The sequence below is a fragment of the Bradyrhizobium sp. AUGA SZCCT0158 genome, from assembly GCF_018130065.1.
Classification (GTDB): Bacteria; Pseudomonadota; Alphaproteobacteria; order Rhizobiales; family Xanthobacteraceae; genus Bradyrhizobium.
This window is the reverse complement of record NZ_JAFCME010000019.1, coordinates 1-113,082: the sequence shown is the minus strand read 5'-3', so window position 1 is coordinate 113,082 and position 113,082 is coordinate 1. Positions and strand designations below refer to the sequence as shown.

Annotated in this window: 104 protein-coding genes, 1 tRNA gene and 1 pseudogene (1 of these 106 only partly in view); 65 read left to right on the top strand and 41 right to left on the bottom strand. The window is 62.7% G+C overall.

The window, feature by feature from the left end:
* From JQ574_RS25250 to JQ574_RS25235, 4 genes are all read left to right on the top strand, one after another.
* On the top strand, positions 1–498 hold the 3' portion of the coding sequence (locus JQ574_RS25250) for a di-trans,poly-cis-decaprenylcistransferase (protein ID WP_212207073.1). The gene continues 252 nt to the left of window position 1, outside the view; 498 of the gene's 750 nt are visible here — the last part of the coding sequence; the start codon falls outside the window, past its left edge; its stop codon occupies positions 496–498.
* A gap of 99 nt (positions 499–597) precedes the next feature.
* Positions 598–2,124 carry a magnesium-protoporphyrin IX monomethyl ester anaerobic oxidative cyclase gene (gene bchE / locus JQ574_RS25245; protein WP_212207074.1) on the top strand — a complete coding sequence of 509 codons (1,527 nt, stop codon included), beginning with the start codon at positions 598–600 and terminating at the stop codon, positions 2,122–2,124.
* Between the two features lie 178 nt (positions 2,125–2,302).
* The gene (locus JQ574_RS25240; RefSeq protein WP_312014722.1) at positions 2,303–2,737 is read left to right on the top strand and encodes an aminoacyl-tRNA deacylase; all 435 of its coding nucleotides are present in this window, start codon (positions 2,303–2,305) and stop codon (positions 2,735–2,737) included.
* A gap of 170 nt (positions 2,738–2,907) precedes the next feature.
* Complete coding sequence (locus tag JQ574_RS25235; RefSeq protein ID WP_212207175.1) at positions 2,908–3,540, top strand: aspartate/glutamate racemase family protein; 633 nt, start codon at positions 2,908–2,910, stop codon at positions 3,538–3,540.
* A gap of 6 nt (positions 3,541–3,546) precedes the next feature.
* Here JQ574_RS25235 and JQ574_RS25230 read toward each other — a convergent pair whose 3' ends face one another.
* The 3 genes from JQ574_RS25230 to JQ574_RS25220 all read right to left on the bottom strand — a co-directional run bounded on the left by JQ574_RS25230 (position 3,547) and on the right by JQ574_RS25220 (position 5,905).
* Positions 3,547–3,921 carry a hypothetical protein gene (locus tag JQ574_RS25230; RefSeq protein WP_212207075.1) on the bottom strand — a complete coding sequence of 125 codons (375 nt, stop codon included), beginning with the start codon at positions 3,919–3,921 and terminating at the stop codon, positions 3,547–3,549.
* A 62-nt stretch (positions 3,922–3,983) separates the two neighbouring features.
* Positions 3,984–4,060 (bottom strand) — tRNA-Arg (locus JQ574_RS25225).
* 216 nt (positions 4,061–4,276) lie between these two features.
* Positions 4,277–5,905, bottom strand: coding sequence for a tetratricopeptide repeat protein (locus JQ574_RS25220; RefSeq protein ID WP_212207076.1), 1,629 nt, complete (start codon positions 5,903–5,905; stop codon positions 4,277–4,279).
* A 407-nt stretch (positions 5,906–6,312) separates the two neighbouring features.
* On the opposite strand from JQ574_RS25220, the gene JQ574_RS25215 reads away from it, so the two are divergent.
* The 3 genes from JQ574_RS25215 to JQ574_RS25205 all read left to right on the top strand — a co-directional run bounded on the left by JQ574_RS25215 (position 6,313) and on the right by JQ574_RS25205 (position 8,627).
* Positions 6,313–6,783, top strand: a complete 471-nt coding sequence (locus JQ574_RS25215; RefSeq protein WP_249119579.1) for a hypothetical protein — start codon at positions 6,313–6,315, stop codon at positions 6,781–6,783.
* A 266-nt stretch (positions 6,784–7,049) separates the two neighbouring features.
* Positions 7,050–7,817 carry a hypothetical protein gene (locus tag JQ574_RS25210; RefSeq protein WP_212207077.1) on the top strand — a complete coding sequence of 256 codons (768 nt, stop codon included), beginning with the start codon at positions 7,050–7,052 and terminating at the stop codon, positions 7,815–7,817.
* A gap of 336 nt (positions 7,818–8,153) precedes the next feature.
* Positions 8,154–8,627, top strand: coding sequence for a universal stress protein (locus tag JQ574_RS25205; RefSeq protein ID WP_192736345.1), 474 nt, complete (start codon positions 8,154–8,156; stop codon positions 8,625–8,627).
* Between the two features lie 39 nt (positions 8,628–8,666).
* On the opposite strand, the gene JQ574_RS25200 is transcribed toward JQ574_RS25205, so the two are convergent.
* Positions 8,667–9,071: a YccF domain-containing protein gene (locus JQ574_RS25200; protein ID WP_211995477.1), complete on the bottom strand. Its 405-nt coding sequence runs from the start codon at positions 9,069–9,071 to the stop codon at positions 8,667–8,669.
* A gap of 232 nt (positions 9,072–9,303) precedes the next feature.
* Between JQ574_RS25200 and JQ574_RS25195 the strand changes: the two genes are divergently transcribed.
* The 3 genes from JQ574_RS25195 to JQ574_RS25185 all read left to right on the top strand — a co-directional run bounded on the left by JQ574_RS25195 (position 9,304) and on the right by JQ574_RS25185 (position 11,200).
* Positions 9,304–10,383, top strand: a complete 1,080-nt coding sequence (locus JQ574_RS25195) for an LLM class flavin-dependent oxidoreductase (protein WP_212207079.1) — start codon at positions 9,304–9,306, stop codon at positions 10,381–10,383.
* Positions 10,384–10,490: 107 nt separating this feature from the next.
* Complete coding sequence (locus JQ574_RS25190; RefSeq protein WP_212207080.1) at positions 10,491–10,976, top strand: hypothetical protein; 486 nt, start codon at positions 10,491–10,493, stop codon at positions 10,974–10,976.
* Complete coding sequence (locus JQ574_RS25185) at positions 10,973–11,200, top strand: hypothetical protein (RefSeq protein WP_212207081.1); 228 nt, start codon at positions 10,973–10,975, stop codon at positions 11,198–11,200. The genes JQ574_RS25190 and JQ574_RS25185 overlap by 4 nt, the downstream gene beginning before the upstream one ends.
* Positions 11,201–11,224: 24 nt before the next feature.
* On the opposite strand, the gene JQ574_RS25180 is transcribed toward JQ574_RS25185, so the two are convergent.
* The 3 genes from JQ574_RS25180 to JQ574_RS25170 form a co-directional block, all read right to left on the bottom strand.
* A complete protein-coding gene (locus JQ574_RS25180; RefSeq protein WP_212383977.1) occupies positions 11,225–14,332 on the bottom strand; it encodes an EAL domain-containing protein in 3,108 nt (1,035 codons plus the stop codon).
* 198 nt (positions 14,333–14,530) lie between these two features.
* Positions 14,531–16,360 carry a bifunctional diguanylate cyclase/phosphodiesterase gene (locus tag JQ574_RS25175; protein ID WP_212207083.1) on the bottom strand — a complete coding sequence of 610 codons (1,830 nt, stop codon included), beginning with the start codon at positions 16,358–16,360 and terminating at the stop codon, positions 14,531–14,533.
* 181 nt (positions 16,361–16,541) lie between these two features.
* The gene (locus tag JQ574_RS25170; protein ID WP_212207084.1) at positions 16,542–17,519 is read right to left on the bottom strand and encodes a sensor histidine kinase; all 978 of its coding nucleotides are present in this window, start codon (positions 17,517–17,519) and stop codon (positions 16,542–16,544) included.
* Between the two features lie 270 nt (positions 17,520–17,789).
* Here JQ574_RS25170 and JQ574_RS25165 point away from each other — a divergent pair, with 270 nt between their 5' ends.
* The 3 genes from JQ574_RS25165 (at position 17,790) to JQ574_RS25155 (ending at position 20,453) form a co-directional block, all read left to right on the top strand.
* Entirely contained in the window at positions 17,790–18,959 is a 1,170-nt protein-coding gene (locus tag JQ574_RS25165) for a serine hydrolase (protein ID WP_212207085.1), read from the top strand.
* 33 nt (positions 18,960–18,992) lie between these two features.
* The gene (locus JQ574_RS25160) at positions 18,993–19,829 is read left to right on the top strand and encodes an SDR family NAD(P)-dependent oxidoreductase (RefSeq protein WP_212207086.1); all 837 of its coding nucleotides are present in this window, start codon (positions 18,993–18,995) and stop codon (positions 19,827–19,829) included.
* Positions 19,830–19,949: 120 nt separating this feature from the next.
* Entirely contained in the window at positions 19,950–20,453 is a 504-nt protein-coding gene (locus JQ574_RS25155) for a cupin domain-containing protein (RefSeq protein WP_212207087.1), read from the top strand.
* Positions 20,454–20,557: 104 nt separating this feature from the next.
* Here the strand turns inward: JQ574_RS25155 and JQ574_RS25150 are convergent, their stop codons facing one another.
* Complete coding sequence (locus tag JQ574_RS25150) at positions 20,558–21,931, bottom strand: cytochrome P450 (RefSeq protein WP_212207088.1); 1,374 nt, start codon at positions 21,929–21,931, stop codon at positions 20,558–20,560.
* Positions 21,932–22,290: 359 nt separating this feature from the next.
* Positions 22,291–23,532: an LLM class flavin-dependent oxidoreductase gene (locus tag JQ574_RS25145; protein WP_212207089.1), complete on the bottom strand. Its 1,242-nt coding sequence runs from the start codon at positions 23,530–23,532 to the stop codon at positions 22,291–22,293.
* 193 nt (positions 23,533–23,725) lie between these two features.
* On the opposite strand from JQ574_RS25145, the gene JQ574_RS25140 reads away from it, so the two are divergent.
* Complete coding sequence (locus JQ574_RS25140; protein ID WP_212207090.1) at positions 23,726–24,433, top strand: VOC family protein; 708 nt, start codon at positions 23,726–23,728, stop codon at positions 24,431–24,433.
* Positions 24,434–24,637: 204 nt separating this feature from the next.
* Positions 24,638–25,663, top strand: coding sequence for a tryptophan--tRNA ligase (trpS, locus tag JQ574_RS25135; RefSeq protein WP_212207091.1), 1,026 nt, complete (start codon positions 24,638–24,640; stop codon positions 25,661–25,663).
* A gap of 216 nt (positions 25,664–25,879) precedes the next feature.
* Here trpS and JQ574_RS25130 read toward each other — a convergent pair whose 3' ends face one another.
* Both JQ574_RS25130 and sthA read right to left on the bottom strand, forming a co-directional pair.
* On the bottom strand, positions 25,880–26,863 hold the full coding sequence (locus tag JQ574_RS25130) for a formylglycine-generating enzyme family protein (protein WP_212207092.1): 984 nt from the start codon (positions 26,861–26,863) through the stop codon (positions 25,880–25,882).
* A gap of 228 nt (positions 26,864–27,091) precedes the next feature.
* Entirely contained in the window at positions 27,092–28,483 is a 1,392-nt protein-coding gene (sthA, locus tag JQ574_RS25125; RefSeq protein WP_212207093.1) for a Si-specific NAD(P)(+) transhydrogenase, read from the bottom strand.
* A gap of 164 nt (positions 28,484–28,647) precedes the next feature.
* On the opposite strand from sthA, the gene JQ574_RS25120 reads away from it, so the two are divergent.
* Together JQ574_RS25120 and JQ574_RS25115 are read left to right on the top strand one after the other, a co-directional pair.
* Entirely contained in the window at positions 28,648–30,075 is a 1,428-nt protein-coding gene (locus JQ574_RS25120) for an MFS transporter (protein WP_212207094.1), read from the top strand.
* A 118-nt stretch (positions 30,076–30,193) separates the two neighbouring features.
* Complete coding sequence (locus tag JQ574_RS25115; protein WP_212207095.1) at positions 30,194–31,453, top strand: PHB depolymerase family esterase; 1,260 nt, start codon at positions 30,194–30,196, stop codon at positions 31,451–31,453.
* A gap of 13 nt (positions 31,454–31,466) precedes the next feature.
* Here the strand turns inward: JQ574_RS25115 and JQ574_RS25110 are convergent, their stop codons facing one another.
* Both JQ574_RS25110 and JQ574_RS25105 read right to left on the bottom strand, forming a co-directional pair.
* Positions 31,467–32,159 (bottom strand): MBL fold metallo-hydrolase, encoded by a 693-nt coding sequence (locus JQ574_RS25110; RefSeq protein ID WP_212207096.1) that lies wholly within the window; start codon positions 32,157–32,159, stop codon positions 31,467–31,469.
* 166 nt (positions 32,160–32,325) lie between these two features.
* Positions 32,326–33,462 (bottom strand): VWA domain-containing protein, encoded by a 1,137-nt coding sequence (locus JQ574_RS25105; RefSeq protein WP_212207097.1) that lies wholly within the window; start codon positions 33,460–33,462, stop codon positions 32,326–32,328.
* A 157-nt stretch (positions 33,463–33,619) separates the two neighbouring features.
* Between JQ574_RS25105 and JQ574_RS25100 the strand changes: the two genes are divergently transcribed.
* On the top strand, positions 33,620–34,105 hold the full coding sequence (locus JQ574_RS25100) for an MmcB family DNA repair protein (protein ID WP_192736364.1): 486 nt from the start codon (positions 33,620–33,622) through the stop codon (positions 34,103–34,105).
* A gap of 167 nt (positions 34,106–34,272) precedes the next feature.
* Here the strand turns inward: JQ574_RS25100 and JQ574_RS25095 are convergent, their stop codons facing one another.
* Positions 34,273–35,130, bottom strand: coding sequence for a 3-hydroxybutyryl-CoA dehydrogenase (locus JQ574_RS25095; protein ID WP_212207098.1), 858 nt, complete (start codon positions 35,128–35,130; stop codon positions 34,273–34,275).
* Between the two features lie 177 nt (positions 35,131–35,307).
* On the opposite strand from JQ574_RS25095, the pseudogene JQ574_RS35565 reads away from it, so the two are divergent.
* Positions 35,308–35,559 (top strand): annotated as a pseudogene (locus JQ574_RS35565) (DUF1330 domain-containing protein); the annotation flags it as partial.
* Between the two features lie 15 nt (positions 35,560–35,574).
* On the opposite strand, the gene JQ574_RS25085 reads toward JQ574_RS35565, so the two are convergent.
* Positions 35,575–37,020, bottom strand: a complete 1,446-nt coding sequence (locus tag JQ574_RS25085; protein WP_212207099.1) for a DUF5107 domain-containing protein — start codon at positions 37,018–37,020, stop codon at positions 35,575–35,577.
* Between the two features lie 129 nt (positions 37,021–37,149).
* Here JQ574_RS25085 and JQ574_RS25080 point away from each other — a divergent pair, with 129 nt between their 5' ends.
* Genes JQ574_RS25080 through JQ574_RS25060 form a run of 5 tightly spaced genes read left to right on the top strand, consistent with a single transcriptional unit; the run spans position 37,150 to position 42,706 of the window.
* Positions 37,150–37,788 carry a cytochrome c oxidase assembly protein gene (locus tag JQ574_RS25080; RefSeq protein ID WP_283813772.1) on the top strand — a complete coding sequence of 213 codons (639 nt, stop codon included), beginning with the start codon at positions 37,150–37,152 and terminating at the stop codon, positions 37,786–37,788.
* A 1-nt stretch (position 37,789) separates the two neighbouring features.
* A complete protein-coding gene (locus JQ574_RS25075) occupies positions 37,790–38,902 on the top strand; it encodes a c-type cytochrome (protein ID WP_212207101.1) in 1,113 nt (370 codons plus the stop codon).
* On the top strand, positions 38,899–39,825 hold the full coding sequence (coxB, locus tag JQ574_RS25070) for a cytochrome c oxidase subunit II (RefSeq protein WP_212207102.1): 927 nt from the start codon (positions 38,899–38,901) through the stop codon (positions 39,823–39,825). The genes JQ574_RS25075 and coxB overlap by 4 nt, the downstream gene beginning before the upstream one ends.
* Positions 39,822–42,350, top strand: coding sequence for a cytochrome c oxidase subunit I (gene ctaD / locus JQ574_RS25065; protein ID WP_212207103.1), 2,529 nt, complete (start codon positions 39,822–39,824; stop codon positions 42,348–42,350). The genes coxB and ctaD overlap by 4 nt, the downstream gene beginning before the upstream one ends.
* Positions 42,347–42,706 carry a hypothetical protein gene (locus JQ574_RS25060; RefSeq protein WP_212207104.1) on the top strand — a complete coding sequence of 120 codons (360 nt, stop codon included), beginning with the start codon at positions 42,347–42,349 and terminating at the stop codon, positions 42,704–42,706. Before ctaD ends, JQ574_RS25060 begins: the two co-directional genes overlap by 4 nt.
* A 16-nt stretch (positions 42,707–42,722) precedes the next feature.
* On the opposite strand, the gene JQ574_RS25055 is transcribed toward JQ574_RS25060, so the two are convergent.
* From JQ574_RS25055 to JQ574_RS25040, 4 genes are all read right to left on the bottom strand, one after another.
* Positions 42,723–43,016 carry a hypothetical protein gene (locus tag JQ574_RS25055; protein ID WP_212207183.1) on the bottom strand — a complete coding sequence of 98 codons (294 nt, stop codon included), beginning with the start codon at positions 43,014–43,016 and terminating at the stop codon, positions 42,723–42,725.
* Between the two features lie 209 nt (positions 43,017–43,225).
* Positions 43,226–43,807, bottom strand: coding sequence for a CAP domain-containing protein (locus JQ574_RS25050; RefSeq protein WP_212207105.1), 582 nt, complete (start codon positions 43,805–43,807; stop codon positions 43,226–43,228).
* A 125-nt stretch (positions 43,808–43,932) separates the two neighbouring features.
* Positions 43,933–44,292: a hypothetical protein gene (locus tag JQ574_RS25045; protein WP_212207106.1), complete on the bottom strand. Its 360-nt coding sequence runs from the start codon at positions 44,290–44,292 to the stop codon at positions 43,933–43,935.
* 286 nt (positions 44,293–44,578) lie between these two features.
* Positions 44,579–45,496: an ABC transporter substrate-binding protein gene (locus tag JQ574_RS25040; RefSeq protein WP_212383976.1), complete on the bottom strand. Its 918-nt coding sequence runs from the start codon at positions 45,494–45,496 to the stop codon at positions 44,579–44,581.
* A 278-nt stretch (positions 45,497–45,774) separates the two neighbouring features.
* On the opposite strand from JQ574_RS25040, the gene JQ574_RS25035 reads away from it, so the two are divergent.
* Together JQ574_RS25035 and JQ574_RS25030 are read left to right on the top strand one after the other, a co-directional pair.
* Positions 45,775–46,212 (top strand): ester cyclase, encoded by a 438-nt coding sequence (locus JQ574_RS25035; protein WP_212207108.1) that lies wholly within the window; start codon positions 45,775–45,777, stop codon positions 46,210–46,212.
* A gap of 144 nt (positions 46,213–46,356) precedes the next feature.
* Complete coding sequence (locus tag JQ574_RS25030) at positions 46,357–47,664, top strand: adenylate/guanylate cyclase domain-containing protein (protein WP_212207109.1); 1,308 nt, start codon at positions 46,357–46,359, stop codon at positions 47,662–47,664.
* A 34-nt stretch (positions 47,665–47,698) separates the two neighbouring features.
* Here the strand turns inward: JQ574_RS25030 and JQ574_RS25025 are convergent, their stop codons facing one another.
* Genes JQ574_RS25025 through JQ574_RS24990 form a run of 8 tightly spaced genes read right to left on the bottom strand, consistent with a single transcriptional unit; the run spans position 47,699 to position 55,706 of the window.
* Positions 47,699–48,706: an NAD(P)-dependent alcohol dehydrogenase gene (locus tag JQ574_RS25025; protein WP_212207110.1), complete on the bottom strand. Its 1,008-nt coding sequence runs from the start codon at positions 48,704–48,706 to the stop codon at positions 47,699–47,701.
* 26 nt (positions 48,707–48,732) lie between these two features.
* On the bottom strand, positions 48,733–49,503 hold the full coding sequence (locus JQ574_RS25020) for a glucose 1-dehydrogenase (protein ID WP_212207111.1): 771 nt from the start codon (positions 49,501–49,503) through the stop codon (positions 48,733–48,735).
* Positions 49,504–49,517: 14 nt separating this feature from the next.
* On the bottom strand, positions 49,518–50,285 hold the full coding sequence (locus JQ574_RS25015; protein ID WP_212383975.1) for an SDR family NAD(P)-dependent oxidoreductase: 768 nt from the start codon (positions 50,283–50,285) through the stop codon (positions 49,518–49,520).
* The gene (locus tag JQ574_RS25010; protein ID WP_212207113.1) at positions 50,282–51,397 is read right to left on the bottom strand and encodes an ABC transporter ATP-binding protein; all 1,116 of its coding nucleotides are present in this window, start codon (positions 51,395–51,397) and stop codon (positions 50,282–50,284) included. The genes JQ574_RS25015 and JQ574_RS25010 overlap by 4 nt, the downstream gene beginning before the upstream one ends.
* Before the next feature lie 25 nt (positions 51,398–51,422).
* Positions 51,423–52,280: a carbohydrate ABC transporter permease gene (locus JQ574_RS25005; protein WP_212383974.1), complete on the bottom strand. Its 858-nt coding sequence runs from the start codon at positions 52,278–52,280 to the stop codon at positions 51,423–51,425.
* Entirely contained in the window at positions 52,273–53,148 is an 876-nt protein-coding gene (locus JQ574_RS25000; protein ID WP_212207115.1) for a carbohydrate ABC transporter permease, read from the bottom strand. The genes JQ574_RS25005 and JQ574_RS25000 overlap by 8 nt, the downstream gene beginning before the upstream one ends.
* A 44-nt stretch (positions 53,149–53,192) precedes the next feature.
* Positions 53,193–54,476: an ABC transporter substrate-binding protein gene (locus tag JQ574_RS24995; RefSeq protein WP_212207116.1), complete on the bottom strand. Its 1,284-nt coding sequence runs from the start codon at positions 54,474–54,476 to the stop codon at positions 53,193–53,195.
* Between the two features lie 57 nt (positions 54,477–54,533).
* Positions 54,534–55,706, bottom strand: a complete 1,173-nt coding sequence (locus JQ574_RS24990; protein ID WP_212383979.1) for an ROK family transcriptional regulator — start codon at positions 55,704–55,706, stop codon at positions 54,534–54,536.
* A 333-nt stretch (positions 55,707–56,039) separates the two neighbouring features.
* Here JQ574_RS24990 and JQ574_RS24985 point away from each other — a divergent pair, with 333 nt between their 5' ends.
* Positions 56,040–56,798 (top strand): SDR family NAD(P)-dependent oxidoreductase, encoded by a 759-nt coding sequence (locus tag JQ574_RS24985; protein WP_212207117.1) that lies wholly within the window; start codon positions 56,040–56,042, stop codon positions 56,796–56,798.
* Positions 56,799–57,003: 205 nt separating this feature from the next.
* Here JQ574_RS24985 and JQ574_RS24980 read toward each other — a convergent pair whose 3' ends face one another.
* Positions 57,004–57,558 carry an ActR/PrrA/RegA family redox response regulator transcription factor gene (locus tag JQ574_RS24980; protein ID WP_192736382.1) on the bottom strand — a complete coding sequence of 185 codons (555 nt, stop codon included), beginning with the start codon at positions 57,556–57,558 and terminating at the stop codon, positions 57,004–57,006.
* Between the two features lie 147 nt (positions 57,559–57,705).
* A complete protein-coding gene (locus JQ574_RS24975) occupies positions 57,706–59,055 on the bottom strand; it encodes an ActS/PrrB/RegB family redox-sensitive histidine kinase (protein ID WP_212207118.1) in 1,350 nt (449 codons plus the stop codon).
* A gap of 138 nt (positions 59,056–59,193) precedes the next feature.
* On the opposite strand from JQ574_RS24975, the gene JQ574_RS24970 reads away from it, so the two are divergent.
* The 4 genes from JQ574_RS24970 (at position 59,194) to JQ574_RS24955 (ending at position 63,330) form a co-directional block, all read left to right on the top strand.
* On the top strand, positions 59,194–59,988 hold the full coding sequence (locus JQ574_RS24970) for an ABC transporter ATP-binding protein (protein ID WP_212207119.1): 795 nt from the start codon (positions 59,194–59,196) through the stop codon (positions 59,986–59,988).
* Entirely contained in the window at positions 59,985–60,803 is an 819-nt protein-coding gene (locus JQ574_RS24965) for an ABC transporter permease (RefSeq protein ID WP_212207120.1), read from the top strand. Before JQ574_RS24970 ends, JQ574_RS24965 begins: the two co-directional genes overlap by 4 nt.
* Before the next feature lie 127 nt (positions 60,804–60,930).
* Positions 60,931–62,280, top strand: coding sequence for a polyhydroxyalkanoate depolymerase (locus tag JQ574_RS24960; protein WP_212207121.1), 1,350 nt, complete (start codon positions 60,931–60,933; stop codon positions 62,278–62,280).
* 198 nt (positions 62,281–62,478) lie between these two features.
* Positions 62,479–63,330, top strand: coding sequence for a M48 family metallopeptidase (locus JQ574_RS24955; protein WP_212274296.1), 852 nt, complete (start codon positions 62,479–62,481; stop codon positions 63,328–63,330).
* Between the two features lie 230 nt (positions 63,331–63,560).
* On the opposite strand, the gene JQ574_RS24950 is transcribed toward JQ574_RS24955, so the two are convergent.
* Positions 63,561–65,819, bottom strand: coding sequence for a penicillin-binding protein 1A (locus JQ574_RS24950; protein WP_212207178.1), 2,259 nt, complete (start codon positions 65,817–65,819; stop codon positions 63,561–63,563).
* A gap of 233 nt (positions 65,820–66,052) precedes the next feature.
* On the opposite strand from JQ574_RS24950, the gene JQ574_RS24945 reads away from it, so the two are divergent.
* Positions 66,053–66,475, top strand: a complete 423-nt coding sequence (locus tag JQ574_RS24945) for a DUF1330 domain-containing protein (protein WP_212207123.1) — start codon at positions 66,053–66,055, stop codon at positions 66,473–66,475.
* 206 nt (positions 66,476–66,681) lie between these two features.
* On the opposite strand, the gene JQ574_RS24940 is transcribed toward JQ574_RS24945, so the two are convergent.
* Positions 66,682–67,908 carry an ABC transporter substrate-binding protein gene (locus JQ574_RS24940; protein ID WP_212207124.1) on the bottom strand — a complete coding sequence of 409 codons (1,227 nt, stop codon included), beginning with the start codon at positions 67,906–67,908 and terminating at the stop codon, positions 66,682–66,684.
* Between the two features lie 289 nt (positions 67,909–68,197).
* Complete coding sequence (locus tag JQ574_RS24935; RefSeq protein ID WP_212207179.1) at positions 68,198–68,560, bottom strand: DUF1304 domain-containing protein; 363 nt, start codon at positions 68,558–68,560, stop codon at positions 68,198–68,200.
* 175 nt (positions 68,561–68,735) lie between these two features.
* Between JQ574_RS24935 and JQ574_RS24930 the strand changes: the two genes are divergently transcribed.
* The 4 genes from JQ574_RS24930 to JQ574_RS24910 all read left to right on the top strand — a co-directional run bounded on the left by JQ574_RS24930 (position 68,736) and on the right by JQ574_RS24910 (position 71,861).
* On the top strand, positions 68,736–69,209 hold the full coding sequence (locus tag JQ574_RS24930; RefSeq protein WP_212383973.1) for a PaaI family thioesterase: 474 nt from the start codon (positions 68,736–68,738) through the stop codon (positions 69,207–69,209).
* 58 nt (positions 69,210–69,267) lie between these two features.
* A complete protein-coding gene (locus JQ574_RS35740; protein ID WP_312017834.1) occupies positions 69,268–70,767 on the top strand; it encodes an AlkA N-terminal domain-containing protein in 1,500 nt (499 codons plus the stop codon).
* The gene (locus tag JQ574_RS24915) at positions 70,748–71,275 is read left to right on the top strand and encodes a methylated-DNA--[protein]-cysteine S-methyltransferase (RefSeq protein WP_212207126.1); all 528 of its coding nucleotides are present in this window, start codon (positions 70,748–70,750) and stop codon (positions 71,273–71,275) included. Before JQ574_RS35740 ends, JQ574_RS24915 begins: the two co-directional genes overlap by 20 nt.
* 181 nt (positions 71,276–71,456) lie before the next feature.
* Positions 71,457–71,861 carry a nuclear transport factor 2 family protein gene (locus JQ574_RS24910; protein ID WP_211995512.1) on the top strand — a complete coding sequence of 135 codons (405 nt, stop codon included), beginning with the start codon at positions 71,457–71,459 and terminating at the stop codon, positions 71,859–71,861.
* Positions 71,862–71,876: 15 nt separating this feature from the next.
* Here the strand turns inward: JQ574_RS24910 and JQ574_RS24905 are convergent, their stop codons facing one another.
* Positions 71,877–74,672, bottom strand: coding sequence for a [protein-PII] uridylyltransferase (locus JQ574_RS24905; protein WP_212207127.1), 2,796 nt, complete (start codon positions 74,670–74,672; stop codon positions 71,877–71,879).
* A 197-nt stretch (positions 74,673–74,869) separates the two neighbouring features.
* Between JQ574_RS24905 and JQ574_RS24900 the strand changes: the two genes are divergently transcribed.
* From JQ574_RS24900 to JQ574_RS24875, 6 genes are all read left to right on the top strand, one after another.
* Complete coding sequence (locus JQ574_RS24900; protein ID WP_212207128.1) at positions 74,870–75,844, top strand: aliphatic sulfonate ABC transporter substrate-binding protein; 975 nt, start codon at positions 74,870–74,872, stop codon at positions 75,842–75,844.
* Between the two features lie 187 nt (positions 75,845–76,031).
* Positions 76,032–76,889, top strand: a complete 858-nt coding sequence (locus JQ574_RS24895) for an ABC transporter permease (protein WP_212207129.1) — start codon at positions 76,032–76,034, stop codon at positions 76,887–76,889.
* Positions 76,889–77,674 carry an ABC transporter ATP-binding protein gene (locus tag JQ574_RS24890; protein WP_212207130.1) on the top strand — a complete coding sequence of 262 codons (786 nt, stop codon included), beginning with the start codon at positions 76,889–76,891 and terminating at the stop codon, positions 77,672–77,674. The genes JQ574_RS24895 and JQ574_RS24890 overlap by 1 nt, the downstream gene beginning before the upstream one ends.
* A gap of 66 nt (positions 77,675–77,740) precedes the next feature.
* Positions 77,741–78,250 (top strand): OsmC family protein, encoded by a 510-nt coding sequence (locus JQ574_RS24885; protein WP_192736401.1) that lies wholly within the window; start codon positions 77,741–77,743, stop codon positions 78,248–78,250.
* Between the two features lie 144 nt (positions 78,251–78,394).
* Entirely contained in the window at positions 78,395–79,210 is an 816-nt protein-coding gene (locus JQ574_RS24880; protein ID WP_212207131.1) for a hypothetical protein, read from the top strand.
* 57 nt (positions 79,211–79,267) lie between these two features.
* Positions 79,268–79,984 carry a hypothetical protein gene (locus JQ574_RS24875; RefSeq protein WP_212207132.1) on the top strand — a complete coding sequence of 239 codons (717 nt, stop codon included), beginning with the start codon at positions 79,268–79,270 and terminating at the stop codon, positions 79,982–79,984.
* Here the strand turns inward: JQ574_RS24875 and JQ574_RS24870 are convergent.
* Positions 79,981–80,256, bottom strand: coding sequence for a hypothetical protein (locus JQ574_RS24870; RefSeq protein WP_212207133.1), 276 nt, complete (start codon positions 80,254–80,256; stop codon positions 79,981–79,983). The genes JQ574_RS24875 and JQ574_RS24870 overlap by 4 nt on opposite strands.
* 14 nt (positions 80,257–80,270) lie before the next feature.
* Entirely contained in the window at positions 80,271–83,012 is a 2,742-nt protein-coding gene (gene mutS / locus JQ574_RS24865; protein ID WP_212207134.1) for a DNA mismatch repair protein MutS, read from the bottom strand.
* Positions 83,013–83,265: 253 nt separating this feature from the next.
* Between mutS and pcaF the strand changes: the two genes are divergently transcribed.
* The 4 genes from pcaF (at position 83,266) to JQ574_RS24845 (ending at position 86,795) form a co-directional block, all read left to right on the top strand.
* A complete protein-coding gene (pcaF, locus tag JQ574_RS24860; RefSeq protein ID WP_212035862.1) occupies positions 83,266–84,474 on the top strand; it encodes a 3-oxoadipyl-CoA thiolase in 1,209 nt (402 codons plus the stop codon).
* 99 nt (positions 84,475–84,573) lie between these two features.
* Positions 84,574–85,275 (top strand): protocatechuate 3,4-dioxygenase subunit beta, encoded by a 702-nt coding sequence (pcaH, locus tag JQ574_RS24855; protein WP_212207135.1) that lies wholly within the window; start codon positions 84,574–84,576, stop codon positions 85,273–85,275.
* A complete protein-coding gene (pcaG, locus tag JQ574_RS24850; protein WP_212207136.1) occupies positions 85,276–85,887 on the top strand; it encodes a protocatechuate 3,4-dioxygenase subunit alpha in 612 nt (203 codons plus the stop codon).
* Between the two features lie 14 nt (positions 85,888–85,901).
* On the top strand, positions 85,902–86,795 hold the full coding sequence (locus JQ574_RS24845; protein ID WP_212207137.1) for a dioxygenase: 894 nt from the start codon (positions 85,902–85,904) through the stop codon (positions 86,793–86,795).
* On the opposite strand, the gene JQ574_RS24840 is transcribed toward JQ574_RS24845, so the two are convergent.
* Both JQ574_RS24840 and JQ574_RS24835 read right to left on the bottom strand, forming a co-directional pair.
* Complete coding sequence (locus JQ574_RS24840; protein ID WP_312014724.1) at positions 86,788–88,515, bottom strand: FAD-dependent oxidoreductase; 1,728 nt, start codon at positions 88,513–88,515, stop codon at positions 86,788–86,790. The genes JQ574_RS24845 and JQ574_RS24840 overlap by 8 nt on opposite strands.
* A gap of 19 nt (positions 88,516–88,534) precedes the next feature.
* On the bottom strand, positions 88,535–89,191 hold the full coding sequence (locus tag JQ574_RS24835) for a GntR family transcriptional regulator (protein WP_249119574.1): 657 nt from the start codon (positions 89,189–89,191) through the stop codon (positions 88,535–88,537).
* A gap of 247 nt (positions 89,192–89,438) precedes the next feature.
* On the opposite strand from JQ574_RS24835, the gene JQ574_RS24830 reads away from it, so the two are divergent.
* The 15 genes from JQ574_RS24830 to JQ574_RS24760 all read left to right on the top strand — a co-directional run bounded on the left by JQ574_RS24830 (position 89,439) and on the right by JQ574_RS24760 (position 104,072).
* Positions 89,439–90,455 (top strand): TRAP transporter substrate-binding protein, encoded by a 1,017-nt coding sequence (locus JQ574_RS24830; RefSeq protein WP_212207138.1) that lies wholly within the window; start codon positions 89,439–89,441, stop codon positions 90,453–90,455.
* A gap of 73 nt (positions 90,456–90,528) precedes the next feature.
* The gene (locus JQ574_RS24825; protein WP_212207139.1) at positions 90,529–91,035 is read left to right on the top strand and encodes a TRAP transporter small permease; all 507 of its coding nucleotides are present in this window, start codon (positions 90,529–90,531) and stop codon (positions 91,033–91,035) included.
* Positions 91,036–91,057: 22 nt separating this feature from the next.
* A complete protein-coding gene (locus JQ574_RS24820; protein ID WP_212207140.1) occupies positions 91,058–92,338 on the top strand; it encodes a TRAP transporter large permease subunit in 1,281 nt (426 codons plus the stop codon).
* A 32-nt stretch (positions 92,339–92,370) separates the two neighbouring features.
* Positions 92,371–92,856, top strand: a complete 486-nt coding sequence (aroQ, locus tag JQ574_RS24815; RefSeq protein ID WP_212207141.1) for a type II 3-dehydroquinate dehydratase — start codon at positions 92,371–92,373, stop codon at positions 92,854–92,856.
* A 2-nt stretch (positions 92,857–92,858) separates the two neighbouring features.
* On the top strand, positions 92,859–93,512 hold the full coding sequence (locus JQ574_RS24810) for a DUF4286 family protein (protein ID WP_212207142.1): 654 nt from the start codon (positions 92,859–92,861) through the stop codon (positions 93,510–93,512).
* Positions 93,512–94,321: a sugar phosphate isomerase/epimerase gene (locus JQ574_RS24805; RefSeq protein WP_212207143.1), complete on the top strand. Its 810-nt coding sequence runs from the start codon at positions 93,512–93,514 to the stop codon at positions 94,319–94,321. Before JQ574_RS24810 ends, JQ574_RS24805 begins: the two co-directional genes overlap by 1 nt.
* 87 nt (positions 94,322–94,408) lie before the next feature.
* The gene (locus JQ574_RS24800) at positions 94,409–95,347 is read left to right on the top strand and encodes a LysR family transcriptional regulator (RefSeq protein WP_212207144.1); all 939 of its coding nucleotides are present in this window, start codon (positions 94,409–94,411) and stop codon (positions 95,345–95,347) included.
* 122 nt (positions 95,348–95,469) lie between these two features.
* Entirely contained in the window at positions 95,470–96,351 is an 882-nt protein-coding gene (locus tag JQ574_RS24795) for a shikimate dehydrogenase (protein ID WP_312014725.1), read from the top strand.
* A gap of 56 nt (positions 96,352–96,407) precedes the next feature.
* Complete coding sequence (locus JQ574_RS24790) at positions 96,408–97,547, top strand: ABC transporter substrate-binding protein (RefSeq protein WP_212207146.1); 1,140 nt, start codon at positions 96,408–96,410, stop codon at positions 97,545–97,547.
* A gap of 281 nt (positions 97,548–97,828) precedes the next feature.
* Complete coding sequence (locus JQ574_RS24785; protein WP_212207147.1) at positions 97,829–98,704, top strand: branched-chain amino acid ABC transporter permease; 876 nt, start codon at positions 97,829–97,831, stop codon at positions 98,702–98,704.
* Positions 98,701–99,702: a branched-chain amino acid ABC transporter permease gene (locus JQ574_RS24780; RefSeq protein WP_212207148.1), complete on the top strand. Its 1,002-nt coding sequence runs from the start codon at positions 98,701–98,703 to the stop codon at positions 99,700–99,702. The genes JQ574_RS24785 and JQ574_RS24780 overlap by 4 nt, the downstream gene beginning before the upstream one ends.
* Positions 99,699–100,442 (top strand): ABC transporter ATP-binding protein, encoded by a 744-nt coding sequence (locus JQ574_RS24775; protein ID WP_212207149.1) that lies wholly within the window; start codon positions 99,699–99,701, stop codon positions 100,440–100,442. The genes JQ574_RS24780 and JQ574_RS24775 overlap by 4 nt, the downstream gene beginning before the upstream one ends.
* Positions 100,443–100,464: 22 nt before the next feature.
* Positions 100,465–101,205, top strand: coding sequence for an ABC transporter ATP-binding protein (locus tag JQ574_RS24770; protein ID WP_212207150.1), 741 nt, complete (start codon positions 100,465–100,467; stop codon positions 101,203–101,205).
* 34 nt (positions 101,206–101,239) lie between these two features.
* Positions 101,240–103,069 carry a tannase/feruloyl esterase family alpha/beta hydrolase gene (locus JQ574_RS24765; protein ID WP_212207151.1) on the top strand — a complete coding sequence of 610 codons (1,830 nt, stop codon included), beginning with the start codon at positions 101,240–101,242 and terminating at the stop codon, positions 103,067–103,069.
* A gap of 79 nt (positions 103,070–103,148) precedes the next feature.
* Entirely contained in the window at positions 103,149–104,072 is a 924-nt protein-coding gene (locus tag JQ574_RS24760) for a DMT family transporter (RefSeq protein ID WP_212207152.1), read from the top strand.
* Positions 104,073–104,075: 3 nt separating this feature from the next.
* Here JQ574_RS24760 and JQ574_RS24755 read toward each other — a convergent pair whose 3' ends face one another.
* Genes JQ574_RS24755 through JQ574_RS24745 form a run of 3 tightly spaced genes read right to left on the bottom strand, consistent with a single transcriptional unit; the run spans position 104,076 to position 107,282 of the window.
* Positions 104,076–105,635, bottom strand: a complete 1,560-nt coding sequence (locus JQ574_RS24755; RefSeq protein ID WP_212207153.1) for an MDR family MFS transporter — start codon at positions 105,633–105,635, stop codon at positions 104,076–104,078.
* Positions 105,636–105,637: 2 nt separating this feature from the next.
* Positions 105,638–106,810 (bottom strand): HlyD family secretion protein, encoded by a 1,173-nt coding sequence (locus tag JQ574_RS24750; protein ID WP_212207154.1) that lies wholly within the window; start codon positions 106,808–106,810, stop codon positions 105,638–105,640.
* The gene (locus tag JQ574_RS24745) at positions 106,803–107,282 is read right to left on the bottom strand and encodes a MarR family winged helix-turn-helix transcriptional regulator (RefSeq protein ID WP_212207155.1); all 480 of its coding nucleotides are present in this window, start codon (positions 107,280–107,282) and stop codon (positions 106,803–106,805) included. The genes JQ574_RS24750 and JQ574_RS24745 overlap by 8 nt, the downstream gene beginning before the upstream one ends.
* A 154-nt stretch (positions 107,283–107,436) precedes the next feature.
* Here JQ574_RS24745 and JQ574_RS24740 point away from each other — a divergent pair, with 154 nt between their 5' ends.
* Positions 107,437–107,922 (top strand): Fur family transcriptional regulator, encoded by a 486-nt coding sequence (locus JQ574_RS24740; RefSeq protein WP_212207182.1) that lies wholly within the window; start codon positions 107,437–107,439, stop codon positions 107,920–107,922.
* A 32-nt stretch (positions 107,923–107,954) separates the two neighbouring features.
* Positions 107,955–108,896 (top strand): DMT family transporter, encoded by a 942-nt coding sequence (locus JQ574_RS24735; protein ID WP_212207156.1) that lies wholly within the window; start codon positions 107,955–107,957, stop codon positions 108,894–108,896.
* Between the two features lie 176 nt (positions 108,897–109,072).
* Here JQ574_RS24735 and JQ574_RS24730 read toward each other — a convergent pair whose 3' ends face one another.
* Positions 109,073–109,939 (bottom strand): sulfurtransferase, encoded by an 867-nt coding sequence (locus JQ574_RS24730; protein ID WP_212207157.1) that lies wholly within the window; start codon positions 109,937–109,939, stop codon positions 109,073–109,075.
* Positions 109,940–110,204: 265 nt separating this feature from the next.
* Here JQ574_RS24730 and ispG point away from each other — a divergent pair, with 265 nt between their 5' ends.
* Together ispG and JQ574_RS24720 are read left to right on the top strand one after the other, a co-directional pair.
* Positions 110,205–111,488, top strand: a complete 1,284-nt coding sequence (gene ispG / locus JQ574_RS24725; RefSeq protein ID WP_212207158.1) for a flavodoxin-dependent (E)-4-hydroxy-3-methylbut-2-enyl-diphosphate synthase — start codon at positions 110,205–110,207, stop codon at positions 111,486–111,488.
* 162 nt (positions 111,489–111,650) lie between these two features.
* A complete protein-coding gene (locus tag JQ574_RS24720; RefSeq protein ID WP_212207159.1) occupies positions 111,651–112,532 on the top strand; it encodes a TauD/TfdA family dioxygenase in 882 nt (293 codons plus the stop codon).
* The last annotated feature ends 550 nt before the right edge of the window (positions 112,533–113,082 follow it).

Here is a 113,082-nt window from a genome sequence, read left to right as displayed (position 1 = left end):
ATGGCGCTGTTGCGATTCTATCTCGCCAACGAGGTCGAGGCGCTGGTCCGCAACGGCGTCCGTCTCACCGTGATCGGACGCCGCGATCGCATTCCCGAAGGCATCGCCCATGCCATCACCCGCGCGGAAGCGGCCACCGCCGCCGGCGATGCGTTGCATCTGCGCATCGCGGTCGATTACTCGGCCCGCGACGCCATCCTCAACGCCGCGACGCGCGCGGCCGGCATTGTCGATCTCACCCGCGAGCGGCTCGCCGAACTCATCACCGGGGAAAAAAACCTTCGCGACGTCGACCTCATCATCCGCACCAGCGGAGAAAAGCGGTTGTCGGACTTTCTGCTCTGGGAAGGCGCCTACGCCGAGCTGCACTTCACCGAACGGATGTGGCCGGAGTTCGAGGCGCAGGATCTTGCCGAAGCCCTCGGCGCGTTCCATCGCCGCGAGCGCCGCTTCGGCGGTCTGCAGGCGATCGCGCCGGAAGAGGTGCCGAGCCTCTAGCACATCACCAAAGTACACCACCAAGCGCCGGCCGGGGGGCCGGGCTCTTTCACGACATGCGGGGACGAACGATGACGCCAACAGAGCGGAGCGACGTCCATGCGCATTCTTCTGATCAACGTGCCACATCCTTCGATCGGCAGCCGGATCCCCGATGACCATTTGCCGCCGCTCGGCCTGCTGTCGATCGGCGGCCCGCTGATCGACGACGGCCACGAGGTTCGCCTGCTGGATGGCGAGTTCGGGCCCATGCCGGCGCGATCAATCAAAGCCGAGGCGCTGGCATTCGCGCCGGACGCCGTGCTGTTCGGTCATTCCGCATCGACCTCGGGTCATCCCGTCATCGCCGAGATCGCGCAGGCAATCGTGCGCGCCTTGCCCAATGTTCTGATCGTCTATGGCGGCGTGTTCCCGACCTATCATTGGCGCGAGGTGTTGCGCGATGAGCCCTATGTCACCGCGATCGTGCGCGGCGAGGGCGAGGAGACCGCACGGCGACTGATGCGTGCGCTCGAATATGGCCACGATCTCGGCACTATCGCGGGCATCGCTTTCCGCGACGGCAACGATATCAGCGCCACTCAGCCTGCGCCCGTGATCCGCGATCTCGATGCCTACCGGGTCGGCTGGGAACTGATCGATCACGCGCGGTACAGCTACTGGGGCGGCCTGCGCGCCGTGGTGGTGCAGTTTTCGCGCGGCTGTCCGCATCTGTGCAATTACTGCGGCCAGCGCGGCTTTTGGACCCGCTGGCGCCACCGCGATCCGATCCGGTTCGCGAAAGAGCTGGCGCGCCTGCATCGCGAGCACGGCGTCAAGGTCATCAACTTCGCCGACGAGAATCCGACGGTATCGAAGAAGGCGTGGCGCGCCTTTCTCGAGGCACTGATCGCGGAGAATGTCGATCTGATCCTGGTCGGCTCAACCCGTGCCGACGACATCGTTCGCGACGCCGACATCCTGCACCTCTACAAGAAGGCAGGTTGGCAGCGCTTCCTGCTCGGCATGGAGAACACCGACGAGAAGACGCTCGAACTGATCCGCAAGGGCGCGACCACCACCACCGACCGCGAAGCGATTCGCCTGATGCGCCAGCACGGCATCCTGTCGATGGCGACATGGGTGGTCGGCTTCGAGGAGGAGACCGATCGCGATCATTGGCGCGGGTTGCGGCAGTTGTTGTCGTACGATCCCGACCAGATCCAGATGCTCTACGTCACGCCGCACCGCTGGACGCCGTATTTCCGGCTCGCGGCCGATCGCCGTGTGATCCAGACCGACCGCCGGCGCTGGGATTACAAGCACCAGGTGCTGGCGACGCGCCATATGGCGCCGTGGCGCGTGCTGCTCTGGTTCAAATTCACCGAGATGGTGCTGCAATGCCGCCCGAAGGCGATCCTGCGCGTCCTGTTCCATCGCGACGCCGGCCTGCGGCACGCAATGCGCTGGTACACGCAGATGGGGCGCCGGGTCTGGCCGCACGAGATCTGGGGATTCCTGCGCGACATCAGGCTCAAGGATGGACCAACGGTGTCGGAGTTCTGGGGCGCGGCGCAGGACGGTGAGGAAGAGTCGATGTCGGCAGCGCGGCCCGAACGCCGCGTCGGCGCGCGCAAGGCTGCGTGAACGCCCGCGCATGCCGCCCCGCGGAATTGCAGAGGCGGCGGCTTGCGAAAGCATGCGTAAGCCCTTCTCAAGGCTGCGGATAACTGGTCGCGGTTGCTGGACGAGCGCCTCAACGAGGAAATACGGTCGCCTCCGATCGCACAGAACAAAAAGAACCGTCGCGGTCCGAGGCGTTGGCGTGAGCATACAGGTTGCTATTCTGAAGGTCTTGGCCAGTCACGGCAGCGGCCGGGCCACGCTTGCTTCACTCAAGCGAGACATCGTCATTCTCTCCGCCAGCGGCCCGGACTGGAACGCGCGCATCAAACGCCTGGCCCGACGCGTTCCGGCGATCGACATCTTTGGCGCCGGCTATGTGCTGCGTGACGACGAGGGATGGCAGATCACGACAGCGGGCCGCGATTTTCTCGCGGCGCTCGAAGCCGTGAGTCAGGATAACCAGCCGGCCGAAACGGATTTGCCTGCATCGCCCGCAGCCGATGATGCCGGGCGTCGTCAAGATGCCCTCATCGTCGTCGGTCACCGTTTCAAGAACCGGATCCGCAGGGATCGCGATCCCGCCCGGCTACAACGCGATCAGCGCCGGCGCCCGCGCCACGATTCAAGCGTGTGACCGCGGCGGCAAGTGCCGGCGCCGTCAGTCCGTTGTTCAGCGCCAGATCGCCGGGGTTCCCGGCAAGGTCGAATCGACGTCAATCGCCTCCCGCCTCGGTGCTGGCGGGTGCGGTGACATTGGCGGCGCACCGGGTTGACACCGATCGCGCCGCCGCCACACTGATCAGCATGCGCATTACCCTCATCCACGCCCTGAAACACTCGATCGTGCCGATCGAGGCCTCGTTTGCAAAACTTTGGCCCGACGCGCGGCTGATGAATTTGCTGGACGACAGCCTGTCGGCCGATCTGGCGCGCGATGGCGGGCTCACCGAGGCCATGACCGGGCGCTTCCTGCAACTTGGGCGCTACGCGGCGGGCACCGGTTCGGATGCGATCCTGTTTACCTGTTCCGCCTTCGGTCCGTGCATCGAAGCGGTGGCACGCGCGCATGCGCCGATGCCGGTGCTCAAGCCGAACGAGGCGATGATCGAGCAGGCTGTCACCAGGGGCCGCAAAATCGGCCTGCTGTCCTCGTTCCCGCCGACGCTGGTGTCGATGCCGCGGGAATTTCCGGCTTCGATCGAGCTGGTGCCGAAACTGGCTGATGGTGCCATGGCCGCCCTCGACCGCGGCGATCGCGCCACGCATGATCGTCTGGTGGTGGAGGCGTCCAGGGACCTGCGTGATTGCGACCTGATCGCGCTGGCGCAATACAGCATGGCGCCCGCCGCCGAGATGGTCGCGAAAGCCTCGGGCCGGCCGGTCGTCACAACGCCCGACAGCGCGGTGCTGAAGCTGAAGGAAATGCTGCGCGGCTAGCCGCGCTCAGGCCTTTTTCTTGGCGGCCTTCTTGGTCTTCTTCGCGGCCTTCGCAGGCTGCCTCTCGACCTTCTTCTCGGCCTGCTTCTCAGTTTTCTTGGCGAGCTTCATCGCCGCGATTTCTTCCGCCGCGTATTTAACCGCCCGCGCGTAGCTGTCGGCGGCATTGTCGGCGGAGTTCTGCAGCCGTTTCGCCGCCGCCGTGCCATGCAGCATAGCGCTTTGGGCGAGCAGCTTGAACCGCGCCTTGGCTTCCTTGTCCTTGGCCGAGGCGGCCTTGGCCATAAACAGGCCCTGCCGCTTTTTGGCGGCGGCCATCAGGCTCTTGTTCTGTGCTTTGGCGAGTTGCCGGATTACGGCGTCTAGATCAGCTTCAGCCATTCCGGGTCACTCATTACTCCGCTGCGTGACCCCGGGGGACAGGATGTTGGGGTGCACTTTATTGGCGCACCCGACACGATTCGAACGTGTGACCTTTGCCTTCGGAGGGCAACGCTCTATCCAGCTGAGCTACGGGTGCAGTGGGGCTTCATTTAGCCGATTGGTCTGGTGACGGCAACGGCCTTTGGGGCTATTTCGGGAAGCAAGCCCCTAAGGCAACCGTTCATCGAATGGTGCCGGGACCGCGAGCGCGCGCCAAACCGACCGGTACCATGGCGGGTTGATTATCCGGTTCTTGGATATTCCAGTGGCTCATTGGGCGCGGATGGCCGGTGCGTTGCAGCGCGATTTGGATCTATCTCGCCTTGAAATAGAAGCCCTGCGCCGACAATTGCCCATACGTAAAAGGTTCCTGCTTCTTTCCCGTGCTTGTGTAAACGTCATCATGGACCATACGAAACAATTGGGCGATCTCCAGTCCGGGAGCATCCATTCGTCGAATGAGAGAAGTCGTAAACGGGCTGTTTTCCCCTGCGCCATCTGTCGCGAGATGACCGTGCTTGGTCGCGAATGCGACGAGTGTTCCGCTTTCGGGCTCGATCCTCGCTAAACCCCTCCCCACGGAAAGTGACTTCTTTTCAGCAAACGGATTTTCCCGGCATGCATCCAGGACCACAAGGCGCATTTTATCAGCCGAGCTGACGGCGTTGAGGATTTGATCGAGGGCCACGCTTTCCTTTGGAATGTCGGCGTCCGTTTCAAACTTTGCATCAACGGGAACAAGATAATTGCTGCCATCGAGCTCAATCCCATGTCCTGCAAAATAAATGACGGCCCAGTTGGCATTCTTGCTGTCATTGGAAAAAGCCTGCAGCGCGGCCGAAAGCGTCTCCCGGCTTGCGTCGGTCAACAACTTCACGCTCTGGAAGCCTGATTTTCCAAGCGCATCCGCCACGAGTTCCGCGTCCCGTTTCGGATTCGCGAGCGAATCGAAACTTTCGTATTTGGAATTGCCGATTACCAAAGCGATGCGGCCACCCGCCCGCTCATTGGATGGACGCGTCGCACCGAGCTTCGTATCGATCCGCTCGAGGCCTGCCACAGCTACAGGATGCGATGGGGCGATGCTGAGTGCAGCCTGAAGATCAGTACGCGCCTTCTCCAGCTCTCGCGAGCGTTCGAACGCGGAAGCGCGTTGAAGCAAAGCCGTCATGTTTTTTGGTTCTAATTTGAGCGCTTCATCAAAGTCCGCTATCGCCGCCGGCAGATTGCCAACGGCAAGATAGGATCGACCGCGATTTACGTAGGGCCTCGAGAACTTGGAAATGAGTTTGATCGATTCATTCAAGTCAGCAATTGCTCGATCATATTCGCCAAGGCTGAAATGGCTGAAGCCTCTTCCGCTAAGGCTCGGCACGTGTCGCGGAGCGAGCGCGAGGGCCTTGTTGAATGCCAACAAGGCTTTCTCGTATTCCTGTTGCTTGTTGTAGACGCCGCCGATTCCCCCGTGGGCCACTGCAAAGTCCGGATTCAGTTTCAAAGCTTTGTTGAGTTCTGTAAGAGCTCTCTCCTGCTCTCCCATATCCGAGTAGACCAAGCCTCGAAAAGCGTAAGGCCCAGGCGCGCCGGCATCAATTTCTCCGGCAGCGTTCAGGTCGGCCAGCGCCTTTCCATTATCCCTCAACAAGAAAAAGGCGTATCCGCGCTGGACGAGCGCGAGCACGTTTCGAGGATCGAGCCGCAACGCCTCGTTCAGATCTGGCATGGCTTCGCTGAACTGTCCCATTCGGCTCTTGGCCGTGCCGCGCCAGGCGAACGCAAATGCAAACTGGGGATCCTGTTTGACCGCCTGATCAAGCTCGGTGATTGCCGCCGCAAACTTTCCTTGTTCGATGAGCGCTCTCGCCCGACCGACAGCCGGCCCTGCTGCTGAGCGCTTTTGTCCTGGAGGAGAGCCGTGTGGTCGTCCTGCCGCATTGCCCATAGCGGCTTGAACGCATGCTCTGACCTTTGGGGTTGCGAGAGCTCGGCATGATTCAAGGTTTCCACCCGCTCTCATGCACGGCATTACGATTGGTCTCCCAACCGTTTCTCGGCACCTTTGGAGCGCTGGATTCCCCGATTGTGAAAGAGCGGGATTGGCAAACATTGTTACCAATGCAAGAATTGAAAAAGCGATTGCGCGAGAAAAAACTTCTATCAAACGATTATTGCTGGCCGACATGGTGTGCCCACCTCTTACAACCGCAAATATAAGACCAATGCTATCAGCTTCTCCTCAAAGGCGCGCGCGACAATCCTTACCGCGGTAGTGTTATGATACCCGTGGGGGCCGTTCGGGAACCGGCTCCTTCGACGCTAGAAGATCAGCGACCGGAGAAAGGTTTGGAAATGCCTGGTCAGATGACCCTGCGAGCTGTGCTTGCCGCTGCCGCAATGGCAAGTTGCCTTGTGGCGATGACGGGGCAGCCAAGTTTCGCCAAGACCGTAATTGTCACGGAGGAAGAAGCGAAGTTGCCCCCTCCGAAAGAAATGCCCCCTCCGTCTGACCGCGGCATTACGCGCGGACCGAAGATCGAGCTTGATATGGAAGACAAGGCTGCGCTTCGCGCACCCATGCATCTAAAGTTGAAATTTAGAGCGTTCGGCGGTTCGGCCATTGACCTGGATGCATTTCGGGCAACGTATATCAAGAATCCAACAGTTGACCTGACCCCTCGAATTAGGCCCTTCGCTCAACAATCGGGCATAGACATTCCTGACGCACAGCTGCCGCCGGGCGAGCACTTTATACAGTTTGGGATCAAAGACTCGGAGGGCCGTGCGTTCTCCAAAATCATCAAGCTCAAGGTCATGCCCTGACGGGCGCAGGGAACGTATCGGCTTCGTGGCTACATTTGAATTCAACATTCGAATTGGATGAAAATGAATTGTCCATATTGCGCGTCCGAAATTGAGCCTGCCGTTCTTGTTTGCAGCTCCTGCTCTCGTGACGTCGGCGTGCCGGCGTCGCTGATCGCGGAACGAGATGACCTCGTACGAAAAATAGATGGCGCGCGCGACGAGCTTTTCAGGATGAGGGAAGAAATTGACTCCCTTGTGCGTGCCAAGAAGCGTAGCCGAAGCTGATGGAATGTCCCTTCTGCGCCGAAACCGTCAAACACGAAGCGATCGCCTGCAGGCATTGCTCGCGAGATCTTCGAATCGTTCGCCCGGTACTCCTGGAAATTCAGGAACTCGTCTTCGAGTTTGACAAGTTGCAGCAAGAGCTTGATCGAACGGGCGCCAAGCTCGACCGAATCAAGCATCCTGTTCGCTGCTTTGTTACCTATTCAGTTCTATATATCCTTGCCCCGGTCTTCTTGCTGGTTGTCTCTCATGTCCTTGTAACGATCGTATTCAACATCCAACCAATCTATTTGCGCCTGGCGTCCGTCATCATTCCTGTTCCTTTTGGTTTTCTCGCCTATACGATAAGTCGGCTGGGACTACGTGGAGCATTCCCGTTAGGAATACTCGCTGCGGCGGTCAGCGTCGTCCTTATGCTTGTCATAACGGGTGTCAACGACGGCGTACCCATTCTTCCAGCTTCGCAAGTGGAGTGGCGTGAAGTTGCGGAATATATGGCCAGCATCTGCCTGGCATTCGTCACCGGAAACATCTTGAGTGTTTTGGTGTTCCAGGTGCTGCCAAACACGTTGTCGCGTGGTGGCCGTCCAAACCCAGCCGCATTCAGGCTTGCTCGCCTTCTCGGGCCTCATGTTGGGGAGGAGCAGCTTCGTCGAAGAGCGCGTCTCATGCAGGATTTATTGCGGACCGTCGGGCCTCTCGCCGGTGCGGCTGCTACTGCAATTGGATCAATCTATGCCGGATTGAAAGGTGTAGTCGGACATTGATTGCCCCGGAGAGGCTACCAATTTCCGATTGTCCAGCCGGCCGCCGGCGGGTCCCGCCAAAACTGCCCCGGGTGTTCTTCTGATCCGAAATGATGTGCCGCCCCGCAACAGGCGCCGTTTCCTGAGGGAGTATCCGGCTCGCCGATCCAGCTTCGGATGACAAGCCTCTATCCAGCCGAGCTGCGGGTGCACGGGAGTCGGCGCCTTGCGGAGACCGGCTGAGACTAAGGTGGCAGGGGGCGGAGCCTCATCGCCCGTCAAAAATCCTGATCCGTTCCGCCGGATTGGTGCTAGTCTTGGTCTGTTGATCTTCTCGACCATCGATGGGGACGTCCGATGTATAAGAAGGTTCTGCTGGCCTATGACGGGTCCGTTGAGGGCCGGCGCGCCCTGCGGGAGGGCGCCAAGCTCGCGCAAATGTGCCGTGCCGAGGTCTTCCTGCTGGCGGTTGTCGAGGTTTCCTCGATCATGACGCCGGAGGCCGGGCTTACCATTCCGATCGAGCTGCAAACCGAAGACTACAAGGCGATCCTGGCCGAAGGCACCGAGCGGCTGAAGGCGGTGGGCTTTACGCCGACCTCGCGGCTGGAGGTGGGGGATGCCGGGCAAAAGATCGCGGAAGTGGCCGAGGAAATCGGCGCGCATCTCGTGGTCGTCGGGCATCGTCCGCAAGGGCCGCTGGCGCGCTGGTTCGGTTCCGTCGGCAGCTATCTGGTCAAGCGGCTGCGCTGCAGCGTGCTGGTCGCCCAGACCGAGATCAGCGACGATGAATTCGAGCGGCTGAAGCCGCCGGCCGAGACCGCGGCTTAAGATTAGGCTTGCACCGCGCCGGATCGATCGGAGAGATCGTTACGCCGGAACGATGATCTTGCCGATCGGCCATAGGGCGATGCCGGCCAGTTTGAGGTGTGCCCAGGCGAAGGGAATGCCGATGATGGTCACGGCCAGCACGACCGCCGTGACGACATGCGCGAGCGCCAGCCACCATCCCGCCAGCACCAGCCAGATGATGTTGCCGACGACGCCGAGCGGTCCGGTGCCGATATCCTCCTCCCCGGTATAGAGGTCGCGCGACACCGCCCTGAACCCGAACGGAAACAGCGTGTAGGCCGCGATATTGAACGCCGCCCGTGCCCAGGGCAGGCCGATGATGGTGATGGCCATGATCACGGCGGCCACCAGCCAGCCGAATGCCATCCACGCGCCGCCAAGCACGATCCAGACAATATTCAGAAGGAGTGAGACCGGTGACATGGGTGCCATCTTTAGCGTGCCGTTGATGTCATGGGTATCAAAAAAGCCATCAGCTGAATTGATTCAAGTCACGATACGTCGTCCGGAACCCGATTGCGGCATGCGCTTGGGAGCTATCTTTTTGTTTGAGCATGATCTTTTCGGAAAAACCGGTGCCCACTTTTCCGGATCATGCTCTAGACTGTTGCGCAACACGAGCCGGATAGACCGGCGTTTGCAGGGAGAAGCGTCGATGCGTCCCCTCGAATTCGGCTGGTATCTGCCCACGCATGGCGACACCACGGCCTATGGGCTGATGGAGGCGCAGGTCACAGGTTCCCCCGAACTCTGTGATCGCGTGGTGCAGGCGGCGGAAGCGGCCGGGTTCGAATATCTGCTGATCCCGGTGGGCTCGGTGTGCTGGGAGGCGTGGATCACGGGCGCGTTCATGGCGGCACGCTCGTCGACGATCAGGCCGCTGATTGCAGCAAGGCCCGGCTACATCAATCCGGTGCTGCTGGCCAAGATGATCTCGACCTTCGACCAGATGTCAGGCGGGCGCATCTGCATCAATTTGATTGCGGGCCAGAACGAGAGCGAGGTCGAAGGCGAGGGCGTGCGTTACGCCAAGGAGGAGCGCTACGCGCTGATGGAGGAAGAGGTCTCGATCCTCAAGGCGCTATGGACCACGCGCGGCCCGGTGACGTTCGAAGGCAAGTTCCACAAACTGTCGGGCGCGCATATCAGGCCGCGTCCGCTGCAGCAGCCGTTTCCAAAATTCTACCTCGGCGGCGGCTCGCGCCAGGCCTGGGAATTGTCGGCGAAACATTCCGATGTGCATCTGTTCTGGGGCGATCTGCCGGAGCGGATCGCCGGCAATATCGCCGAGATCAGGCAGATGGCCCGCGCCCATGACCGCGAGAACGACATCGGCTTCGGCATGCGGCTGCAGGTGATCTGCCGTGAAAACGAAGCGGACGCCTGGGAGGCCGCGGATCAGCTGGTGCGTCATGCCACCGAACGGCAGAAGCAGGAGATGAAGACGCTCTACAATAAATCAGAGGCGAACCTGCGCGTGCAGCAGCTTGCCCGCGAACATGGCGACCTGCTGCTGCCGCATCTATGGACCGGCATCACCAAGGTTCGCCCGGGTGCCGGCATCGCCGTCGTCGGCAATCCCGCGCAATGCGCGGATACGCTGCAGCGATTCATCGATGCTGGTTGCCATTCGTTCTGCCTGTCCGGCTATTTGCACGACGAGGAGGCCGAGCGTTTCGGCCGGATGATTCGCCCCATCCTCGCCGAGAACAATCGGGGCCGCCTGGCTGCGTGATAGTGAGGTTCGATAGCGTGCGGTTCTTCCAATAGATCATCGCGCGTCAGACGCTTTTTGGTTCGTGATGAAGCTCAAGCCCTACTTGCGCCCAACGAGGCAAACAAATGTACACCCCGGACAATCTGAAAGAATTGACAGCGCTATTTGCGAAATATGGCGCCAAGGCGCCAGAGTCCTGGGCGAGGTCCCAGCTTGATGAGGGAATTCCCCAGCTTCAACGGTTCCTGTTTCTGAGACAGGCCTGGAGCCAGGTCGTTCGCACTGGCGATGAGGAGTGGATACAGCGCTGGAGACAGGCCGCGGAGCGAGATCATGATGGGTCTCATGCCCCTGTCGCCCACGCATTAAAGACGTGCCTTGAGAAAGGAGTCTCGGCAAAAGAACTCGTCAACATCGTGCGTGGTGTGCAATCGGAGTTTCTATTCCAGCTTTGTTACCTGTTGGAAGATCCGATGTTTACTGAGGAGGAGCTGCAGAATTTCTCATGGGGGCTGTTTGAGGTCGACAAGGATGGCGATCCGATCGGCCCGCGCATTTTTGCATTGCATGAATCCGTTTACGAAACCGATCCGATGAGGGAACGATCGTGACATCGCAGGTAGGCAGCGCCACTCTACGCCTTGTTGTCGATACCGCCGGCATCGCCGTCGTCGGCAATCCCGCGCAATGCGCGGATACGCTGCAGCAATTCATCGATGCTGGCTGCCATTCGTTCTGCCTGTCCGGCTATTTGCACGACGAGGAGGCCGAGCGTTTCGGCCGGATGATCCGCCCCATCCTCGCCGAGAACAATCGGGGCCGCCTGGCTGCGTAGGGTCGCGCCGGTAGACATCGCGGTTCAGGCCGAAGCGAGCGCGGCTTCGCTGCCAACGCCGATCAACCGCCGCACCTCGGCAGCCGGCTTGGGGGCACTGAACAGATAGCCCTGCATCTGGGTGCAGCCGAGCCGCTTCAGCAAGGCCTTCTGCTGTTCGGTTTCGACGCCCTCGGCGGTCGTGATCATGTTGCGCGAAGTCGCAATGTTCACCACCGCCTGCACGATCGTCTCCGAGCCGTCGACCTCGATGTCGCTGACGAAGCAGCGGTCGATCTTGATCTTGTCGAACGGGAAGCGCTTCAGATAGCTCAGCGAGGAGAAGCCGGTGCCGAAATCGTCGAGCGCGATGCGTACGCCGATGTCGCGGAGCTGATGCAGGATCGCCAGCGCGGTCTCATCGTCATGGATCAACACGGCTTCGGTGATTTCGATCTCCAGCCGGTCCGGCGGCAGGCGGGAGGAAGCAAGCGCCCCCATGATCCGCAGCGCCAGCGTCTGGGATCTCAACTGGACCGGCGAAACGTTGACGGCCAGCCGCACATGAGATGGCCAGCCTGCGGCCTCCATGCACGCCGTCTGCAGCACCCAATCGCCGAGCTCGTTGATCAGGCCGATATCTTCCGCCAGCGGGATGAATTCCGCCGGCGAAACCATGCCGCGCTCGGGGTGGCACCAGCGCAGCAGCGCCTCGCAGCCCGCCACGTCGTTGCTGCCGAGGTCGAGCAGCGGCTGATAGTGAATTTCGAAGCCGCCATCGACCATTGCCTGCCGCAGGTCCTGCTCCATGGTCAGCCGCGCCTTGGCGCGGGCATCCATGACCGGTTCGAAGAAACGATGGGTGCGGCGGCCTCCGGCCTTGGCGCCGTACATCGCCAGATCGGCGTTCTTGATCAGCTGGTCGAGATCGGTGCCGTCCTGCGGCGCCCGCGCGATGCCGATGCTGGCGTCGGTCGAGAGGTAATGGCCGAGGCAGTGATGCGGCTGCCGGATCGCCTCCTGGATCCGCGTCACGAATTCGATGACGTCGTCGCGGTCGCCGACCGCGGTCTGGATCACGGCGAATTCGTCGCCGCCGAGCCGCGCAATCAGATCGGTCGGCTTGAGGCACTCCTTGATACGGGACGCGACGGCCTTCAACAGTTCGTCGCCGACATGATGCCCGAGCGAGTCGTTGATGCCCTTGAATTCGTCGATATCGATATAGAGCAGTGCGAATTGTTCGCCGCCGACGGCCTTCTGCAACTCGCGCTCGATCTGTTCGCGGAACAGTACCCGGTTCGGCAGGTCGGTCAGCGCGTCGTAATGCGCAAGATGGGCGATCTTTTCATCGGCGCGACGCCGCTCGGTAACATCCTCGACGACATGGACGATGTAGCTGGGCTCGCCGGCCTGATTGCGAATGCCGAGCCGTCTGGAGGTGATGTAGCGACGGCCCATCGCCTGGGTTTCCCAGAGATGCTCGTCCTTGAACAGGCCGTCGGCGGATCGCAGCGCCTTGTCGTCGTCGGCCGTGACGATCTCGGCGGACGCTTGCGGAAATATATCGAAGGCGGTTTTGCCGATGATGCTGTCGCGGGAAATGCCGAATTGAGTCTCGGCCACGCGATTGGCCAGCAGGTAGCGGCGATCCTTGGCGCCCTTCACGGTGATCTGCGAGGGGATGTGATCGATGATCTGGCTCAGGAAAGCATGGTTGCGGTCGCGTTCCTGCTCGAGTTTGCGCCGCTCCGTGACGTCTTCGATGGTGGCGATCCAGCAGCCATGCGCCAGCGGCCGGCTGACGGCCAGGAAGCTTCGCCCGTCCGGGCAAAGCATCATGCTCTGATCGATCCGGCCCTGGGCAACATTGCGCAAAACGCCGGAACAGAATTCCTTGACGTCGCCGCTAAAGGCTTCCTTGTCCTTGCGGTGCTGGATCAGGTCGGAGAAATGGCAGCCGGGCTTTACGATGTCCGGCGACAGGTTGAACATGTCGATGTAGCGCTGGTTGACGGTGACGATGCGCGCGGACGCGTCGTACATCACCAGGCCCTGGATCATGTTGTTGAGCGCTGTGTCGAGCCGGTGCCGTTCCGATTCCAGCCGTTGCTGCGCCTCCCTGCTTTGCCGGGTCATCTGCCGGATGATGAGGAACAGGATCAACGCGATCGTCGATGCCGCCAGTATGGCGGCGCTGACCAGGAACCTGGTCTGGGCCTCCCAATCGGCAAGCGCGGCGGTTATCGAATTGGTTGCGACGACGATGATCGGGAAGCGGCTCAACTGGGCCGCAGACCCCAGCCGGTCCCTGTTGTCGATCGGGCTTTTGACGCGCAGCGTCTGCTGACCGCCCTGCGTCAGGACGCGCTGCAGCAGCGGCGCCGATCTGAATTTCTGTCCGACCAGGTGCTCGGCGCGCGGATGTCGCGCCAGCAGGGTGCCGTCGGTGTGAAACATCGAAACGGCGGCGTCCGCTCCGATCGCGACGGAAGCAAAGAACTTCACGTAGTTGGAAGGGTCGATGCGCCGCGTCATCACGCCGAGAAAGACACCATCTTCGCCGGTCAGCCGATGGGCGACGACCGTGTTCAGACTGCCGCTGATAAGGCTGCGAAGCCCCTCGGTCTGGATCGAAGGTGATTGCGGATTGAATTTAAAGGACTGGAAGTAGGCGCGTTCGGAGATGTTAAGGGCCGGCGTCGGTAACGGTCGCGACCAATTGATGATGTTGCCGTCAGCGTCATAGATCGAAATGTCGCCAAGATAGGACAGGACACCGGCTTTGGATCGGAGGATTTCGTGGGATTCCGAACTCGAAATCAATTCCCTGAACGCCTGCGGTGAAGCGATGCCGGGAATCCGCAGCCGGACGATCACGTCGGCTGCGATGGTGTCGGAGTCCTCGAATTGCTGGTCGAAGTGACGGGTGAGCAGCAGGACGGTGTTTTGCAGTTCGCGTTCGCTGTTGGCCAGCGCGCGCTCGCGAAATTCCGCGACCATCATGATCGTGCCGGCGAAAATCGCCGTAACCAGCAGCGCCCCGCAAACGGTCAGCCACAGCACCGGACCACGGATCGTCGTGCCGAGACGCCGGCTGGCCGCCGCAGCTCGGGACACCATGCTATTCAGGTCGCGAAACAGAACGCGCATTCCCCCTTCTCCCCGGGAACTTCATACGACGCGCTCATGTCATAAGCCGTTAGGAAATCCGGTTACCTAAGATTTAATCGCGCCCCTGAATGCCGTTTTACGGCAGCGCTACGCGCATGGCTGGCCGCACGCAGCGCATGGTGGTGTCTATCTTATGGTGCAACGAGCGGGGTTGGGCGGACACTGGCTAAGGCTGCCTCAGCGGCGATAGCCGCTGGCGCGGGAAAACGCCGGGCGGGTTTCCTGTGCCGGGCGGCTCGACAGGCTGGCGCGCGTTTCGCTGGCGAGCGGTGCCGCCGGCCTGAGGTCTTCCAGGAAGATCGGCTTGGAGAAGTAATAGCCCTGCGCATAGCGGATCTTGGTCGCGGCCTGCAGATAGGCCAGTTCCTCGAAGGTTTCGAGGCCTTCGGCGATCACGGTCATGCCGAGCGCTTCGCTCAGCGATTCGATCGCCCGCAAAATGCCCTGGCTGCGCGGCCGCAGATGGATGTCGGTAATGAAGGAACGATCGATCTTGATTTCGTCGGCGGTGATGTCGGCCAGCGCCGACAGCGAGGAATAGCCGATGCCGAAATCGTCGATCGAGATGCCGACGCCGAGTTTGCGGAAGATCGGCAGGATTTCATCCTGGAAATGCGTCTTGGTGACAAAAGCGTCTTCGGTCACCTCGATCATGAAGCGCTTCGGAAATCCGGTGGCCTCCAGCGCCTGCGCGAACGGCCGCATGAATTCGGGATTGCCGGCCTGCTTGGCCGCGACGTTGATGCTGATCGTGGTATCGGGACCGAAGGTCTCGTTGATCAGGTCGATCGACTTGACGATCTCCGCCAGCACCAGGTGGGTCAGTTCGTCGATCAACCCCAGTTCGACGGCGAGGTTGATGAAGGTGCCGGGAGCCTGAATCACGCCCTCATCGTCCCTGAGCCGCACCAGCGCCTCGATGCCCGTGACCGCCTTGCTGCGGATATCGACCTTGGTCTGGAACGCGCAGCAAAAGCGCTTTTCCAGAATAGCCAGCCGCAGCGATTGTTCGACCTTCATCCGCGCCAGCGCCTCGCGCTCCATGCTGGAGTCGAAGAACGCTGCCCCGCCTTTGCTGCCGTTCTTGACGCGGTACATCGCGATATCGGCATTCTGTCGTAGCGCGTCGTAGGTCTTGCCGTGCTCGGGATAAAGGCTGACGCCGATCGACGTCGAGGCGAATATCTCCGATTCGTCGATGAAGAACGGTGCCTTCAGCCGTTGCAGGATGAAACGGATGTATTCGGCGACTTCGCTCTCGCTCTGGACCGGATTGAGCAGCAGCATGAACTCGTCGCCGCTGATCCGCGACAGGATGTCGGATTCGCGCAAATCCATGCCCAGCCGCTTGGCCATTTCGACCAGCAAGGCGTCGCCGATCGCGTGACCGTAATAGTCGTTGATGTGCTTGAAATTATCGACGTCGAGAAACGCGAGCGCGAAGTGGCCGTGGACATTATCTTGCTGAAAATGGCCTTGTTGCAAATGAACTTGTAAGGGACCTTGGGCGCTGTCGCGTGTGAGCAGCGTGTTGACGCGGTGTTCGATCACCCGCCGGGTCGGCAACCCCGTTAGTTCGTCATAATAGGCCGAGCGGAACAGCGCGTCCTCGAACGCCTTCTGATCGGTGATATCGGCGGAATTCGAGAGAAGCAAATTACGTCCGGCGATCTGGATCGGCCGGTGTGAGGTGAGAAATACGTGCTTGGCCGGACCTGATGTCACGGCCTCTTCCAGTGTGGCCGCGTGGCCGCTGCGGAGCAACTCGAGGCAGGTCTCCTGGCGATCGCTCAATTGCGAGGGCGCAGGCGCTGCCGCGGCCATCTGCAATAACGTCGCGGCGGCGTCGTTCACCAGCAGGAACTCGCCTTGCTCGTCCTGAACCGTCACGGCTGTCGGAAGCAATCTGAGGATATCCCGCAGAATGCTCAATTCGGTATCAAAAGCGCCTTCATTACCGGCCTCGGTCGCGGCCGCCTGAAGGTCATGTTTATAGGGACTATGCATGCCGCGGAGCTTGGCAAAGTCCCTTCTAATTTTGGTTAAGTGGAACTGTGAAAAACCGCGACACTCCTACAAGTTGGCGCTTTCGGACGTTACGGCCGCAATCGTCATTAACAGAATCTCAATTCGGGCTTCGGCTGCTTGCAGTAATTGCGAATTGTGCCTTTAGGTTGTGCAGCCGCGTTCAGCTCGCGGGGATGCGACACTGCATCGTGCAGTGAACGCCGGTCTTCAGGAAACTGACTTCGGTCTTGCCGTCGAACGAGCGCAGTGCCGATTGCAACAGCTTGGTGCCGAAGCCCGGCGCTCCGATTTTTTCGACCGCGGGCCCCTCGGTTTCGTCCCAGGTGATCTTGAGCCATGCCACATTGAGTTTGTCGTCCGACACCGTCCACGACACCTGCAGCATGCCATTCGCAGCGGAAAACGCGCCGTACTTCCCGGCATTGGTGGCCAATTCGTGGAAGATCAGCGCCAGGCTGACCGCCAACTTGGCCGGAAGGAATAGCGGATCGCCATTCAGGTTGAACCGGACATGGCCGTAAGGCCCGAGTTCGGAGCGCAGCAAGTCCTTGATATCACAGCCGCTGCCATCGATCCGTGCGATCAGATCGTCGGTTGCCGACAGCGCGCGGATCCGGTGATCGATGCTGCTCCAGGCCTGCGGTTCTTCGTGCAAGACCTGGTGCAGAACGGCGTGGATCGTCGATGTCTTGTTCTTCAGCCGGTGCTGCAGCTCTTCGACGATCAGCTTGCGATATTCTTCTTCCTCGATCAGGCGCTTGGCGATCTGCCGCTGTTGCGCGACGATGGTCCGGTAGTGCTCGACACCCCATATCGTGATGCCGCACACCGCCCAGAAAATCAGCAGCAGCGCCAGGCGGGCGGAATCGGTTACGGCGTCGCTGAAATTGACGGCGACGCCAAGCGCGCCGCCGGCGAGCGCCGTTGCGATCCCGATCCGGAAGCCGCCAAAGGCGGTGGCAAAGAACACCGCCGGAAAATACGGCGTGAAGAACACGTCGGGACGGATCTGGGCCAGTCCCCACCGCGCCAGGGTCGCCAAAACCAGGCAACAGACCGCAAAGCCGGTGCTGAATAGCAGTGAGGGCTGGGAAATTCCCTGCCAGCCGTGCCTGAACTCGTCGATCAATTTCGTCATCGGTGTTGTCACTTCACGTGATCAGCGAATCCAAAATAAGGCCGACCCTAACGGAAACCGGGGATTTCGAGCCCGCCGGCAACGATAAGGCGGGTTCTGCCGTGGCGCTGTCAGCGCGATAAGCTTGCTTGCGTTGTTCCCGGCGGGCGGGAATATTGGCATCAACAAAAACGGGAGGAATGGATGAACCGTCTCATTCGCGCTTTCGGCGCATCGGCTCTCTTTGTCCTTGTGGCTACCGGGAACGGTTGGGCGGACCCGGTGCTCCCTATGGCCGTGACGCCCGAAGACGTCGGCTTGTCCTCCAGCCAGCTGGCACGCATCGAGGCGGTGACCCAGAAACACGTCGAAACCGGGCTGGTGCCGGGCGCCGTGATGCTGGTGGCGCGGCGCGGCAAGATCGCCTGGCACAAGACCATGGGTTTCCGCGACCGCGCTGCGAAAGACCCGATGCGGCCGGACTCGATCTTCCGCATCTATTCCATGACCAAGCCGATCGTCTCGGTCGCGGCCATGATGCTGGTCGAGGAGGGAAAGATGCAGGTCAGCGATCCCGTCTCGAAATTCATTCCGGAAATCGGCCGCATGAAGGTGGGCAATGAGACCACCGAGAACGGCAAGGCGGTGCTGCAATTGACCGATCCCGCCCGCGAGATGACGGTGCAGGACCTGTTGCGGCACACCTCCGGGCTGATCTACGGCGCGCGCGGCAAATCATTGATCAACGCGGCCTATATCGAGGCCAGGATCGGCGGCCGTGATGCCAGCAATGAAGAGTTTGTCGCGAAACTAGCGAAGCTGCCGCTGCGGTTCTCCCCCGGCGAGCGCTGGGAATACGGGGTGTCGACCGACGTGCTGGGGCGCGTGGTCGAAGTCGTCTCGGGAAAGACACTGGGCGAATTCCTGAACGAGCGCATTCTGACGCCGCTCGGCATGACCGACACCGGCTTCTCTGTGCCATCAGACAAGCTCAATCGCGCCGCTCAGCCCTGGCAAATGCCCGAATCGCCGCCGATGACGCCGCGCTTCGACGTGGCGCAAAAGCCCCGTTTCGAATCCGGCGGCGCCGGCCTCACCAGCACGATGGACGACTACCTGCGCTTTGCGATCATGCTCGCCGATAGCGGCGAATTCGCCGGCAAGCGCCTGCTCGGCAACAAGACCGTCGATTTCATGACGGCGGATCATACCCTGGCGCGGCCGGGCCGGCCGCCGGGGCTGGGTTTTGGTCTTGGCTTCGAGGTTCGCACCAGCGTAGGCGACGCCGCCTTGCCGGGCTCGCTCGGGGAATATGGCTGGGCCGGCAACGCCGGCACGCTGTTCTGGATCGATCCCAAGGAACAGTTGATCGCGATTTACATGGTGCAGGTCGATGACGGCGCGCGGATCATGCTGCGCAATCAGTTCCGGACCATGGTCCAGTCCGCGATCATCAACTAGGATTTCTCAGGTTTCGCAAAGGGGATAAGTGAAATGGGACGGCTGGACGGCAAGGTCGCGGTGATCACCGGCGCGACCAGCGGCATCGGGCTGCATACCGCGGAAATTTTCGTCGCCGAAGGCGCGAAGATCGTCATCGCCGGACGCCGCGCGCCGGAGGGCGAGGCGCTGGCCAAAAAACTCGGCGCTGCCTGCATCTTTCGTCAGACCGATGTCACGGTCGAGGAGCAGATGAAGGCGCTGATCGCGCTTTGCGTGGAAAAGTTCGGCAGGATCGATTGCCTGTTCAACAACGCCGGCGGCCCGGCCCAGACCGGCGGCATCGAAGGCCTCGAGGTCGATCGCTTCGATGCGGCGATGGCGACGTTGGTGCGCAGCGTGATGCTCGGCATGAAGCACGCAGCACCCCAGATGCGCCAGCAGGGCTCCGGCAGCATCATCAACAATGGCAGTATCGCAGGCAGACTTGCCGGCTTCTCGTCATCGATGGTCTACGGCGCGGCCAAGGCCGCCGTCATCCATCTCACCAAATGCACGGCGATGGAGCTAGGCGAATCGAACATCCGCGTCAATTCGATCTCGCCGGGCGCAATCGCGACGGGCATCTTCGGCAAGGCGCTGGGCCTTTCGGTGGAAGCCGCCGAAAAGACCCCTGGTATGATGCGTGAGGTCTACAAGACCGCGCAGCCGATCCCGCGCGCCGGCCTTCCTGAGGATATCGCGCATGCCGCGGTGTTCCTCGCCAGCGACGAATCCTCTTTCATCAACGGCCACGATCTCGTCGTCGACGGCGCCATCACCGGCGGCCGCAACTGGACCCAGCAGCAGCAGGGCTATGTCGCGCTGCGCAAGGCATTCGATCAGGGATAGGGTCTCACAACGTCATTGCGAGCGCAGCGAAGCAATCCATCGTGCGGCAAGGCGAGTATGGATTGCTTCGTCGCTACGCTCCTCGCAATGACGGTCGAATAAATAAAAGGGAGAAAGCAAATGTCTGCAACACTTGGTTTGTCACCCGCCAGCCCGCAGGGGCGGCCGTTTTATCTCGCCGTGATCGCTGGTCTCGCCTGTGCCTTCGTGATCGGAAAGACGCTGCCATCCACGATGGATGCGATCTCGGCGATCATCGAGCCGCTATGTGCCAGCAGCGCGCCTTCGGGCTCAACGCTCGATACTGTCGAGCCGATCGGCTCGTACGCGCTGCCGAACGTGCCGGGCAAGAGGGTGACGATCGTGCGCGTGTTCTACGGGCCCGGCGGGTTCACCCGCGCGCACCGGCATGCGGGCTCCGTCACCGCCTATGTCACCAAGGGCGAAATCCGCTCGCAGCTCGCCGGCGGCGTGGTCGAGACGTTCAAGGTGGGCCAGTCGTTCTTCGAGCCGCCCGGTGCCGTGCACCTGGTCTCGGCCAATGCCAGCATGACGGAGCCGGCGGAATTGATCGCGGTGTTTGTGGCCGACGAAGGCGCGCAGCTCACGACGTTTGTGGAGTAGAAATCGACTTGTCATGCGCGGGCTTGACCCGCGCATCCATCTAAAAAGAATCACCCCAAGATTGATGGATTGCCGCAAGCCCGGCAATGACAGCAGGCGAAGCCTCACACCGCCTTCAGCACGACCTTCAATCCATCCCGCGGTTTGGGAATCGGCCACATCTGCCAGTCCGGCTTGTAGCCGGGCTCCAGCGAGACGCTGAGATTTTGCAGGAAATGCCGTGCAAAGCATTTCGCCTGCATATAGGCAAAATGCAGCCCGAGGCACATATGTGCGCCGCCGCCGAACGGCACCCAGGCGAAGCGATGGCGATCACGCTGCGCTTCGTCGGTGAAACGCATCGGATCGAATTTGTCCGGATCGGGCCAGATATCCGCCATGTGATGGGTGAACAGCGGATTGACGCCGACCAGGGTGCCGGCCGGAATCGCATAGCCCTTGAAGGTGAAATCGCGGACCGCGCGGCGCGGCATCGAGGGCACCGGCGGCTTCTTCCGCAACGCCTCCTTGAACGCCATCTCGCTCAGCGGCATTTTCTCGAGATTGTCGATGCTGGAGGGGTCGTTGGCCTCGATGCCGAGCCCTTTGACTTCCTCGCGCAGCCGCGCCTGCCATTCCGGATGCGCGGCAAGCTCGCCGACGAAGGACGTCAACGACGACGTCAGCGTGTCATGCGCCGCCATCATCAGGAAACTCATATGATCGATGATATCCTGGGTCGACAGCAGTGCGCCGTCCTCATGGGTGGCGTGGCAAAGCTGCGAGAACAAATCGTCGCCGCCCCGCGCTCGGCGGATCGGAATCTGCTCGGAGAAATAGGCGACGATCCGCTTGCGCCCCGCGACGCCGCGGCCCATCTGCGTGAACGGCAGCGGGCGCCGGATCGGCGCGACGGCCGCGGCCACCATGTCGACGAAGGCGCGCGTGATCTCGTCCACCTCGGGACCGATCTCGGCGCCGAGAAACGATGTTGCCGCCAGATCGAGCGTGAGCTGCTTCATCGCGGGATACACCAGCATCTCGCCGGGTTGCGCCTTCCACTGCTTGACGCGCACGGCAATGCCGCGGTCGAGATCCGTGAGGTAGGATTTCATCGGTCCCGACTTGAACGCAACCGACAGCGCACGGCGGTGCAAGCGATGTTCCTCGAAGTCCAGCAGCATCAGCCCGCGCGGAAACAGCCGGCCCAGGATCGGACCCCAGCCATGGGTGGAGGAAAATTGCTTGTCCTTGTCGAACAGCAACAGTTCGTTGGCCTCGGGGCCGAGCAGGTTGATGCTGGTCTCGCCGAACACGTGGCTGCGATAGACCGGGCCATATTTGGCATGCATCCGCTCGACCTGTCCCTTGGGGTCGGCGAGCACCTCCAGCGTCTTGCCGATCACCGGCCAGCCCTCGTCGCCAGGTATGTGCTTGAGTGAATTACGCTTCGGCGGTGTGAAGGGAAGCACGGGGGAAGCCACATGCTGCATCGACATGGCAATTGCTCCGGTTCGGCACTGGCCCATTATGTGGGATCATCGACACAACCAAGGTGAGGAAAATAACGCTTTGTTGCGTCGGTGCAAAGCCAATAGCTCCGGCCGCGCGCCGGTTCATCCAAGCCGCGCCACAAAGCCGCAGGCCGCCTTTCGACGGGGACATCGATGATGGCTTGCGCGAAGTAGCGCTTCCTGGGGCGGCCGCTGCCAACCTCGCCATTGCGAGCCACCGGGTCGCGCGAATGCGCGCCCGATGACAGGCTCCGCGAAGCAATCCATCTCTCAACTCGGAGAAATAATAGATTGCTTCGTCGCTTGCGCTCCTCGCAATGACGGCGAGAATAATACGCTAAGGATTACGCCTTGCGCTTGGCGGCTTCCTTTTGCAGGTCCGGCGCATTGATGGTGGGGATCGCGACCCGGCCGGGGCCGGTGACCGCAAGCGCCGCGGCGGCCTTGTCGTTTTCCATGATCTTGGCCATCACGGCTTGCCCCGCGCGCTCGAACACCGCGCGGTTCTCGACCAGGAATTTCTGCGACTCGCGCAGTCCCTTGACGTAGCCGTTGATCTCCGGGATCACGTAGCGCGCCACCATGTCCCAGCTGCGGCGGGTGTTTTCCGGATTGGCCCAGTCATGCACGAAGCCGACGATGGTGCCGACGCCGCCGGAGACGGCCATCAGGTTCTTGATGGTCTTGATCAAATCGTCAGGCGTGCCGATGGTGGAAGCGGCGGCTTCGCCGCCCGCGGTTTTCTCAAGCGCGTCCTCGGGTGACTTGAACGGCTCGAGGCCCGGCCGCTGCAGTGTGCCGACATTATATTCGTTGTGCCACTTCATCAGCCCCTGGCCGGCCTCGCGATAGGCTTGTTCGCGGGTCTCGGCGATGTGCCAGCTCAAGAGTACGCGCCAGTCGGCGCGGCTTACGGTGGTGCCGGCCTTCTTGGCGGCGTCCTCGGCAAAGCCCCATTGCGTCGGCAGCGCCATCAGGCCCTGCGTCGACATCGAACCCAGCGAGATGATGCCGATGCCGTATTTGCCCGCCAGCGTCATGCCCGAAGGCGAAATCTGCGACGCCACCACGAACGGCATCTCTTCCTGAAGCGGCAGCAATTGCAGCGCGGCGTCGTTCATCTGAAACCAGTCGCTCTTGGCGGTGACGCGCTCGCCTTTGAACAGCCGGCGGATGACCGCGATCGCTTCGTCCTGGCGGTCGCGCTGCGTCATCGGATCGATGCCGTGCGTATGCGCATCGGAGGCCAGCGCGCCCGGACCGGAGCCGAAGATGGCACGGCCGCCGGTCATCCAGTCGAGCTGCACCATGCGCTGCGCGACATTGTAGGGATGGTGATAGGGTAGCGACACCACGCCGGTGCCGAGCTTGATGCGCTTGGTGCGCTCGCCGGCGGCAGCCAGGAACATTTCCGGCGAGGCGATCATCTCCCAGCCCGAGGAATGGTGCTCGCCGCACCAGAACTCGTCGAAGCCGAGCGCGTCGATCTGCTCGACGAAATCAAGGTCGCGGCGGAATTGCAGCAGCGGATTCTCGCCGATCGGATGATGCGGGGCGAGAAAGGCTCCGAATTTGAGACGCGCCATGGGGTTTTCTCTCCGGATTTATTGTTCTTTGAAATTGCTCAGGTCCAAACTACGGGGTGGGGCAGGGCAAGGCAATCCTCCAAGCCCGCCGCTGGCGCATGGTTGTCGCGCAAGTTTGGCTGACATACCGTCGGCCGGAATTATCAGGATTCCTGCTTGCCGCAGGGATCATCATGAATCACGGTCTCATCCAATGAATCTGGCGAAACCCCGCATCGATATCGGCTTTGCCACCAATCACGCTCCGGCCGCGCTCGCCTTCTGGCAGAACGAGATCGGGCTGCCGTTCGATTACACGCAGCCGATCCGCCGCGGCTACAAGCAGCATCGCCACGATCTCTGCGGCTCGGTCCTGAAGATCAATCAGGTCTATGAACCGCTGCCGGACAATCCGCCGTCGGGCTATCGTGAGCTGCTGATCGCACGTGATGGCCTGACCGCGCCGCAGCCGATGGCCGATCCCGAAGGCAACCGTGTCGTGCTGGTGCCACGCGGCATGTACGGCATCGAGCGCATCGGCATTCGCCTCGGCGTGCGCGACGTTGAGGCGCATCGCCGTTTCTACACCGAAGCGTTGGGACTGCCGTCAGGCGAGCCTGCTGGTGCCGATGGTGTTCTGACGTTTCTGGCGGGCGATACGGTGCTGATCGTCGAGTCCGCGGCCGACGCGCCGCATGATGCGGCCTTCGAAGGCAAGGGCTGGCGCTACATCACGCTCCAGGTGTTCGAGGTCGATCGCGAGCACGCTCACGTGCTGGCCCATGGCGGCCGCGAAGCCCGCGCGCCGGTGACGCTCGGGACCACGGCGCGGATATCGATGGTCCGCGATCCCGACGGCAATTGGATCGAGCTGTCGCAGCGCGCGTCGCTTACCGGGTCGCTGGAGCCCATAAATGAATAGATATCGTCTTGCCGGACGTCGGCATCGATGGCATCCTCGGCAAATGACGTCCAAATGCATTCAGCTCAAGGCACTTTGGTGGCGCTCCTTCTAGGGAGCGGCACGGCGTTATTTTTTCAACGACCTTCGCCGCCGTGATCGGGTGAGCCAAGGTCGTCTTCCGGCAAGTCTCCAATCGCGGCGGCTCCATTCAGGAGAAGCCATATGCTTATCGAGACTGTGCGACCAATCATTCTCACCGGTGATCGCACCACCGGTCCCCTTCACCTTGGCCACTATGCGGGCTCCTTGAGAAATCGGGTTGCGCTTCAGCGCACGCATCGGCAGTTTGTCTTGCTGGCCGATGCACAAGCGTTGACGGACAATATCGACGATCCCGAAAAAGTGCGCAGCAACGTATTGGAGGTGGCCCTCGATTACCTTGCCGTCGGCATCGATCCGGACGAAACGACAATTTGCGTGCAATCCGCATTGCCCGCGCTTGCCGAACTTGCCCAGCTGTATCTCAATTTTGTTTCCGTGGCCCGGTTGGAGCGCAATCCGACGATCAAGGATGAAATTCAGATGCGGGGCTTTGAGCGGGACATTCCGGCGGGCTTCCTGTGCTATCCGGTGGCGCAGGCCGCAGACATCACGGCATTCAAGGCGACGGTCGTGCCGGTGGGGTTGGATCAAGCTCCGATGATCGAACAGACGAATGAAATCGTTCGCCGGATCAACCGGCAGGTCGGGCGTGAGCTGTTGGTGGTGGCAAAGGCGCTCATTCCGTCAACGGGACGACTTCCCGGCGCCGATGGAAAAACGAAAATGAGCAAATCCCAGGGGAATGCGATTTCGCTTTCAGCCTCGCCCAACGAGATCAGAGCTTTTGTAAATCGCATGTACACGGACCCGAATCACTTGCGCGCATCCGATCCCGGGGTCGTTGAAGGCAATGTTGTCTTTGCATACCTTGATGCGTTCGACACCGACCACGCCTCCGTTGATGAACTGAAAGCGCGGTATCGACGCGGGGGGCTCGGCGACGTGACGGTCAAGCGCCGCCTTGAAGACGTATTGCAAGAGCTGCTGAAGCCGATCCGCGAACGTCGCCAGGCTGTGTCCAATGATCTCGGCTACGTGCTCGATGTGTTGCGTTCCGGCACGTCTAGGGCGCGCGCGATAACTCAATCCACCTTCGATGAATTGCGCGATGGTTTGGGCTTGTTTTCGTTAGCCGGGACAAGATGAGATCGGCTGCCTGAGTCATCGTATTTCTACGGAACCCGGTGCACCAAGGCTTAAGGAACTTTGATTAGGTCTGTCGGCAGCATTCCAGAATAGAACGCGAAGGTCCCGGTCCTTCTGTGGCGGTCGAGCCGGGGTCTTGCTTCCAATGAATGAGTTGCCCCGCAGGCGGCGCCGTACTCAGCGGCGTCGCCTGTTATTTCATGGCCGCTCCTTGCCTTACTGCACCGGCACGTTCAGCGATCGCACCACGCGAAAGCTGTAGCCGCCGCCGTTCACGATGCCGTTTTCGCGGTATCCCGCGCGAACCATGTTGGCCATCCAGTCCCAGGTGCCGCCGCGCAGCATGCGCCGCTCGCAATTGCCTTCGAGCCAGGGTGAGCCGTCGACCGGGGTGTCTTCGTTGTAACGCTTGTTGAAGCAGTCCTCGGTCCATTCGAACACGTTGCCGTGCACCTGATACAGGCCGAACGGGTTGGGCGGATAGGAATCCACCACCACGGGCCCCTTGCTGTCCGCTCCGCGCGGCCCGGCGTCATAGGGGATCGATGCCTTGTAATTGGCATCCTGTGCGGTGATGGTGTTGCCGAACCAGAACGGCGTCGAGGTGCCGGCGCGGGTGAAATATTCGCGCTCGGATTCGCTCGGCAGCCGGTAGGTGCGGCCGACTTTCTTCGACAGCCAAGCCAGATAGGATTTCGCGGCGATGAAGTTGATTCCCTGCGCCGGCATGCGGCCGCGGCCAAAACCCTTGTCGTCGCCCTTGTCGCGGCCGCAGCCGCCGTCGGCGAGACAGGCGTCCCATTCGTCGAACGAAATGGTGAAGCGGCCGACCGCGAATGGCTTTGCAAAACTGACGCGATGAATCGGATCCTCGCCCTTGAAGCGGTCCGGTTCATCGGCGGGCGTACCCATCAAGAACGAGCCCTTCGGCACCACCACCATCTCGGGGCATACGTCGCATTCCCTAAAACTGTCCTTTGGCAGCAGCGACGCTTCGATCTCGGGCGTCAGCGGCTGGACGCGCTTTTCCGGAAAGATCTGCCGTGGCGCGCGCGGCGGCGGGGTTTGGCCCTCTTCGGTAATCGGGACCGGCGTCCCTACGCCCGGCGGCCACGGCTTGGTTGCCGATGCGTCGTCGGTGAATGAAACGACCAGCGCCCCGGCCATCAATGGAAAGAGCAGCTTCGATGCGAATTTCATGGATTATCCCTTGGCGAAACGGCAGCGTCGCTGCTTGGTCGCGCACAAAGGGATTCGCGTTCATGCGGAAATGAGCTCGCCGAGCACGTGTGAGGTAAATGAGGCGATGACGGAAGGAGCCACGACCGTCATTGCGAGCGTAGCGAAGCAATCCATCGCGCCGCACAAAGAAAGAATGGATTGCTTCGTCGCTTCGCTCCTCGCAATGACGAGGAGAGTGCTTCGTATCTACCTTGTCATCCTGTTCCACGCATCGAGCCCGGCGATCTTGTACGCCTCCGCCAGCGTCGGGTAGTTAAACGTGTTCTGGATGAAATAATCGATCGTGCCTTTGAGGTTGAGCACGGCCTGGCCGATATGGATCAGCTCGGTGGCGCCTTCGCCGAGGATGTGCACGCCGAGCAGGCGGCGGGTCTTGGTCGAGAAGATCATCTTCATCATGCCGCTGTTCAGCCCCATGATGTGGCCGCGCGATGTCTCGCGAAAGCGCGCGACGCCGACCTCATAGGGGATGCCGCGCGTCCGCACCTCTTCTTCCGTCAGCCCGGTGGTCGAAATCTCCGGCACCGAATAGATGCCGTAGGGGAAGAATTCCGGCGGCGCCAATGGCTCCATGCCGAGCGCATGGCAGGCTGCGACCCGGCCCTGCTCCATCGAGGTCGAGGCCAGGCTCGGAAATCCGATCACATCGCCGGCGGCGTAGATATGCGGCACGCAGGTTTGCAGCGTCAAAGGATCGACCGTGATGCGGCCGCGATGATCGACCTCGATCCCGGCCGAGCCGAGATTGAGCCGGTCGGTGGCGCCGACGCGTCCCGCCGCGAACAGCAGCATCTCCGACATCACGACGCGGCCATCGGCGAGCTTGGTCTGGATGCCGCCGCCGGCGTGGCGCTCGATCGAATTCACCGCCGAGCCGAGCCGCAACGCGACGTTGCGGTCGCGCAATTCGTGCATGAATTCCTCGATCAGTTCCTTGTCGATGAAATCGAGAAACGTCGGCCGTGGTTCGATCAAGGTCACGGCGACGTCGAGCGCGGAGAAGATCGTGGCGTATTCGACCCCGATCACGCCGGCGCCGATCACAGTGAGGCTGCGCGGCAGCTTAGGCAGGTCGATGATCTCGTCCGAATCGAACACCGTCTTGCTGTCGAACGGCACGTAATCGGGGCGAAACGGCCGCGTGCCGCAGGCGATCAGGATGTGGGCGGCGGACACGGTTTTGGCTTCGCCGTTCGTGGCTGTTATCTCGATCTGGTGCGGCCCGACAAAGCGGCCTTCGCCGGCGGCGGTCCGCACCAGATTGCGGCTGAACTGATGTTCGAGCACCTCGACCTCGTGATCGAGCGTCTTCTGCAGCCGCACGATCAGGTCCTGGGCGGCGATGTCCTGTTTGACCCGGTAGGAGCGACCGTAAAAGCCGCGCTCGCGCCAGCCGGACAAATTGAGCACGGTCTCGCGCAGGGTTTTGGAGGGGATGGTGCCGGTATGGACGGAAACGCCGCCGACCCGGCGGCCTTTTTCTACCACCAGAACCGATTTGCCGAGCTTGGCGAATTGCACGGCGGCGCGGCGCCCGGAAGGGCCGGATCCGATCACCAGCATGTCATAGTCGTACATCTAGGCCGTCCCGAACGCGCAAGCGCCTGAAAAAGCTGCAGGAAGCCCGATCGCCATGCAGCAATCGGGCCAAATTCGCCGGACGCTTACCTCCGGGGTAATCGCTCGCATGACCGAAAGCTGTAACGGATGCGTGCAACAGATTTCGGACAAGGCCGCCGTCGATGCATCAGATCGTCACAAACTCCTTCGATAACTCCGTCGATTCCTCGCGCCGCTGGTGGGTGCTCGCGATCGTGGTCTCCGCCCAATTCATGTTCGGGGTCGACGCCTTCATCGTCAACGTCGCGATCCCGACCATGGCGGCCGAACTGCAGGCGAGCGCAGCGCAGATCGAGGCCGTGATCGCGGTCTATCTGATCGCCTATGCCACTCTGGTGGTTACCGGCGGCCGGCTTGGCGACATCCACGGCACGCGCAACGTGTTCATATCAGGCGTGTTCGGCTTCACCGTCACCTCGCTGTGGTGCGGGCTGGCGCAATCTGGCCCCGAACTCATCCTGGCGCGGTTGGCGCAGGGCGCCACCGCGGCGCTGATGGTGCCGCAGGTGCTTGCGACCATTCATCTATTGTTTGCCGACAGCTCGCGCGACCGCGCCTTTGCCGTCTACGGCATCGTGCTGGGGCTGGCGGGAGCTGCCGGTTTTCTGCTCGGCGGCATTCTGGTGACATCAGATCTCGCCGGCCTCGGCTGGCGTGCGGTGTTCTTCGTCAACGTACCGTTCGGCGCCGTCATCATTGCCGCCGCTGTGAAGCTGATGCCGGTGGCGCCACGCCGCGCCGGCACGCGGCTGGATATTCCCGGTGCGATCGTGCTGTTCGCGGGCTTGCTGTGCCTGATCGGTCCGCTGCTGTTCGGCCATGATCTGCACTGGTCGCCATGGGTGTGGCTGGTGATGGCGGCGGGTGCCGCCATCATCGCCGCATTCCCACGGCTCGAACGCGCCGTCGCGCGAACCGGCGGCATGCCGCTGATCGATCTTTCGCTGTTGTCGGATGTTGCGTTCATGCGCGGGCTGGCGGCGGTGTTCCTTTTCTTCTTTGCCAATCTGTCGTTCTATCTGGTCATGACCATGTTCATGCAGAATTCGTTGCATATTCCGCCGCTGCAGGCCGGGCTCGTCTTCATCCCGCTGGCGCTGACCTTTGTGATCGCTTCGCGCCACAGCGGTGTGCGCGCAAGGCATCGCGGCACGCGGGTACTGATCGAAGGCTGCGCGGTGCAACTCGCGGGCCTTGCTACGCTGGTGGCCGTGATCGAATGGGTCAGCGCGCCTTCCGCTATTGTGTTGGCGTTGGTGCTGACGATCTTCGGCTACGGCCAGGGATTGGTGATGGCGCCGTTGTCGAGCGCGGTGCTCTCGACCGTAAAACCTTCGAGCGCCGGCGCGGGCTCCGGCATGTACGGCACCATGGCGCAGATCGCCAATGCCGCGGGCGTTGCTGCCATCGGCGCGGTGTACTTTGCGATTGAAGCGGCAGGCGCGGCGCGCCTAGCGCTGCTGGCCGCGTGCGCGCTGTTCGCTTTGTCGATCATGGCATGTGCCGCATTCCTGACATGGATGCGGCGCGACTATGGGATGGCAAATTAACGTCGATAACGAAAATTCAAATTTGGGGAATGACAGTGCACCGCCTTTTTATTTTGCACTGCAGCAACTATCTGGTTGAGGTGACGTTGTATGGATGATCACCTCCAGGAGCTGCCAGTTGTCCCTTATCAAGAACGTCGAGTTTCTCCGCCATCTTCCCAAGCTGAGTGCCTTTAATGGCTTGCCGGGGTATGGCCGGAGCATTGTGCACAGCCCCCTGGTCGAAATTAACGATTTCGGCTCGAATCCGGGCGCGCTCCGGATGTTCTCATTCGTACCTGAGCACCTTCCGCGCGCGCCAGCGCTGGTCGTCGTACTGCATGGCTGCGGCCAGACCGCGGCCGGCTACGATCGTGGTGCCGGCTGGTCGACAGTTGCGGAACGCTACGGCTTTGCATTGTTGATGCCCGAACAACAGGCATCGAACAACGGCAACACCTGTTTCAACTGGTTCAATCCGGAAGACATTGCGCGCGACGGCGGCGAAGCCGGGTCGATCCGGCAAATGATCGCGCGGATGGTCGGCGATCACAACGTCGATTCACGCCGCATCTATGTGACCGGGCTCTCCGCCGGTGGCGCCATGACCTCGGTGATGCTCGCGACCTATCCGGACGTGTTCGCAGGCGGCGCCGTCATCGCCGGTCTTCCATACGGCATTGCCGGCAATGTGCGTGAAGCGCTCAGCGGCATGATGCAGTCACCATCGCGCCCGGCGGCCGAATTGGGCGACCTCGTTCGCAACGCCTCGAAGCACAAAGGCCCGTGGCCGAAATTGTCGGTGTGGCACGGCAGCGCCGATCGCACGGTGAGCCCGGGCAATGCCGATGAGATCGTCAAGCAGTGGCTCGATGTGCATCAATTACCGCTCGCGCCGATGTCGACGGGCGACGTCGACGGCTATCCGCGTCAGGTCTGGTGGAATGCCGACGGTGAGACCGTTGTCGAATCCTACACCATCACCGATATGGCCCATGGCACGCCGCTTGGCGCGACCGACAATGACGAGCGTTATGGCGAGCAAGGTGCCTTCCTGATCGAGGCAGGCATCTCGTCGTCCTATCACATTGCGAATTTCTTCGGCCTGACCGACCAAATTCGTCAACCCAGGACAGCGCCTCATGCGGCTTCAAAGGCCGTTTCCAAGACCGTTTCCAAGGCCATTCCGGTCGACCCGACGGGCATCTCGCGCGAACGCGCCGGCGTCATCGCGATGACGGTTCCGGTGCCTGCACCCGAACCGGATCTGGCCACGGTGTTGTCGCCGCGCCCGACGCGGGTTCACCAGGCCAAGCGGGCGCAGTCTCCGCGCCGCCGCGGCATTGATGTCGGCGAAGTCATCACGCGGGCGCTGACCGCCGCGGGCCTAATGAAGTAGCAGTTATTGCGACTCACATCTCGCCGGTGAGGAACGGATTGGTCATCCGCTCCTGGCCGAGGCTGGAGCCGGCGCCATGGCCGCAGACGAAGCCGACATCGTCGCCGAGCGGCAGCAGCTTTTCCCTGATCGAACTGATCAGCGTGGCGTGGCTGCCGCCGGGCAAGTCGGTGCGCCCGACTGAACCGGCGAACAAGACGTCGCCGACATGGGCGAAGCGCAATTCCTTGTTGTAGAACACCACGCTGCCCGGAGAATGGCCGGGGCAGTGCAGGATGTTGAAGGTGAGATCGCCGATCGAGACCTGGTCGCCCTCGTCGAGCCAGCGGTCGGGCCCGAAATTGCGCACGCCGGTCATGCCGAAACGCTCGCCGCTCGATACGACATTGTCGAGCAGATATTTGTCGGCGATGTGCGGCCCTTCGATCTTCACGCCCAGCGCGTCGCGCAACTCGGCCGCACCGCCGACATGGTCGATATGGCCGTGGGTCAGCCAGATCTTCTCGACCGTGACGCCGGTCTGCTGGATCGCGGCCTGGATTTTTGGCACGTCCCCGCCGGGGTCGATCACCACGGCCTTCTTCGAAGGTTCGTGCCAGATGATGGTGCAGTTCTGCTCGAACAGCGTCACCGGAACGATCATCGCGCCGGCCTTCGGCGGAGTTTCATTCTGGTTCTGATTTTGGTTCTGATTTTCCTGGGTCATGGGCGGCAGATTGCCGATTTTTGGCCTCTCGCCAAGCAAAAGATTCGGCCAAAGGATTCGGCAGGGCCTAATCGGTTGCCGGCATCCCGCCCCAAGGCCCGCCGTCCCGGCCCGGTGCGCGATGGCACCAGGCCGCGACGACACGCCAAGGGTTATGGTGCCGGCCTTACCGCTTGATCTGCGCCTTCAGCGTATCTTCGACCACGCGGTCGAACGATGACGCCTTCGCCGGTGCCTTGGCGCGCGCATCGGCGACATATTTGTCGCGCTTCGCCACCAGGGCGCCGAGTTTCTCGTTGAGCGCCTTGCGCTGGTTCATCTGCTTGTTGACTTCGTCGACGCGCTGCTCGGGCTTCATCGCGCGCAGATTGTCCGGCAGGTCTTCCTCCTTGATCGAGGAAAAGCTGCTGCGGCCGGCCGAAACGTCGGCGACCAGATCGCCGTCGCCGGTGACGGCTTCCGACGTCGCCTTGGAGCGCTTGTTGATGAAGCTCGCCATCTCGGAGGCCTGCGAAGGTGCTGCGGCTGCCACCTTCGACAATTGCAGAGTCTTGTCCTCGGTGCGCTTCTGCATCGCGCGCGGTCCATAGGGGATCACGGTGCCGTTGATCTCGCGCTGCAGGATGATGATGTCCTCGTCGTAAGGCGTTTCGACCACGACCACCTGGCCGCCATCCTGCGGGATCGGAATGAAGCGGCCATTGCCGTTCTGGGCGATGTCGCGCCACACCCGTTCGGTGTCGGCGGCGTTGCCGGCGAGCACCGCGTTGACGATGATGTCCTTCTGCTTCGCCACTTTCAGCGTCACCGGATATTTGGTGTCCTGCGCGTAGTCCATATGCGGCGGCGCGTCGCCGACCAGGAACACAATCCGCCTGACATCGCCGCCGTCGGTCCATTGCATCTTGTTGACGGCGACATCGAGCGCCTCGTTGACACTTTCCGGCCAGTCGCCGCCGCCACGGGCCTTCAGCTCAAGGAGGTTGGCGTAGAGGTCCTGGATGTCGCGCGTGAGTTCGACCTTCCTGGTCACGTAGTCATCGCCGATGTCGCGGTAGGCGACGAGGCCCATACGGATCTCGGCGTCGGGATTGGAATCGACGATCGCGGTCGCGATCGACCAGATCTTGCGCTTGGCGCCTTCGATCAGGCCGCCCATTGAGCCGGTGGTGTCCAGAACGAACGCAACTTCGACCGTGGGCTTGGCGATGGCCTGCGACAGTCCGGCGGAAAGAGGTAGCGTAGCGAGAGCGAATGCGAGTGAGCGAAGCGTGATGCCGTGAGCCCTGAAGCGTTGCTTCATGGTTTCTCCTCCATGTGTTCCGTCCCTCGGAACCCAGGTTCCCTCGGCTTCGCGGTGGCGTGTGGCCCAAATCAAGGCGCCTTGGGTACGAATTTGCGGCGCATTCCGCGCCGCTGCCTGGATGGCGACCGCCGCGGAATCGGATAGGCTGGGGAGCATGGAATCGCCCGCCCGCCAGGTCAGCCTCGTACCGCCGCCGGACCGCCGCCAGTCGGAGACCGCGCTCGCAATCGCGCGCGGCACCGCCAGGATGCTGCGAACACTGGGTTTTTCCTGCATCAGTGAGTTGCCCTTGCCGTCCGGCCGGCGCGCCGATCTGGTGGCGCTGAACGAGAAAAGCGAGATCTGGATCGTCGAGATCAAGTCGTCGGTGGAGGATTTGCGCGCCGACCAGAAATGGCAGGACTACCGGATGCATTGCGACCGGCTGTTCTTTGCCTTCACGCAGGATCTGCCGTGCGAGATTTTCCCTGAGGGCACCGGCCTGATCGTGGCCGATGCCTATGGCGCCCATCTGCACTGCGAGGCGCCCGAGCATCGCCTGGCCGCGCCGACCCGCAAACTGATGACGGTGCGGTTCGCGATGGCCGCGGCGCAACGGATCAACCGGCTGGTCGATCCGCAGGGACATTCGGAGTTTTAGCGATGAACCTCGCCCCGCTCTTGCGGGGAGAGGGTTGGGGTGAGGGGCTCTATCCGTAACGGCGGTGCTAACTGAAGGACCTGTACCCCCTCACCCGGATCGCATCTACGATGCGATCCGACCTCTCCCCGCAAGAGCGGGGCGAGGTAAGAAAAGGAAGCTCCGCTCTACGCGGACTTGCCGTAATCATAAAATCCCTTGCCGGTCTTGCGGCCGAGATGGCCGGCGGCGACCATTTCCTTCAGCAGCGGCGCGGGCCGGTATTTCGGGTCGTTGAAGCCTTCATAGAATACCTCCATGACCGACAGCATGGTGTCGAGGCCGACCATGTCGGCCAGCGCCAGCGGGCCGATCGGATGGTTGCAGCCGAGCTTCATGCCGGCGTCGAGGTCCTCGGCGGTCGCGATGCCTTCCTGCAGCGCAAAGATCGCCTCGTTGATCATCGGGCACAGGATGCGGTTGACCGCAAAGCCCGGGCTGTTTTTCGCCGTGATCGGCACCTTGCCGACCCGCTTTGCAAATTCTTCAGCCAGGGCGTGGGTGTCGTCGGACGTCTGCAAACCGCGGATCAACTCCAGCAGCGCCATCAGCGGCACCGGGTTGAAGAAGTGCATGCCGATGAAACGGTCCGGACGGTCGGTCGCGGCAGCGAGTTTGGTGATCGAAATTGAGGAAGTGTTGGTCGCGACGATCGCGCGCGGATTCAGCGTCGCGCAAAGGTCCTTGAGGATCTTGATTTTCAAATCCTCCCGCTCGGTTGCCGCCTCGATCACGAGGTCGCAATTGGCAAGCTTTGAATTGTCCGTCGTCGCGGTGATGCGCGCCAACGCGGCCTGCCGGTCGGCATCGGTCATCTTCTGCTTGTTGACGAGGCGCTCCAGGCTGCCGGTCAGCGTCGCCATCCCCCGCGCCACTGCGGCATCCGAGATGTCGATCATCGTCACCTTCAGCCCCGCCGCGGCGCAGACCTGCGCGATGCCGTTACCCATCGTACCCGCCCCGATGATGCCAATTGTTTCAATCATTGCTCGCGCCTCCATTGCTGAACGCCGGCACTTGAAGATGCCGCCTGCCGTACTCGTTAGCAGACGGCAGGCGGTAGCAAAACCGGCGAAACCAGGCAAATGCGGACATGGGTCCGCACGCCTTTCGAACCGCTGCGCTCGCCGCTAAGCTGCCCGCGAAACAGGGAGTAAAATGGAATGCCTGCTTACGTGATCTTCGATGTCGAAATCAGGGACGCCACGCAATACCAGGCGTTCATGTCGGGCGTGAAGCCGGCGCTGGAAGCGGCCGGCGCCAGATATCTGGCGCGCGGCGGCCCCCACAAGGTCTACGAAGGGGACTGGGAGCCGCGCCGGATTGTGCTGCTGGAATTTCCCTCCGTCGCCGCCTGGGAGGCTTTCTATAACGGTCCGACCTATCAGGGCTTGAAAAGCATCCGGGACGCCTGCAGTTCGGCTCCTACGTCACTTCACCCTGGCGGTGGCCGCGATCAGCTCCATGCCATCAGCGGTCCCGATCGTCAGCCGGACCTGTTCGGCGTCGCTGTCTGCCGGAATCGGCGCAAAAAGGCGATTACCGTTTTTCGGGTCGGCCGTCACGACATCGTCGAACAACACCGTTTCGCCGCGTTTCATGACGATGCGCAGCGGCGTTGCCGGCTCGATGCTGAAGAACTGCAGGGTGGCGCCGGACGCTTCGGCGGAAAGATTGATCAGGATGTTAGCATTGGCATGCGTCACGTTGCTCATGCCGACGGTCGGGCTGTAGGTTTCCGGAATCGACACCTCGCTCCGCGCCGGAAACTCGGCGCTGTGGAAAAATTCGTCCGACACCCCCGCCCATAATTCGATGTAGGGCCGCGCCGGGTTCGGCTCCTTGCGCTGGTCGGTCTCGTTCGTGAACGAGGGAAATCCCCACGTCCACATTTTCAGGCCGCGCGTGATCGTGTTGTCCGCGATGCGGATGATCCCTTCTTCGTTCTCGTGGTTGATCACGCCCCAGAAATTGCCGCCCTGCATATCCGGCGCCGCGTACGCGATGCCCATGGTCGGCCAGTTCCTGAAGTGGCGCAGTTTTTCGAATCGGCTGGTGCCCGGGCCCGCATTCGCGTCGCCCTCGGCTATATTCTTCGACCAGGCGGGCGTGCGGTAGGCCGCGATCGGCGCGATGATCTCGGCACCGCCCGTGGTTTTGGGGTTGCTGGGATCCGACCCCGGCGCCAGCGTCGTGCAGGTCCAGTACTCGTAGTCGATCGCCTTGTCGTGCGGGTTCTTCAGCACCAGGCGCGTATCGACCGCGGCGCGATCGGCTTTCAGTGTCACATGGTACGTCGCTTCGATGCCGCTCGATCCCTTCCTGAACTTCGCCGGTGCCGCCGCATATTCGAAATTATCCGTCAGCGACATCGACACTGTCACTTCGTCGGCGCCTTCTGTCACGACCCTGAAATCCCACGGCTTCAGCCATGTCCTGCCGTGCTCGGCATCCGGAAACGTCGGAAAGATGCCGCCATAGACCATCAGCCAGTCGTAATAGAAATTGCCTTCGCCCATGCCGTAGGGCACGCCGACTTCGGTGCGATACAGCTGTTCGTGGCCGGTCGGCTTGTAGATGATGGAAAGAATGCGCCCGCCGAATTCAGGCAGCAGCACGACCTTCAGATAGCGGTTCTCGAGCACGCGGGTTCTGAATGTGCGATCGATAATGGTGTTCTTGTCGACCGAGCCCTTGACCAGTCCGTTCTCCCCGGCGGTCGCATATTTGACGGTGCTCCAATGCACCGTCTGTTCGCTGAGCGACACCTGGTCCGGCGCCGCCGACGCCGCAAGCGCGGCATGAAATGCGCAGACCGCCGAAACCACTCCGGCCGTGAAGCGGAGGCGGATACGCGAGGGAATACCAATTGCCATGGACGTCGCCTTCGACTGACCGGGCGATCCTACCGTGGCCCGGGTCAATCTGTCATGAAACCAATTCATGCCTCCGCCGTTGACTTCGTTGCGTCGCTTTGGGTCCGCGCTTTCCAGCCATGAGGGGTCATGCAATCTCGATCTCCGCAGGTCCTTGCTCTCCTCGCGAGCGGCGCTGGCGTTCTCGGGGTTGGCGCTGTTCTCGCTGCCCTGATGGAATTTGGTCCCCACGCGCGACACATGGCGGTACATATCCTGGTCATGAATGTCGCCGCGCCCCTGCTGGCCGCGATCGGGCTTACGCGGTGGAAGGTTGCCCTGCGGGGCGCATCCCTGCTGTGGCCTGCGACCTTTGCCCAGATCGCCCTGCTGTGGGCCTGGCATTTGCCGGTGGTGCAGAACGTCGCCGCGCATGTGCCGGGTGCGATGATCGCATCGCACGCCTCCCTGTTGCTGGCCGCGACGGCGTTCTGGATGTCGCTGTTCTCGTTGTCCGGTCCCTCCCGCTGGCAGGCCATTCCGGCCCTTCTGCTCACCGCAAAGCTGTTTTGCCTGCTCGCGGCGCTCCTGGTGTTCGCGCCGCGCGCGCTTTACGGGTCTGGAGCGCATGCCGCGCACGGGCTTGACGACCAGCATCTCGCGGGTCTCTTGATGCTCGCAGCCTGTCCGTTGAGCTATCTCGTTGCGGCCGTGGTCATGACGGTTCATTTGATCGGCGCGGACGAACCGCCGCGTGCGGTGCCGCCGATCCAGCGAACCGCCGGCTAGCATGCGCATCCCCCCGCAGTTGCGTATCCGCTTCATCCTGTTGGCCGGGTTGGCGGCGTTGCTGCTTGGTTTCCTGTTCATGTGGTCGGGTCTCTACAGCGTCGCGGCCAGTCGCGGGCACTGGGCGGTGACCGAATGGTTGCTGACGTTCGCAATGCGCAATTCGGTCAAGACGCACGCGATCGGCATCGAGGTCCCGCCGCTCGGCAATGCCGATCTCGTGACGCTCGGAGCCGCGCATTTCCACAGCGGCTGCGCCTATTGTCATGGCGCTCCGGGTGTCCCGATCAGCCCGATCGCGCGGGCCATGCTGCCGCCGCCGCCCGATCTTGCGACCAACATGCGGCCGTGGCGCGACCGTGAGCTGTTCTGGATCATCAAGCACGGCATCAAATACACCGGCATGCCGGCGTGGTCGGTGCAGCAGCGCGACGACGAAGTGTGGGCGCTCGCCGCGTTCCTGCGCCGGCTGCCGGGCCTCGACGCCGCGCAATACCGTGAACTCGCGCTTGGAGGCCTGGCGGTGCCGCCGCAGAGCGGCCAGAGTTTGGCGACCAGCGAGACGACGGCTCCCGCGGTCGGCGCCTGCGCGCGCTGCCATGGCGCCGGCGACGCAAGGCCCGCAAGCGCTCTCGTTCCGATCCTGCACGGCCAGCCGGCGGAATTCATCGTCGCGTCGCTCGAGGCTTACGCGAGTGCGCAGCGCGCCAGCGGGATCATGCAGCCGGTCGCGCGCGCCCTTGCCGGCGACGATTTCAGGCGCGTGGCTGACTATTACGCGGCGCTTCAACCGCCGGCCGCCCTGGAAAGACCAACGGATGCATCGGCAATCGCGCGTGGCCGCGCTCTCGCGGAGAATGGCGATCCGGCAGCGCTAGTCCCGGCCTGCGCCGGCTGCCATGGCCAGGAGGCATTGAAAACCTATCCTCGCCTTGCCGGGCAAAATCTCGCCTACCTGCTCAATCGCTTGCGTCTCTGGAAGAACGGCCTCGCGCCGGCTACCGCGACCGAAACCATCATGGCGCCGATCGCCCGCGCGCTGAGCGATCGGCAGATCGAGGACGTCGGGGCATACTACGCTTCGGTCGATGCGCATGCCGGAGCTCGGCGATGAGCGGCACCCTTCAGTCCGTGCTGGCGCCGCACGGCCCACAGGCCGGCCAAATCGCCACGCTTGCCTGGGTATTGTTCGCATTCGGCGCGGTCATCCTGGCGCTGGTTATCGCTACGATCTGGCTCGCCATACGCGGCACGCCGCACATCCGTGAGGCGCTCGCTCGCGAGCGCACCATCATGGTGTTCGGTCTTGCCTTGCCGGTTGTCACGCTCACGATCCTGCTCTTCTGTGGTGTCTGGCTCACGCGCGCCCAGACCGGACATACAGACGATGCCATGCGGATCGAGGTGACCGGCGAACAATGGTGGTGGCGCGTCGTTTACGACGGTCCAACGCCGGCCACGAGCGCCAATGAGATTCGAATTCCGGTCGGACAGCCGGTCGACTTCACGCTCAAGGCGGCCGACGTGATCCACAGTTTCTGGGTCCCAAGCCTCGGCGGCAAAGTCGATATGCTGCCCGGCAGGATTACGCGCCTGCGGCTCACCGCCGAGCGTGCCGGTGTCTATCGCGGGCAATGCGCGGAATATTGCGGCGGCCCGCACGCGCTGATGGGTTTCAACGTCATCGCCATGCCGCGCGACGAATACGAGGCCTGGTTCGTGCGCGAGGCCGGGCCGTCGGCTGCCGCCTCAACCGACGTGGAGCGGCGCGGCCAATCGCTTTTCATGGCGGCCGGTTGCGGCACTTGCCATGCGGTGCGCGGCACCGGCGCGGCGGGTGCGATCGGTCCGGACCTGACGCATCTGGCGGCGCGCGGCTCTGTCGGCATCGACACGTTGCCGCTCACGGCCGACAATGTCGCGCGCTTCATTCGCGACGGGCAGCACCTCAAGCCGGGTAACCGCATGCCGGAATTTCGCATCTTCTCGCCCGCCGAGCAGACCGCGCTGGTCAGCTATCTCATGAGCCTGCGATGAGCGAGCCTTCACAAGCGCGCCTCGCCGGCCACCCGAACAGGCTGCCGCGCCCCAAGGGGGAACTGGAAGCGCTCGAGGCCGCCTGGGAACGGCCGAAAGGCTGGCGGATCGTCACCGCGGTCAACAACACGGTCGTCGGCTATTTCTACGTTGGTACCGCGGTCCTGTTCTTCCTGCTGGCAGGAATCCTTGCGCTGCTGATGCGCCTTCAGCTCGCGGTGCCGAGCAATACCTTCCTGTCGCCGGAGACCTACAACCAGATCTTCACGATGCACGGCACCGTGATGATGTTCCTGTTCGCCGTGCCGGTGGTCGAGGCGATGGGCATCCTGCTGCTGCCGCAAATGCTGGGCGCGCGCGATCTGCCGTTTCCGCGCCTCAGTGCGTTTGCGTTCTGGGCCTACTTCGTCGGCGGGCTGATCTTCTTCGGCACGCTGTTCTACGATGTCGCGCCGTCGGGCGGCTGGTTTATGTATCCGCCGCTTACCGGCGCGCAATATTCGCCCGGGCTGGGTGCGGATTTCTGGCTGCTCGGTATCGGATTCATCGAAATCTCCGCGATCGCAGGCGCGATCGAGCTGATCGTCGGCGTGCTGCGCACGCGGGCGCCCGGCATGACGCTTGACCGCATGCCGATGTTTGCCTGGACCATGCTGATCTTCGCGGCGATGATCGCGTTCGCGTTTCCGGCCGTGATACTCGCAACAATGCTGCTCGAACTCGAGCGCGCGTTCGGCTGGCCGTTCTTCATGCCGCAGAAGGGCGGCGACGCGCTGCTGTGGCAGCATTTGTTCTGGTTCTTCGGCCACCCGGAGGTCTACATCATCTTCCTTCCGGCCGCCGGCATGGTGTCGATGATCGTGCCGACGATGGCGCGCACGCCGCTGGTCGGCTACCGCATGATCGTCGTCGCCCTGATCGCGACCGGCTTTTTCTCCTTCGGTCTGTGGGTGCATCATATGTTCACCACGGGCATCCCGGCGCTTTCGCTGAGCTTCTTCTCGGCGGCCAGCATGGCGGTCGCCATCCCGAGCGGCATTCAGGTGTTTGCCTGGATCGCGACGATCGCAGCCGGCCGCATGCAACTGGCGACGCCCTCGCTGTTCGTGCTCGGATTTCTGTTCATCTTCACGCTCGGCGGGCTGACCGGCGTGATGGTCGCGATGGTGCCGTTCGACTGGCAGGTTCACGACACCTATTTCGTGGTCGCGCATTTCCACTACGTGCTGGTCGGCGGAATGGTGTTTCCGCTGTTCGGCGCCTTCTACTACTGGGCGCCTGCCTTCAGCCGTCGGCCGCTCTCGGAGCGCCTGGGGAAAGTGACGTTCGCGCTGATGTTCGTCGGGTTCAACGTCGCGTTCTTTCCGATGCACATCTCCGGGCTGATGGGCATGCCGCGCCGCGTCTACACCTATCCGGCGGTAGCGGAGTGGGGCGTGCTCAACATGATCTCGACCGTCGGGGCATTTCTGTTCGCGACCGGCGTGCTGGTCTTCCTGCTCGATCTCGTTCGTAATCTGCGGCCGGCGCTATCAGATCCCGCCGGCGACGTGTGGAAGGGCGCCTCGCTCGAATGGATGCACAACCACGTCTACGGGCCGCGCAGCGTTCCGCTGGTGACGAGCCGCGATCCGTTATGGGATCAGCCGGGGCTGTCGGAACAATCGAAAGAGGGGCGCCACTATCTGCCGGGCACGGTGACGGGGCAGCGCGAAACCATCATCACCTCGCCGATCGAAGCCGTACCGGAAGCGCTGCAGCGCCTGCCCGGTGACGGCTGGCCGCCGCTGCTTGGCGCGGTGTTCACGGCCGGCTTCTTCATGCTGCTCACCGTGAAATACGTGATGCTCGCCTTTGTCTCCGGTGCGCTCGCGCTTCTGATGATCCTGGTCTGGATGTGGAGCAGCGATCCAGCACCGTTGCCCCGGGCCGAGATCGGCCATGGCATCAAGGTCTCGACCTATCTCAGCGGTCCGCGCTCGCATTCGTGGTGGGCGATGGTCGTGCTCCTGGTAGTCGCAGGATCGCTCTATCTGTCTTTCGTGTTCTCCTATCTCTTCCTCTGGACGGTCTCGCCGCAGGTCTGGCCGAAACCGGGGCAAATGCCGCCGTCATGGTGGCCCATCCTCGCGGCGACGCTGCTCGCCGCGAGCAGCGGCCTGATCCTCCTCGCGGGTCGCTTTCTCCCGTCACGCAACGGCGTCGCCTTCATCGGCGCGATCGCCGTTGCGGTTCTGTTGCTTGGCGGGAGTCTCGGCGCCGACGTCCTGTCGCATTGGCGAGCCGGGCTACGCCCTGACGCGGATGCACATGGCGCGCTTGCCTACATGGCGTCGTTCCTGCAATTCCAGCTCGTGCTGACGCTTGTCGTGATGGCGGGCTTCGCCATCGCGCGCAGCCTCGCCGGCATGCTCAACCTCAGACGCCGCGTCGTCTTCGACAATCTCGTGCTGCTTTGGCATTACACGGTCGCGCAAGGCCTGTTCGGCCTGCTGCTCGTGCACGGCTTTCCGAGGATCGCATGAGCGCGCCGCAAACCCGGTCTCTAGCAGATTTACTGTGGCTCCTGGTTGGGCCAGTCGTGTGGTTCCTGCATCTTGTTGTGCTGTACGGCGCCGAGGCGCTGATCTGCACGCCGCCGGTCGGCTCTGGTCGCGCGATGATGTGGATGGGGGCGGCGGCTACGATCGCGGCGCTTGGCGCCCTTGCGATGCTTGCCGCCGTTTCAATACGGCGCGTGCAAGATGCGCCGGAGGAGCAAACCGATGCAACATTCCTCCGCAAGACCACGCTGCTGCTCGCGCTCCTGTCCGCGATTGGCGTGATCTGGAGCGCGCTTCCGCTTGCTTTGGTGCCGGTTTGCGCGTCAGCAGGGGGCTAGGTCGGCGTCCTCTATTTCAGCTCCCGTGCGTCCTTACCCGGTCGCGCTCTTCTTCGGCGTAATTATCCTTGGTGGCCTGGTCCGTGATCTGCTTCTCGGCGCGGGTCCGGCTCCGATTGCGCATGATGCCGTAGGCTATCGCCAGGCCAAGAACGACGGCGCCGACGAACCACAGCGCAACCGGTATATGCGATCCCGTTTCAACCGGTACTCCCTGTGCAGCGAGCTTGTCCGGAAGGAAGATGATGGCGGATAGCGCCAGAAGCGCCGCCCGCCGGCCTTGCCCGATCGTCCGTGAAATCCAACCCATCTCGATTGTCCTTTTCGGATAGAGTGGGATCAATCGCGGTGCACGGCTAACGTTCCAGCGCCGAAGGTGCGGGAACCCGGAGCGCGACGGCCGCCGACACGCAGGATGCACGCTGTGTGGGGTTCCTCGACATGCGTGCAATTTCGCCGCAGGTGACTTTTTGCCGATGTTGGCTTGCGGGTGTTATCCGTCAGCCGCCGCACTCCGCCTCAAATGCAAAGGCTGAGTATCTTGATGCGGCAGTCGCTTGATTTTGGCCGGGATGCGGGAGCGGCGTCACGTTTCACAGCAACAAGCGGCTCCGTCTCTTTCTTGTTCTTGCCCTTGGGCCGCTTCGGCTCGTAATCGCCGGCGATCACCATGGCCCAGTAGGTGCGCTTGCCGCTGGCATCCCTGGCGCTCGCGATCCCGACGCGTGACGCATTTTGCAAGAGCAGGTTCTTGCGGTGTCCGGAGGAGTCGATCCACTGGCCGAGCGTCTTCTCGAAACTCTCGTATCCATAGGCAATGTTCTCGGCGGCGCGGCCCGCACCCGCCGGCGCGACCCGCCTGGTGAACGGGCCGAGCACCTCATGGCTGAGCTCATTCTTCGCCGCCATCGCCCGCGCCTGATCCATCGCGATGCGGTCGAGGGTTGCATCGCGCACGACGCGGACCTGGCCATGCTTGAGGCGGAAGCCGGAGATCAGGTCAGCCGGCGATTCGGCGGCCATCGCGGGCGCGGCCAGCAGCAGAAAGCCAGCGGCCAGTCCGCCAACGGCGCGTCGCGTCATTGTCCCCCAAATGCCCATTGTTCAATAAACCAGCGCCATAATCCGGCTGCTTATCCATCGTCAATGTGGACGACTCAAGGCAGGGGACGTGTATTCCCTGGCCCTTGACCGGCAGCGGGCGGGGTCGTCAGGCAACAGCTCGATCAGCCGCAGTTCCAGACCGCTCCGACCGGCGTCCGCGTCCAGCACGGGCCAAAACTGCCGCCATTGTAGCGGCCACCGTAAAAGCCCGGCCGGCCGAAATAGCGCCAGGCGCCATCGTACCCGTAATAGCGTGGCACCGGATCGATATACCAGGGCCGCTGGTTGCGGCGCGCTGCGCGCAAAACCGCAGCTCTCTGGGTGTAAGCCGGGCGGCTGTTGTTCGGCGGCTGATGATAGCCCGGCAGGAAGCCGTAGCCCTGCCAGCGCGGCGCCGGCCGCTTATGAGCCGGCGCAGCCTGCGCGACGACCGGCAGGAGTGAGAAGACGACAGCAATCAATGCAAACACGAGGCGAGACATGGGCAATCCATAGAGGACCGGCTGCTGTGAGGCGACTCAAATCTTAGTGCATGCTCCTGCGCAACTGTCCTGGCTCGCTTGCGAAGCGACTGCTTTGCGCCATGAGCGGCCAGTCGCAAATCGAATAATAACGATGTCTGCTTTTCGCTCAGAAGCGGCCATCGCCCGCCAGATCAGCCATGTCCAAAAAGTGCCAATAGGCGACTTTATTCGATCACCTCGTCGGCGCGGGCGAGTAATGCCGGAGGAATCGTGAGACCTATTGCCTTTGCGGCCTTCAGGTTAATCACAAACTCGTATCGCGTCCCTTGGACATACGGCATCTCGCTTGGTTGCCACCGCGAAATATCTCAGCCACCTGCGCAATAGCGACCCGAATGGCGTTCTTGTGGTCCATGGAATAAGACATCAATCCTCCGGCTTCCACCTGCTCGCGAAAAACAAACATCGTCGGGAGACCGATTTGCTGGGCGAGTTTAACGAGAAGAAAGCGATGAGCGTAGGCGATAGTAATATTTGCAATCACAAGTCCATCGGCTTGGTCCCGCTGGATGGCTTGAAAAGCGTCGCTGTATGCCTGTTCAGTGACCGGAGTGGACACGGGCGCATGCGCTAACGCAATACCGAGTCTTTGAGCTACCTCCCGCGTCTCCTTGCCGCCCGCAGCCTCCCAACCCGCTTGCGTTGAGACGAAAAGCACGTTGCGAGCCTTTGGGATGGCTTCGGCAAGCAGTTCAAGACGCTTACCCCAAAGTTCAACGCCAGCATCAACGCTAACCCCCGTAACGTTTCCGCCCGGATGCGACAGGCTGGATACCACTCCAAATCGAATCGGATCGCCAGTGATGGCAACGATGGGAATTGTGCTAGTCGCCGCTTTCAATGCGAGTGTGATCGACGTACCCAAAGCAAAGATCACGTCTGGATGCGCGCTGACGATTTTGGCTACGAGGTCGCCATATTCCCGTGTCCCGTCAGCCGAAAACCTGTCGATGATCAAATTCTGACCTTCGATATAACCAAGGCGCTGGAGTTCCTGAAGACCCAACGTGTAACCCGGGTCGCCTCCAATCCGCATGTCGGCAACCTTTAGCGCAGGGTCAGCTAGTGCGAGCCGCTTCATCTTCGCTGGCTGCTGCGCCCGCCCAGCGATTGGAGACATGGCCACGCCGCCGATTATCCCAATGAACTCGCGCCGTCTCATGCCCGCCTCCCAGGATCAGGATGCGGGGGGAAGTGTATCTGTCCAAGCCCGATGCTTGGAAGGTGTTGTCGGCGGTCGAAGGAAGTATATTTCGGTGGGGTCCAATGTCCCTTTGGGTCCAACAGCGGCTATTCCCCTCAGCGGACATTGCGCCACCGCATTTCAAACTAGGAGGGCCGGTTCTCGCTCGCCTGTTCGCCTCAACGTGCTAGAATTTGGCGTGCTGGGGGATTGCAATGCTCAGCGCCGATCGGCGCCGGCTCACAAGGAGCATTATCATGGCGAATGCAATTGATATCGCAAAGGCCGCAGTCATCGCATACAACGAAAAGGACTGGAGCAAGGCCAAGGACATCTTGGCTGCCAACGCCGTGTACGACGAGAAGGGAACGAACCGTCGCATCACGGGCGCCGGCGAGATCATCGAGGCGTGGCAGGGGTGGGCCAAGGCGTTCCCCGATTCGAAAGCCACATTCGTGCGCGAGTTCGCGAGCGGGGACACCGCGATTCTCGAGCTGGTGTGGAAAGGCACGCACACGGGCCCGCTACAGACACCAACAGGTACCATTCCGCCTTCGAACAAGCCGATCGAAGTGCCGGCTTGTCAGGTCGTCCAGGTCGAGGGTGGCAAGGCCAAGAGCGCCTCGCACTATTTCGACATGCTGACGATGCTCGCACAGATCGGCGCCACTGGCGCGGTAAAGACCGCCGCTTGAAAGGCAAAGGCATTCCGTGCAATTGGAGAAGCCCGCCGGCGTGAGCCGGCGGGTGCACGCAAAGGACGACGATCGGAGCCGAGCTCGATGCCGTTCGTCCTCCGAGCAGAAGACCGAGGACTGCAATAAGCGGCGCGCGGACCCATGAATGACTTCGTATTGCCTACCACGCGATACGCGCTCAGCGGCGATACAAACATCGCATATCAGACCATGGGCGGCGGCCCCATCGACATTCTCATGGTTCCCGGGATCGTGTCCCATGTCGAATTTTCACACGAGCTTCCAGGATACACGGCCTTTTTGCGCCGCCTTTCGACATTCGCACGCGTCGTCACATTCGACAAAAGAGGTCAGGGATTATCAGACAGGCTTTCCGGCACTCCGCCGCTTGAACAGCGCATAGATGACGTTCGTGCCATCATGGACGACATCGGATCACGCCAAGCCGTGCTTTGGGGTTTCTCCGAAGGCGCCCCGATGAGCGCCCTGTTTGCCGCCACCCATCCCGACCGGGTGTCGCATCTCATTCTCTTCGGCGGCTATCCGAAGGCATTCGCCACGGAAGCAATGATCCTGGAACGCGTCAGGCTTTGGGGGACCGGAGCCATGATCAAGCAGCTGATCCCCGATCAAGCAGCGGATCCCGAAGCCGTTGCCCAGTTTGCGAAGTTCCAGCGGCTATCGGCAAGTCCGGGAACCTACAAGGCGTTCGGCCTGTTGAATATCCTCATCGACATCAGGCCGATTCTTCCCAGCGTGCGCGTGCCGACGCTGGTGCTTCATCGGCGCAGCGATACCCTCGTTCCCATTGAGCATGGTCGCAATCTTGCAGCGCAGATACCTGCTGCAAAATTCATCGAGTACGAAGGCGGCAATCACGCATTCTGGACCGGTGATGTGGATACGCTGATCGGTGACGTCGAAGAATTTGTAACGGGACACCGCGAAAGCTCATCGGACAGTCTTGAGCGGGTGTTAGCCACCGTTCTTTTCACCGATATCGTTGAATCGACGCGCCGCGCCACCGAATTGGGCGACCAGACATGGCGGAGATTGCTGGATAGCCACGATCAAATCGCAAGGCAGATGATCGAGAAGCATCGCGGAAGTTTGATCAAGACCACGGGCGATGGAATTCTGGCGACGTTCGACGGACCGGGTCGCGCCGTTCGATGTGCCCTGGCATTCGAAACGGCGGCCAAGCAGATTGGATTGCCGCTGCGCGCAGGGCTGCATACCGGCGAGGTCGAAATGAGAGGTCGTGATATCGGCGGCGTCGCCGTGCACGCGGCGGCCCGCGTCATGGGGGAATGTGGTCCCAGCGAGGTTCTGGTATCGAGAGTCGTCACCGACTTGGTGGCCGGCGCGGGTCTGAAGTTCTCCGAACGCGGATCGCATGAACTGAAAGGCCTTCCGGGTCGCTGGGATCTCTTCGCGGCGAGCGTCTAAGCTTCGCATCGCGCGCGGAGACAAAATCCTCAGCTTACGGAAACGCAATCGTGATCTTGCCGAAATGGCCGGCCTGCTGCATCAGCCGCAGCGCGTCCGGCACTTCGGTGAAACCGAGCGTTCGGTCGATCACGGGTTTCATGCGGTTCTGCCCGATCGCCGCGGCCATGTTTTCAAACATTTTTCGGCTGCCGACCGAGAGCCCGATCACGTGCAGGTTCTTGCTGAACAGGCTCGGGATCGAAATCTGCTGGGAAAAGCCGGACAGCACCCCGATCACGAGGATGGTGCCGCCGACGCGCGCGGCCTCGATCGATTGCGCAAAAGTGTCCTTGCCGCCGACTTCGACGACGTGATCGACGCCGCCACCGGCCCAGTCCGCGGCGGCCTTGCCCCATTCGGCGACCGCGCGATAGTTGATCGTATGGTCCGCGCCCAGCGCTTTCGCGCGTTCGAGCTTTTCGTCGCTCGACGACGTCACGATCACAGTGGTGCCCGCCAGCTTGGCGAACTGCAGCGCGAAAATCGAAACCCCGCCGGTACCCTGCACCAGGACGGTCTGCCCCGGCCGCAGATGGGCTTCGTCGAACAGCGACCGCCAGGCGGTGAGCCCAGCGCATGGCAACGTGGCGGCCTCCACAAAACTCAAATGATCGGGAATGCGGCTGACGCCTTCGGCGTCAAGCAGCAGCAGTTCCTGCAGCACACCCGGGCGCGTTCCGCCAAGCGCGAGGCGGCGGCCGCTGGCTGAAGGCCCGCCGTCGAACCAGGATTGAAAGAACATCGGGCACACACGATCGCCGACCGCGACCCGGCTGACGCCGGCCCCCACGGCGGCAATCTCGCCGGCTCCGTCGGAGAATGGGATCAGCGGAAGCCTGTAGGCGCCGCCCTGGCCCGTCACGGTCAGAAGGTCGCGATAGTTCAGCGATGCCGCACGCATTCGGACGACGACCTGGCCGGGGCCCGGTTCGGGCTCCGGCCGATCGACCAGTTCCAAGGCGTCGATCGACCACTCGCGTTCGACTTGCCAGACTTTCAACAAAGCCTCCCGTATTTTCGGCGATGCTACGCCGCGAAATACCCGCCGTCGACCACCTGCGACGCGCCGGTCATGAACGACGCCTTGTCGGAACACATCCAGACCACGGCTTCCGCGATTTCCTCGGGCACGCCCATGCGGTTCATCGGCACCTTCGCCAACGTGGCATCGAGCCGCGTCTCCACCACCTCCCTGGTCATGGGCGTTGTGATATAGCCGGGATTGACGCAGTTCACGCGGATGCCGTCCTGCGCATACTCGATCGCCGCGGTCTTTGTCAGCCCAACCACGCCGTGCTTCGCCGCCACATAGTGCCCGGATGTCGCCAGACCGATCAGCCCGGCGATCGAGGCGGTGTTGACGATGGCGCCGCCACCGCCTTGCGCCAGCATCTGCACGATCTCGTGCTTCATGCAGAGCCACACGCCGGTGAGGTTGATCGCGAGCATGGTGTCGAACGAGATCTGGCTGAGTTCGTGCAGGCGCTGGCGTCCGGGGCCAACCGATCCTCCGGCAACGCCGGCATTGTTGAAGGCGCAGTCGATCCGTCCATAGGCCGCCACGGTGCGCGCGACCATGGCGGCAACGTCGGCTTCCGCGGTGACGTCGCCGCCGATCGCAATCGCCTGACCGCCGGCCGCATTGATCAGGGCGACGGTCCCGGCCGCGTTCTCCTCGGTGCGGTCGGCCACCGCCACCCGCGCACCCTCGCGCGCCATTGCCAGCGACGTCGCCCGTCCGATGCCCGAAGCGCCGCCCGTTACCAGCGCCACCTTGCGATCAAGAATGCCTGCCATGTCTTTGTCTCCTGCTAACCTAGGCCGGCATCGACCGTGAAGCACTGGCGCGTAATTCGGCTGCTTTCGTCGGACGCCAAAAACAATGCCATGCGCGCGATGTCGTCGGGCGTCACCGCGTCGGGAATATCCTGACGCGTGCGTAGCTCGGCGATCTTCTGCTCGTCAGGATACCACAGCCGGCGCTGGCGCTCGGTGATCACCATCCCGGGTGCGATGGCGTTGACGCGAATGCGATCAGGTCCAACCGACCGGGCCAGGGAATTGGTGAAGCCGACAATCGCCGCCTTTGCCGCCGCGTAGACCGGCAGCCCCGGTGCGCCGCGCTTCCATGCCACGGACGACATGTTGATGATCGAACCGCCGCCCAGCGCCTGCATCTGCGGCACCACGGCCTGTGCGGCAAAGAAAACGTGCTTGAGGTTGACGGCGATCGACCAGTCGAATTCTTCAGGCGACACCTCTGAAAGCACCTGGCGCTGATCGTTGGCGGCGTTGTTGACCAGCACCGCGGTATCGCCGAGCGCGGCGCGGACCTGCTCCATTGCAGCGCGCAAGGCGTCGATATCCAGCAAGTCGCAAGGCACGAACAGCGGCGCCGAGCCGGATGCGTCCGTTACCTCGCGTACCAACGCTTCGCCGGCGGCGGCGTCGATGTCGAGGAACGCGACACGGGTCTTTTGTGCGGCGAATGCCCGCACGAACGCGGCGCCGATGCCGCTGGCGCCTCCGGTGATCAACACGACGCGACCCGCAAGGCTAGGGTAAAGGGCGTGGGTCATGCGATCAGACGCTCCGTCACCGGGTCAAACAGGCAAATCCGACGCGTGTCCAGCGCGAAGGCGGCAAGCTTACCGGGCTCGGGCCTGATGTCCGGCGAGATGCGCGCCAGCACCTGCTCACCGCCGAGCCGCAGCAACACGATGGTCTCCGCGCCGGTGGGCTCGACCATCTCGACCGGCGCTTGGACGACGATCGGTGCGCCCGATGCGCCCGAAAAACTGCGGCTGCCCTCGGCAATGCATTCCGGCCTGATCCCCAGCACCACGTCGCGGCCGACAAAGGCCGCGGCCGCGTCGTATCCCTGCAGGCGAAGGCGGACCTCGTCGGGCCGCCCGGCGCCGATCACCACCACCGGCCCGCCATCATCAGCCACCAGCCGCGCCGGCATCGTGTTCATGGGCGGCGAGCCCATGAAGCGGGCGACGAACAAATTGGCCGGGTAGCGGTACACCGTATCCGGATCGGCGAATTGCTGCACCTCGCCGTGATGCATGACGGCGATCCTTGTTGCCATCGTCATCGCCTCGATCTGGTCGTGGGTGACATAGACGATCGTCGCGCCGATGCGCTGGTGCAGCCGCTTGATCTCCATCCGCATCTCGACGCGCAGTTTGGCGTCGAGATTGGAGAGCGGTTCGTCGAACAGGAACAGCAGGGGATCGCGCACCAGGGCGCGGCCCATCGCCACGCGCTGGCGCTGGCCGCCGGACAATTGCGACGGCTTGCGGCCGAGCAGCGGCTCGATCTGCAGCAGGCGGGCGACATTGGCCAGCGCCTTTTCCTGCTCGGCTTTTGGAACATGGCGACATTCCATGCCGAAGGTGATGTTCTGGCGCACCGTCATCGACGGATATAGTGCATAGGACTGGAACACCATCGCGATGTCGCGGTCCTTTGGCGCGATGTCGTTGACGACCCGTCCGCCGATTTCCACGGTCCCCGCGCTGGGACGGTCCAGCCCGGCCACGATGTTGAGCAGGGTGGATTTTCCGCAGCCGGATGGCCCGACCAGCACGGTGAATTCACCGCTCTCGATGTCGAGGTCGATCCCCTTCAACACTTCCAGATTGGCGTACCGCTTCGACAGGGCACGGATGCTCAACGCTGCCATGACTTCCCCTTCAATGACTTCCCCTTCATTTCACGGCGCCGGCGGTAAGGCCGCGTACGAAGTATTTGCCACCGATCAGATAGATCAACAGGGTAGGCAGGGCCGCGATCATCACCGCGGCGCTTTGCACGCCATGATGCGGGATATCGGCGACCGCGGCCGAGAGCGCGATCAGCGCGGCGGTGACCGGTTGCTGTTGGCCGGTCGTGAATGTCACGCCATAGAGGAACTCGTTCCAGATATGCGTGAACTGCCAGATCACGGTGACAACCAGGATGGGCGGCGAGAGTGGGAGAATGATGCGCCAGAAAATGCGAAAGAACCCCGCGCCATCGATGCGCGCGGCCCTGATCAACTCCTGCGGGATGGCAACGTAGTAGTTCCGGCAGAACAAGACGGTAAAGGAGAGTCCCTGGATCGTGTGGATCAGCACCAGGCCCGTTAGCGTGTTCATCAGGCCCGTATCGCGCAACACGATGGTCCAGGGCAGCAAGCGCATCTGTTGCGGCAGGAAGATGCCCAGCGTGACGATGCCGTAGATCCAGTTGTCGCCGCGAAAGCGCCAGAGCGAAACCGCGTAACCGGCGACCGCACCAAGCAGGGTGGAGAAGATCGTCGCCGGAATGGTGACGAGCGCGGAGTTCAACATGTAGGGGCGGATGCCGACACAGGTCTGCGCCAAGCAGAAGTCGGACCAGGCTGTGAGGTAGTTGCCAAAGGCCCACTGCCGCGGCCAGCCGATCATCGAGGTCTGGACGATTTCCTCATTGCTGCGCAGCGAATTCAGCACGACGACGATCAGTGGTACGAGCCACGCCGCCGCGATCAGCGAAACGACGAGATAAATCAGCATGCGGCTCGGCGCGAAGGTTCGATCACGCATGGGGGGCCCGACGTTGCTGGAGATATTGCCACGCCGCGTACGGCAGAAGCACCGAGAGAAGAATCAGCAACATCAGCACGGCCGCCGCCGCCCCCCGGCCGAGCAGGTTGCGCTGGAACATCAGGTCGTAGACAACAAGGGCCGGCAACTGGGTCGCGATTCCAGGGCCGCCGTTGGTCAGCGCGCGGACGAGGTCGAATGTCGAAATGGCGAACTGCAGCTGGATCACGATGACAGTTATGGTGATCGGCCAGAGCGTCGGCAGGATGACGCGCCGGTACATCCGGACCGGTCCGGCGCCGTCGATCTGCGCCGCCTTGATCAGGTCGGCATCGACGGACCTGAGGCCGGCGAGGAAGAGCGCCATGGCGAAGCCCGAGGATTGCCAGATCGCAGCGATGACGATCGTCCAGATCGCCATGTCGCGGTCGATCAGCCAATCGAACCGGAAGGAAGTCCAGCCGAAATCGTGGACGAGCTTCTGGATCCCGATGCCGGGATTGAGCAGCCAGCTCCAGACCGTGCCGGTGACCACGAACGATACCGCCAGGGGGTAGAGGAAGATGGACCGCAGTACGTTCTCGCCGCGAATGCGCTGATCGAGCAGGATCGCGAGTGTGAGACCTGTCACCAGGCTGAGCAGCACGAACGCACTGCCGAACAGCAGCAGATTGTCGAAGGCGATTTGCCAGTTCCGCGACGCCAAAACCGAGGTGTAGTTGCGCAAACCGACCCAGCCCGACACCGGGACCAGCGTGGACGGCGTGAATGAGATCCAGATGGTCCACAGCGAAAACGAAACGAGGTGCGCGGCCGACAACAGCAGCGGTACCCAGATCGTCAGATACTCGGGCAGCCGGCGCACCATTTCTGGTGTCGTCGTCCGCCCTGCTCGCGGTGACGCTGCGTCTCTCAACGCGCGCTCTCGACGGCCTCGGCGAGGCGGGTGACCGCCTGCTCCGGCTTGATCGTCTTGTTCTTCACATACTCCGTGATCACGTCGATCAACGCAGCGGTCAGGCCGTTTTCCTGTGCCATGTTGTGCGCGACGCTGAGAACCGCCTGATTGCTGGCGATCGCGTCTTTCAGCGCTGCTGCGGTTCGGCGTTGACCGTCCGACCAGCCTTCGCCGGAAAGATCAACATCGGTGCGCACGGGTATCGATCCCGTGATCTGCGAATACATGGTCTGGATGGCGGGATCCATGACGAGTTGCGCCATCAGCGCCTGGCCGGCCTGCAGGTCGGGCTCCTTGCGCTGCCAGAATATGAACGCGTCGGCATTCAACAGGAACACCGGCTTGCCGTTGTCGCTGGGGCCGGGCGTAATCATGAAGTCCTCGAACTTGAAACCGGCATTGCGCAACACACCCTGCGCCCACCCGCCCATGATCATCATGCCCATGTCACCGTCGACGAAGCGCTTCAGGTTGGTCGAAAAGTGCTGGGCGCCGACGTTGGGGTCCATCCAGTCGGCGATCTTGCGCACCTGGACGAAGGCGGCCTTGATCTCGGGGCCCTCGAGGGCCTTCTTGTCGAGGTTCATGATGGCTGCGCGGTATGCGGCGGGACTGATGCCTGCCAGGGAGGCCTCGAATTTCTGCCCGTCATCGGGGCGGGTGCCGCCGTTGGCGATGGGATAGGCAACTCCGCCCGCTTTCATCTTTTCGGCCAGGTCGTTGAAGTCTGCCCATGTGACGGGGATCTTGTCGGCCTTGGCCTTGTCCATCGCGCGCTTGGACAGAAACAGCATGTTGGTGCTGTAGATCTGCAACGGCAGCGCAATCCACTTGCCACCGGGCTTGTGCAGTTTCGCAAGGTCCGGGGCAACGACCTTTTCGTAGCCGGCCGCAGCGACCAGTTCATCGAGACTCACGGTCGGGGCGATCTTCGACCAGGCCGCAATCTCGGGTCCCTTGAGCTGCGAACAGGCCGGCGGATCGCCGGCCATGATCTGGGCACGCAGCTTGTTCATCATTTCGGTGGTGAAGCCGGGGACGGGCGAGTGCTGCCAAATCCCGCCCTTCTCCTCGAATTTCTTGCCGAGCGCCGTGATCGCCGCCCCATCGCTGCCGGCAGACCATTGCGAGATGGCGGTCAGGCGCGGCTTGATCGCGCTTTGCGCGCGGGCGAACGCCGGCAGCGCGAGCGCGGCTGCGGATCCAGCGAGCAGACGACGCCTTGTGATCATTGGCATGGTACGTTCCTCCCGGTTTCAAAACCTTGACGCGTTGGCCGCGTCGTTCATTGCTTGTCAGGCGGCCTCCGCCGATGAGGCCGGCATGCCGCCGCGGCAGGCCAGACAGCAGGCTGCAAAGGCCAGTGCGGCATTCGGATCATTGCCGCTCGAAGGCGGCACGAAAGCGAGTGACACCTGGGCGAATTTTCGCCCGCCCATCACGCAGGCATCGATCCCGTCGACCAGCGCCTTTCGATCTGCTTCCGCGAGAACAGACGGCCAGCCGCTGATGGCCACGCCGGCACAAGGCTTGACGTTCAGCGTGTTGCCGATTGCAAGGCCAAGCCGGAACAGCCGGCGCCGCAACTCCTGGCGCACGCCGGCTGGGAACGTGATCGCATTTACCCACTCGTCGCCGAGCTGCAGCAATTCCGCCTCACCAACACCGAGAAGTCCGGCCAAGGCCGGAAGCGACGTATAGGCCTCGACACAGCCGTGATGGCCGCAGCGACAAGATGGGCCGCCATCGCCGAACACCATGTGGCCGAGCTCGACCGGCTGCAAAGCATCGGCTTCGATCGGGTCGTCCATCCAGGCGCCTCCCACGCCCTGGCCGACAAAGACGAACAGATGCGGCCCGGCAAACGGATAATCTTCCGTGCGGCAGCGATGAAACGTGGCATGCGCCACGACCGAATTGGTGATCGCGACCGGCACGTCCGCAAACATCTCGGCAAGCATGCCGCGAACGCGCTTGACGTCGCACGGAATGATCGGATTGACGAGCTCGCTCAATCGGCCAAGCCCCGGGACCGAAACGCCGATCTGCGAGAGCTGAACCCGATGCTGCCGCGTCCAGTCCTGCAGCGATTGCAGCGCCTGGTGAAACAGCCGGCTGACGGATTTGACGGTCGGCGATTTAGCCAGCGGCAGGCGTTCGGTAAAATGCAGTTCGCCGGAAAGCCCGCCGACCCCGACGGTCAGCCGCTGGCCGGTCAGCTCGATGGCCGCCAGCCTTACCGAGCTGTCGAGAGATACCAAACCTGTCGGGCCACCGAAATAAGGCGCAGGCTGTTTCACTTCCTCGATCAGGCCCTCCGCCTTCAGATCGAACAGGATGCGCGACAGGCTCGCCTCGGACAGGCGCACGGCCTTGGCCAAAGGCGGTCGAAACATGCCGCCCGACTGAAGCAGATGCCCCAGAATGGCCGCACGCGTCTGCCGCCGACTTCTCGGCTGCTCCGGCATTTCCGTCCCTGTCGTCATTCTTACTTAGTGTAAGAATGTGCGCGCGAAACATTTCAACTGTCAAGCCGCCTGCCGGCTCAAGGCATGGGTTGCGGTTGTGCGCAGCGGCAGGATTGGTGATGCAAACGTTCGCTTCGAAGCGGCCGGCTGATCTGTACCGTTCGCGCCTTCGCGCAAACCCGTGGTGTCGCAAATCTGATATGCGGCCGCTGGCGCGCTGCGCCGAGATGACGAGCGCCGGCGGTTGTGGTCTATCTCTCGCTGCGCAGCGGGCCCTGGAATCAAAATAGAATCCGGCATCGGCGCCCGCGTCCAGCAACGGTGGATCATTTGATGGCTGCAATCTATCCAGATCTCGAGGGCAAAACTGTATTGGTCACCGGCGGTGGGTCGGGGATAGGCGCGTCGATCGTGCGTGCCTTCGCGCGGCAGAAGGCCAAAGTCGGCTTTCTGGACATCGCCAGAGATCCTTCGACGCGTTTGGTCGATGAGCTCGCTTCACAGGGATTTGCAGTCCGATATGAATATTGCGATGTCACCAACATCGATCATTTGCGCGCCGCGATCGGTCAGATCAGGGCCGGCATTGGGCCGATTCGCGTGTTGATCAACAACGCGGCGCATGATGACCGGCATACGGTCGAGAGCGTCACGCCGGAATATTGGGATGACAGAATTGCCGTCAATCTGAAGCACCAGTTCTTTGCCGCTCAAGCCGTCCTGCCGGACATGCAAGCCGCAAAAGACGGCGCGATCGTCAATTTCGGATCGATCTCCTGGATGACCGCGCAGGGCGGGATGCCGGTGTACACCGCTTCGAAGTCGGCCGTGCTTGGATTGACGCGCGGGCTCGCGCGCGATTACGGCGTCTGGAATATCCGCGTCAACGCCATCGTTCCCGGCTGGATCATGACGGAGCGACAGATCGAGAAATGGGTTACGCCGCAAGGTGAGGCCGACCTGATGAAGGCGCAGTGCCTCAAGCGCAAACTCTATCCGGACGACATCTCAAGGGTCGTGGTGTTCCTAGCCTCGGAAGAAGCGAGCGCGTGCACCAGTCAGCACTATGTCGTCGACGGCGGGAGAACGTGAAGGGTGAGATCGCGAAGTTGTGTTTGCTTGCGATAACCCATCCACGTCGTCCCGGCCTTGAGCCGGGACCCATACGCCGCGGCCCATCGGTGAGAACGCTGGCGTTAGCGACCTTCTGCAACAATGACCGCCGCGGAGAATGGGTCCCCCGATGTGCAATTGCACATCTGAGCTCAAGGCCGGGACGACATCTCGGGGAGGACAGTTACCGCGGCGCGCGCTTGGCCAGAATGCGCTGCAGGGTGCGGCGGTGCATGTTCAGGCGCCGCGCGGTCTCCGAGACGTTGCGGTTGCACATTTCATAGATGCGCTGGATGTGTTCCCAGCGCACGCGGTCCGCCGACATCGGGTTCGCCGGCAGTTCGGATTTCTCGGTGCCGCTGGCTAGCAACGCTGCGACCACGTCGTCGGCGTCGGCGGGCTTCGAGAGATAGTCGACCGCGCCCATCTTCACCGCCGTGACGGCGGTGGCGATGTTGCCATAACCGGTCAGCACGATCGCGCGCGCCTCGGGGCGCTTGCGCTTCAGCGCCGACACCACGTCGAGCCCGTTACCGTCGCCGAGCCGCAGATCCACGACGGCGAAAGCGGGCGCGGAACGGCCGATCTGGGCGAGACCGTCGGACACGGTATCGCACGACGTCACGGCGAAGCCGCGGCTTTCCATCGCGCGCGACAGGCGCTCCAGAAACGGCTTGTCATCCTCGACGATCAGGAGCGAGCGGTCGGTGAGGTCGTTCAGTTCGGTGATGGCGTTCAAGATCGGGTATCCCCGGTTGATGGTGCACTATAGCGTTTTCGAGCGAAGTGGGTACCGGTTCGCGTGAAGAAAACGCGTCAAAACAGACAACTACGATATGGCGTGACCAGACGGCGCTGCCAAGGCCCTCAATAGTCGATCAGGCTGTCATTCGCGGTCGCTGGAACCATTCCAGGAGTCGGTTTCCGGCGCCGTGTCGTCCGCCTCGAAGCGTTCGCGCGGCCAGACGATTTGTACCACAGCGCCGTGATCGGGAAAGGTCCGGTTGGTAAACGAGACCTTGGCGCCGGTGCGCTCCAGCAGGGTACGGGCGATGAAGATGCCGAGCCCAAGGCCGGCGCGCGCGCCTTGGTCCTCATCTGTGCTGCGCCGCCGCGATAAATAGGGCTCGCCGATGCGTTTCAGCATGTCGGGGGCGATGCCCGGGCCGTCGTCGGAAATGATCATCTCGACCGTATCCGCGTTCCACCAGGCGTTAACCTCGACCGTGGTTCGGGCGAAATCGACCGCATTTTCCAGAATGTTGCCAACGCCATAGAGGATGGCGGGGTTACGGGCGCCGACCGGCTCACGCGTTGCTGCGACCGCTAGCCGCACCTTGATGGCGACGCCGAAATCGCGGTGCGGTGCAACCGTTTCCTCGATCAGCGTCGACAGCGGCATGCGATCGAACGGTGCGCCGGAGGAGGAGAGCTGGGTGATCTTGGCCAGGATCTCACGGCAGCGTTGCGCCTGCTCGCGCAGGGTTTTGAGGTCGCCGGCGAGCTGTTCGTTGCCATCAACCGTCTTTTCGAGTTCACGCGAAATCAGGAAGATCGTCGACAGCGGCGTGCCGAGTTCGTGCGCCGCAGCGGCGGCAAGGCCGTCGATCTGGGTGAGGTGCTGCTCGCGGGTCAGCACCAGTTCGGTGGCCGCCAGCGCGTCAGACAGTTTCCGGGACTCCTCGGTGACCTGGAACGCATAGAGCGAGGTGACGCCGATCGCGACCAGGATCGAGAGCCAGACGCCGAACAGGTAGATCGGCGGCAGCACCATCGGGTCTTCGCTGTCCCATGGCAGCGGTAGATGGAAAAACACCAGGGCGGAGGCGCAGGCGACCGCGAGCACACCAAGTGCAATGGTCAGCCGGATCGGCAGCGCCGTCGCCGAGATCAGGACGGGGGCCAGGAACAGGAACGAGAACGGATTTTGCAGCCCGCCGGTGAGGAACAGCAGCGCCGCAAGTTCGACGATGTTGAGCGCAAGCAAGGCGGCCGCATAGACCGGTTCCAGCCGCTGCATCGGATTGAACGCGACCTGCAGCGCGAGATTGACCAGCGCCGAGAGGCCGACAATGGCGACGCAAGGAATGATGGCAACGTCGAACTCCAGCCCGTGCGCCACGATGAAGATCGCGGTGAGCTGGCCGAGCGCCGCCAGCCAGCGCAGCCGCAATATCGTATCGAGACGGACATGGCGGAGTGGATGGCGAAAATCGGAGCCGGAAATTTCAGTCATTCCGCAACTTTAGCCGCGCAGCGCCGCGATCACAAATTTGCGTGCTTTGAGTTGCTCTCGCCGTCATGGCCGGGTCAAGCCCGGGCATGACGACCTTCTTGCGCTAGCCGCTGCAATAGCCCAATGAACGGAGTGGAAATGGTCAATAGCGACGCCACACCGACTCAATCCACCGCGGCCGACCCGGCAGGATCCGCCGCGATCGAGGTCGCGCATCTGATCAAGCTCTACAAGACTACCCGCGCGGTGGACAATGTCTCGTTTCGCATCGCGCGCGGCAGCATCACCGGCCTGCTCGGCGGCAACGGCGCCGGCAAGACCACGACGATAGCGATGATCATGGGTCTGGTGCTGCCGACGTCGGGCCGTATCCAGGTGCTGGGACATCCGATGCCCGAGCAAAGCGCCGAAGTGCTGGGCCGGATGAATTTCGAAAGCCCCTATGTCGACATGCCGATGCGGCTCACGGTGCGGCAGAATCTCACCATCTTCGGCCGGCTCTATGCGGTGGAGAACCTGCGCGAGCGCATCGCGCAGCTTGCCGCCGATCTTGATCTCGAGGAGTTCCTCGACCGCGCCAGCGGAAAACTCTCCGCTGGCCAGAAGACCCGCGTTGCGCTCGCGAAAGCGCTGATCAATCAGCCTGAACTGTTGCTGCTGGACGAGCCGACGGCCTCGCTCGACCCGGATACGGCCGATTGGGTGCGGCAGCATCTGCAGGATTACCGCAAGACACATGATGCGACGATATTGCTGGCATCGCACAACATGCTGGAAGTGGAGCGGCTGTGCGATCGCGTCATCATCATGAAACGCGGCCGGATCGAGGATGACGACAGTCCCGATCAGATCATGGCGCGCTACAACCGCGCGACATTGGAAGAAGTGTTCCTCGACGTCGCGCGCGGGCGGGTGAGGGAAGGCACGCCATGAGCGGGATCGCGATTCATCACGGAATTTCGGTACAGCGCATCAACGCGATGGTGCTGCGTTATTGGTATTTACTGATGTCGTCCTGGCCGCGGCTTCTGGAGCTGATCTACTGGCCGGCGCTGCAGATCATCACCTGGGGCTTCCTGCAGAATTACATTTCGCAGACGTCGGGATTTTTCGCCCAGGCCGGCGGCTCGCTGATCGGCGCGGTCATCCTGTGGGACATCCTGTTCCGCGGCCAGCTCGGCTTTTCGATCTCGTTCCTCGAGGAGATGTGGGCGCGCAACCTCGGCAATCTGATGATGAGCCCGCTGAAGCCGATCGAGTTCCTGATCTCGCTGATGGTGATGAGCCTGATCCGGCTTGCGATCGGCGTGATCCCGATGACGCTGCTGGCGCTGTTCTGCTTCGACTTCAATTTTTTCGCCATCGGCCTGCCGTTGATCGCGTTCTTCTGCAATCTGATCTTCACCAGCTGGTCGATCGGGATCTTCGTGTCGGGTCTGGTGCTGCGCAATGGCCTCGGCGCCGAGAGCATCGTCTGGACGCTGATGTTCGGCCTCATGCCGCTCGCCTGCGTCTATTATCCGGTGTCGGTGCTGCCGGTCTGGCTGCAATATCTCGCCTGGACGCTGCCGCCGACTTACGTGTTCGAGGGCATGCGGGCGCTGTTGATCGACCACGTGTTCCGGACCGACCTGATGGTGTGGTCGCTCGCGATCAACGCGGTGCTGTTTATCGCGTCATTTGCGATCTTTCTTGCCCTTTTGCGCAGCGCCAAACACCACGGCTCGCTGCTCGGCGGCGGTGAATAAGTCGTAAATTCCCGTGTATTTCTGGGGTTTTTGGCCGTTTCGCTCCGTATATATACGGAGGTGTGCATTGACGCGTTATTGCGCATTCGGCACTATGCTGCGGCGCAAAACAGGGGTCTAGAATTCAATGCCGATTGGTGAGTTTGGCGGAGCACCGCCACTGGTGGCCGAAGGCAGTCCGGCACTTACGACGCCGATGTACTGGATGTACGAAATGGGCCACGCGTCGCTCAATCCGGCACGCGCCGTGACTGATGCCACGAAGATCCTGTTTCAGAACCCGCTCAATCCGTGGTCGCACACCGAATTCGGCAAATCGATCGCCGCGGCCTGCGAATTGTTCGAGCGCACCACGCGCCGTTACGGCAAGCCCGATTGGGGCCTCGACACGACCGAAGTGAACGGCGTCCGCACGCCGGTCGAGGTTCGTTCGATCTGGGAAAAGCCGTTTTGCCGCTTGCTGTATTTCGATCGCAAGCTGACGCGGCCGCTGCGCAGCCCGCAGCCGCGGGTGCTGATCGTGGCGCCGATGTCCGGTCACTACGCCACCCTGCTGCGCGGCACCGTCGAAGCCTTCCTGCCGACGCATGAAGTCTACATCACCGACTGGTCCGACGCGCGGATGGTGCCGCTGGCGGAAGGCCGTTTCGATCTCGATGACTATGTCGACTACGTGATCGAGATGCTGCACGTGCTCGGCGGCAACATGCATGTCATCGCGGTGTGCCAGCCCTCGGTGCCGGTGGTCGCAGCGGTTTCCGTGATGGAAGCCGCCAACGATCCCTTCGTGCCGCTGTCGATGACGCTGATGGGCGGCCCGATCGACACCCGTCGCAATCCGACCTCCGTGAACAATCTCGCCGCCGAGCGCGGTATCGAATGGTTCCGCAATCACGTCATCACCAAGGTGCCGTTCCCGCACCCCGGCGTGATGCGCGACGTCTATCCAGGCTTCCTGCAACTTTCGGGCTTCATCACGATGAATCTCGATCGCCACACCGACGCCCACAAGGCTCTGTTCAGCAATCTGGTGAAGGGCGACGGCGATCTGGTCGACAAGCACCGCGAATTCTATGACGAATATCTCGCGGTGATGGATTTGACCGCAGAATATTACCTGCAGACCGTCGACGTCGTGTTCGTCAAGCATGCGCTGCCCAAGGGCGAGATGATCCATCGCGGCAAGCTGGTTGATCCGTCGAAAATTCGCCGCGTCGCGTTGATGACGGTCGAAGGCGAGAACGACGACATCTCCGGTCTTGGACAAACCGAAGCGACGCACTCGCTGTGCACATCGATTCCCGATCATCGCCGCGTGCATTACGTGCAAAAGGGCGTTGGGCACTACGGTGTGTTCAATGGTTCGCGGTTCCGCTCCGAAATCGTGCCGCGCATTTCCGATTTCATGCTGTCTTCGGCCAATACCAAGCCGAAATTGGTCGCTGCATCAGACAAATTGGTTGGGGCTGCCGAGTAACGGCAATCCTGGCGTCGATTCGGCGGCGCATGTAAGCCGCTGAATTGATTTAAAGAATCCGGATTCGCAGGTCCCTGAAGGGATGAGTTCAGACTCATCTCTTGGACCTGATTATGAACGATGATTCTACCTAAAATTTTTGGTTCCAGCCCCTGCCGGTAGGGGCGGAATAGAGTCCAGCCCCTGTATATTGGGCAAATGATTTGTTTTTGCGCCGAACGGTTTCAGTGGCGGCTTGAGTGGCAGCGGTTATGGCAGAATCCGGGCGAACTCTTGCCCCCCGGACTGTCAGACATGGCTACTCGCGCCCTCCTCTATCGGCGGCCCGCCGAACCCGCGACTCTTTTGGTCAAACACGGCTCGCAATTCTTTGCGATTCGGCTGCGCCGGCACCGCCGCGCGCGCCGCTACACGTTACGCATTCATCCGACCGATCGCGAGGCGATCCTGACCATGCCGCCGCGCGGCACGCTGGTGGAAGCAAAGGACTTTGCGCAGCTTCATGGCGGCTGGATCGCCGCACGTCTCGGCCGCCTGCCGAAGGCCGCACCGTTTCAAGCTGGCACAGTGGTACCGCTCCGCGGTGTTCCGCATCGCATCGTGCATCGCGCCGGCGAGCGCGGCACGGTGTGGACCGAAACCCGCGACAGCGGCGAGAAGGTTCTGTGTGTCGCCGGCGGCGCCGAGCACATGGACCGCCGCGTCCATGATTACCTCAAGCGTGAAGCGCGCAAGGATCTGCACAAGGCATCATTGGCCTATGCGGAAGAACTCGGCGTCAGGGTCAAGCGGGTGTCGATCCGCGATCAATCGAGCCGCTGGGGCTCCTGCACGTCGGCCGGATCATTGTCGTTTTCCTGGCGGCTGATCCTCGCGCCGCCCTTTGTGCTGGACTATCTCGCTGCGCATGAAGTCGCCCATCTGGTTGAGATGAACCATTCGCCGCGGTTCTGGCGGGTCGTCGCGAAGGTCTGCGGCCATGTCGAGCGCGCCAAGTCCTGGCTCGACACCCACGGCAACGATCTGCATCGTTACGGGGTCGAGGATTAGGGTAGTCGCGGGCAATCGTACCCCGGATGAAGCGCAGCGAAATCCGGGACGGTCGTGCAACCGATGGGCTCATCCCGGATGGCGTGGAGCCGTCATCGGGCGCGCTTCGCGCGACCCGTTGGCCCTATCCGGGCTACAAAGCTACGCGATTCAGGACTGAGCAAAAACAAGCACGTGCTTACCGTGCATGGGGTTGTTTCCGCAGTTTTTGTTCTTGAGCCGCCGCGCGTCTAGCGATTCCCGCCGAACACGCGGTCCATGAGCCATCCATCCAGTCCAGCGGCCGCCTCAGGGCGTGCCGATGGATTCGGCGGCGGCGCCGACGTGCGCGTCGGTGGCTGGCGATAGCCGCCGCCCGAGGGGTTCGGTGCAAGCGGCACCGGCGCTTGCGCCGATGGCTGATACGATGGCTGCGGCGGCGCGCTGACCTGCGAGGCGGGGAACAGATTTGACAGCAGGCCGCCGCCGCCGGCCTGTGATTTCGGCAGGTTCGCAACCGGCACGCCCTGATGGGCCGATCGCATGAAGCGGGTCCAGACCTCGACCGGCAAGCCGCCGCCGGTGGCCTTCTTGGTCGGCGAATTGTCGTCATTGCCGAGCCAGACGCCGGTGACGAGGTTTGCGGTATAGCCGATGAACCAGGCGTCGCGGAAATCCTGACTGGTGCCGGTCTTGCCGGCGGCCATCCATCCCGGAAGCTCCGCCTTGCGCGCGGTGCCCGACAGCAGCGTCTCCTGCATCATGGTGTTCATCATCGCGACGTGCCGCGGCTCGATCACCTGGCTCAGCTGATCCGGCTGCCGCTTGTACAGCACCTTGCCTTCATTGGTGCGGATCTTGGTCACGACATGCGGGGAAACGCCGAGCCCGCCATTGGAAAATGGCGCAAAGGCGCCGACCAGCTCGAGCACGGAGACTTCCGAGGTGCCGAGCGCGATCGAGGCGTTGGCGTCCAGCTTTGAGGAAATGCCGAGCCGATGCGCGGTCCGCACCACGCTCTTAGGCCCGACTTCGATGCCGAGGCGCACCGCCACCGTGTTGAGCGACATCGAAAGCGCCTGGGTCAGCGTCACCGACCCGAAATATTCATGGGTGTAGTTCTCAGGCCGCCAGCCTTTGATATCGATCGGCGAATCCTGCCGGATCGTTTCAGGCGTCAATCCCGCTTCGATCGCGGTGAGATAGACGAACGGCTTGAAGGCCGAGCCGGGCTGGCGCTTGGCGGTAACCGCGCGGTTATATTGGCTCTCGGCATAGTTCCTCCCCCCGACCATGGCGCGCACCGCGCCGTCAGGCGTCATCGCCACCAGCGCGCCCTGGGTGACGTTGAACTTCACGCTCTTCGCGGCGAGTTCGTCGATGATGGAGGCTTCCGCCACGCTCTGCAGTTTGGGGTCGATCGTGGTCTCGACCACGATGCTCTGTTCGATCTGGCCGATCAGATCGTCAAGCACTTCGCCGATCCAGTCGGCGACGTAATTGACGGTGCCGGCGCCGACCGGTTTCACATTGTAGGAGGGATGGCCGATCGAGGCCTGCGCCTGCGCATCGGTGATGAACTTGGCATCGGCCATCGCCGCGAGCACGATCTGGGCGCGCTGCTCCGCGCCTTCCGGATTGCGGTTCGGCGCCAGCCGCGACGGCGACTTGACGAGGCCCGCCAGCATCGCGGCTTCCGCGATCGTGACGTTCTTGGCGGACTTGCCGAAATAGCGCTGCGCCGCGGCCTCGACGCCATAGGCGCCGGAGCCGAAGTAGACGCGGTTGAGATAGAGTTCGAGGATTTCCGATTTGGAATGCTTGCGTTCCAGCCAGATCGCGAGTTCCACTTCCTGCAGCTTGCGCGTGATGGTGCGTTCCTGCGTCAGGAACAGGTTCTTCGCGAGCTGCTGGGTCAGTGTCGAGCCGCCTTGCGAGACGCCGCGATGCATGACGTTGGCGACCGCCGCCCGCGCGATGCCGATCGGATCGACGCCGTAATGCGAATAGAAGCGACGGTCCTCGATCGCGATGAAGGCTTTCGGCAGGTAGGGCGGCAAGTCCTTCAGCGAGACATTGGCGCCGGCCATTTCGCCGCGCGAGGCCAGCACGCTGCCGTCGACGCCGACGATCTGAATGGTCGGCGGACGTTTCGGAATCGCCAGCGACTGGATCGCCGGCAGATGCGCGCCGACCCAGATCACGACGCCGACGACCGCAATCGCGGCCCACAGACCGAGCACCGCGCCCCAATAGAACAGGCGTCCGATCCGGAATCCGCCACGCGATTTCGACTGGCGCTTGGCGCCGCTACGGCCTGCGCGTGGCTTGCGCTCGCGCGGCGGCTCGTCGTCTTCGTTTTCGGGTTTGCGCTTGGCTGATGATTTCTTCGGCTTGTCGTCGCTCACAGCGACGCGGTCCTGCGGCGACAGCCGCAATTCGCTCAGCGCGGCGGCGAGCCCGAATTGCGGTTCCTTGCGGCCGCCGGTCTTTTTCCGTCCCCACGCCATACGCAAACGCTGCTCACATCCCGCCCGCCGCAAGCTAACGTCCGCAGTTTAAGGGTCGGTTACGGAGAGGTTAACGCGGGATTAGGAGGTGCGGCGGCGCGTGGTAACGTAGCGTTTTCAAGCGAAGTGGATCCCGGTTCGCATAGCAATCAAGTTTACGCAGATTGCGTATACTTATCTGCGGTAGAAAACGCGTCAAAAAAAGAGAGCAGAATCAGCAGGGAGACCCCGCCATGGGCCACATCGATCCGACCAAGGAAGTGTTCGCGCAATTTCGGGCCAACGACCGGCCGGGGCCGATCCACATGCTCAATCTGGTTCGTCTGCGGGAACAAGCTGCCTATCCCGACGGGCGCAAGGCGTCAGGCGCGGAAGCCTATGCGGCGTATGGACGGGAAAGCGGGCCAGTGTTCGAACGGCTCGGCGGGCGGATCGTCTGGCAGGGGCGGTTCGAACTGATGCTGATCGGGCCGGCGGAAGAGCGCTGGGATCATTGCTTCATCGCCGAATATCCAAGTGTCGCCGCCTTCGCCGAGATGATCCGCGACCCCGTTTATCGGGAAGCGGTGAAACATCGCCAGGCCGCGGTCGAGGATTCGCGGCTGATCCGGCACGCCGTGTTGCCGGTTGGCAAGACGTTTGGGGAGATCCCGTAGCTGGGGCGCCGTTTGCACCACTTGTCATGCGCGGGCAGAAGCGCGAAGCGCGTCTTCGCGCTAGACGACCCGCGCATCCATCAAGCGAAGCTTCAAATGAAGAACGATGGATTGCCGGGTCGAGCCCGGCAATGACGACTGCCCTTAAAAAAACAAATCGGCGGCCCCGAGGGACCGCCGATCGTTCGTATCGATGGACGTTGAGGCTAGCCCGCCGGGCCGGCGTCCTCGAGGATCGGGCCGAACAGTTCCCAACGCTCGCCATTGAACTTCATCATCTGCAGCTGCTTGTTGACGCGGTAATCGTTGGGGCCGGTGTTGATCTTCATGCCCGGCAGGGCGAGGTCGAGCACGACGTCCTTCAACGAGGCCGCCTGCTTCATCACGTTTTCACGCGTCAGGTTGTCGCCGCACTGTTTGAGCACCTGCACGAGCAGCTGTGCGGTCGAATAGCCATAGGTATTGACCGTGTTCATCTTGTCGCCTTCCGGGAAGTACTTCGCCATGAAGTCGAGATACTTCTGCAGGCCCGGATCGCCCTTCCAGGTCGGATCGGCCGGATCCTTGCCGTACTGAACGCTGATCACGCCCTTCGACGCTTCGAGGCCCGCCGGCTGCAGCGTGGCGCTGACCGGACTGGCGTTGATGTCGAGGATGTGCACCGGCTTCCAGGCGAGTTCGTGGATCTTCCGGATCGCCTGCGCCGCCTGCTTCGGCGTCGTGGCACTGTAGAACAGGGTCGCGCCGGCGTCCTTGATCTTCAGCACTTGCGAATCGATGGTCGGGTCGGAGACTTCATAGGAAGCCTCGGCCACAATCATCTTTGCCGCTTTGTCGCCAAGACCGGCCTTCAGGCCGTTGACATAGTCCTTACCCAGATCGTCGTTCTGGTAGAGGATGCCGATCTTGGCATCCGGATGTTCCTTCAGAATGTACGTGCCGTAGATGCGACCCTCGACGAAGTAGTTCGGGTTGTAGCCCATGGTCCAGGGGAAGTTCTTGGGATCGGTGAACTTCGACGCGCCGGTGGCGGCGAACAGTTGCGGCACCTTCTTGCCGTTGAGATACTTTTGCACGGCGGCGTTCGCCGCGGTTCCGATGACCTGGAAAGTGAGGAGGACTTCATCGCTCTCGACGAGCTTGCGGATCTGCTCGACCGTCTTCGGCGGGCTGTAGGCGTCGTCATACTGGATCAGGTTGACCTTGCGGCCGTTGATGCCGCCCTGGTCGTTGATCATCTTCATGTAGGCGGCCTGCGTCTTGCCGATATTGGCATAGACGGAATAGGCGCCCGAGAACGGCACGGTCTGGCCGATCTTGATTTCGGTGTCGGTCGCGCCGGTGTCGTATTTCTTCTGCGCGTAGGCCGACGAAGCCGACAGGGCGATCGCGAGCGCCGTGCCGGTGACCAAATGGAAAATACCATTCTTCATATTGTTGGTTTCCTCATGTGTTGATTGAGCCGATGATCTTGTCTTGGGACTTAATATGACCCGGTGGACGCCATCGCTGGTTGCAATAGTGGCGGAACGGATGCTGCAATGCAAGGCGAGCTTGCGAAAAGGCTGACTATCGCAAGTCCCGGTCAATCGAGATTAAACCGAAGGCAGCCACGCGGACTGCACAAAACGAATCCACTAATCTTGCTCGCGTTCGGGAATGAGACGATGCGGGCAATTGGAACCCGCACGGGATACCGAAGACACCGCCGGCAAATGCACTTTACGCCAACCAGAGCAGGATCAATGCGAGCGCCGCGGGCGCCGCCTGTACATACAAGATCCGGCGGCTGACGGTCGCGGCGCCGTAAGCGCCTGCCACGATCACACAGAGCAGGAAGAATGCCTTGATCTGGAACGCGAAGCCCGGGTTTGGATGGATCAGGCCCCAGACGAGGCCGGCGGCGAGGAAGCCGTTATAAAGGCCCTGATTGGCGGCCAGTACCGCCGTCTCTTTCGCCTTCTCCGGAGTATTGCGGAAAGTCTTCAGGCCGAGCGGCTTTTCCCAAAGAAACATCTCCAACGCCAGAAAATACACATGCAGCGCGGCGACCACCGCGACCAGACAATTGGCGGTAAGCATCATGTGGCGGTCCCCAAAAACCGACAGCGGAATTCGGGTGGACGCTAGCACGCTCAGCGTGAAAAGTGCGGCGCCGTGCCGATATTTCGCAGAAAATGATGAGGTCCGAAAACCGCGAGACAGGTGGGGCGCGATATCAGATGCTTCGATCGAGCGACAGCGCGGAGAATCAATGGGAATGCGTACCGACAGAACATACGGCACCGTCAGTGTCGTCAGGCGCAAGGAAATGAGTGGCCTGGAATTTGGCCAGGGGCTCGCCGATGGCACGCTGCCCCTCAACACGATCGCGCGCACACTGGGCTACGATGTCACCGAAGCCGCGAGCGGGCGCGTGGTCATCACCGCCGAACCGAGTGACGACCACCTCAACCCGGCCGGCACCGCGCATGGCGGCTTCTCGGCCACGCTGCTCGACAGCTGCATGGGGCTGGCCATTCAGTCGACCCTGGAGAAAGGTCTGGGCTCGACGACGCTGGAGTTCAAGATTTCGATGGTGCGACCGATTACGTCCGGGACCGGCACGATCAGGGCCGAGGGCATCGTGCTCAGCAGCGGCCGGCGGGTCGGCACCGCGGAAGGACGCATCACGGATAGCAAGGGACGTTTGCTCGCGCACGGCACCACGACTTGCCTGATTTTCGAGAACTGAGCGGGTATCCGCGCGCAAAGCGCGGGACATGCCCTGCACGATATTGGATGATTTCCTGATGGATATGGACCGTACCGCTTGCTACCGCGCGATTTCGACCCGGGATATCAGGTTCGACGGGCGGCTCTTTGTCGGCGTCAAAACCACCGGCATCTATTGCCGGCCGATCTGTCCGGCGCGCACCCCGAAATTCGAGAACGTGTCGTTCTATGCTTCGGCGGCCGCAGCCCAGGAGGCCGGCTTCCGTCCCTGCCTGCGCTGCCGGCCGGAAGTGTCGCCTGACCTCGCGTTCTGGCGCGGCAGCTCCAACACGGTTTCGCGCGCGCTGGCATTGATCGAATCCGGCGGGCTCGATGACGATGATGTCGAGAGCCTGGCCAGCCGGCTCGGCGTCGGCGGGCGGCAATTGCGGCGGCTGTTCCGTCAGCATGTCGGGGCTTCGCCGATCGCGGTGGCCCAAACCCGACGGGTGCTGCTTGCCAAGCAGTTGATCCACGAAACGTCGTTGCCGATGGCCGAGGTCGCCCTGGCGTCCGGCTTCAACAGCGTGCGCCGCTTCAACGAAACCTTTCTGGAGCTGTTCGGGCGTCCGCCGGCCGCATTGCGGCGTTCCCGCGACAAGACCAGGCGTGAAGCCGGCGCGCTGTCGGTTCGTCTTCCGTATCGGCCGCCCTATGATTGGGACGCGATGATGTCGTTCCTCGCCGCCCGCGCCATTCCCGGCGTCGAGGTCGTCGCCGGCGATAGCTATCGCCGCACGATTGCGATCGGCGGCAAGTGCGGCGTGATCAGCGTCGTGCCTGCGCCGAAGAACCGGATCGACGTCCGCGTTCGCTTTCCCGACATGGCGGTCTTGCCGCAGATCATCGCGCGGGTGCGCCGGGTGTTCGATCTCGCCGCCGATCCCGATACGATCGGAGCGCATCTCGCGCTCGATCCCGTGCTGGCGCCGCTGGTCGCGGCCCGGCCAGGCTTGCGCGTCCCCGGGGCGTGGGACGGCTTTGAGCTCGCGGTGCGGGCGATCTTCGGCCATCAGATCACGGTTCCTGCCGCGACCAAACTGCTCGGCAAACTGGTGCAGGCCTTTGGCGAGCCGCTGCCGCCTGCGATGACGGAGAGCGAAGGTCTCAGCCATCTGTTTCCCTTTGCGGCGCGGATTGCGAGTTCCGATCTGACAACGCTCGGGATATCAGGTGCGCGGGCGATGGCGGTGACCTCGCTGGCGCAGGCGATCTCGGCCGATCCCGCGATCTTCAGCCGCGGCGCCAGCCTTGAGGATGCGATCGTGAAACTGAGGGCGCTGCCGGGAATCGGCGAATGGACCGCGCAATACATCGCCATGCGCGAACTGCGCGAACCCGATGCGTTCCCCGCCGCCGACATCGGTTTACTCCGCGCGATGACCGACAGTGAAGGGCGCCGCCCGTCGCCTGCGGAATTGCTTGTTCGCAGCGAGCGCTGGCGGCCGTGGCGCGCTTATGCGGCGTTGCATCTGTGGGCCGCGGGCGTACCGCATCCCGCCTTGTCCGGAAAAATCGATGAGCGCGAAGCCGCCTGAAACCTTCCATCTCGACCGGCTGCAAACGCCGATCGGAACCGCGTTGCTGGTAACCGATGCCGGCGGTCTGCTGCGTGCGCTGGATTGGGAAGAGCACGGGCCGCGCATGAAGGAGTTGCTGCGGCTGCAATATGGTCCGGTCGATCTGAAAGAGGCGCAGTCACCGAAAGAGTTGAAGACGGCGCTGACGGCGTATTTCAAAGGCGATCTCGATCGCCTCAACGCAATCAAGTGGCGCGTCGCGGGTACGCCGTTCCAGCAAAAGGTCTGGACCGCATTGCCGAAAATACCGGCGGGTACAACGATGAGCTACGGCGCACTGGCAGCGATGCTGAACGCGCCAAAGGCCATGCGTGCGGTCGGTCATGCCAACGGCTCCAATCCGATCAGCGTCGTCGTGCCCTGTCATCGCCTGATCGGCGCCAACGGTGCGCTGGTCAAGTATGGCGGTGGGCTTGAGCGGAAGCGGTGGTTGCTGGAGCATGAGGGGGTAATGCTGAAAAAGTGAGAACGTAGGGTGGGCAAAGGCGCTCTTGCGCCGTTCCCACCATCTTGCGTTGTCGTCGTGAATGGTGGGCACGCTTCGCTTTGCCCACCCGATCAGCCCTCACATGTCACGTCCGTAAACCGCCAGACAGATTCATGCACGGCCCCTAGCGTCTCCCACATTCCAACCACGGAGACGACCAATGACGGACGCAGAAATTCAGGAATTTGTGACGCGATTTGCCGCCGCCTGGGCGGCGCGGGACGGAAAAGCCTTTCTCGATCTCTGGCACCCCGAAGGCTCACTGCATACGCCGCTGGTGGGCCGGCGCGTGGCGGGCAACGAACTCGACCGGCTGATGGAAGTGCAGACGGCGGCGGCGCCGGATTTCGTCTGGCAATTGCTGGACTGGACCTCGCGCGGCGACGTAGTGATCATCGAATGGCAGACCACGCGGAACGTCAACGGCGTAAGGTTCGAATGGCGCGGCGTCGACAAGTTCCGGATCAAGAATGGCAAGATCATCGAGGAGCGGGTCTATACCGACACCGCGCCGCTGCGCGCGTTCCGCAAGGGCGAGAAGCTGGAGCCGATCACGCAGTTCTGAGAGAAGAGCGACGGATTACGCCGCCGGCTGGGCGGCGTTGTCCTCGCTTGCGAGCAGGTGCAGCAGCGCGCTCTTGATCGCAGCCTGCCGCGTCGGCGCGGTGATCTGCGCACCGAGCAGATCGGTGACGTAGAACACGTCGCGGGCGCGCTCGCCGAAGGTCGCGACATGGGCGGAGGCGATGTTGAGGTTGAGCTTCGAGATCGCCGTCGTCAGCTGGTACAGCAGGCCCGGGCGGTCGAGGCCGGACACCTCGATCACGGTGTAGCGGTCCGACCACTGGTTGTTGATGGTCACCTCAGGCTCGACCACGAAGGGCCGCACCTTGCCGCGCGCGGCCGCCTTGCGCGCCACCACTTCGGGCAGGCGCAATTTACCCTCGAGCACCTGCTCGATCATCTCGCCGATTCGCGTGGCGCGGCGTCCCTCGTCTTCGTCGCGGTCGTATTCCCTCGATATCGCGATGGTGTCGAGCGCGCGGCCGTCGGTGGTGGTGTAGATCTGCGCGTCGACGATGTTGGCGCCCGCCGACGCGCAGGCGCCGGCGATGATCGACAGCAGCCAGGGATGGTCGGTTGCCAGGATCGTCAGCTCGGTGACGCCGCGCGCTTCGTCGAAGCCGACATTGATCGCAAGCTTGTGGCCGGCCTGTTCGCTGGCTCGCAGGAAACGCGCGTGGCGAATCTTGCGCGGCAGTTCGACCTTGAGCCAGTACGCCGGATAATGCCGCGCGATATAGGCGTTGAGCTCCTGCTCCGGCCATTCGGTGAAGGCGGCGCGGAATTCGGATTGCGCCACCGCGATACGCTGGGCGCGATTCACTTCCGAGAAGCCGCCGGTCAGCACCGGTTCGGTTTCGTAATACAGCGTGCGCAGCAATTGCGCCTTCCAGCCGTTCCAGACACCGGGACCGACGCCACGGATGTCGGCGGTGGTGAGAATCGTCAAGAGCTTCATCTGCTCGACCGATTGCACCACGGCGGCGAAATTCTCGATCGTCTTGCGGTCCGACAGGTCGCGCGACTGCGCCACCGTCGACATGGTCAGATGCTCTTCGATCAGCCACGCTACCGTCTCGGTATCGGCGGCGTTGAAGCCGAGCCGCGGGCACAGCCGCCGCGCCACCTTGGCGCCGGCGATCGAATGGTCCTCGGGCCGCCCCTTGGCGATGTCGTGCAGCAGCGTGGTGATGTAGATCACCGCGCGGTGCTCGGGGCGGATTTTGCGCATCAGGTCGCTGGCGACGGTGAACTCGTCGTTGCCGCCGCGCTCGATGTCCTGCAGGAAGCCGACGCAGCGGATCAGATGCTCGTCCACCGTGTAATGGTGGTACATGTTGAACTGCATCATCGAGACGATCTTGCCGAAGGCGCGGATGAAGTGACCGAGCACGCCGGTCTCGTTCATGCGCCGCAGCACGGTCTCGGCGTTGTCGGACGTCAGGATCTCCATGAACAGAAGATTGGCTTCCGGATTTTCCCTTAAGCCGGTGTTGATCAGCTTCAGCGAGCGCGTCACCGTGCGCATGGCGTCGGGATGGAAGGCGAGGTTGTTCTTCTGTGCGAGGCGGAAGATCCGGATCAGATTGACCGGATCGTGCTTGAAGACGTCGGGCGCGGCGAGATTGATGCGGTTGTTGTCGATGATGAAATCGTCAGAGTCGGGCACTCGGCGGCGCTTGATGCCGGGCCGGAACCGCGCCACGACGCGGCTCAGCACCGGCGCCGGCTTGGCCTGCTCGTCCTCCAGCTTGGCGCACAGGATCGCGGTGAGGTCGCCGACGTCTTTGGCGACCAGGAAGTAGTGCTTCATGAAGCGCTCGACATCCTGCATGCCGGGATGCGAGGTATAGCCGAGGCGGACCGCGATCTCGCGCTGCATGTCGAACGACAGGCGTTCTTCGGCGCGGCCGGAGACGAAGTGCAAATTGCAGCGCACCGACCACAGGAAGTCGGCGCAGCGGCGGAAGGTGCGGTATTCCTGCGCGTCGAACACGCCGCGCTCGACCAGTTCATCGGTCTCGCGCACGCGATAGACATATTTCGCGATCCAGAACAGCGTGTGGAGGTCGCGGAGGCCACCCTTGCCGTCCTTGACGTTGGGTTCGACCAGATAGCGCGACTGACCGCCGCGGCGATGGCGTTCTTCCCGCTCGGCGAGCTTGGCGGTGACGAACTCCGCGGCGGTGCCCTGCACCACGTTCTTGTCGAAGCGCGCGACCAGTTCGTCGTAGAGCGGCCGGTCGCCGGTCAGGAACCGGGTCTCGAGGATGGCGGTGCGGATCGTCATGTCGCCGCGCGCCTGCCGGACCGATTCATCGACCGAACGCGTGGCGTGGCCGACCTTCAGCCCCATGTCCCACAGGCAATAGAGAATGGCCTCGGCGACCTGCTCGCCCCAGGCGGTTTGCTTGTAGGGCAGGATGAACAGCAGATCGATGTCGGATTCCGGCGCCATCAGGCCGCGGCCGTAACCGCCGGTGGCGACGACAGACATGCGCTCTTCGCCCGATCGGACATGCGAGCGATAGAGGTGCCGCGTGGCGGCGGAATAGAGAATGCGGATGATTTCGTCCTGCACGAAGCACAGCCGCTCGGCGCAGCGGCGGCCGTGACGGTCCTTCAGCAACACGGCTTGCGCGGTTTTTCGCGCCGCGATCAACTCGGCCTTCAGCAGTTGCGCCATCGCCGAGCGGAACACGTCCTCGCGGCCGGCATTTTTTTCGGCTAGCGCATCGATCGCGGCGGTGATCCGCGCGGTATCAAAACGGTCATCCGCCACCGGGCGGTCCTCGGTCACAACGCTGTCCATGATCTATCCCGATATCGGACGGCGCAGACGCTGTCACGGATGATTGTGAGGCAACAGTAGTTCTATGCTGGATTCGCGTTGCTTTGGACAAACCTGTTCTCAGGGCGCAGCTTTCGCGGCAGCTATTTTCTGGTTGACCTCGCCGTTTAACTCATTGAAATAAAAGACAGTTTTTGGGGATATGAGGAGACCAGGGAATGTCCAGGATTTCACGACGCGCGTTTGCTGCTGTTATTGCAGCCTCGACCTTGCTTCCCGGTGCGGCCTTCGCCGCCGACCCGCTCAAGGAAATTCGCATCGACTGGGCGACCTACAACCCGGTGTCGATGATCCTCAAGCAGAAGGGCCTGCTGGAAAAGGAGTTCGCCAAGGACGGCATCAACGTCGTCTGGGTGCAGTCGGCCGGTTCCAACAAGGCGCTCGAATTTCTCAACGCCGGATCGATCGACTTCGGATCGAGTGCGGGCTCGGCCGCTTTGGTCGCCAAGATCAACGGTAATCCGATCAAGTCGATCTATGTCTATTCGCGCCCCGAATGGACCGCGCTGGTGACCGGCAAAGATTCCAAGATCGCCGGCATTGCCGATCTCAAGGGCAAACGCGTCGCGGTGACGCGCGGCACCGATCCGCACATCTTCCTGGTGCGCGCGCTGCTCGGCGCGGGCCTGTCCGAAAAGGACATCACGCCGGTGCTGCTGCAGCACGCCGACGGCAAGACCGCGCTGATCCGCGGCGACGTCGACGCCTGGGCGGGGCTCGATCCGATGATGGCGCAGGCCGAAGTCGAGGAGGGCGCCAAACTGTTCTTCCGCAAGCCCGACGCCAACACCTGGGGCATTCTCAATGTACGCGAGCAGTTCCTGAAGGACCATCCGGACGCGGTTCGCCGCGTGCTCGCGGTATATGAAGAGGCGCGCAAGTATTCGCTGGCCAATTACGACGACCTGAAGAAGACCTTTATCGGCATCACCAAGCTGCCGGATGCGGTCGTCGACAAGCAGCTCAAGGAGCGCACCGAACTGACCCACAGCCGCATCGGCGCCCCGCAGCGTGAGTCCATCCTCGCCGCCGGCCTCGCTTTGCAGCAGGCCGGTGTCGTCGCCGCCACGGTCGACGTCAAGGCGACGCTGGATGCCCTGATCGATGATCGGATCCCGCTGCCGACGAATTGATAATTGTCGTCCCGGCGAAGGCCGGGACCCATACGCCGCGGCGATAATTGTTGCACCCGGTTGGTCGCCGCCTTTGTCCCTTTCTTGAGCCGGTGGTTATGGGTCCCGGCCTTCGTCGGGACGACGCAAGGATGGTGACACGTCGCCATCCGCCACCTTGCAATCCCTCGAAAGACGCGTTCTTGCTATGGCCATGACCGTTGAACTGCCAGCGCTGGAACGGACCGATGCGACGACGCCCGAGACGAAGGCGTCGTCGGCGCGGCTGCGGCGCTATGCGGGGCCGGCGCTGGGGCTGCTGCTGCCGGTGGGACTCGCGCTGGCCTGGGAAATCGCGGTCTGGGCGGGCCTCTCGAACGGCCGGCTGGTGCCGCCGCCGACCAAAATCTTCGCCACCATGGTGGAACTCGCCAAAAGCGGCGAGCTGTCGCGCCATATCATCGCGACGCTGAGCCGCGTCGCCTCGGGTTTCATCCTCGGTGTCGTCGCCGGCACATTGTTCGGGGCGATCTCCGGCTATTGGGGGCTGGCGCGCCGGCTGCTCGATCCGACCGTGCAGGCGCTGCGCGCGATTCCATCGATCGCCTGGGTGCCGCTGTTCATCCTGTGGCTCGGCATCTTCGAGACCTCGAAAATCGCGCTGATCGCGGTCGGTGTGTTCTTCCCGGTCTATCTCGGCGTGATGGGCGCGATCCTCTCGGTCGATCGCAAGATCGTCGAGGTCGGCCGCACCTTCCGCCTCAGTGGCCCGGCGATGATCCGCCGCATCCTGTTGCCCGCGGTGCTGCCGGCCTATGTGGTGGCGCTGCGCGTCGGCCTTGGCCTCGGCTGGATGTTCGTCGTCGCCGCCGAATTCATGGGCGCCTCCGAAGGACTCGGCTATCTCCTGATCGACGGCCAGCAGCTCGGCAAGCCGGCGCAGATCGTCGCGGCGATCGTGATCTTCGCCATCTTGGGCAAGACCACCGACTGGCTGATCGAGATCGCCACCGCGCCGCTGCTACGCTGGCAGGACGCATTCGGCGGCAAAAGCGGAGCGGCCTGATGCTCGCTCTCGATCGCGTTGGCAAGACCTATCCGAACGGCGTCCACGCGCTGGAGCGGTTTTCCGCCAACATCAAGCTCGGCGAGATCGTCGCCATCATCGGCGGCTCCGGTTGCGGCAAGTCGACCTTGCTGCGCGCCATCGCCGGCCTCGACCGCGCCACCACAGGCACGGTGACCCTGGACGACATTGCAATTACTGCTCCGCACGCAAAAATCGGCATCATCTTCCAGGAGCCGCGGCTGCTGCCGTGGCTGAGCGTCGCCGACAATATCGGCTTCGGCCTTTCTGAGTTGTCCGCCGCCGCGCGACGCGAAAAGGTCGCGCGTGCATTGGATCGGGTTGGCCTTGCGGACAAGGCCAACGCCTGGCCGCGCGAATTGTCCGGCGGGCAGGCGCAGCGGGTCGCGATCGCGCGCGCGCTGGTGCCGCAGCCGGAAGTGCTGCTGCTGGACGAGCCGTTTTCGGCGCTCGATGCCTTCACGCGGCGCGACCTGCAGGACCATCTGCTCGACCTCTGGAACGACACGCGGCCAACGCTCATGCTGGTGACGCATGACGTCGATGAGGCCGTGGTGCTGGCGGATCGCGTGCTTGTGATGCGGCCGCGGCCGGGGCGGCTGTTCGAGGAGATCAAGGTCAATCTGGCGCGGCCGCGCGACCGCAATTCGCCGCACTTCGACAATTTCAAGCGCCGCGTGCTGACCGCGCTGGATCGCTCGCTCGACCGCAACGTGCCTGACGCCGATGCCAAATCGACCACCGGCGAGGCGATGTGGTGGTGACATTGGGTGGTGACTTGGGCTCCATAAGGCTTTAAATCCGGATGTACAAAAATCCGGGAGAAAAAAATGGACGCCGCCGAACTCCGTGCGATGCAGGCCCCGATCAAGGAGCGTTACAAGTCCGATCCCTCAGCCGCTGTCATTACGCTCAAAGCCAAGGGCTCGATCGACAATGAAGGCTTGACCTGCAAGGTCGAAACCGGCCGCGCGCTGGCCGTTGCAGGCCTGCATCCCGCCACCGGCGGTTCCGGGCTTGAACTGTGTTCGGGCGACATGCTGCTGGAAGCGCTGGTCGCCTGCGCCGGCGTGACGCTGAAGTCGGTGGCGACCGCGGTCGAAATTCCGCTGAAGAGCGGCCATGTCATCGCCGAGGGCGATCTCGATTTCCGCGGCACGCTCGGCGTCGACAAGGAAGCCCCGGTCGGTTTCGCCGAAATCCGCCTGCGCTTCGACGTCGAAACCGACGCCCCACAGGACAAGCTCGATCTGCTGCTAAAGCTCACCGAGCGCTATTGCGTGGTCTATCAGACCATCCGGAACGGCCCCAAGGTCGCGGTGTCGATGAAGCGGGTGTGAGTCTGCAGTATGGTGTCGTCCCGGCCTTGAGCCGGGACCCATACGCCGCGGCCCCTCGTTGCAACAACCGATGTTCGACGCCTTTCGCGCCACACGAATAATTGTGGCTATGGGTCCCGGCCTTCGCCGGGACGACGGCTTTAAATGTCCCCCGAATCCATCTTCCTGCTGACGCTCGTCCTGCGCATGGTGATTACCGCGGCGTTCGTGGTGACGGCGTCCATCGTCACCGAGAAGTCGGGCCCGGTGATCGGCGCGCTGATTGCGACATTGCCAATTTCGGCGGGGCCGTCTTACGTGTTCCTCGCGCTCGATCATGACGCGGCCTTCATCGCCGAAGGCGCACTGGCGAGCCTGCCGATCAACGCCGCGACGATTTTTCTGGGGCTGACCTATGTCGTGCTGGCGCAGCGCCGCAGCGCGGTCGTCAGTTGCCTTGCCGCGGTCGCGGTGTGGATCGCACTCGCCTCGATCATTCGCGCGGTACACTGGACGCTGGCGGGCGGGCTGATCGTCAATGCGATCGCCTTTGCGATCTGCGTGCCGCTGCTCGCGCGTTACCGTCACGTCAAGATGCCGCCGGTCGTGCGGCGCTGGTACGACATTCCCCTGCGCGCCTCGCTGGTTGCGACACTGGTCGCGACCGTGGTCACGACGTCAGGCTGGGTCGGTCCGAAAATCAGCGGCATCATGGCGCTGTTTCCGATCGTGTTCACCTCCATGATGCTGATCCTGCATCCGCGCATCGGCGGCCCGCCGACCGCGGCCGTGCTCGCCAACAGCGCCTGGGGCCTGATCGGATTGGGCCTTGCGATTGCCGTCCTGCACGTCGCCGCGCTGCAGTTCGGCTCGGTGATCGGCCTAAGCCTCGGGCTCGCGACCTGCGTCTCGTGGAACCTGGCGCTGTGGTGGAAGGGGCGAAGGAAGGTGACGGCCCCTATTAGTTCGGAAGATCGCTAGTTACCGCCACCGGCAGACCCGCTAGGTTGCTGGGCAGAGCAGAATTGAGGCGGTGTCGTGGAGGGATTGTACAAGGTCGAGTACGACATCAACGAGGGCTCCGGCCGCAGCGTGCTGTACGCCAATGCCGGAACGATGCTTGGCGGCAATACGGCATTCGCCCATTTCGGCAGCTACCAGATCGTGAACGGCGAAATCGTCGCCAGGCTCAGGACCCGGCGCCATAGCCCGTCGCCCCGCCCTAGATCGCTGGTCAGTTCCGACCAGGTCACGCTCAGTATACGCGGCAGGGCAGAGGGCCAGGCCTATCGCTTCGCGGGTGAAGTGGTGGAGGACGCCGGCTCGGTGTTTCGCGCGCTCATGACGCCGCTCGGCAATGACGACGTTCCGCCGCCCGGTATGGTCGGCGACGGCGGCATCATCAGCGGACTCTACTCGATCGACATCCGGATGCTGGACGGCCTGGCCGGCGGGCATACCGGCGTGATGCTGCTGCATGACGGCCGCATTCTCGGCGGCGACGCGTTTTTCTATTACCTCGGGGCCTATAGTTCGGCGAACGGCAGCTGGAAGGGCGAGTTCGTCAATCAGGAACACACTCCGGCGAAGGCCGAGCATCCGCTGTTCGGCGGTTATGAAGTCGGCATCGGTTTCTCAGGCCGCTGCGACGCCAACGGTGCCGAAATGGAGGCAACCGCATTGGCCGGCAAGCGCAGCATCCGCCTCGCCGCCAAGCTGAAGTTGATCCAGCCGTTCGCCGACGTGGGACGCTAGCCCGCCACGTCCCAAGGCAGGCTCCATTGAATGACGCCGAACAGGCGCAAATACAGCAGCGTTGTCGCCACCAGCGAGACCACGGCCACCGCCAGCGGCACGCCGGGCGACGGCGTCCGCCAGCCGCGCGCATCCTGCATCAGGATCAGCGGCAACAGCGGCAGCGCGATCAATCCGAGAAACACGAATATCCGCCAGCCGCCATCAAACAGCGCGGAGATCAGCAACAGCATGGGCGGCGCGCCGTACACCAGCGCAATCCATGCGAACACTTTCGCGGTGCGCCTCAAGCCTTGCGTTCTTTCGCCAGCGTCGTGAGCCGATAGAGTGCATCCAGCGCCTCGCGCGGCGACATCTCATCCGGATGCAGCGCCTTCACCGCTTCGAGCAATTGCTCGGCCTCGCTCGGCGGTGCCGGCTCGGCGGCGGCGCGCGACGGCACCGCGAACAGCGGCAGGTCGTCGGCGAGCGCCCGCGCGGTCTGGCCGCGGTCCTGGGCCTCGAGTTTTGCCAGCACCGATTTGGCGCGCGCGATCACGGCCGGCGGCAGGCCGGCGAGCTTTGCGACCTGGATGCCGTAGGAGCGGTCGGCCGAGCCGGGCAGCACCTCGTGCAGGAACACGACGTCGCCCTGCCATTCCTTGACGCGCACCGTGGCGTTGAACATCCGCGGCAGTTTGGCCGAGAGCGCGGTCAGCTCGTGATAATGCGTCGCGAACAGCGCGCGGCAGCGGTTGCTCTCATGCAGATGTTCGATCGCGGCCCAGGCGATCGACAGGCCGTCGAAGGTCGCGGTGCCGCGGCCGATCTCGTCGAGGATGACGAGCGAGCGTTCGCTGGCCTGATTCAAAATCACGGCGGTCTCGACCATTTCCACCATGAAGGTCGAACGCCCGCGTGCGAGGTCGTCGGCAGCGCCGACGCGGCTGAACAACCGGTCGACGACGCCGATCCGCGCCCGCGAGGCCGGCACGTAGCTGCCGATCTGCGCCAGCAGCGCGATCAGCGCGTTCTGGCGCAGGAAGGTCGATTTACCCGCCATGTTCGGGCCGGTGATCAGCCAGATCTGGCCCGAGACCTGCGCCGGTCCCGGCGAGAGGTCGCAGGCATTGGCGATGAACGGCTGGCCATCGCGCTTCAGCGCGGCTTCGACCACGGGATGGCGGCCGCCCTCGACGGCGAAACCGAGCGAGCCGTCGACTTCGGGCCGCACGTAATTGTCGTCGACCGCAAGTTTGGCCAGCGCGGTTGCGACATCGAGCAGCGCAAAGGCATGCGCCGCGGCGCGCAGATCGTCGCTGGCCGCAAGTGCGATGACCGACAGCCGCTCGAAGATTTCCAGTTCGAGATTGAGCGCGCGGTCGCCGGCATTGGCGATCTTGGCTTCGATCTCGCCGAGCTCCGACGTCGTGAAGCGAACCTGACCGGCCAGCGTCTGGCGATGGATGAACGTCGCGTTCAAAGGCGCGGTCATCAGCTTGTCGCCGTGCTGCGCCGTCACCTCGACGAAATAGCCCAGCACATTGTTGTGCCGGATCTTGAGGCCCTTGATGCCGGTGTCGTCGGCATAGCGGGCCTGCATCGCGGCGACCACGAGGCGCGAGGCGTCGCGCAGGTTTCGGCTCTCGTCGAGTGCGGGCTCATAGCCTTCGCGAACAAAACCGCCGTCGCGCTTGATCAGCGGCAGTTGTTCGGCCAGCGCCCGTTCGAATTCGCGCGCAAGATCGCGCGACGGACGGCGCAGCGCCTCCATCACGGCCGCGATCTCAACTGGCGGTGCATCCAGTTGCGCCAGCCGCGCCAGCGCCTGATCGGCGGCGAGGATGCCATCACGGAGGCCTGCAAGATCGCGCGGGCCGCCGCGACCGACTGACAGCCGCGCCAGCGCGCGCGACATGTCGGGTGCGGCGCGCAAGGTGGTGCGGATATCATCACGCGCAAAACTGTCGGCGACGAAAGTGGCGATGGCGTCCAGCCGCCGCGCAATCGCGGCGCTGTCGGTGAGCGGGGCCGCAAGACGTTGTGCGAGCAGCCGCGATCCGGCTGCGGTGACGGTGCAGTCGATCGCATCGAGCAGCGAGCCGCGCCGCTCGCCCGCCAGCGTGCGCGTCAATTCAAGATTGGCGCGGGTCGCCAGGTCGATCGCCATCGTGGTGCCGGCGGCCTCGCGCGACGGCGGCGACAGCGGCGGGCGCTTTCCGACTTGTGTTCGATCGATATAGGTGACGGCGGCGGCCGCCGCGGTCGCTTCCAGCCGCGACATCGCGGACAGGCCGTCCATGGTGGCGACCGCGAAATAATCGCACAGTCGCCGTTCCGCGGTGGCGCCGTCGAACACGTCGCGGGTCAGCGGCGTCACCGCCGGCAGTTCGCGCAGCAGCTGCCCCAGATCAGCATCGCCATACAGTGCATCGGTGACGATGACTTCATTCGGATTGATCCGCGCCAAGGTCGCCGAAAGCTCGGCGGTCGAGCATTCCGTGACCATGAATTCGGAGGTGGAGATATCGATCCAGGCAAGGCCAATGCGGTCGCCGCCGGCTGATCCCCGCGCCCGTGCGATCGCCAGCAGGTAATTGTTGGTCTTTGCGTCGAGCAGGGTGTCTTCGGTCAGCGTGCCCGGCGTGACAAGCCGCACCACGCCGCGGCTCACCACGCTCTTGTTGCCGCGCGCGCGTGCGGCTGCGGGATTCTCGGTCTGCTCGCATACCGCGACCCTGTGGCCGGCATTGATCAGTCGATGCAGATAATCCTCGGAGCGCTCCACCGGCACACCGCACATCGGGATATCCATGCCCTGATGCTTGCCGCGTTTTGTCAGCACGATGCCGAGCGTCCTGGAGGCGATCTCGGCGTCCTCGAAGAACAGCTCATAGAAATCGCCCATCCGGTAGAACAGCAGCAACCCGGGATGGCCGGCCTTTATTTCAAGGTACTGTTCCATCATCGGCGTGACGCGCGCTGTCGCGTCGGCGGCCGGAGTTGCCTCGGGGGGCGGGGGTGCGGGGATGTTTTGCTGGATCGTCATTGCGGGGCGCAAACTACAAAATTTTGTCCGTCGGTCCTATTGGTTTGCTCCCCGTCGTACCGGTTTTCCACGCCCGGTCGCCGCTTATTTTACTTCCTAACCCCTAGCTGAGCCCTGGGAACATGACGGCCATCCCGCGAAAGCACCGCCGGTGGCGACAGCCCTCAATTGACCTCCCGCTACGTCGCTCCTAAAACTCGCCATCAATTCAGTGGGGTCAACGGCCCAAACGCAGCGTTCAGGGAGAGATTCAATGCGTGATGTGTTCATTTGCGATGCCGTACGGACCCCGATCGGCCGTTTTGGCGGTTCGCTCGCCAAGGTGCGCGCCGACGATCTGGCCGCGGCCCCGATCAAGGCCTTGATGGCAAAGCATCCCAATCTCGACTGGAAAGCGGTCGATGAGGTGTTTTTCGGCTGCGCCAACCAGGCCGGTGAGGACAACCGCAACGTCGCGCGCATGGCGCTTCTTTTGGCGGGCATGCCCGACTCGGTTCCTGGCCAGACGCTCAACCGTCTCTGTGCCTCGGGCCTCGATGCGGTCGGTGCCGGTGGCCGCGCGATCCGCGCAGGCGAGATTGATTTCGCCATCGCCGGCGGCGTCGAATCGATGACGCGGGCGCCGTTCGTGATGGGCAAGGCGCCGGAAGCGTTTTCGCGTTCCGCTGATATTTTCGACACCACGATCGGCTGGCGCTTCATCAATCCCTTGATGAAGGCGCAATACGGCGTCGACGCGATGCCGGAGACCGGCGAGAACGTCGCCGAGGAATTCCAGGTATCGCGCGCCGATCAGGACGCGATGGCAATTCGTTCGCAGCAGCGCGCGGGCGCTGCGATCGCTGCCGGCTATTTCGCCGAAGAGATCACCCCGGTTTCGGTGCCCGGCGGCAAGGCCGGCCCGATCACGGTCGACAAGGACGAGCATCCGCGTCCCGAAACCACGCTCGAAGGTTTGACCAAACTGAAGCCGATCGTGCGCAATCCCGGCACGGTGACGGCGGGCAATGCGTCCGGCGTCAATGACGGCGCGGCCGCGATGATCCTGGCTTCGGAAGCTGCCGTGAAAAAGCACGGCCTGACGCCGCGGGCGCGCATCCTTGGGTTGGCTTCGGCCGCGGTGCCGCCGCGCATCATGGGCATCGGTCCGGTGCCGGCGACCAGGAAGCTGATGGAGCGGCTCGGCATCAAGATCAGCGATTTCGATCTGATCGAGCTCAACGAAGCCTTCGCCTCGCAGGGCATCGCCGTTCTCAGGCAACTCGGCGTCAAGGACGATGCCGATTTCGTCAACCCGCATGGAGGTGCGATCGCGCTCGGCCACCCCCTTGGCATGAGCGGCGCGCGGCTCGCGATGACGGCGGTGCACGGCATGGAGAAGCGCGGCGGCAAGCTTGCCTTGGCAACTATGTGCGTCGGCGTCGGTCAGGGCGTCGCGATGGCGATCGAAAAGCTAAACTAAGACAATGGTTTGGGAGGGTCAAAAACGGCCCTTCCCCAAATTAGTTATGTCATATAATGATCCGGCGGCGCCTGCGATCGCGATGCCAGGGAGGAAGTCATGACATTATCCTATCCGCTGCAAAGCTTGACGGCGCATCCGCCGCGGCTGTCGCCCGGTTACAAGAGCACGGTGAAGCGTTCGCCCACCAAGCCGCTGATCCCGATGCGGCATACGCTTTCGGAACTGACCGGGCCGGTCTATGGCCACGAGACGGTGCGCGAAAACGACAACGACCTCACGCTCCAGGGCAAGGGCGAGCCGCTCGGCGAACGCATCATCGTGCACGGCTACGTGCTCGATGAAGACGGCCGCGGCGTGCCCAACACGCTGGTCGAGCTGTGGCAGGCCAATGCCTGCGGCCGCTATGTCCATGTCGTCGACCAGCACCCCGCGCCGCTCGATCCGAATTTCACCGGCGCGGGCCGCACGCAGTCGGACAGCGCGGGCTATTACCGCTTCGTCACCATCAAGCCCGGCGCCTATCCCTGGGGCAACCATCACAACGCCTGGCGTCCGGCCCATATCCACTTCTCGGTGTTCGGGCACTCCTTCGTCTCGCGGCTGGTGACGCAGATGTATTTTCCCGGCGATCCGCTATTCCCGTTCGATCCGATCTTCAATTCGGTGACCGACGAGAAGGCGCGCAACCGGATGGTGTCCGATTTCGACCTCGAAAATACCAGGCCGGATTGGGCGCTGTGCTATCGCTTCAACATTGTGCTGCGCGGGCGCAACGCCACGCCGATGGAGACCAAGTAAGTGTCGAAGGCCCAGAGCAAGCCGGAAGGCGTTACCCCGTCACAGACCGTCGGCCCGTATTTCGCCTATGGCCTGACATCGAACGGCAAGTATGACTGGAACGACGCCTTCTCCAACAATCTCGTGACGGCGGATACGTCGGGCGAGCGCGTCCGCGTCGAGGGCCGGGTGTTCGATGGCGACGGCCAGCCGATGGTGGATTGCATGTTGGAGATCTGGCAGGCCGATGCGCAAGGCCGCTTCTCCGATCCGCAGGACAAGCGCGCGCTGCCCAACTCATCCTTCAAGGGGTTTGGCCGCTGCGGGACCGATGCCGATGGCCGCTATGCCTTCGACACCATCAAGCCGGGTATTGTGCATGATCCCGACGGCAAGCCGCAGGCGCCGCATCTCGTGCTCGCGGTGTTCGCGCGCGGCCTGCTGCTGCATCTCTATACGCGGATTTATTTCAGCGGCGAGGCCGGCAATGCCACCGATCCCGTGCTGGCGCTGGTGCCGGTCGACCGTCGCGCCACGCTGATCGCCCAGCAGGCGCACTGCAATGGTAACGCGGTCTATAGCCTCGACATCAACATGCAGGGCGACAACGAGACCGTGTTCTTCGACGTCTAGGTGCGGGATCATCCATGATCATCGGGCGCGAGCAGGATGTCACGGTTGCAGCGTCTACCGTGATGGAGCGGACCTCCGACCCGCGGCTGCGCGAGATCATGCTGTCGCTGGTCAAGCATCTGCACGGTTTTGTCCGTGACGTCAGGCTGACCGAACCTGAATTCCGCGAAGCCGCCGCCATCCTCGTCGAATTGGGCAAGCAATCGACCGATACCCACAATGAAGTCGTGCTGATCGCTGGTTCGCTCGGCGTTTCCTCGCTGGTATGCCTTCTGAACAATGGCGATCAGGGCAATACCGAGACGGCGCAATCATTGCTCGGGCCGTTCTGGCGGCTGAATTCTCCGCGCGTTGAAAACGGCGGCTCGATCGTCCGGTCAGACACGCCGGGCGCGGCGCTGTTCGTCACCGCGCGCGTCGTCGATCACGCCGGTCATCCGATTGCGGGCGCCGAGGTCGATATCTGGCACGCCTCGCCGGTTGGTCTGTACGAGAACCAGGACCCTGCTCAGGCCGAGATGAATCTGCGCGGCAAGTTCACGACCGATGCCGACGGACGCTTCGCGTTTCGTTCAGTGATGATGGTCGGCTATCCCATTCCGACCAATGGTGTGGTCGGGCGGCTCTTGAAGGCGCAGGACCGGCATCCCTACCGGCCGGCGCATCTGCATGCGCTGATCTTCAAGCCGGGATTTAAGGTTTTGATTTCCCAGGTCTATGATCCCGCCGATCCGCATATCGACAGCGACGTGCAGTTCGGCGTCACCAAGGCGCTGATCGGCGAGTTCGTGCGGCATGACGAGGCGCATCCGACCGCAACCGAGGTCGGCTCGCCCTGGTATTCGCTCGACTATGTCTACCGGATGGAAGCCGGCGAGGCCGTGCTGCCGCGGCCGCCGATCAAGTAGCACCCAGCTCGTTCGACTTGCCTGAGATGTCCATCGCCGCGCGCCACGCAAACACCATGGCAGGGCCGATCATGGTCCCGGGCCCGGGATAGGTGCCGCGGAAAATCGAGGCGGCGTCGGCGCCGGCGGCATAGAGGCCGGGAATCGGCTGTCCGGCGGATGTCAGCACGCGGCCGTTGGCGTCGGTACGCAGACCCGCACTGCTGGCGAGGTCGGAAGGCCAGACTGCCACGGCGAAATACGGACCGGGGCCGATCCTGCGCAGGCACGGGTTCGGCTTGTTCGCGGCATCGCCGTTGAAGCGGTTGAGTTCGCTCGTCCCTTTGCCGAAATCTTCGTCGACGCCGGTTTCGGCGAATCGATTGTGTCGCTCGATGGTGCCGGCCAACGCGGCGCCATCAACGCCGATTGCCTTCGCCAGTTTTGCCATGCTGTCGCCCTGGAACAGATAGCCCGACTTGATGAAGCGGGAGAGGTCGCGCGTTCCCGGATGGATCAGGCCGAGACCATAGTCGCGAATAAAACCACGGTCGCAGATCAGGAATGCCGGGATGCTGGGCACTGTGCGGTGCGACCGCAGCATCCCCTCGACGAAGTCATGGTACGAATTGGCTTCGTTGACGAAGCGCGCGCCCGACCTGTTGACCGCGATCAGCCCGGGCTTGGCGCGATCGAGCATGATGTGCGGGAATACCGAAAGGTGGCCGTCCTCTTGCGGCATCACCGAACTCGGCATCCACAGCGCCGGGCTCCTGATGTCTTGCGCAATCTCGCCATGCGCGCGTTCGCCGGCAAGAATGCCGTCGCCGGTGTTGCTGTCCGGCGCCATCGAATAGCGCCGGGTGTCGTTCGGAAATAGCCGGTTGCGCAGTTCGCTGCTCCAGCCAATGCCGCCGGTCGCCAGCACGACGCCGCGTCGCGCGCGAATGTTGATCTCTCTATCGTTTGTGGTGAACACCGCGCCGATGATTCTGCCGTCGTCCTCGATCAATTCGCTGAGCTGGGTCTGGTAACGAATCTCGACGACGTGGTGCTTCAGACTGTAGAGTAGCCGCGCCACCAGCGCGTTGCCCATGATCAGGCGCGTGCCGCGCGGATGCTTGATCCGGTCCAGCGCCTGCCGCGCCAGCAGGCGAGCCGCGTTCGAAAAATTTGCCAGGGAATGAAACGGATGCAGCAACGGCGGAATGTCGGTCTTGCCGACCATCATGCCGCCGAGCACCATGAATTCACGGCGCGGCGGCCGCACCCGCGCGAAATCCTCGCCAAGTTTTCGTCCGTCGAACGGTACGGCACCCAGCGCCCGGCCTCCACGCGCGGCGCCGGGCTGCGCGTGATAGTCCGGATGCACCGGCGGCGGCATGAAGACCACGCTGGTTCTTTGCTGGAGATAGTCGAGCATCGCTGGGCCGGTTGCGAGAAAGGCGGCGAGCCGCGCATCGTTGGCGTCATCGCCCAATATGGCCGCAAGGTACGTTCTCGCGGCCTCGATGCTGTCGGGCACGCAGGCCGCCTCGCTCTGCCGACTGCCGGGAATCCACACCGTTCCGGCCGAGGTCGCGGTGGTGCCGCCGACCATGTCGGACTTTTCGCAGATGATAACCTTGAGCCCTTCGAGCGTGCCGACCAGCGCCGCCGTCATGCCCGCCGCGCCGGCGCCGATCACCAGCAGATCGGTCTCGGCATCCCACCTGCGATTATCGGATTGGCGCCCGGTCACGACAACTCGACCGAACGTTTCATTTCAGCGTCCCGATCGCCAGCGCGTGCGCCACGCAGCTGTTGATATGCTCGGTCAGGATCGACTTTGCACCCTCGATGTCACGCTTCAGCGCGCAATCCAGCAAGGCCTGATGCTGCGCGATCGTGGCGCTGCCGCGGTATTGCAGGGCGTAGCGGAAATATTTGTCGAACACGACCGAGTGAGTCTGCATCAGTTCGCGCGAGCCGCAGCTCGATATCAAGGCCTGGTGGAATTCGCCGTCGTAGCGCTTGCGCAGCTCCGGATCGTCGCCGGCGGTAAGAATCGCGCGCTCGGTGGCCGCCAGCTTGTGATGCGCCGACACGACGCGGCCTTCCCATTCCATGTCGCCGGCCCGGAAGGATTCGGTCATCGCGTGATGCTCGAGCAGGATTCGCAGCTGCGCCAGCTCGCGCAAATTCTGGATCGAGACGGGAGCGACCTCGAACCCGCGCTGGCCTTCGGCAACGACAAAGCCTTCCGATGCCAGCCGGTTGAGGATCTCGCGCAGCGTCGAAACGCTGAGGCCGTAATCCTCCTTCATCGAGTCAAGCTTGAGCCGTCCCGACGGGTTGAGCACGCCGAAAATGATGTCGGAGCGAATGCGGTGATAGCCGCTGTCGCCGGCCGACATCGGGGTCTGTTGCTGCTCCATGATCGTCAATGTCTATCCCGCTTTTGGGCCTGCAAAGGCTGAGGCGACTCGCCGCCGAGCATAGCCGCGAATGGTGGCCCTTGCTGCAAACTACGATCACATGATGAATTATATTATATCATATATTTCTATGATTATCATTTGACAACGATTTCGTTATATGGTTTCCACCAAAAAGACCGGCCCAGACACCAAAAATCGCGGCAACAAGCCGCGACTGGGCACCGGGTCATCAGGGGAGGATGAGATGAAGCTGTTTGCAGTTCTGTCCGCGGCCGTGTTGGGCGGGGCACTTTTGGCCGGCACCGCATCCGCGCAGGAGGTCCAGGAGCGGACCATCCGCTGGGGACACCTCAACAACACCGATCATCCCGTCAGCTTCGGCGTACAAAAATTCGCGGAAATCCTGCTCGCCAAGAGCGGCGGCAAGCTCAAGGTCCGCGAGTTCGCGTCATCCCAGCTCGGCAACGAGCTGCAACAGCAATCGGCGCTGCGCGGCGGCACACAGGAGATGCTGTCGGCGTCCACCACCTCGCTCGCAACGGTCATTCCGGAATTCGGCCTGCTCGATTTCCCCTTCATCGTCACCACCACCGATCAGGCCGATGCGCTGGTCCAGGGCGCATTCGGCAAGGCGATGATCGACGCGCTGCCGCAGCGCGGACTGGTCGGGCTCGGCTATTGGGGGCTCGGCTTTCGCAACGTCACCAACAGCAAGCATCCGATCGTCAAGCTGGAGGATTTCTCCGGGCTCAAGCTGCGCGTCATTCCAAATCCGGTCTATCTGGAGTCCTTCAGCGCCTTCAAGGCCAATCCGATTCCGATGGCGTTCGGTGAACTCTACACGGCGCTGGAAACGCGCACGGTCGACGGCCAGGAAAATCCCTACACGGTGATCCTGTCCAACAAGTTCTTTGAGGTTCAGAAATTCGTCTCGGCCACCAACCACACCTTCACCGAGAACATCATCATCGTCAGCAAGATCTTCTGGGACAAGCTGTCGCCGGCCGAGCAGAAGATGATGCAAGAGGCTTACAACGAAAGCCGCGCCTACCAGAAGGAGCAGACGCGGCTGCGGACCGAAAAGGCGCTCTCCGAGCTGCAAGCCAAGGGAATGACCTACAACGCCGTGGCGCCGGAAGAGCTGGAGCGCATGCGCAAGGCGGCTCAGCCCGTGGTCGACAAGATCTCGGCGGCGCTGAAGCCGGATACGGTCAAGCTGTTCAACGCGGAGCTCGACCGGGTCCGCAAAGAGGTCAAGTGACGCGCCGCTGACATCAGCGAGGCAGGGCCGGTATCCATCGGCCCTGCACGAACTCCAGCTCCACGCGGCGCCGATGGAACGCATCCTCGATCTCTATTGCGCGCTGCTCAAGGGCGTTATCGCGCTGTGCCTTGCGGTCATGGTGGTGCTGGTGTTCGGCAATGTGGTGCTGCGCTATGGCTTTAATTCCGGCATCACGGTTTCGGAAGAACTGTCGCGCTGGCTGTTGGTGTGGCTCACTTTCCTCGGCGCCATCGTCGCCGTCCGCGAGCATGCGCATCTCGGCGTCGATACGCTGGTGCGGAAGTTGTCGCCCGCCGGAAAGCGGATCTGCTTCATCATCAATTATTGCCTGATGCTGTATGCCGACTGGCTGCTGCTGGCGGGAAGCTGGCGCCAGACCATCATCAACATCGACGACCGCGCGCCGGCCACGGGCCTGTCGCTCGGCATCTTCTACTTCGTCGGCGTCGTCTTCGGCGTCTCGGCAGGCATCATGCTGCTCTACGACCTGTTCAAGGTCGTCTCCGGCCAGGCCGGCGAAACCGACCTGGTCGCCGTCAAGGAAGAGGAAATCTGATGGCACCGCGGGGACGCCGCACATGACCATCGCGGTCTTTACCTTCTCGTTGCTCGGCGCCATGGCGCTAGGCATGCCGATCGCATTCGCCCTGATCATCTGCGGTATCGCGCTGATGAGCACGATCAACATGTTCGATTCGCAGATCGTGGCGCAGAACATCATCAATGGCGCCGACAGTTTTCCGCTGATGGCGATTCCCTTCTTCATGCTGGCCGGCGAAATCATGAATAAAGGAGGGCTCGCCAAGCGCATTGTCAATGTCGCCCTCGTTGCGGTCGGGCATTTCCGCGGCGGGCTCGGTTATGTGACGATCCTCGCGGCCTGCATTCTCTCATCGCTGTCGGGATCCGCCGCGGCCGATGCCGCGGCGCTCGCAGCCCTCTTGGTGCCGATGATGGTGGTGGCGGGACACAGGAAGATCTACGCCGCCGGGCTTGTGGCCGCGGGCGGCGTCATCGGCCCCGTCATTCCGCCGAGCATCGGTTTTGTTATTTTCGGCGTCGCCGCCGGCGTCTCGATTTCCAAACTGTTTTTGGCCGGTATCTTTCCGGGGATGATGCTGGGCGCCGGATTGTGCGTTGCCTGGTGGTGGGTGGGCCGCAAGGAAAATCTGGTGCCGCCGCCGCGGGCGTCATTCAAGGAAGTTGCCCAGGCCGTGATCGACGGCTTCTGGGCGCTGATGTTGCCGGCGATCATTATCGTCGGATTGCGCTTCGGCATCTTCACGCCGACGGAGGCCGGGGTGGTCGTCGCGGTCTATTCGCTGTTCGTTGCCACCTGCGTCTACCGCGAACTGAAATGGTCGCAGCTTTATGCGGTGTTCGTTACCTCGGCATTGACGACGAGCGTCGTGATGTTTCTCGTGGCTGCGGCGCTGGTGTCGTCCTGGCTCATTACGGTCTCCGAAATCTCCGCGCAGGTCGTCGATCTGCTAAGACCATTCATGGGCAACAAGACGCTTTTGATGTTCGCGATCATGGTCGTCGTTGTCATCGTCGGCACCGCGCTCGACATGACGCCGACGATCTTGATTCTGACGCCGATCCTGATGCCGATCGTCAAGGCGGCCGGTATCGACCCCGTCTACTTCGGCGTGATGTTCATCATCAACAATTCCATTGGCCTCATTACCCCGCCGGTCGGTATCGTGCTGAACGTGGTTTGCGGGGTCTCCAGGATCAGCATGGAAGATATCATCAAGGGCGTCTGGCCGTTTATGATCGCCCAGCTTATCGTGCTGTTTCTGCTGGTGCTGTTCCCGGCATTGGTGACGGTCCCGGCCAAGTGGCTTGCCGGCTAGAAGCGGCATAGCAAGCGAAAAGGGGAGCCTCGATGGCCATCAAGATCATGATTTTGAACGGACCCAATCTGAATTTCCTCGGAATTCGGGAGCCTCACATCTACGGCCCGACCACGCTCAAGGAGATCGAGACAAGTTGTGAGGAAGTGGCGAAATATTTGGGCGTCACGGTCACGTTCCACCAGTCCAATCTCGAAGGCGAGCTGGTTAACTGGATCCAGTCGGCGCACGGTAATTATGATGCGATCATCATGAACCCGGCGGCCTATTCGTTCACCTCGATCGCGCTGATCGACGCGCTGAAAATATTCGAAGGCCCGAAGATCGAGGTCCACATTTCAAATATTCATGCGCGGGACGAGCTGCACCGGCATTCGATCACGTCGAGCGCGTCCACCGCCGTGATCTGCGGCCTCGGCCCATACGGCTATATCGCGGCGATGCTCGCCGCTGTGCAGAAGTTGGGGAGGCTGCCGGACGCGGTTCCGGCCTCGCTGCACGGCTTAAAGGGGAGATAATAATGCGCGGCGCAGGCTTTCTGGCGATCTGGAGCGACGTCGAGCCCAATCATCTGACCGACTATCGGCACTGGTTGACGCGCGAGCACACCACCGAGCGGGTGACCACCAAGGGCTTTTTGGGCGTTCGCGTGTTCCGCGCCGCTCGAACTGACACCGCCAGGTTCTTCATTCTCTACGAACTGGAAGCCCCCGAAGTGCTCGACGGGCCCGCTTATCTGGCGCGGCTCAATTCCCCAACGCTGTGGTCGCAGCGCACCATGCCCCGGCTTGGCAATTTCATTCGCGGCGGCGGTGTCATGACGGCCCGCGCGGGTCGCGGCGAGGGATCGACCATTGTTGCGCTGCGCATCGAGCGCCTGCCGGAGAAACCGCAAGCATTCGCCGATGCGCTCGTCGCACTCGACGGCATTGCCGCGGTGCAGATCGGGGTGACCGATCTGGCGCGCACCTCGGTGCCGACGGTAGAGAAGGGTATGCGGAAAGACGAGGGGATCTTTGCCGGCCTCCTGATCATCGAGGCGCTTGACGAGGCGGCGCTTCGCGGCGCATTGCGTCGAGCAACTGAAATGGCGCCGGATCTTGGCGGCGCCGGCGAGCCGGAGGTCTATCAAGGCATGTTCGCACTCGACGCCCGTATCGCTGATTTTGAATAATGCCCTCGTTCTCGCTCGCCGCGCTGACCGTGCTCGATCTGGCGCCGCCGGCGCTGATCGACATTGCAGCTAGCTGCGGCTATGACGCCGTCGGGATTCGCCTGCTGCCCGCGATGCCCGGCGGCATCGCCTATCCGCTGGATGACAAAGCGAGCCTCAACGAAACGCTGGCCCGGCTGGACGCGACCGGCATCAGGGTTGCCGACCTCGAAGTGGTCGCGCTCCGGCCCGAGACCGATCTTGCCGGCTTTTCCGCGTTCTTCGAGACCGGCGCGCGGCTCGGCGCCAGGCACATCCTGGTCGCAGGTTACGATCCTGATCTCGGCCGCTTCAGCGACAGCTTTGCGGCATTCTGCGAGGCCGCCGCCCCATATGGGCTGACAGCCGATCTCGAATTCATGCCCTGGACCTGCGTCCCGGATCTCGCCACGGCCAACCGCATTGTCGCGCCGATGCGGCAGGCCAATGCCGGCATCCTGGTCGATGCGCTGCACTTCGACCGGTCGAGGAGTTCAACCGCCGAACTTGCGCGCGTGCCCGACCACCGGATGCACTATTGGCAGCTATGCGACGGCCCGGCCGAGCGGCCCGCCACGAACGAAGCGCTGATCCATGCCGCCCGCCATGAGCGGATGTTTCCCGGCGAGGGCGGCATCGACCTCGTGTCGCTGGCGCGCGCCATGCCGGCGGATATCACCGTCAGCCTCGAAGTCCCGACGGTCGAGCTTGCCAAAACCATGGGCCATAAGGACCGCGCCCAGCGCGCGCTTGATGCGGCCAGGGCCGTGATCGCGGCGGCCAGACTCTGAGAACGCCCTGAGAAGACGTTAATAAGATCATTTGCGCCGATCGAACATGGGAGTATCTCTCAGGTTCACCTTCGAAAGTTGCTGCACATGATGACGCTGCGCCAGGTCGAGGTTATCAGGGCCGTGATGATCACCGGCACGATCGGCGGGGCGGCAAAACTGCTCAACGTGTCGGCGCCGGGCATCAGCCGGCTGGTGAAATATACCGAGCGCTCGCTCGGCATCCGATTCTTCCAGCGCCAGAACGGGCGCTACTTTCCGACCTCCGAAGCGCATAATATTTTCGAGCAGATCAACGGCGTCTACAAGAAGGTCGACGACCTCACCGAAATCATCTCAAAGATCGGGCGCGGCACGCTGTCGGAATTGCGCATCGGCTCGGTGCCGAGCATTTCCCAGATCATGGTGCCGCGCGCGATCGAGCGCATCCGGCGGCGCTACCCCGATCTGCATATCGACATCAACATCCTCAAGATCGAGGAGGCGATCGACTATCTGTTGCTCGGCAAGGGCGATTGCGTCGCCATGAGCTATCGGCTCGACCATCCGGGCCTCGATTTCATGCCGCTGGCGTCAGGTGAATTGTTCTGCATCGTGCCGCAGGGGCATGAACTCGCGGGACGAAAACAGGTCACCGCCGCGGAGATCATCCGCTACCCCCTGATCGGCATCGACCCCAACGATCCCTATGGGCGCATCATGGCCGAGATCTTCGCGCGCAATAAATTGTCCTACGACATCACGATCCGGGCGCGGTTCGGCACCACGGTCTGCGCGCTGGTCAAGGCGGGGCTCGGGATTGCCGTCATCGATCAGTTCACCGTGGCGCATGGCGGCTATCCCGGCGTCGAAATGCTTCGGATCGTGGAGCCCACGAGGTTCGACACCTATATCGCGGTGAAACGAGGCGCCTCGCTTTCGCTGCATGTCGAGCATTTCATCGAATGCCTGCGGTCGGAAATGCGGGCGCTGGAGCCGAGCCGGAAAAGTCCGGCGGTGGCGGCATCGCGCGGCCGCAAAAAATAACATCAAGTTATGTTTGTGTAATAAATGGGTAATTGTGTTATCTGGCAAACGCGATATCGTTTGCCCGGTTTTGGTGCTTTAAGCCGCGCGATCCCATGTTGATACTGCGAGACCATAGCGACGTGTCCAAACGCCCGCCCTCGATCAGTCAAAAGTTTCTCACCGGCCTGATCGGCGCTCCGATTGCGCATTCGGCGTCGCCGGCGATGCACGAAGAGGCGGCCGCTGCTTTGGGCATCCGCTGTCATTATCAACTGATCGAGGTTGCGGGCCAGGGCTCGGCTGAGCTGCGCACGCTGCTCGACAGCATCAAGCGCATTGGCTTCGCCGGGGTCAACGTGACGTTTCCCTATAAGGAAGCCGTGATTCCGCTGCTCGATGATTTGTCGCCGGCCGCGCGCGAGATCGGCGCGGTCAATACGGTGGTCGTTCGCGAGAGCCGGCTGGTCGGGTACAATACCGACGCCACGGGTTTTGAACGGGCGATCGGCAATCTGGTGAAGGCGTCCGGTCATGGCCCCGTTGCCCTGATCGGCGCCGGCGGCGTCGGCAAGGCGATCGCCAACGCGCTCGCCGCGCTCGGTGTCGCCGAACTCAGCATCTTCGATACCGACCACGCCAAGACCGAACAGATTGCGGCGCAGCTGCACGGCCGCCAGCCGGTGCGGATTGCGCAAACCGTGGAAGACGCGCTGCGCGGTGCCGTCGGCGTGGTCAACGGAACGCCGATCGGCATGCTGCCGGATCGCGGCACGCCGGTGCCGGAGGCGCTACTGCGTCGCGACATCTGGGTGGCCGACGCGGTCTATTCGCCGCTCTGGACGCCGCTGCTGACCGCGGCCAAAGCCAGGGGCGCTGAAATCATGACAGGGCGCGATCTTGCGATCCACCAGGCCGCGGACGCCTTCGAGTTATTTACGGGAATGAAGCCGTCGATCGTCGAAATGGGGAATGCATTCGACGCCGTGATGGCAAGACGCTACTCTGCGACATCGGACGCGTAGCCGATTACAAGGCTCGCGTCGGCAAAATCAAAAGATCACGACAACAGGGGATGGAAATGAAAACAGGAATTCTGGCAGGTATCCTGCTCGCGACCATGACGGCTGCAGCGGCGTTGGCGCAGTCCGGTGCCCCCATCAAGCTCGCCAATGTGGCCGAACTCTCCGGTGGCGGCGCCACGGTCGGCACCAACTGGAAGAATGGCATCGATCTTGCGATCGAGGAAGTCAACGCCAAGGGCGGCGTGCTCGGCCGCAAGCTGGAAGTCACCCACGCCGATTCGCAATCCAACCCCGGCGTGGCGCGCGCCCAGGTCCAGAAGGCGCTTGACGGCGAGCCCTACGTCCTGCTCGGCCCCGGCTACTCCGGATCGGTCAAGGTCACGGCGCCGCTCGCGGCCGAAGCCGGCATCGCCCAGATCATGGGCGGCGAGGCCGCCGAACTGACGCAGGGCGGCAACAAATTCCTGTTCCGCACTTCTTTCGGCCAGCAGTCCTCGATGCCGAAGGTCGCCAAATACATCAACGATGAGGTGAAGGCGAAATCGGTTGCGATCGTCTGGGTGAACAATGATTTCGGCCGCGGCGGACGCGACGTCATCACCAAGGAATTCGCCAAGCTCGGCATCAAGGTTGCCGCTGATCTTTCCACCGAAGCAGGTCAGGCCGACTTCGCCGCCGACGTCAGCAAGATCAAGGCTGCTGCGCCCGACGCGGTCTTCATCTACCTGAACGAAGAGGAAAGCGCCCGCATCCTGAAAGAGCTGAAGCGCCAAGGCGTCTCCGTGCCCCTGATCGGCGAAACCACGCTGATCGGTCAGAAGGTGGTCGAACTGGCAGGCGATGCTGCGAACGGCGCGCGCGGCCATGTCGGCCTTACCACCGATGCCCCGGTCGATCTGATCAAGGCGTTCCGGGAAAAGTTCGTCAAGAAGTACAATTACGTCCCTGACCATAACGGCCTCAAGGGCTATCTGGCGATCTACATGATCAAGGCCACCACCGAGAAGATGGGCAAGGTCGATCCCAAGGCGTTCGCCGATAATCTCCATGGCCTCACCATCAAGGCGGCCAGCGAGCCCGGCATCCTGATGGACGCGACCTTCGACAAGAACGGCGACATCGATCGCCAGGGTTTCCTGGTCGAGATCGTCGATGGCAAGCAGGTCATCAAGCAGGTGCTGCCGAAGCTGAACTGAGGTCTTTGGAAGGAGTGCTGCCTCTCATCCTGAGAAGCTTGCGTAGCAAGCGTTTCGAAGGATGAAGCCAAGTTCGTGGCCATCCTTCGAGACGCGCGCAAGAGCGCGCTCCTCAGGATGAGGATTGTGGGTGATCGAGAGGGTAATGTTTGTCCCTCATGGTGAGGAGGCGCGTAGCGCCGTCTCGAACCATGAGGCCACAGACGGGCCTGCATCCTTCGAGACGCGGCGCAGCCGCCGCTCCTCAAGATGAGGTCGGAGTAAAAGGACAAGGTAAAGGCATGTCCAATCTGCTTGATCTTCTGATAGCGGGACTAGCGACGGGGGCGATCTATGCCATCGTCGCGGTCGGCTTCACGCTGCTGTGGCAGACGTCACAGACCATCAACTTCGCGCAGGGCGAATTCGTCATGCTGCCGGCATTCCTGATGCTGGCGGCGATGCATGTCGGCGCGCCGTTCTGGCTTGCAATCGTCATCGGCATGCTGCTGTCGATGCTGCTGCTCGGCCTTGGCTTCAAGATGCTGCTGGTCGATCCGATGCTCCGCCACGGCGTGCTGCCGCTGGCGATCGCGACCATGGCGCTGGCGATCGGCATCAAGGAAGCCGTGAAGCAATTTTTCAGCGCCGAAGCCTCGCCGTTCCCCTCCATCGTGCCTTCAGGCGATATCTCGATCCTCGGCCGCCAAGTCGCATTGCAGAGCGTCGGCGTGCTCGCGCTCGCCATCGCCGCGGTGGTCGGATTGACCATGCTGCTCAACCGCACGTCCATCGGCCATCAGATGCAGGCTACCGCACAGAACCCGACGGTCGCCCGCATCATCGGCATTCCCGTCGAGCGGATGATCCTGCTGACGTTCCTGATCAATGCCTTTCTGGTGGCGCTGGCCTCGCTGCTGATCACGCCGATCTATCTCGCCAAATTCTCCAGCGGCGAAGTGCTGGGGCAGGCGGCGTTCATCGCGGCGATCGTCGGCGGGTTCAACCAGGTGCGCGGCGCAATCGCCGGCGGCTTGCTGATCGGCGTCGTCGACAATCTCGCGGCGGCCTATGTCTCGACGCAATACCGCGCGGCCGTTCCGATGATCTTGCTGATCCTCATCATCCTGCTGCGTCCGCAGGGACTGCTGGGCCGCGCCGAGGAGCGTACGGTATGAGCCTGTTCAATCGATATTGGCGCGTCGCGCTCGGTGTGGTCGTGATCGCGGCCCTGATCATCGCGCCGATGTACCTCAACCGCTACGGCCTGTTCATCCTGAGCCAATGGGCCGTGATGACCATCGCCGCGATGGGGCTCAACCTCACGCTCGGCTATGCCGGCCAGGTCTCGCTGGCGCAGGGCGCCTTTGTCGGAATCGGCGCCTATACCGCCGCGCTCATGACCACGAACGGCCTACCGCTGATCGCGGGGCTTGGGGTTGCCATCCTGCTGTGTTTTGCGATCGGCTGGATCCTCGGCTATCCGGCGCTGCGGGTGCAGCACCATTACCTCGCCTTCGTGACGCTGGCGTTTTCCACGCTCGCCTTCCTGGTGTTCCGCAACGAGAGCTGGCTGACCAACGGCATCTACGGCATCAGCAACATTCCGCGCCCGACGATCCTGGGCTATCCGACCAACCGGCCGCTGCCGTTCTATTATGTCTGCCTCGGCTCGCTCGCCCTGGTGTCGCTGGCGACCTGGTGGCTGATCCGCTCGCCCTGGGGCCGCGCCTTCGTAGCCTTGCGCGAAAACCCGGTGCGGGCGCTCTCGCTCGGCATCGATACACGGCGCTACACCTTGATGGCGTTTGCGATCGGCTCGGCGCTCGGCGGCGTCGCCGGCACGCTGTACGCGCCGCTGACGCAGTACATTGACCCCGTGCCTTTCAACCTCTCGCTTTCGCTCGATCTGTTGTTGATGGTGATTGTCGGCGGCTCCGGATTCTTCTTCGGACCGTTCCTTGGCGCGATGATTGCGGTGCTGCTGCCGGAATGGATTCGCGAGGTAACGCAGGGCTATTACCTGATGCTCTATGCGGTCGCGGTGATCCTGCTGCTGATCTATTCGCCGACCGGCATTCTCGGAATCATCGATCGCTATCTGACCGAGCGGCGCACCAAGGCCGCCTCCGCGCTGCGCGCGGTTGCGAAATCAGGGTTGGAGCCGGCGCCATGACCACGGTTCTCGAAATCAGCGACATCAGGAAGAATTTCGGCGGCATCAAAGCGGTCGATGGTGTCAGCTTCGACGTGCAGGAAGGCGAAATCCTCGGCCTGATCGGTCCGAACGGTTGCGGCAAGTCGACCTTGTTCAATTGCATTCTCGGCCAGTTGCAGCCGAGCGCCGGCGAGGTGAAGGTCGATGGCAAGGTCGTCACCGGGTTTCGGCCGTCGGATTTGAACCGGCTCGGCGTCAGCCGAACCTTCCAATTGCTTCAGGTGTTTCCAAAACTGTCGGTGCGGGAAAATCTCATCCTCGCCGGCCAGGAGCACCAGGGCAACATGCTGTCGCGGTTGCTGGGTCCATCGGATGCGGGCCTCAGCAAGGCGGCCGATCAGATGATCGAGTTTTTCAAGCTCGGCCATCTCGCCGGTGAACTGGCCGGCGGATTGTCCTACGGGCAGCAGAAATTGCTCGATGCGGCCATGGCCTTCATGGGAGGGCCCCGGCTGGTGCTGCTCGACGAGCCCGCCGGCGGCGTCAACCTGACGATGCTCGGCGATTTGAAAGCGCGGCTGGCCGAGATCAACCGCGAGAAGCGCGCCACCTTCGTCGTGATCGAACACAACATGGAATTCGTGATGTCGCTGTGCTCGCGGGTGGTGGTGATGGCGGAAGGCAAGGTGCTGGCGATCGGTACGCCCGCTGAGATCCGTGCCAACAGCGCGGTCATCGACGCGTATCTCGGCCACTGAACCGGTGGATGAGGGAACACGGATGAGCGAACCCATCCTCGACGTTAAAGGCCTGGTCGGCGGTTACGGCAAGATGACCATCCTCAACGGCACCAGTTTCTCGGTGCCGGCCGGCACCATCACGACGGTAATCGGGCCGAACGGCGCCGGAAAATCCACCGTGTTCAAGGCGATCTTCGGCCTACTGAAACTGCGCGAAGGCAAGATCATCTTCAAAGGCCGCGACGTTACCGGCTTCAGCCAGCGCGAGCTGCTCACGTCAGGCATCTGCTACGTGCCGCAGGGCCGCAACATCTTCCCGGAATTATCCGTGCGCCACAATATCGAACTCGGCGCCGTGGTCGCGGGACGTGATATCCCCGATCTGCCGGCGCGCATCGAAGCTGCGCTCGATCGATTCCCTATTCTGCGCAAGAGGGCCACGCAGCAAGCATCCACGCTGTCGGGCGGCGAACAGAAGCAGCTCGAGATCGCCCGCGGCCTGTTGCTCAATCCGCAATTGATGCTGGTCGACGAACCGTCGATCGGGCTGTCACCGCTGATGATTCGGCAGACCTTCGGCATCCTGCAGGATCTGCGCGACCGCGGCGTTTCGATCCTGTTGATCGAGCAGAACGCGCGCTCGGCGCTGGAAATTTCGGACTACGGCATCGTGCTCGAACTCGGCCAGACCCGCCTCGTCGATAGGGCCGACAAGGTGCTCAGCAATCCCCGCGTCGGCCAGCTCTTCCTCGGCGGCGCGATCGATCAGCCATCCGCATAATCACCAGCTACATAAAATTACGGGGGACGGAACGATGTCGATCACACCGGGCAAACTCATTTGTGCGGCTCTGTTGCTCGCCGCGAGCGGCCAGATAACGCCGGCGCTGGCGCAGCAGCTTGCCTGCGACGATGGCATCAAGACGGCCTTCAAGCCCGACGCCGAGACCACGGTCGTTGCGGTTCGCCAGATCAAGAAGGGCGAGGAATTAAAGGCGCCCGATGCGCCGCAACCGATAACGGCGGCGGCTGACATCTGTCTGGTGAAGCTGCTGGTCGGCCCCGGCGCCACCGCCGAAAAGGACAAGACCGCGCGCTCGTACTCCGAGGGCATCGGCATCGAGGTCTGGCTGCCGGCGCCTTCCAACTGGAACGAGCGCATCCGCAATTATGGCGGCGGCGGATGGGTCGGCGGCGGACATCGCGTCGCCGGTCAGATCGGCAGCAAGGTCCCGGCCATCGTCAACGCCAATATCGGCTATGCGTCGGGCACGACAGATGCCGGCCAGCCCTGGTACCAGGACGGCTCGTTCAGCTTCCTCTCCGACGGCAAGCTCAATACCGAGTCGCTGCGGGATTTCTCGGTGCGCGCGATGGTGGAGCAGGCGGTCAAGACCAAGGCGCTGGTCAACGTCTATTACGGCAAGGCGCCCAAATACGCTTATTACGACGGCCATTCCCAGGGCGGCCGACAGGGCATGAAGGTCTTCCAGGAATACCCTGAGCTCTACGATGGCTATCTGATTGCCCAGCCCGCGCCGAATATCGCGAAGTTCGGAACGTCCGGATTGTATCCGCAGATCGTGATGAAGACCGAACTCGGCTTCACGTCAGTGAACAAGGACGCCGCCAAGGCCTTTGCCGCCAAGGTCGCCGCCGCCAATCAGCGCGCCGTCGCCGCCTGCGACACCGCCGGACTTGGCTTCCTGCTTGATCCCTTTGCCTGCAACTACAATCCCGCGCGCGATGCGGCGGCGCTGTGTGCCGGCGCTGCCGGCGACGGCGTGACCGGCGGCAATCCGGATGCCGCGACCTGCATGAGCGCAAAGGAGGCGATGGCGCTGAACCGGATCTGGTACGGCGCCACACCGGACGGCAGTTTTGACGCCGCTCAGACGCCTGAAAGTCGCAGCGGCAAGTCGCTCGGCCCCAAACAAATCTGGTGGGCGTTCACCCGCGGGACCGGCATCGGCAATCAGATCACCAGCGCCGGCGTGGATAGCGTGGCCCAGGCGCTGCAGGATGTCAGCTATGCCGCCGATTCCAGCGCGACCGCGGCCATACCGATCACGAATGCTTCGACGACTGCGCGCAACAAATGGCTCGAACTCGATTACGCCGGTCTGGCCGACGCCGTCGCCAAGAACGTCGCGCTGCAGCCGACGCATTTCAGCAACCTCATCACCGACAAGGCGGATCTCGCAAAACTGCGCGACCTCGGCCGCAAGGTGGTGATCTGGACCGGCCTCGTCGACGATGCGATCCCGCCCGCCGGCAACATCAACTATCACGAGCGCGTGCTGGCTCAGATGGGCGGGCACGCCGAGGTGGCGAAGTTCATGCGGATGTATCTGGTGCCGGGCGCCGCGCACTCTTCGCAGGGCCGGGCCTACACGGTCGGCGGCAAGAACGACACCGTGCCGATGCCGAAACTGCCCGGCAATGCCAACCAGACGCCGACGCGCGAGCAGGACCAGTTCTTCACCGCGCTGGTCGATTGGGTCGAGAAGGGCGAAGCGCCCGGCGACATCCTGCTGACCTCGCGCGACAAGAGCATCAGTTATCCGATCTGCGTTTATCCGCTGAAAACGACGTGGAACGGCAGCGGGCCGATAACGCAGGCCACGAGCTTCGGCTGCCGGTAGAGCTGCTCGGATCGATGTGCTAGCTGACAGGGGCGGCGGGGCGGACCCGCGCCGCCGGGAATGTCGGAAGCGGTCGACCATGAGCGAACCACAAGCGGTAACAGGCGCGCGGACCCACGAAGTGCTGGGCCTGCTCGGTTTCCTGCTGGTCGCCACTGCCCAGGTCTCCAACATGATCCTGGCGCGCGGCGTGGCCGGCAGCGTTCCGCCATTCTCGATCGCGTTCTTCCGCTGGAGCATCGTGGCGCTCGGCCTGCTGCCGGTCGTCGTGATGGCGCTGCGCGAGAAGCCCGCAGCGTTGCGCGGGCAGTGGCCGGGCATCGCGCTGGCCGGCTTTCTCGGCATGTTCATCTGCGGCGGTCCGGTCTATGTCGCCGGGATCACCACGTCGGCGATCAACCTCGCGCTGATCATGGCGCTGTCGCCGATCGTCGTGCTGCTGTTCTCCTTTGCCTCGGGGCGGGAATCCATTGCCCGCAGGCAAATCATCGGCATGGCGGTCGCGCTGGCCGGCGCGCTCCTGATCATCACCAAAGGACAGGCCTCGGTCGGGACCGGCCTCTCCACCGGCGATCTCCTGGCGCTGCTCGCGATGCTGGGCTGGGCCGGATACACGCTTATGCAAAATCGCGTCGGCCAGGGCGTCAGCTTCCTGGCGCGGATCGGCCTGTTCGCGGCGGCCGGCGCGCTGTTCTCGCTGCCGTTTGCGGTCTATGAAATCTGGCAGACGCCGTCAGCCGCATTCACCGGCCGCGCCGCGCTCGTCTATCTCTTCGCAGGCCTCGTTCCCGGGCTGTTTGCCTATGCGGCCTATGCCTTTCTCGGCGCGCGCTTCGGCGCGGTATCGACCTCGCTCAGCCTCTATCTCGGCCCGGTCGTCGGTGCTGCCCTGTCGATCCTCTTTCTCGGCGAGGCGCCGACGATCATCCATCTGATCGGCGGCGCGCTGTCGCTTGGCGGCATGTACTTGTGCCTGCAGGCCAAGCCAGGCGAGGCGAGATAGCCTCTACTCGATCACCGCATGATCGGGCGCCACCGACTGGGCGCGCAGCGTCGCCTTGGTCGAACCGATCATGATGGCCAGCGGGATCGAGACCAGAACGAACAGCATCACCAGCTGGTAATCCTGCGAGAAGGCGATGATCTGCGCCTGTGCCTTGACCATGACGTCGGCCATGGCGCGGCCGGTGTCGGTGCCTAGATCGATCATGCCGCGTACATTGGGCATCTGCAGGGCGTGGTTGAACGGGTTGATATTTTCCGACAGCCCCGCATAGACCCGCCGCGATCCCTCGGTCAGCTGCGAGATCACGATGGAAATGCCGACCGAGCTCGCGACATTGCGCATCAGCGTCAGCATCGAGGTGCCGTCGGTGCGCAAATGATTGGGCAGCGTCAGGAACGCCACGGTCGACAGCGGCACGAACACGAGGCCGAACCCGAATCCCTGCAGCACGCTGATCACGACGATCTCGGTGACGCCGGTCTGGTCGGTCCAGCCAGTCATGTAGAACAGCGAAATAGCGGTGATGCTGAGGCCCGCGATGATCAGGTTGCGCGCCTCGACAAAGCGCATCATGCGGCCGACCAACATCATCGCGACGAAGGTGCCGCAGCCGCGGGTCGCCAGCAGCACGCCGGCGGTGATGATGGGATAGCCGATCACGTTCTGCAGGAACGGCGACGACAGCGCCATGGTCGAGAACAGCACCAGGCCCATGACCGCCATGAACACGCAGCCGCCGACGAAATTCTTGTCCTTGAACAGCGCGAACTGGATGAACGGCTTCGAGGTCGTGAACGAATGCGCCAGGAAATAATAGAAACCGATGCCGGCGATGATGAACTCGGCGATGATTTCGTTGGATTCCAGCCAGCCGAGCTGCTCGCCGCGGTCGAGCGCCAGCTGCAGCGATCCGATCGCGACCGCGAGCGCCGTGAAGCCGAACCAGTCGAAGCGCAGCTCCTGGTCCTTTCCGGTCTCGTCCATGAAGATCATGAGGCCGAGCACGGTGAAGATGCCGAACGGCAGGTTGACGAAGAAAACCCAGTGCCAGGAATAGGTTTCGGTCAGCCACGCGCCCAGGGAAGGTCCCATGATCGGACCCATCATCACGCCCATGCCCCAGATCGCCATCGCCTTGGCGCGCTCGTGCAACGCGTAGGAATCCAGCATCACCGCCTGCGACAGCGGCACCAATGCCGCGCCGAACACGCCCTGCAGCAGGCGAAACAGCACCATCTGGTTGATGTCTTGCGCGAGGCCGCACAGCACAGATGCCATCGTGAAGCCGGCCGAGCAGACGATGAAGATACGCTTGCGGCCGAAGCGGTTGGCGATCCAGCCCACCGGCGCGGTCATGATCGCGGCGGCGACGATATAGGAGGTCAGCACCCAGTTGATCTGGTCCTGGGAGGCCGACAGCGAGCCCTGCATGTAAGGCAGCGCGACATTGGCGATCGTGGTGTCGAGCGCCTGCATGATCGTCGCCGTCATGGCGCAGATCGTCACCATGTTCCGGCGCAGGCCGGGAACCGCAGCAGGTGACGAGTCCGGCGCCGGCATGGTCAGTCGGTTTCGTGGTTAGCCGCGGCCGGCGTCAGGCCGAGCAGGTGCGCGAGCGAGCGGCGGTGGTTGGTATCGATGCTGGCATAGACGCTCATGCCGGCCTTGAGCTTGCGGACGAACTTGTCGTTCTTGTCGAAATAGATCCGCACCGGAACGCGCTGCACCACCTTGACGAAATTGCCGGTGGCGTTCTGTGGCGGCAGGATCGCGAACTGCGCGCCGGTGCCGGGCGAGAGCGAGCCGACCGTGCCCTTGAACACGTGGTTGGGGAAGGCGTCGACGTCGAGCGTGACGCTCTGGCCGACCGCCACATAGGTGAAGTCGGATTCCTTCGGATTGGCGTCGACCCAGGGGTTGGCGACGTCGATGATGGAAAACACCGGGCTGCCCGCCATCACGAAGCGGCCGAGCTGGATCTGCTCGACCTGCGTCGCGACGCCGTTCATCGGCGCGCGCACGGTGGTCAGATCGAGGTTGCGCTGGGCGTCGTCGAGCGCCGCCTTGGCCTGCATGTAAGCCGGGAATTCTTCCAGTGGCAGCTCGGGGTTGCCGAGCAGCTGGTTGAGGGCGTTGGATCGCTGTTGCGTGACCAGCTGGCGCTGCGCCTGCGCGGTGACCAGGGTCGTGGCGCTGTTGTCGAGATCGAGCTGCGAGCCGGCCTGGCTCTTGACCAGCGAATTCTTGCGCTCGACGTCCTTTTGCTTGAGCGCGATGCCGGCGTTGACCAGTTCGATGGTCTGTCCGTACAGCTTCACATTGGCGACAAGGGTGTCGTGGCTGACCTTGGCGTCGTCGAGTTTGGAACGCGCCTGCGCCACCGCCAGCCGGAACGGTACCGGGTCGATCTGGAACAGGGTGTCGCCGGTCGAGACCTGCTGGCCTTCCTTCACCGTCACGCTGATGATCTTGCCTGACACGTCCGACGTGATCAGCACCTTCTGCGCGCCGACATAGGCATCGTCAGTGGTCACGTAACGGCCGCCGTTGAGATAGAAGGTGATGCCGGCTATCGCCGCGACCAGCGGCAGCACCACCAGCAGCAGGAAACGGCGATAGCGGCGCATGCCGGCCATCAGCCGGCGGCGCGGTTCGGCGGCCAGCTTCGGGCGCGGCGTCGGCGAATCCGGACTGGCCTTCTGCTCGGGCGGGAATTTGAGCACGGGATCAGCCATAGCGCTGCTCCTTCCGGGGTGGTTCGCCGGGCGGATTCTGGACCGCGTTGCGAACGTTTTCCTTGATCAGATCGAGTTGCGACAACAGGCGGTGGGCGTCGGCGGGATTGATGCCGTCCAGCGCAGTCGCGGTGAGTTCGGAGCGCAACCCAGAGAGTTTGCCGAGCAGCGGGCGCGCTGCCTTCTTCAGGTAAAGCCGGTTGACGCGGCGGTCGGTCTCGTCGCCGCGGCGCTCGATCCAGCCATTGTCGCAGAGCTTGTCGATCAGCCGCGTCAGCGTGATCGGCTGCATTTCCATCAGTTCGGCGAGTTCCGTCTGCTTCAGGCCTTCGGATCGTTCGACCTTGGCCAAAACCGCCCATTGCGCGCGGGTGATGCCATAGCGCGCCGCCTGCTTGTCGGCATAGGCGCGCATCATCCGCTGCACCTCGCCGAGCGTAAACAGGAAGTTCATATCCACGGAACCGCGCATCGCCAGCCTCCATAAGCTTTGGATATTATAAGCTTGCTCATGAATTCCGCATGCCAGGTTAGGTGTTACCAGCTCCGCCCTCAGAACATGGCTGATGTCTCAAGGAACCGGCGGGCTTTGGGATTGGGCGCCAAAATGCTACAAACCTGACGCAATGACTTTGGCAAAACCCACTTTTCCGGCACCCGGTCACGACCATGGCCGCTGCACCGCCGACGCGATCGCGCATGCCGAGCAGGTTTGCGCCAGGCGGGCGCAGAAATTCACCCCGATCCGGCGTCAGGTGTTGCAGGCGCTATTGTCCAGCCACCGTCCGCTCGGGGCCTATGAGGTGATCGACGAACTCGCCAAGACGATGCCGCGGCCGGCGCCGATCACGGTCTACCGCGCGCTCGATTTCCTGATGGAGAACGGCCTCGTCCATCGCATCGAAAGCCGCAACGCCTTCCTCGCCTGTGCGCACGACCATGACGAAACCTCGATGGTGGCGTTCCTGATCTGCGACCATTGCGGCTCGGTCGGCGAAATTCCCGCAGCCCCGGTGGCGCAGAGCCTCAATGCAGCGGCGCGCGCCTCCGGCTTTGCACCAAAGCTTTCCGTCGTCGAGATTGCCGGCACCTGCGCGCATTGTCAGAAATAACAACACGGCGCCAAGCCGGGCTACGAGGATAAATGTCGTCCAATCCTGTGATCTCTGCCGCCGGGCGTGCCCTCACCCCGGGCGCTATCGCCTTGATGCTGATGCTGTGCCTCAGCTGGGGTTTCAATCAGATCGCGGTGAAGCTGGTGTTGCCGGACGTGCCGCCGATGCTGCAGGCCCTGGCCCGCTCGCTCGGCGCGTTGCCGGTGTTGCTGATCATCGGCTGGTTTCGCGGCGTCAGATTCTTCGAGCGCGACGGCACGCTGTGGCCGGGCGTCATTGCGGGCATGATCTTCGGCATTGAATTCGTGCTGATCTATCGCGGCCTGCTGCTGACGTCGGCATCGCGCGCCGCGGTGTTTCTCTACACCGCGCCGTTCTTCGTCGCCCTCGGCTCCTACGTCTTTCTCGGCGAGCGGCTGCGCGCCTCGCAATGGGGCGGGCTGGCCCTGAGTTTTGCCGGTGTGGCGCTGGCGATCGGCGTTCCCCAGGCCAATGTCGATGCCAATGTGTTGATGGGCGATCTTTTGATCGTCGTGGGCGGCGCGCTGTGGGCGACCACGACGCTGATCGTCAAGACGACCGCGCTGATCAAGGCGCCGGCGGAAAAAGGCCTCGGCTATCAGGTCGCGATCTCGATCCCGATCCTGGCGCTTGCCGCGTGGATTTCCGGCGAAACCATCACCCACGTTCCCGGACCGCTGTCGCTGGCGCTACTGGCCTATCAGGCGTTCTGGGTCGTGGGCCTGACGTTCCTGCTGTGGTTCGCGCTGGTAAAGACCTATTCGGCCAGCAAATTGTCGGCCTTCACCTTCATCACGCCGCTGTTCGGCGTGGTGGCCGCGTATTTCATCCTGCACGACACGCTGACGATCGCGTTTGGTGTCGCAGCATTGCTGGTCATCGCCGGCCTCTATCTCGTCAACCGGCCGGAAGCGGCGAGGGCGGAGGTCGCACCGGATCCGAATGTGTGATGGGGTGAATGTGCTGCGCCACCATCACAAGTGTCGTCGCCCGGCTTGACCGGGCGATCCAGTACGCCGCGGCTTATCGCTTCTATCGCAAACTTCTCTGGAATACTGGGTCGCCCGGTCAAGCCGGGCGATGACAGCGGTGTATGCGCGAGCACTTCGCTCTTAAGAAAGTTCCGCTAATCCGTCTCGATTGGCAGCGCCTCATCCTTGGCCCATTCGCCCATCGAGGCGTCGTAGAGCGTGAGGTTGTCGTAGCCGAGTCGGTGCAGCAGGAACAGGTCGATCGTCGCCGAGATGCCGCCGCCGCAATAGGCGATCACCTGCTTGTCCTTGCGCAGGCCTTGCGTCGCAAATTTCGCTTCGGCGTCGGCGAGCAGCACGAAAACGCGCGTCGAGGGATCGAGCAAGGTTGCGGCTGATACATTGCAACTGCCGGGGATCCGGCCGGGCCGGCCGTAGCGGCTCGGCTCCAGGCCCTTGTGGAATTGCGAGCCGAGCGCATTGACGACCACGGCGCTGTGATCCCTGATCGCGGCCAGCACCTCGTCCTTGCCGACAAAAAAGCCGGGTCTCGGTTGTGCCGTGAAGGTGGCCTTCTTGTATCCCTTGGCGGGCCCGGTCTCGATCTCTCGCTCCTCGGCCTTCCATTTGTCGAAGCAGCCATCGAGCACGGCGACATTGTCAAAGCCGAGCGATCGCAGCATCCACCAGAACCGCGTCGCCCACATCGGCGTGCCGATGGAATACAGCACGACGCGGCTGTCCGCACTGACGCCGTGACGCCCGAACGCCGCCTCGAGCTGCGCGATATCAGGCATCATGAAGCGGAGCTCGATGCCCTGTTTGGAGAATTCGCCCTGCAGGTCGAGAAAATCGGCGCCGGGAATATGGCCGGCCGCGAAGGTCTGGTCGCCGGGCACCGCGATATAGGGCGCGTTGCTGCCCGCGGGCGCCGGTTCGAGATAGGTCGTGCAATCGAACAGCCGCAGGTTGGGCCGATCGAGGATGCCGGCAAGTTCCACCGTGCTGATGAGCTCCGACATGCTGACCTCCCGTTAATTGAACAATGCTAGGGTGTGCGGCGACGGATGAAAAGCCGCCCTGCCCGGCGCAAGCAGCCCTTTCAATCCGGCGCTTCCTGTCCAATATAGCTGACAGGGGAGGCCGAGTGTTGATCGCCCACCTCGAACCGCAATGGCCGGATTAAGCCATTGAAAATACAGAGATAAAGTTCAAATTCGGATGCGGCCGGCTGGCCCATTCCTGTCCCCTTGGTGAATGTCACCAAAACCTGATATTCGAGACGCCATGAACAAGCCCGAAAAACCGCCGCAAGACGACGTCGCCGGCCCCAGCGCCCGGCATCAAACCACCCAGGTCATGGTCGGCAATGTCGCCGTCGGCGGGGGTGCGCCGATCGTTGTGCAATCGATGACCAACACCGACACCGCCGATATCGACGGCACCATCGCCCAGGTCGCCGCCCTCTCGCGCGCCGGATCGGAAATGGTCCGCATCACGGTGGATCGCGAGGAGGCCGCCGCCGCCGTTCCGCACATCCGCGACGGCCTGCGCAAGCGCGGCATCACCACGCCCCTGATCGGCGACTTCCATTACATCGGCCACAAGCTGCTGGCGGATTATCCGGCCTGCGCCGAAGCGCTCGACAAATACCGCATCAATCCCGGCAATGTCGGCTTCAAGAACAAGCGCGACACCCAGTTTGCCGACATCATCGAGATCGCCAACAAGAACGACAAGCCGGTCCGCATCGGCGCCAATTGGGGCTCGCTCGACCAGGAACTGCTCACCAAGCTGATGGACGAGAACATGCTCTTGCCGAACCCGCGCGATGCGCGGGCGGTGATGCGCGAGGCGATGGTGCAGTCGGCGCTATTGTCGGCGGCGCGCGCCGAAGAGCTCGGCATGCCCAAGAACAAGATGATCCTGTCGGCGAAGGTTTCCGCCGTGCAGGATCTGATCTCGGTCTACGAGGTGCTCGCGGAGCGCTCGGACTACGCGATCCATCTCGGCCTCACCGAAGCCGGCATGGGATCGAAGGGCATCGTGGCGTCGTCAGCGGCGCTCGGCATCCTCCTGCAGCAAGGCATCGGCGACACCATCCGCATTTCGCTCACCCCCGAACCCGGCGGCGATCGCACACTGGAAGTTCAGGTCGCGCAGGAACTGCTGCAGACCATGGGTTTTCGAACCTTCGTGCCGCTGGTCGCGGCATGCCCCGGCTGCGGCCGCACCACGTCCACCACGTTCCAGGAACTGGCGCGCTCGATCCAGGATTTCATCCGCGAAGAGATGCCGGCCTGGAAGACGCAGTATCCGGGCGTCGAGGCCCTGAACGTCGCGGTCATGGGCTGCATCGTCAACGGCCCCGGCGAATCCAAGCACGCCAATATCGGCATCTCGCTGCCCGGCACCGGCGAAGCCCCGGCCGCCCCGGTGTTCGTCGACGGCAAGAAGTTCCGCACGTTGCGCGGCCCCTCCATCGCCGCCGACTTCAAGGCGCTGGTGATCGATTACATCGATCAGCGCTATGGCGCGGGCGCGAAGGCACCGGTGACGGCGGCGGAGTAACGCTTGTAGGGTGGGTTAGCGAAGCGTAACCCACCATCTTTGTCCTCCCTTCAGCGGTGGGTTACGCCTTCGGCTAACCCACCCTACGCACCGATCCCGATTGCTCTTCTCGTCATTCGAGCTACGATGCTTCCCAATCAATAATGATTGGGAGAAACGCCGATGAGTTCACTCTCCAGCAAGCAGGGACCCCGCTATCGGCACATCGCCGGCGAGAGCGAGCCGTATGAGACCATCGGCGTCGAGAAGCTGACCCCGATCATCGGTGCGGAGATTTCGGGCGTCGATCTCGCTGGCTCGCTGTCGAACCGCACGATGGATGAAATCCATCGCGCGCTCGCCGAAAACCTCGTGATCTTCTTTCGCGACCAGCACATCACGCCGCAGCAGCATCTGGCGTTCGGCCGCCAGTTCGGCGAACTGCACATTCACCCCGCAGCGCCGCATGAGGGCGACGATCCCGCGCTGATGAAGATCTACGCCGACAAGGATTCGCCGCGCGCCAATGGCGAGGGCTGGCACACCGATGTGTCCTGCGACGTCGAGCCGCCGATGGGCTCGATCCTCTACATCAAGCAGTGCCCGCCGCGCGGCGGCGACACGCTGTTCGCCAACATGTATGCGGCCTATGAAGCGCTGTCGGACCGCATGAAGGCCTATCTCGACGGGCTCACCGCGCTGCATGACGGCGAGCAGACCTATCGCGGGCTCTACGCCAATTACGGCGTGGCCGACCGCCCGGAATATCCTCGCGCCGAGCATCCTGTGGTGCGCACCCATCCGGTTACGGCTAAGAAGGCGCTCTACGTCAACCGCGGTTTTACGCGCTTCCTGATCGGCGTTCCCCGCGACGAGAGTGACGCGATGCTGGCCTATCTCTACCAGCACGCGGAAAATCCGCTGTTCCAGTGCCGCTTCCGCTGGACCGAAAACGCCATCGCTTTCTGGGACAACCGCTGCGCCCAGCACCGCGCGATGTGGGATTACTGGCCGCATACAAGGTCGGGTACGCGCGTCACCGTGAAAGGCGAGCGGCCGGTGTAGGTATCCCTCCGTCATCCCCCGATGCGCAATTGCGCATCTGAGAATCCATCAGGCAGCATGCGCTGTCGCTTGATGGATTCCGGGCTCGATGCTGCGCATCGCCCCGGAATGGCAGCTTGATTTGGATGTCGGTCCTCTCCGCATCATTGCGGCCCGTTGGCTCACAATGACGGTTAAGTGCGTCAAAACGACCCGACGGGCAAATCAGTTCTGATTTACGGAAATCGTGTCAAGTAGAAAATTTCTGCAAATCAAAAATATTTCTGTTGTCGGCCGACCCAAATCAGTGCGCATCTATCGCCATCCCGTCCTACTCAGAGGGCGTCGGCCGTCGTCACGGACGTTGGGCGGGTTGCGGTGGACGCTGGTTTGCGCTGAGACGACGGCGTGGATGAGCGTACGGCAAAACCGTGTGGTCCTGGCGCCCGTTGCTGGCGTCAAGCTGTCGGGTCGGCGCAAGCTGAACCGGTGGTGACGGAGTCAACCAAGAACTCGTCTCCGGGGAGATCACGGCATAAGCCGTAAAGCCATTGCGCAGGGAAGGCCGGGT

What these genes read in the sequence shown, in the direction of transcription:
- bchE (WP_212207074.1), top strand. Translation starts at nt 598, where the DNA reads ATGCGCATTCTTCTGATCAACGTGCCACATCCTTCGATCGGCAGCCGG.
- JQ574_RS25235 (WP_212207175.1), top strand. Translation starts at nt 2,908, where the DNA reads ATGCGCATTACCCTCATCCACGCCCTGAAACACTCGATCGTGCCGATC.
- JQ574_RS25230 (WP_212207075.1), bottom strand. Translation starts at nt 3,921, where the DNA reads ATGGCTGAAGCTGATCTAGACGCCGTAATCCGGCAACTCGCCAAAGCA.
- JQ574_RS25220 (WP_212207076.1), bottom strand. Translation starts at nt 5,905, where the DNA reads ATGGGCAATGCGGCAGGACGACCACACGGCTCTCCTCCAGGACAAAAG.
- JQ574_RS25215 (WP_249119579.1), top strand. Translation starts at nt 6,313, where the DNA reads ATGCCTGGTCAGATGACCCTGCGAGCTGTGCTTGCCGCTGCCGCAATG.
- JQ574_RS25210 (WP_212207077.1), top strand. Translation starts at nt 7,050, where the DNA reads ATGGAATGTCCCTTCTGCGCCGAAACCGTCAAACACGAAGCGATCGCC.
- JQ574_RS25205 (WP_192736345.1), top strand. Translation starts at nt 8,154, where the DNA reads ATGTATAAGAAGGTTCTGCTGGCCTATGACGGGTCCGTTGAGGGCCGG.
- JQ574_RS25200 (WP_211995477.1), bottom strand. Translation starts at nt 9,071, where the DNA reads ATGTCACCGGTCTCACTCCTTCTGAATATTGTCTGGATCGTGCTTGGC.
- JQ574_RS25195 (WP_212207079.1), top strand. Translation starts at nt 9,304, where the DNA reads ATGCGTCCCCTCGAATTCGGCTGGTATCTGCCCACGCATGGCGACACC.
- JQ574_RS25190 (WP_212207080.1), top strand. Translation starts at nt 10,491, where the DNA reads ATGTACACCCCGGACAATCTGAAAGAATTGACAGCGCTATTTGCGAAA.
- JQ574_RS25180 (WP_212383977.1), bottom strand. Translation starts at nt 14,332, where the DNA reads ATGCGCGTTCTGTTTCGCGACCTGAATAGCATGGTGTCCCGAGCTGCG.
- JQ574_RS25175 (WP_212207083.1), bottom strand. Translation starts at nt 16,360, where the DNA reads ATGCATAGTCCCTATAAACATGACCTTCAGGCGGCCGCGACCGAGGCC.
- JQ574_RS25170 (WP_212207084.1), bottom strand. Translation starts at nt 17,519, where the DNA reads ATGACGAAATTGATCGACGAGTTCAGGCACGGCTGGCAGGGAATTTCC.
- JQ574_RS25165 (WP_212207085.1), top strand. Translation starts at nt 17,790, where the DNA reads ATGGCCGTGACGCCCGAAGACGTCGGCTTGTCCTCCAGCCAGCTGGCA.
- JQ574_RS25160 (WP_212207086.1), top strand. Translation starts at nt 18,993, where the DNA reads ATGGGACGGCTGGACGGCAAGGTCGCGGTGATCACCGGCGCGACCAGC.
- JQ574_RS25155 (WP_212207087.1), top strand. Translation starts at nt 19,950, where the DNA reads ATGTCTGCAACACTTGGTTTGTCACCCGCCAGCCCGCAGGGGCGGCCG.
- JQ574_RS25150 (WP_212207088.1), bottom strand. Translation starts at nt 21,931, where the DNA reads ATGTCGATGCAGCATGTGGCTTCCCCCGTGCTTCCCTTCACACCGCCG.
- JQ574_RS25145 (WP_212207089.1), bottom strand. Translation starts at nt 23,532, where the DNA reads ATGGCGCGTCTCAAATTCGGAGCCTTTCTCGCCCCGCATCATCCGATC.
- JQ574_RS25140 (WP_212207090.1), top strand. Translation starts at nt 23,726, where the DNA reads ATGAATCTGGCGAAACCCCGCATCGATATCGGCTTTGCCACCAATCAC.
- trpS (WP_212207091.1), top strand. Translation starts at nt 24,638, where the DNA reads ATGCTTATCGAGACTGTGCGACCAATCATTCTCACCGGTGATCGCACC.
- JQ574_RS25130 (WP_212207092.1), bottom strand. Translation starts at nt 26,863, where the DNA reads ATGAAATTCGCATCGAAGCTGCTCTTTCCATTGATGGCCGGGGCGCTG.
- sthA (WP_212207093.1), bottom strand. Translation starts at nt 28,483, where the DNA reads ATGTACGACTATGACATGCTGGTGATCGGATCCGGCCCTTCCGGGCGC.
- JQ574_RS25120 (WP_212207094.1), top strand. Translation starts at nt 28,648, where the DNA reads ATGCATCAGATCGTCACAAACTCCTTCGATAACTCCGTCGATTCCTCG.
- JQ574_RS25110 (WP_212207096.1), bottom strand. Translation starts at nt 32,159, where the DNA reads ATGACCCAGGAAAATCAGAACCAAAATCAGAACCAGAATGAAACTCCG.
- JQ574_RS25105 (WP_212207097.1), bottom strand. Translation starts at nt 33,462, where the DNA reads ATGAAGCAACGCTTCAGGGCTCACGGCATCACGCTTCGCTCACTCGCA.
- JQ574_RS25100 (WP_192736364.1), top strand. Translation starts at nt 33,620, where the DNA reads ATGGAATCGCCCGCCCGCCAGGTCAGCCTCGTACCGCCGCCGGACCGC.
- JQ574_RS25095 (WP_212207098.1), bottom strand. Translation starts at nt 35,130, where the DNA reads ATGATTGAAACAATTGGCATCATCGGGGCGGGTACGATGGGTAACGGC.
- JQ574_RS25085 (WP_212207099.1), bottom strand. Translation starts at nt 37,020, where the DNA reads ATGGCAATTGGTATTCCCTCGCGTATCCGCCTCCGCTTCACGGCCGGA.
- JQ574_RS25080 (WP_283813772.1), top strand. Translation starts at nt 37,150, where the DNA reads ATGCAATCTCGATCTCCGCAGGTCCTTGCTCTCCTCGCGAGCGGCGCT.
- JQ574_RS25075 (WP_212207101.1), top strand. Translation starts at nt 37,790, where the DNA reads ATGCGCATCCCCCCGCAGTTGCGTATCCGCTTCATCCTGTTGGCCGGG.
- coxB (WP_212207102.1), top strand. Translation starts at nt 38,899, where the DNA reads ATGAGCGGCACCCTTCAGTCCGTGCTGGCGCCGCACGGCCCACAGGCC.
- ctaD (WP_212207103.1), top strand. Translation starts at nt 39,822, where the DNA reads ATGAGCGAGCCTTCACAAGCGCGCCTCGCCGGCCACCCGAACAGGCTG.
- JQ574_RS25060 (WP_212207104.1), top strand. Translation starts at nt 42,347, where the DNA reads ATGAGCGCGCCGCAAACCCGGTCTCTAGCAGATTTACTGTGGCTCCTG.
- JQ574_RS25055 (WP_212207183.1), bottom strand. Translation starts at nt 43,016, where the DNA reads ATGGGTTGGATTTCACGGACGATCGGGCAAGGCCGGCGGGCGGCGCTT.
- JQ574_RS25050 (WP_212207105.1), bottom strand. Translation starts at nt 43,807, where the DNA reads ATGGGCATTTGGGGGACAATGACGCGACGCGCCGTTGGCGGACTGGCC.
- JQ574_RS25045 (WP_212207106.1), bottom strand. Translation starts at nt 44,292, where the DNA reads ATGTCTCGCCTCGTGTTTGCATTGATTGCTGTCGTCTTCTCACTCCTG.
- JQ574_RS25040 (WP_212383976.1), bottom strand. Translation starts at nt 45,496, where the DNA reads ATGAGACGGCGCGAGTTCATTGGGATAATCGGCGGCGTGGCCATGTCT.
- JQ574_RS25035 (WP_212207108.1), top strand. Translation starts at nt 45,775, where the DNA reads ATGGCGAATGCAATTGATATCGCAAAGGCCGCAGTCATCGCATACAAC.
- JQ574_RS25030 (WP_212207109.1), top strand. Translation starts at nt 46,357, where the DNA reads ATGAATGACTTCGTATTGCCTACCACGCGATACGCGCTCAGCGGCGAT.
- JQ574_RS25020 (WP_212207111.1), bottom strand. Translation starts at nt 49,503, where the DNA reads ATGGCAGGCATTCTTGATCGCAAGGTGGCGCTGGTAACGGGCGGCGCT.
- JQ574_RS25015 (WP_212383975.1), bottom strand. Translation starts at nt 50,285, where the DNA reads ATGACCCACGCCCTTTACCCTAGCCTTGCGGGTCGCGTCGTGTTGATC.
- JQ574_RS25010 (WP_212207113.1), bottom strand. Translation starts at nt 51,397, where the DNA reads ATGGCAGCGTTGAGCATCCGTGCCCTGTCGAAGCGGTACGCCAATCTG.
- JQ574_RS25005 (WP_212383974.1), bottom strand. Translation starts at nt 52,280, where the DNA reads ATGCGTGATCGAACCTTCGCGCCGAGCCGCATGCTGATTTATCTCGTC.
- JQ574_RS25000 (WP_212207115.1), bottom strand. Translation starts at nt 53,148, where the DNA reads ATGGTGCGCCGGCTGCCCGAGTATCTGACGATCTGGGTACCGCTGCTG.
- JQ574_RS24995 (WP_212207116.1), bottom strand. Translation starts at nt 54,476, where the DNA reads ATGCCAATGATCACAAGGCGTCGTCTGCTCGCTGGATCCGCAGCCGCG.
- JQ574_RS24990 (WP_212383979.1), bottom strand. Translation starts at nt 55,706, where the DNA reads ATGCCGGAGCAGCCGAGAAGTCGGCGGCAGACGCGTGCGGCCATTCTG.
- JQ574_RS24985 (WP_212207117.1), top strand. Translation starts at nt 56,040, where the DNA reads ATGGCTGCAATCTATCCAGATCTCGAGGGCAAAACTGTATTGGTCACC.
- JQ574_RS24975 (WP_212207118.1), bottom strand. Translation starts at nt 59,055, where the DNA reads ATGACTGAAATTTCCGGCTCCGATTTTCGCCATCCACTCCGCCATGTC.
- JQ574_RS24970 (WP_212207119.1), top strand. Translation starts at nt 59,194, where the DNA reads ATGGTCAATAGCGACGCCACACCGACTCAATCCACCGCGGCCGACCCG.
- JQ574_RS24965 (WP_212207120.1), top strand. Translation starts at nt 59,985, where the DNA reads ATGAGCGGGATCGCGATTCATCACGGAATTTCGGTACAGCGCATCAAC.
- JQ574_RS24960 (WP_212207121.1), top strand. Translation starts at nt 60,931, where the DNA reads ATGCCGATTGGTGAGTTTGGCGGAGCACCGCCACTGGTGGCCGAAGGC.
- JQ574_RS24955 (WP_212274296.1), top strand. Translation starts at nt 62,479, where the DNA reads ATGATTTGTTTTTGCGCCGAACGGTTTCAGTGGCGGCTTGAGTGGCAG.
- JQ574_RS24950 (WP_212207178.1), bottom strand. Translation starts at nt 65,819, where the DNA reads ATGGCGTGGGGACGGAAAAAGACCGGCGGCCGCAAGGAACCGCAATTC.
- JQ574_RS24945 (WP_212207123.1), top strand. Translation starts at nt 66,053, where the DNA reads ATGGGCCACATCGATCCGACCAAGGAAGTGTTCGCGCAATTTCGGGCC.
- JQ574_RS24940 (WP_212207124.1), bottom strand. Translation starts at nt 67,908, where the DNA reads ATGAAGAATGGTATTTTCCATTTGGTCACCGGCACGGCGCTCGCGATC.
- JQ574_RS24935 (WP_212207179.1), bottom strand. Translation starts at nt 68,560, where the DNA reads ATGATGCTTACCGCCAATTGTCTGGTCGCGGTGGTCGCCGCGCTGCAT.
- JQ574_RS24930 (WP_212383973.1), top strand. Translation starts at nt 68,736, where the DNA reads ATGCGTACCGACAGAACATACGGCACCGTCAGTGTCGTCAGGCGCAAG.
- JQ574_RS35740 (WP_312017834.1), top strand. Translation starts at nt 69,268, where the DNA reads ATGGATATGGACCGTACCGCTTGCTACCGCGCGATTTCGACCCGGGAT.
- JQ574_RS24915 (WP_212207126.1), top strand. Translation starts at nt 70,748, where the DNA reads ATGAGCGCGAAGCCGCCTGAAACCTTCCATCTCGACCGGCTGCAAACG.
- JQ574_RS24910 (WP_211995512.1), top strand. Translation starts at nt 71,457, where the DNA reads ATGACGGACGCAGAAATTCAGGAATTTGTGACGCGATTTGCCGCCGCC.
- JQ574_RS24905 (WP_212207127.1), bottom strand. Translation starts at nt 74,672, where the DNA reads ATGGACAGCGTTGTGACCGAGGACCGCCCGGTGGCGGATGACCGTTTT.
- JQ574_RS24900 (WP_212207128.1), top strand. Translation starts at nt 74,870, where the DNA reads ATGTCCAGGATTTCACGACGCGCGTTTGCTGCTGTTATTGCAGCCTCG.
- JQ574_RS24895 (WP_212207129.1), top strand. Translation starts at nt 76,032, where the DNA reads ATGGCCATGACCGTTGAACTGCCAGCGCTGGAACGGACCGATGCGACG.
- JQ574_RS24890 (WP_212207130.1), top strand. Translation starts at nt 76,889, where the DNA reads ATGCTCGCTCTCGATCGCGTTGGCAAGACCTATCCGAACGGCGTCCAC.
- JQ574_RS24885 (WP_192736401.1), top strand. Translation starts at nt 77,741, where the DNA reads ATGGACGCCGCCGAACTCCGTGCGATGCAGGCCCCGATCAAGGAGCGT.
- JQ574_RS24880 (WP_212207131.1), top strand. Translation starts at nt 78,395, where the DNA reads ATGTCCCCCGAATCCATCTTCCTGCTGACGCTCGTCCTGCGCATGGTG.
- mutS (WP_212207134.1), bottom strand. Translation starts at nt 83,012, where the DNA reads ATGACGATCCAGCAAAACATCCCCGCACCCCCGCCCCCCGAGGCAACT.
- pcaF (WP_212035862.1), top strand. Translation starts at nt 83,266, where the DNA reads ATGCGTGATGTGTTCATTTGCGATGCCGTACGGACCCCGATCGGCCGT.
- pcaH (WP_212207135.1), top strand. Translation starts at nt 84,574, where the DNA reads ATGACATTATCCTATCCGCTGCAAAGCTTGACGGCGCATCCGCCGCGG.
- JQ574_RS24845 (WP_212207137.1), top strand. Translation starts at nt 85,902, where the DNA reads ATGATCATCGGGCGCGAGCAGGATGTCACGGTTGCAGCGTCTACCGTG.
- JQ574_RS24835 (WP_249119574.1), bottom strand. Translation starts at nt 89,191, where the DNA reads ATGGAGCAGCAACAGACCCCGATGTCGGCCGGCGACAGCGGCTATCAC.
- JQ574_RS24830 (WP_212207138.1), top strand. Translation starts at nt 89,439, where the DNA reads ATGAAGCTGTTTGCAGTTCTGTCCGCGGCCGTGTTGGGCGGGGCACTT.
- JQ574_RS24825 (WP_212207139.1), top strand. Translation starts at nt 90,529, where the DNA reads ATGGAACGCATCCTCGATCTCTATTGCGCGCTGCTCAAGGGCGTTATC.
- JQ574_RS24820 (WP_212207140.1), top strand. Translation starts at nt 91,058, where the DNA reads ATGACCATCGCGGTCTTTACCTTCTCGTTGCTCGGCGCCATGGCGCTA.
- aroQ (WP_212207141.1), top strand. Translation starts at nt 92,371, where the DNA reads ATGGCCATCAAGATCATGATTTTGAACGGACCCAATCTGAATTTCCTC.
- JQ574_RS24810 (WP_212207142.1), top strand. Translation starts at nt 92,859, where the DNA reads ATGCGCGGCGCAGGCTTTCTGGCGATCTGGAGCGACGTCGAGCCCAAT.
- JQ574_RS24805 (WP_212207143.1), top strand. Translation starts at nt 93,512, where the DNA reads ATGCCCTCGTTCTCGCTCGCCGCGCTGACCGTGCTCGATCTGGCGCCG.
- JQ574_RS24800 (WP_212207144.1), top strand. Translation starts at nt 94,409, where the DNA reads ATGATGACGCTGCGCCAGGTCGAGGTTATCAGGGCCGTGATGATCACC.
- JQ574_RS24790 (WP_212207146.1), top strand. Translation starts at nt 96,408, where the DNA reads ATGAAAACAGGAATTCTGGCAGGTATCCTGCTCGCGACCATGACGGCT.
- JQ574_RS24785 (WP_212207147.1), top strand. Translation starts at nt 97,829, where the DNA reads ATGTCCAATCTGCTTGATCTTCTGATAGCGGGACTAGCGACGGGGGCG.
- JQ574_RS24780 (WP_212207148.1), top strand. Translation starts at nt 98,701, where the DNA reads ATGAGCCTGTTCAATCGATATTGGCGCGTCGCGCTCGGTGTGGTCGTG.
- JQ574_RS24775 (WP_212207149.1), top strand. Translation starts at nt 99,699, where the DNA reads ATGACCACGGTTCTCGAAATCAGCGACATCAGGAAGAATTTCGGCGGC.
- JQ574_RS24770 (WP_212207150.1), top strand. Translation starts at nt 100,465, where the DNA reads ATGAGCGAACCCATCCTCGACGTTAAAGGCCTGGTCGGCGGTTACGGC.
- JQ574_RS24765 (WP_212207151.1), top strand. Translation starts at nt 101,240, where the DNA reads ATGTCGATCACACCGGGCAAACTCATTTGTGCGGCTCTGTTGCTCGCC.
- JQ574_RS24760 (WP_212207152.1), top strand. Translation starts at nt 103,149, where the DNA reads ATGAGCGAACCACAAGCGGTAACAGGCGCGCGGACCCACGAAGTGCTG.
- JQ574_RS24755 (WP_212207153.1), bottom strand. Translation starts at nt 105,635, where the DNA reads ATGCCGGCGCCGGACTCGTCACCTGCTGCGGTTCCCGGCCTGCGCCGG.
- JQ574_RS24750 (WP_212207154.1), bottom strand. Translation starts at nt 106,810, where the DNA reads ATGGCTGATCCCGTGCTCAAATTCCCGCCCGAGCAGAAGGCCAGTCCG.
- JQ574_RS24745 (WP_212207155.1), bottom strand. Translation starts at nt 107,282, where the DNA reads ATGCGCGGTTCCGTGGATATGAACTTCCTGTTTACGCTCGGCGAGGTG.
- JQ574_RS24740 (WP_212207182.1), top strand. Translation starts at nt 107,437, where the DNA reads ATGACTTTGGCAAAACCCACTTTTCCGGCACCCGGTCACGACCATGGC.
- JQ574_RS24735 (WP_212207156.1), top strand. Translation starts at nt 107,955, where the DNA reads ATGTCGTCCAATCCTGTGATCTCTGCCGCCGGGCGTGCCCTCACCCCG.
- JQ574_RS24730 (WP_212207157.1), bottom strand. Translation starts at nt 109,939, where the DNA reads ATGTCGGAGCTCATCAGCACGGTGGAACTTGCCGGCATCCTCGATCGG.
- ispG (WP_212207158.1), top strand. Translation starts at nt 110,205, where the DNA reads ATGAACAAGCCCGAAAAACCGCCGCAAGACGACGTCGCCGGCCCCAGC.
- JQ574_RS24720 (WP_212207159.1), top strand. Translation starts at nt 111,651, where the DNA reads ATGAGTTCACTCTCCAGCAAGCAGGGACCCCGCTATCGGCACATCGCC.